Source organism: Bradyrhizobium viridifuturi (genome assembly GCF_001238275.1).
GTDB lineage: Bacteria > Pseudomonadota > Alphaproteobacteria > Rhizobiales > Xanthobacteraceae > Bradyrhizobium > Bradyrhizobium viridifuturi.
In genome coordinates this window covers 1-112,484 of record NZ_LGTB01000032.1, presented here as the reverse complement: position 1 = coordinate 112,484, position 112,484 = coordinate 1, and the positions used below count along the sequence as shown (strand labels likewise).

General features: G+C 64.9%; 103 protein-coding genes and 9 pseudogenes (1 of these 112 running past the window's edge). 45 read left to right on the top strand and 67 right to left on the bottom strand.

Annotated features, from left to right (window positions below; genetic code table 11):
- The 14 genes from ALC15_RS27040 to ALC15_RS46550 form a co-directional block, all read left to right on the top strand.
- Positions 1 to 921, top strand: partial view of a helix-turn-helix transcriptional regulator gene (locus ALC15_RS27040; RefSeq protein WP_050629896.1) — the 3' portion only. 30 nt of this gene lie to the left of the window's left edge; only the last 921 of its 951 coding nucleotides appear in the window; the start codon falls outside the window, past its left edge; its stop codon occupies positions 919 to 921.
- Between the two features lie 49 nt (positions 922 to 970).
- Positions 971 to 1,921, top strand: coding sequence for a helix-turn-helix transcriptional regulator (locus ALC15_RS27035; RefSeq protein ID WP_050629921.1), 951 nt, complete (start codon positions 971 to 973; stop codon positions 1,919 to 1,921).
- 102 nt (positions 1,922 to 2,023) lie between these two features.
- Positions 2,024 to 2,320, top strand: coding sequence for a hypothetical protein (locus ALC15_RS42195; RefSeq protein WP_094194122.1), 297 nt, complete (start codon positions 2,024 to 2,026; stop codon positions 2,318 to 2,320).
- 114 nt (positions 2,321 to 2,434) lie between these two features.
- Positions 2,435 to 3,640 (top strand): NAD(P)/FAD-dependent oxidoreductase, encoded by a 1,206-nt coding sequence (locus ALC15_RS27030; protein ID WP_050629895.1) that lies wholly within the window; start codon positions 2,435 to 2,437, stop codon positions 3,638 to 3,640.
- Positions 3,641 to 3,712: 72 nt separating this feature from the next.
- Positions 3,713 to 4,507 (top strand): acetoacetate decarboxylase, encoded by a 795-nt coding sequence (locus ALC15_RS27025; RefSeq protein ID WP_050629894.1) that lies wholly within the window; start codon positions 3,713 to 3,715, stop codon positions 4,505 to 4,507.
- Positions 4,508 to 4,539: 32 nt separating this feature from the next.
- The gene (locus tag ALC15_RS27020) at positions 4,540 to 5,721 is read left to right on the top strand and encodes a DUF3734 domain-containing protein (protein WP_094194121.1); all 1,182 of its coding nucleotides are present in this window, start codon (positions 4,540 to 4,542) and stop codon (positions 5,719 to 5,721) included.
- Between the two features lie 26 nt (positions 5,722 to 5,747).
- Positions 5,748 to 6,896 carry an HlyD family secretion protein gene (locus ALC15_RS27015; protein ID WP_050629892.1) on the top strand — a complete coding sequence of 383 codons (1,149 nt, stop codon included), beginning with the start codon at positions 5,748 to 5,750 and terminating at the stop codon, positions 6,894 to 6,896.
- 40 nt (positions 6,897 to 6,936) lie between these two features.
- Positions 6,937 to 8,556: an MDR family MFS transporter gene (locus ALC15_RS27010; protein WP_050629920.1), complete on the top strand. Its 1,620-nt coding sequence runs from the start codon at positions 6,937 to 6,939 to the stop codon at positions 8,554 to 8,556.
- Between the two features lie 27 nt (positions 8,557 to 8,583).
- Positions 8,584 to 9,048, top strand: a complete 465-nt coding sequence (locus tag ALC15_RS27005) for a carboxymuconolactone decarboxylase family protein (protein WP_050629891.1) — start codon at positions 8,584 to 8,586, stop codon at positions 9,046 to 9,048.
- Positions 9,049 to 9,090: 42 nt separating this feature from the next.
- Positions 9,091 to 9,873 carry a 3-hydroxybutyrate dehydrogenase gene (locus ALC15_RS27000; RefSeq protein ID WP_050629890.1) on the top strand — a complete coding sequence of 261 codons (783 nt, stop codon included), beginning with the start codon at positions 9,091 to 9,093 and terminating at the stop codon, positions 9,871 to 9,873.
- Positions 9,874 to 9,926: 53 nt separating this feature from the next.
- A complete protein-coding gene (locus ALC15_RS26995) occupies positions 9,927 to 10,637 on the top strand; it encodes an SDR family NAD(P)-dependent oxidoreductase (protein ID WP_050629889.1) in 711 nt (236 codons plus the stop codon).
- A gap of 126 nt (positions 10,638 to 10,763) precedes the next feature.
- The gene (locus tag ALC15_RS26990) at positions 10,764 to 11,969 is read left to right on the top strand and encodes a threonine/serine exporter family protein (RefSeq protein WP_244486280.1); all 1,206 of its coding nucleotides are present in this window, start codon (positions 10,764 to 10,766) and stop codon (positions 11,967 to 11,969) included.
- Positions 11,970 to 12,621: 652 nt separating this feature from the next.
- Positions 12,622 to 13,629: a tetratricopeptide repeat protein gene (locus ALC15_RS42190; protein ID WP_094194120.1), complete on the top strand. Its 1,008-nt coding sequence runs from the start codon at positions 12,622 to 12,624 to the stop codon at positions 13,627 to 13,629.
- Positions 13,554 to 14,909: an O-linked N-acetylglucosamine transferase, SPINDLY family protein gene (locus tag ALC15_RS46550; protein WP_244486282.1), complete on the top strand. Its 1,356-nt coding sequence runs from the start codon at positions 13,554 to 13,556 to the stop codon at positions 14,907 to 14,909. The genes ALC15_RS42190 and ALC15_RS46550 overlap by 76 nt, the downstream gene beginning before the upstream one ends.
- Positions 14,910 to 14,955: 46 nt before the next feature.
- On the opposite strand, the gene ALC15_RS26980 is transcribed toward ALC15_RS46550, so the two are convergent.
- The 11 genes from ALC15_RS26980 to ALC15_RS26935 are packed head-to-tail and all read right to left on the bottom strand — an operon-like array spanning position 14,956 to position 24,113.
- On the bottom strand, positions 14,956 to 16,263 hold the full coding sequence (locus ALC15_RS26980) for an amidase family protein (RefSeq protein WP_050629886.1): 1,308 nt from the start codon (positions 16,261 to 16,263) through the stop codon (positions 14,956 to 14,958).
- 30 nt (positions 16,264 to 16,293) lie between these two features.
- Positions 16,294 to 16,977: a DUF2848 domain-containing protein gene (locus ALC15_RS26975; protein ID WP_050629919.1), complete on the bottom strand. Its 684-nt coding sequence runs from the start codon at positions 16,975 to 16,977 to the stop codon at positions 16,294 to 16,296.
- Positions 16,978 to 16,990: 13 nt separating this feature from the next.
- Positions 16,991 to 17,653 (bottom strand): ABC transporter ATP-binding protein, encoded by a 663-nt coding sequence (locus tag ALC15_RS26970; protein WP_050629885.1) that lies wholly within the window; start codon positions 17,651 to 17,653, stop codon positions 16,991 to 16,993.
- Entirely contained in the window at positions 17,653 to 18,399 is a 747-nt protein-coding gene (locus tag ALC15_RS26965) for an ABC transporter ATP-binding protein (protein WP_050629884.1), read from the bottom strand. The genes ALC15_RS26970 and ALC15_RS26965 overlap by 1 nt, the downstream gene beginning before the upstream one ends.
- Complete coding sequence (locus ALC15_RS26960; RefSeq protein ID WP_050629918.1) at positions 18,396 to 19,319, bottom strand: branched-chain amino acid ABC transporter permease; 924 nt, start codon at positions 19,317 to 19,319, stop codon at positions 18,396 to 18,398. The genes ALC15_RS26965 and ALC15_RS26960 overlap by 4 nt, the downstream gene beginning before the upstream one ends.
- Positions 19,319 to 19,678, bottom strand: a complete 360-nt coding sequence (locus tag ALC15_RS47290; RefSeq protein ID WP_283806297.1) for an ABC transporter permease subunit — start codon at positions 19,676 to 19,678, stop codon at positions 19,319 to 19,321. Before ALC15_RS47290 ends, ALC15_RS26960 begins: the two co-directional genes overlap by 1 nt.
- 11 nt (positions 19,679 to 19,689) lie before the next feature.
- Positions 19,690 to 20,217, bottom strand: a complete 528-nt coding sequence (locus ALC15_RS47285; RefSeq protein WP_283806296.1) for a branched-chain amino acid ABC transporter permease — start codon at positions 20,215 to 20,217, stop codon at positions 19,690 to 19,692.
- Between the two features lie 36 nt (positions 20,218 to 20,253).
- Complete coding sequence (locus ALC15_RS26950; RefSeq protein WP_244486278.1) at positions 20,254 to 21,654, bottom strand: ABC transporter substrate-binding protein; 1,401 nt, start codon at positions 21,652 to 21,654, stop codon at positions 20,254 to 20,256.
- A gap of 52 nt (positions 21,655 to 21,706) precedes the next feature.
- Complete coding sequence (locus tag ALC15_RS26945) at positions 21,707 to 22,087, bottom strand: cupin (RefSeq protein ID WP_050629883.1); 381 nt, start codon at positions 22,085 to 22,087, stop codon at positions 21,707 to 21,709.
- Between the two features lie 17 nt (positions 22,088 to 22,104).
- Positions 22,105 to 23,574, bottom strand: a complete 1,470-nt coding sequence (locus ALC15_RS26940; protein ID WP_050629882.1) for a 4-hydroxyphenylacetate 3-hydroxylase family protein — start codon at positions 23,572 to 23,574, stop codon at positions 22,105 to 22,107.
- Positions 23,575 to 23,594: 20 nt separating this feature from the next.
- Positions 23,595 to 24,113 (bottom strand): flavin reductase family protein, encoded by a 519-nt coding sequence (locus ALC15_RS26935; RefSeq protein ID WP_050629881.1) that lies wholly within the window; start codon positions 24,111 to 24,113, stop codon positions 23,595 to 23,597.
- Between the two features lie 153 nt (positions 24,114 to 24,266).
- On the opposite strand from ALC15_RS26935, the gene ALC15_RS26930 reads away from it, so the two are divergent.
- Positions 24,267 to 24,872 carry a MarR family winged helix-turn-helix transcriptional regulator gene (locus ALC15_RS26930; protein WP_050629880.1) on the top strand — a complete coding sequence of 202 codons (606 nt, stop codon included), beginning with the start codon at positions 24,267 to 24,269 and terminating at the stop codon, positions 24,870 to 24,872.
- Positions 24,873 to 24,908: 36 nt separating this feature from the next.
- On the opposite strand, the gene dhaK is transcribed toward ALC15_RS26930, so the two are convergent.
- The 16 genes and pseudogenes from dhaK to ALC15_RS26850 all read right to left on the bottom strand — a co-directional run bounded on the left by dhaK (position 24,909) and on the right by ALC15_RS26850 (position 37,875).
- Positions 24,909 to 25,892 (bottom strand): dihydroxyacetone kinase subunit DhaK, encoded by a 984-nt coding sequence (gene dhaK / locus ALC15_RS26925; RefSeq protein ID WP_050629879.1) that lies wholly within the window; start codon positions 25,890 to 25,892, stop codon positions 24,909 to 24,911.
- A 34-nt stretch (positions 25,893 to 25,926) separates the two neighbouring features.
- Positions 25,927 to 26,352, bottom strand: coding sequence for a hypothetical protein (locus ALC15_RS26920; protein ID WP_430649195.1), 426 nt, complete (start codon positions 26,350 to 26,352; stop codon positions 25,927 to 25,929).
- Complete coding sequence (gene ptsP, locus ALC15_RS26915; protein WP_050629877.1) at positions 26,342 to 27,961, bottom strand: phosphoenolpyruvate--protein phosphotransferase; 1,620 nt, start codon at positions 27,959 to 27,961, stop codon at positions 26,342 to 26,344. The genes ALC15_RS26920 and ptsP overlap by 11 nt, the downstream gene beginning before the upstream one ends.
- A gap of 1 nt (position 27,962) precedes the next feature.
- Positions 27,963 to 28,265 (bottom strand): HPr family phosphocarrier protein, encoded by a 303-nt coding sequence (locus ALC15_RS26910; RefSeq protein WP_430649194.1) that lies wholly within the window; start codon positions 28,263 to 28,265, stop codon positions 27,963 to 27,965.
- Between the two features lie 32 nt (positions 28,266 to 28,297).
- Entirely contained in the window at positions 28,298 to 28,690 is a 393-nt protein-coding gene (dhaM, locus tag ALC15_RS26905) for a dihydroxyacetone kinase phosphoryl donor subunit DhaM (RefSeq protein WP_050629875.1), read from the bottom strand.
- Complete coding sequence (dhaL, locus tag ALC15_RS26900; protein WP_050629874.1) at positions 28,687 to 29,310, bottom strand: dihydroxyacetone kinase subunit DhaL; 624 nt, start codon at positions 29,308 to 29,310, stop codon at positions 28,687 to 28,689. Before dhaL ends, dhaM begins: the two co-directional genes overlap by 4 nt.
- Before the next feature lie 21 nt (positions 29,311 to 29,331).
- Positions 29,332 to 30,357 carry an ABC transporter ATP-binding protein gene (locus ALC15_RS26895; protein WP_050629873.1) on the bottom strand — a complete coding sequence of 342 codons (1,026 nt, stop codon included), beginning with the start codon at positions 30,355 to 30,357 and terminating at the stop codon, positions 29,332 to 29,334.
- Positions 30,350 to 31,447, bottom strand: a complete 1,098-nt coding sequence (locus ALC15_RS26890; protein WP_050629872.1) for an ABC transporter ATP-binding protein — start codon at positions 31,445 to 31,447, stop codon at positions 30,350 to 30,352. The genes ALC15_RS26895 and ALC15_RS26890 overlap by 8 nt, the downstream gene beginning before the upstream one ends.
- 4 nt (positions 31,448 to 31,451) lie before the next feature.
- On the bottom strand, positions 31,452 to 31,580 hold the full coding sequence (locus ALC15_RS47965; protein WP_371817950.1) for a hypothetical protein: 129 nt from the start codon (positions 31,578 to 31,580) through the stop codon (positions 31,452 to 31,454).
- A 68-nt stretch (positions 31,581 to 31,648) separates the two neighbouring features.
- Positions 31,649 to 32,611: a carbohydrate ABC transporter permease gene (locus ALC15_RS26880; protein WP_021076440.1), complete on the bottom strand. Its 963-nt coding sequence runs from the start codon at positions 32,609 to 32,611 to the stop codon at positions 31,649 to 31,651.
- Entirely contained in the window at positions 32,608 to 33,540 is a 933-nt protein-coding gene (locus ALC15_RS26875; RefSeq protein WP_050629916.1) for a carbohydrate ABC transporter permease, read from the bottom strand. The genes ALC15_RS26880 and ALC15_RS26875 overlap by 4 nt, the downstream gene beginning before the upstream one ends.
- Positions 33,541 to 33,650: 110 nt before the next feature.
- A pseudogene (locus tag ALC15_RS26870) lies at positions 33,651 to 35,011 on the bottom strand (ABC transporter substrate-binding protein).
- 495 nt (positions 35,012 to 35,506) lie between these two features.
- A complete protein-coding gene (locus ALC15_RS26865; protein ID WP_128089595.1) occupies positions 35,507 to 35,893 on the bottom strand; it encodes a c-type cytochrome in 387 nt (128 codons plus the stop codon).
- Between the two features lie 16 nt (positions 35,894 to 35,909).
- The gene (locus ALC15_RS46545; protein WP_244486281.1) at positions 35,910 to 36,407 is read right to left on the bottom strand and encodes a thiamine pyrophosphate-dependent enzyme; all 498 of its coding nucleotides are present in this window, start codon (positions 36,405 to 36,407) and stop codon (positions 35,910 to 35,912) included.
- Positions 36,408 to 36,631: 224 nt separating this feature from the next.
- Positions 36,632 to 37,429: pseudogene (locus tag ALC15_RS46540) on the bottom strand (hypothetical protein); the annotation flags it as partial.
- Positions 37,426 to 37,875 (bottom strand): twin-arginine translocation signal domain-containing protein, encoded by a 450-nt coding sequence (locus ALC15_RS26850; protein WP_050629867.1) that lies wholly within the window; start codon positions 37,873 to 37,875, stop codon positions 37,426 to 37,428. The pseudogene ALC15_RS46540 and the gene ALC15_RS26850, both read right to left, overlap by 4 nt.
- A 474-nt stretch (positions 37,876 to 38,349) precedes the next feature.
- Between ALC15_RS26850 and ALC15_RS46535 the strand changes: the two genes are divergently transcribed.
- Together ALC15_RS46535 and ALC15_RS43540 are read left to right on the top strand one after the other, a co-directional pair.
- On the top strand, positions 38,350 to 38,739 hold the full coding sequence (locus ALC15_RS46535) for a C40 family peptidase (RefSeq protein ID WP_244486277.1): 390 nt from the start codon (positions 38,350 to 38,352) through the stop codon (positions 38,737 to 38,739).
- 135 nt (positions 38,740 to 38,874) lie between these two features.
- Positions 38,875 to 39,054 carry a hypothetical protein gene (locus ALC15_RS43540; protein WP_128089594.1) on the top strand — a complete coding sequence of 60 codons (180 nt, stop codon included), beginning with the start codon at positions 38,875 to 38,877 and terminating at the stop codon, positions 39,052 to 39,054.
- A 4-nt stretch (positions 39,055 to 39,058) separates the two neighbouring features.
- Here ALC15_RS43540 and ALC15_RS26840 read toward each other — a convergent pair whose 3' ends face one another.
- Positions 39,059 to 39,691, bottom strand: a complete 633-nt coding sequence (locus ALC15_RS26840) for a TetR/AcrR family transcriptional regulator (RefSeq protein WP_050629865.1) — start codon at positions 39,689 to 39,691, stop codon at positions 39,059 to 39,061.
- 106 nt (positions 39,692 to 39,797) lie between these two features.
- Here ALC15_RS26840 and ALC15_RS26835 point away from each other — a divergent pair, with 106 nt between their 5' ends.
- Complete coding sequence (locus ALC15_RS26835) at positions 39,798 to 40,463, top strand: O-methyltransferase (RefSeq protein WP_050629864.1); 666 nt, start codon at positions 39,798 to 39,800, stop codon at positions 40,461 to 40,463.
- 25 nt (positions 40,464 to 40,488) lie between these two features.
- On the opposite strand, the gene ALC15_RS26830 is transcribed toward ALC15_RS26835, so the two are convergent.
- The 3 genes from ALC15_RS26830 to ALC15_RS26820 form a co-directional block, all read right to left on the bottom strand.
- Entirely contained in the window at positions 40,489 to 41,826 is a 1,338-nt protein-coding gene (locus ALC15_RS26830; RefSeq protein ID WP_128089593.1) for a TRAFs-binding domain-containing protein, read from the bottom strand.
- A 12-nt stretch (positions 41,827 to 41,838) separates the two neighbouring features.
- Positions 41,839 to 42,423, bottom strand: a complete 585-nt coding sequence (locus ALC15_RS26825; RefSeq protein WP_200914700.1) for a hypothetical protein — start codon at positions 42,421 to 42,423, stop codon at positions 41,839 to 41,841.
- A gap of 110 nt (positions 42,424 to 42,533) precedes the next feature.
- Entirely contained in the window at positions 42,534 to 43,673 is a 1,140-nt protein-coding gene (locus ALC15_RS26820; RefSeq protein WP_050629861.1) for a patatin-like phospholipase family protein, read from the bottom strand.
- Between the two features lie 399 nt (positions 43,674 to 44,072).
- Between ALC15_RS26820 and ALC15_RS26815 the strand changes: the two genes are divergently transcribed.
- Positions 44,073 to 45,506, top strand: a complete 1,434-nt coding sequence (locus ALC15_RS26815; protein WP_050629860.1) for a toll/interleukin-1 receptor domain-containing protein — start codon at positions 44,073 to 44,075, stop codon at positions 45,504 to 45,506.
- 31 nt (positions 45,507 to 45,537) lie between these two features.
- Here ALC15_RS26815 and ALC15_RS26810 read toward each other — a convergent pair whose 3' ends face one another.
- The 3 genes from ALC15_RS26810 to ALC15_RS26800 form a co-directional block, all read right to left on the bottom strand.
- A complete protein-coding gene (locus ALC15_RS26810; RefSeq protein WP_050629859.1) occupies positions 45,538 to 46,275 on the bottom strand; it encodes a hypothetical protein in 738 nt (245 codons plus the stop codon).
- A gap of 109 nt (positions 46,276 to 46,384) precedes the next feature.
- Positions 46,385 to 46,627 (bottom strand): hypothetical protein, encoded by a 243-nt coding sequence (locus ALC15_RS26805; protein ID WP_050629915.1) that lies wholly within the window; start codon positions 46,625 to 46,627, stop codon positions 46,385 to 46,387.
- A gap of 138 nt (positions 46,628 to 46,765) precedes the next feature.
- Positions 46,766 to 47,764 (bottom strand): NAD(P)H-dependent flavin oxidoreductase, encoded by a 999-nt coding sequence (locus ALC15_RS26800; protein ID WP_430649193.1) that lies wholly within the window; start codon positions 47,762 to 47,764, stop codon positions 46,766 to 46,768.
- A 65-nt stretch (positions 47,765 to 47,829) separates the two neighbouring features.
- On the opposite strand from ALC15_RS26800, the gene ALC15_RS26795 reads away from it, so the two are divergent.
- Positions 47,830 to 49,392, top strand: a complete 1,563-nt coding sequence (locus ALC15_RS26795) for an AMP-binding protein (protein ID WP_050629858.1) — start codon at positions 47,830 to 47,832, stop codon at positions 49,390 to 49,392.
- A 78-nt stretch (positions 49,393 to 49,470) separates the two neighbouring features.
- Here the strand turns inward: ALC15_RS26795 and ALC15_RS26790 are convergent, their stop codons facing one another.
- From ALC15_RS26790 to ALC15_RS26755, 8 genes are all read right to left on the bottom strand, one after another.
- Positions 49,471 to 50,421 carry an alpha/beta fold hydrolase gene (locus ALC15_RS26790; protein WP_094194131.1) on the bottom strand — a complete coding sequence of 317 codons (951 nt, stop codon included), beginning with the start codon at positions 50,419 to 50,421 and terminating at the stop codon, positions 49,471 to 49,473.
- Between the two features lie 200 nt (positions 50,422 to 50,621).
- A complete protein-coding gene (locus tag ALC15_RS26785) occupies positions 50,622 to 52,787 on the bottom strand; it encodes a hybrid sensor histidine kinase/response regulator (RefSeq protein ID WP_244486276.1) in 2,166 nt (721 codons plus the stop codon).
- 461 nt (positions 52,788 to 53,248) lie between these two features.
- Complete coding sequence (locus ALC15_RS26780) at positions 53,249 to 54,022, bottom strand: thioesterase family protein (protein WP_050629856.1); 774 nt, start codon at positions 54,020 to 54,022, stop codon at positions 53,249 to 53,251.
- Between the two features lie 95 nt (positions 54,023 to 54,117).
- Positions 54,118 to 55,089 carry an NAD(P)H-dependent flavin oxidoreductase gene (locus tag ALC15_RS26775; RefSeq protein WP_050629855.1) on the bottom strand — a complete coding sequence of 324 codons (972 nt, stop codon included), beginning with the start codon at positions 55,087 to 55,089 and terminating at the stop codon, positions 54,118 to 54,120.
- A 180-nt stretch (positions 55,090 to 55,269) separates the two neighbouring features.
- Positions 55,270 to 55,764 (bottom strand): hypothetical protein, encoded by a 495-nt coding sequence (locus ALC15_RS26770; RefSeq protein ID WP_050629913.1) that lies wholly within the window; start codon positions 55,762 to 55,764, stop codon positions 55,270 to 55,272.
- A gap of 124 nt (positions 55,765 to 55,888) precedes the next feature.
- Positions 55,889 to 56,470: a YqaA family protein gene (locus ALC15_RS26765; protein ID WP_050629854.1), complete on the bottom strand. Its 582-nt coding sequence runs from the start codon at positions 56,468 to 56,470 to the stop codon at positions 55,889 to 55,891.
- A gap of 63 nt (positions 56,471 to 56,533) precedes the next feature.
- Entirely contained in the window at positions 56,534 to 56,947 is a 414-nt protein-coding gene (gene hisE, locus ALC15_RS26760) for a phosphoribosyl-ATP diphosphatase (RefSeq protein ID WP_050629853.1), read from the bottom strand.
- A gap of 123 nt (positions 56,948 to 57,070) precedes the next feature.
- Positions 57,071 to 57,505, bottom strand: a complete 435-nt coding sequence (locus ALC15_RS26755) for a hypothetical protein (protein WP_050629852.1) — start codon at positions 57,503 to 57,505, stop codon at positions 57,071 to 57,073.
- 263 nt (positions 57,506 to 57,768) lie between these two features.
- Between ALC15_RS26755 and ALC15_RS26750 the strand changes: the two genes are divergently transcribed.
- From ALC15_RS26750 to ALC15_RS26725, 6 genes and pseudogenes are all read left to right on the top strand, one after another.
- A complete protein-coding gene (locus ALC15_RS26750) occupies positions 57,769 to 58,824 on the top strand; it encodes an ABC transporter substrate-binding protein (protein WP_050629912.1) in 1,056 nt (351 codons plus the stop codon).
- A gap of 205 nt (positions 58,825 to 59,029) precedes the next feature.
- Positions 59,030 to 60,807: pseudogene (locus ALC15_RS26745) on the top strand (glucan ABC transporter ATP-binding protein/ permease).
- Between the two features lie 202 nt (positions 60,808 to 61,009).
- Positions 61,010 to 62,433 (top strand): annotated as a pseudogene (locus ALC15_RS26740) (D-alanyl-D-alanine carboxypeptidase family protein).
- A gap of 178 nt (positions 62,434 to 62,611) precedes the next feature.
- A pseudogene (locus tag ALC15_RS26735) lies at positions 62,612 to 64,293 on the top strand (long-chain-fatty-acid--CoA ligase).
- Between the two features lie 25 nt (positions 64,294 to 64,318).
- Complete coding sequence (locus ALC15_RS26730) at positions 64,319 to 64,876, top strand: DUF924 family protein (protein WP_050629911.1); 558 nt, start codon at positions 64,319 to 64,321, stop codon at positions 64,874 to 64,876.
- 108 nt (positions 64,877 to 64,984) lie between these two features.
- A complete protein-coding gene (locus tag ALC15_RS26725; protein WP_024579081.1) occupies positions 64,985 to 65,470 on the top strand; it encodes a peroxiredoxin in 486 nt (161 codons plus the stop codon).
- A 215-nt stretch (positions 65,471 to 65,685) separates the two neighbouring features.
- Here ALC15_RS26725 and ALC15_RS26720 read toward each other — a convergent pair whose 3' ends face one another.
- A complete protein-coding gene (locus ALC15_RS26720) occupies positions 65,686 to 67,266 on the bottom strand; it encodes an MFS transporter (RefSeq protein WP_050629910.1) in 1,581 nt (526 codons plus the stop codon).
- Between the two features lie 251 nt (positions 67,267 to 67,517).
- Between ALC15_RS26720 and ALC15_RS26715 the strand changes: the two genes are divergently transcribed.
- Entirely contained in the window at positions 67,518 to 68,276 is a 759-nt protein-coding gene (locus ALC15_RS26715) for an IclR family transcriptional regulator (protein ID WP_050629851.1), read from the top strand.
- A 41-nt stretch (positions 68,277 to 68,317) separates the two neighbouring features.
- Here ALC15_RS26715 and rnhA read toward each other — a convergent pair whose 3' ends face one another.
- Genes rnhA through ispH form a run of 3 tightly spaced genes read right to left on the bottom strand, consistent with a single transcriptional unit; the run spans position 68,318 to position 70,727 of the window.
- Complete coding sequence (gene rnhA / locus ALC15_RS26710; protein ID WP_430649192.1) at positions 68,318 to 68,779, bottom strand: ribonuclease HI; 462 nt, start codon at positions 68,777 to 68,779, stop codon at positions 68,318 to 68,320.
- Positions 68,767 to 69,747 (bottom strand): homoserine kinase, encoded by a 981-nt coding sequence (locus ALC15_RS26705; RefSeq protein ID WP_050629850.1) that lies wholly within the window; start codon positions 69,745 to 69,747, stop codon positions 68,767 to 68,769. The genes rnhA and ALC15_RS26705 overlap by 13 nt, the downstream gene beginning before the upstream one ends.
- Before the next feature lie 5 nt (positions 69,748 to 69,752).
- Complete coding sequence (gene ispH / locus ALC15_RS26700) at positions 69,753 to 70,727, bottom strand: 4-hydroxy-3-methylbut-2-enyl diphosphate reductase (protein ID WP_050629849.1); 975 nt, start codon at positions 70,725 to 70,727, stop codon at positions 69,753 to 69,755.
- A 241-nt stretch (positions 70,728 to 70,968) separates the two neighbouring features.
- On the opposite strand from ispH, the gene ALC15_RS26695 reads away from it, so the two are divergent.
- On the top strand, positions 70,969 to 71,661 hold the full coding sequence (locus tag ALC15_RS26695; RefSeq protein ID WP_050629848.1) for a DUF1013 domain-containing protein: 693 nt from the start codon (positions 70,969 to 70,971) through the stop codon (positions 71,659 to 71,661).
- 105 nt (positions 71,662 to 71,766) lie between these two features.
- Here the strand turns inward: ALC15_RS26695 and ALC15_RS26690 are convergent, their stop codons facing one another.
- From ALC15_RS26690 to ALC15_RS26675, 4 genes are all read right to left on the bottom strand, one after another.
- Positions 71,767 to 72,858 carry an acyltransferase family protein gene (locus ALC15_RS26690; protein WP_050629847.1) on the bottom strand — a complete coding sequence of 364 codons (1,092 nt, stop codon included), beginning with the start codon at positions 72,856 to 72,858 and terminating at the stop codon, positions 71,767 to 71,769.
- 4 nt (positions 72,859 to 72,862) lie between these two features.
- Complete coding sequence (locus tag ALC15_RS26685) at positions 72,863 to 73,072, bottom strand: hypothetical protein (RefSeq protein WP_050629908.1); 210 nt, start codon at positions 73,070 to 73,072, stop codon at positions 72,863 to 72,865.
- Positions 73,073 to 73,502: 430 nt separating this feature from the next.
- Positions 73,503 to 75,410 carry a propionyl-CoA synthetase gene (locus ALC15_RS26680; protein WP_050629846.1) on the bottom strand — a complete coding sequence of 636 codons (1,908 nt, stop codon included), beginning with the start codon at positions 75,408 to 75,410 and terminating at the stop codon, positions 73,503 to 73,505.
- A 128-nt stretch (positions 75,411 to 75,538) separates the two neighbouring features.
- Positions 75,539 to 76,309, bottom strand: a complete 771-nt coding sequence (locus tag ALC15_RS26675; RefSeq protein WP_430649197.1) for a hypothetical protein — start codon at positions 76,307 to 76,309, stop codon at positions 75,539 to 75,541.
- Between the two features lie 161 nt (positions 76,310 to 76,470).
- Here ALC15_RS26675 and ALC15_RS26670 point away from each other — a divergent pair.
- Both ALC15_RS26670 and ALC15_RS26665 read left to right on the top strand, forming a co-directional pair.
- Positions 76,471 to 78,014 (top strand): annotated as a pseudogene (locus ALC15_RS26670) (cation:proton antiporter).
- Between the two features lie 71 nt (positions 78,015 to 78,085).
- Positions 78,086 to 78,856 (top strand): hypothetical protein, encoded by a 771-nt coding sequence (locus tag ALC15_RS26665; protein WP_050629845.1) that lies wholly within the window; start codon positions 78,086 to 78,088, stop codon positions 78,854 to 78,856.
- Between the two features lie 6 nt (positions 78,857 to 78,862).
- On the opposite strand, the pseudogene ALC15_RS26660 reads toward ALC15_RS26665, so the two are convergent.
- From ALC15_RS26660 to ALC15_RS26645, 4 genes and pseudogenes are all read right to left on the bottom strand, one after another.
- Positions 78,863 to 79,668 (bottom strand): annotated as a pseudogene (locus tag ALC15_RS26660) (SDR family NAD(P)-dependent oxidoreductase).
- A 93-nt stretch (positions 79,669 to 79,761) separates the two neighbouring features.
- Positions 79,762 to 80,175 carry a DUF1850 domain-containing protein gene (locus ALC15_RS26655; RefSeq protein ID WP_050629844.1) on the bottom strand — a complete coding sequence of 138 codons (414 nt, stop codon included), beginning with the start codon at positions 80,173 to 80,175 and terminating at the stop codon, positions 79,762 to 79,764.
- Positions 80,136 to 82,244: a TRAP transporter permease gene (locus tag ALC15_RS26650; RefSeq protein ID WP_050629843.1), complete on the bottom strand. Its 2,109-nt coding sequence runs from the start codon at positions 82,242 to 82,244 to the stop codon at positions 80,136 to 80,138. The genes ALC15_RS26655 and ALC15_RS26650 overlap by 40 nt, the downstream gene beginning before the upstream one ends.
- Positions 82,245 to 82,395: 151 nt before the next feature.
- The gene (locus ALC15_RS26645; RefSeq protein WP_050629906.1) at positions 82,396 to 83,343 is read right to left on the bottom strand and encodes a TAXI family TRAP transporter solute-binding subunit; all 948 of its coding nucleotides are present in this window, start codon (positions 83,341 to 83,343) and stop codon (positions 82,396 to 82,398) included.
- 147 nt (positions 83,344 to 83,490) lie between these two features.
- Between ALC15_RS26645 and ALC15_RS26640 the strand changes: the two are divergent.
- Positions 83,491 to 84,784: pseudogene (locus tag ALC15_RS26640) on the top strand (MFS transporter).
- 356 nt (positions 84,785 to 85,140) lie between these two features.
- Positions 85,141 to 86,355, top strand: coding sequence for an EAL domain-containing response regulator (locus ALC15_RS26635; protein ID WP_050629842.1), 1,215 nt, complete (start codon positions 85,141 to 85,143; stop codon positions 86,353 to 86,355).
- Positions 86,356 to 86,369: 14 nt separating this feature from the next.
- On the opposite strand, the gene ALC15_RS26630 is transcribed toward ALC15_RS26635, so the two are convergent.
- Both ALC15_RS26630 and ALC15_RS26625 read right to left on the bottom strand, forming a co-directional pair.
- Positions 86,370 to 87,272 carry an HpcH/HpaI aldolase/citrate lyase family protein gene (locus ALC15_RS26630; RefSeq protein WP_050629841.1) on the bottom strand — a complete coding sequence of 301 codons (903 nt, stop codon included), beginning with the start codon at positions 87,270 to 87,272 and terminating at the stop codon, positions 86,370 to 86,372.
- A 19-nt stretch (positions 87,273 to 87,291) separates the two neighbouring features.
- Positions 87,292 to 87,771: a hypothetical protein gene (locus ALC15_RS26625; RefSeq protein WP_050629905.1), complete on the bottom strand. Its 480-nt coding sequence runs from the start codon at positions 87,769 to 87,771 to the stop codon at positions 87,292 to 87,294.
- 204 nt (positions 87,772 to 87,975) lie between these two features.
- Here ALC15_RS26625 and ALC15_RS26620 point away from each other — a divergent pair, with 204 nt between their 5' ends.
- Positions 87,976 to 88,275, top strand: a complete 300-nt coding sequence (locus ALC15_RS26620; protein ID WP_050629904.1) for a hypothetical protein — start codon at positions 87,976 to 87,978, stop codon at positions 88,273 to 88,275.
- Positions 88,276 to 88,390: 115 nt separating this feature from the next.
- Here ALC15_RS26620 and ALC15_RS26615 read toward each other — a convergent pair whose 3' ends face one another.
- Entirely contained in the window at positions 88,391 to 89,587 is a 1,197-nt protein-coding gene (locus ALC15_RS26615; protein ID WP_050629840.1) for a hypothetical protein, read from the bottom strand.
- Between the two features lie 376 nt (positions 89,588 to 89,963).
- On the bottom strand, positions 89,964 to 90,593 hold the full coding sequence (locus tag ALC15_RS26610; RefSeq protein ID WP_050629839.1) for an NUDIX hydrolase: 630 nt from the start codon (positions 90,591 to 90,593) through the stop codon (positions 89,964 to 89,966).
- Between the two features lie 105 nt (positions 90,594 to 90,698).
- Between ALC15_RS26610 and ALC15_RS26605 the strand changes: the two genes are divergently transcribed.
- From ALC15_RS26605 to ALC15_RS26595, 3 genes are all read left to right on the top strand, one after another.
- The gene (locus ALC15_RS26605) at positions 90,699 to 91,124 is read left to right on the top strand and encodes a PaaI family thioesterase (protein WP_050629838.1); all 426 of its coding nucleotides are present in this window, start codon (positions 90,699 to 90,701) and stop codon (positions 91,122 to 91,124) included.
- A 24-nt stretch (positions 91,125 to 91,148) separates the two neighbouring features.
- Positions 91,149 to 92,159, top strand: a complete 1,011-nt coding sequence (locus ALC15_RS26600; RefSeq protein ID WP_050629837.1) for an aldo/keto reductase — start codon at positions 91,149 to 91,151, stop codon at positions 92,157 to 92,159.
- 293 nt (positions 92,160 to 92,452) lie between these two features.
- The gene (locus tag ALC15_RS26595) at positions 92,453 to 92,653 is read left to right on the top strand and encodes a hypothetical protein (protein ID WP_050629836.1); all 201 of its coding nucleotides are present in this window, start codon (positions 92,453 to 92,455) and stop codon (positions 92,651 to 92,653) included.
- Between the two features lie 99 nt (positions 92,654 to 92,752).
- Here ALC15_RS26595 and katG read toward each other — a convergent pair whose 3' ends face one another.
- A complete protein-coding gene (gene katG, locus ALC15_RS26590; RefSeq protein ID WP_050629835.1) occupies positions 92,753 to 94,918 on the bottom strand; it encodes a catalase/peroxidase HPI in 2,166 nt (721 codons plus the stop codon).
- A gap of 118 nt (positions 94,919 to 95,036) precedes the next feature.
- Between katG and ALC15_RS26585 the strand changes: the two genes are divergently transcribed.
- Positions 95,037 to 95,993, top strand: coding sequence for a hydrogen peroxide-inducible genes activator (locus ALC15_RS26585; RefSeq protein WP_050629834.1), 957 nt, complete (start codon positions 95,037 to 95,039; stop codon positions 95,991 to 95,993).
- A gap of 229 nt (positions 95,994 to 96,222) precedes the next feature.
- On the opposite strand, the gene galU is transcribed toward ALC15_RS26585, so the two are convergent.
- On the bottom strand, positions 96,223 to 97,098 hold the full coding sequence (galU, locus tag ALC15_RS26580) for a UTP--glucose-1-phosphate uridylyltransferase GalU (protein WP_050629833.1): 876 nt from the start codon (positions 97,096 to 97,098) through the stop codon (positions 96,223 to 96,225).
- A gap of 150 nt (positions 97,099 to 97,248) precedes the next feature.
- On the bottom strand, positions 97,249 to 98,538 hold the full coding sequence (locus ALC15_RS26575) for an NADH:flavin oxidoreductase/NADH oxidase family protein (protein WP_050629903.1): 1,290 nt from the start codon (positions 98,536 to 98,538) through the stop codon (positions 97,249 to 97,251).
- 76 nt (positions 98,539 to 98,614) lie between these two features.
- Here ALC15_RS26575 and ALC15_RS26570 point away from each other — a divergent pair, with 76 nt between their 5' ends.
- The 3 genes and pseudogenes from ALC15_RS26570 (at position 98,615) to ALC15_RS26560 (ending at position 102,452) form a co-directional block, all read left to right on the top strand.
- Positions 98,615 to 99,034, top strand: a complete 420-nt coding sequence (locus ALC15_RS26570; RefSeq protein ID WP_050629832.1) for a MerR family transcriptional regulator — start codon at positions 98,615 to 98,617, stop codon at positions 99,032 to 99,034.
- Positions 99,035 to 99,167: 133 nt separating this feature from the next.
- Positions 99,168 to 100,546, top strand: a pseudogene (locus tag ALC15_RS26565) (lytic murein transglycosylase).
- A gap of 181 nt (positions 100,547 to 100,727) precedes the next feature.
- Positions 100,728 to 102,452 (top strand): SGNH/GDSL hydrolase family protein, encoded by a 1,725-nt coding sequence (locus ALC15_RS26560; RefSeq protein ID WP_050629831.1) that lies wholly within the window; start codon positions 100,728 to 100,730, stop codon positions 102,450 to 102,452.
- Positions 102,453 to 102,648: 196 nt separating this feature from the next.
- On the opposite strand, the gene ALC15_RS26555 is transcribed toward ALC15_RS26560, so the two are convergent.
- Both ALC15_RS26555 and ALC15_RS26550 read right to left on the bottom strand, forming a co-directional pair.
- Positions 102,649 to 103,026, bottom strand: coding sequence for a CsbD family protein (locus ALC15_RS26555; protein ID WP_050629830.1), 378 nt, complete (start codon positions 103,024 to 103,026; stop codon positions 102,649 to 102,651).
- A 61-nt stretch (positions 103,027 to 103,087) separates the two neighbouring features.
- A complete protein-coding gene (locus ALC15_RS26550) occupies positions 103,088 to 103,822 on the bottom strand; it encodes an SDR family NAD(P)-dependent oxidoreductase (RefSeq protein WP_050629829.1) in 735 nt (244 codons plus the stop codon).
- A 175-nt stretch (positions 103,823 to 103,997) separates the two neighbouring features.
- Here ALC15_RS26550 and ALC15_RS26545 point away from each other — a divergent pair, with 175 nt between their 5' ends.
- Both ALC15_RS26545 and ALC15_RS26540 read left to right on the top strand, forming a co-directional pair.
- The gene (locus ALC15_RS26545) at positions 103,998 to 104,777 is read left to right on the top strand and encodes an SDR family NAD(P)-dependent oxidoreductase (RefSeq protein WP_050629828.1); all 780 of its coding nucleotides are present in this window, start codon (positions 103,998 to 104,000) and stop codon (positions 104,775 to 104,777) included.
- 117 nt (positions 104,778 to 104,894) lie between these two features.
- The gene (locus tag ALC15_RS26540; RefSeq protein WP_050629827.1) at positions 104,895 to 105,782 is read left to right on the top strand and encodes a TauD/TfdA dioxygenase family protein; all 888 of its coding nucleotides are present in this window, start codon (positions 104,895 to 104,897) and stop codon (positions 105,780 to 105,782) included.
- A 230-nt stretch (positions 105,783 to 106,012) separates the two neighbouring features.
- Here the strand turns inward: ALC15_RS26540 and ALC15_RS26535 are convergent, their stop codons facing one another.
- Positions 106,013 to 106,672 (bottom strand): YqgE/AlgH family protein, encoded by a 660-nt coding sequence (locus tag ALC15_RS26535; RefSeq protein ID WP_050629826.1) that lies wholly within the window; start codon positions 106,670 to 106,672, stop codon positions 106,013 to 106,015.
- 136 nt (positions 106,673 to 106,808) lie between these two features.
- On the opposite strand from ALC15_RS26535, the gene ALC15_RS26530 reads away from it, so the two are divergent.
- From ALC15_RS26530 to ALC15_RS26520, 3 genes are all read left to right on the top strand, one after another.
- A complete protein-coding gene (locus ALC15_RS26530; RefSeq protein WP_050629825.1) occupies positions 106,809 to 107,645 on the top strand; it encodes a protein-disulfide reductase DsbD domain-containing protein in 837 nt (278 codons plus the stop codon).
- A 280-nt stretch (positions 107,646 to 107,925) separates the two neighbouring features.
- A complete protein-coding gene (locus tag ALC15_RS26525; protein WP_094194112.1) occupies positions 107,926 to 109,320 on the top strand; it encodes an oligosaccharide flippase family protein in 1,395 nt (464 codons plus the stop codon).
- Positions 109,321 to 109,354: 34 nt separating this feature from the next.
- Complete coding sequence (locus ALC15_RS26520; RefSeq protein WP_050629823.1) at positions 109,355 to 109,639, top strand: hypothetical protein; 285 nt, start codon at positions 109,355 to 109,357, stop codon at positions 109,637 to 109,639.
- Between the two features lie 83 nt (positions 109,640 to 109,722).
- Here the strand turns inward: ALC15_RS26520 and ALC15_RS26515 are convergent, their stop codons facing one another.
- The 3 genes from ALC15_RS26515 to ALC15_RS26505 all read right to left on the bottom strand — a co-directional run bounded on the left by ALC15_RS26515 (position 109,723) and on the right by ALC15_RS26505 (position 112,298).
- A complete protein-coding gene (locus tag ALC15_RS26515) occupies positions 109,723 to 110,511 on the bottom strand; it encodes a 3-hydroxybutyrate dehydrogenase (protein WP_021076374.1) in 789 nt (262 codons plus the stop codon).
- A 13-nt stretch (positions 110,512 to 110,524) separates the two neighbouring features.
- A complete protein-coding gene (locus ALC15_RS26510; RefSeq protein WP_050629822.1) occupies positions 110,525 to 111,694 on the bottom strand; it encodes a DUF3734 domain-containing protein in 1,170 nt (389 codons plus the stop codon).
- Between the two features lie 106 nt (positions 111,695 to 111,800).
- Positions 111,801 to 112,298: a CAP domain-containing protein gene (locus tag ALC15_RS26505; protein WP_050629821.1), complete on the bottom strand. Its 498-nt coding sequence runs from the start codon at positions 112,296 to 112,298 to the stop codon at positions 111,801 to 111,803.
- Positions 112,299 to 112,484: the final 186 nt, after the last annotated feature.

The window sequence follows — 112,484 nt, the reverse complement described above, 5'->3', positions numbered from 1 at the left end:
AGAGCTCCGTCGGCACCGCCCAGCCGCCACGAAATTGACTTTCCGGCCTCCGATCGACGAGCGGCCGATGCCGAGATGGCACGGGTGCTCGGAACGACGCCGTTTCACATGGCATTGGACGCCTCCGGCGCCGGGATCGCTCATTGGAAACACGAACCGTTGCACGACGTCGTGGAGCCCATGAGCCACCACGTCATCATGGCCTACAACGGCATGACGCAGCGTATGGAACGGCGGTCCGGCAGATCGGTTGCGATCGGAACGTTTCGTCGCGGAGTCGTGATCATCATTCCGGAAGGATCCAGCTCCCGGTGGGATATTCCAAAGCCGGTCGACGTCGTTCAACTCTATCTTCCGCATCGAACGCTGATGCGCGTTGCCGACGAAGCCGGGACCGCCACATCGACGGACCTCCTCGAGCGAACGGCGCATCCCGACTCCATTACATCCCGATTGCTGTTGAGCGCGGCCAGTGCGCTGGAAGGCAATGGAGCTCTCGATATGCTGTTCAGGCATCAACTAACGGAGCTCCTGGCCGCCCGCCTCCTGGCAGCCCACAGCGGTTCGCCGACCACGTTCCAGCCAACCATGGGCGGACTTTCGCCCAAGGTGCTGCTCCGTGCCATCGAGCGCTTGCGTTCGGACAGCGAGGTCGACGTTTCCCTCGATGCCTTGGCTGCGGAAGCCAATCTGTCGCGATTCCACTTCTGCCGCGCGTTCAAGGAAAGCACCGGCCTCTCCCCTCACGCGTGGTTGCGCCAACACCAGCTTGAGCGGGCGATGCAGATGCTGCGCGACACCGATGAATCGATCGCCATGGTTGCGGCCGAGCTTGGCTATGCCTCGCAAACAGCGTTCGCTGCTGCGTTCCGGCGATTGACGGGAGAGGCACCGAGCGATTGGCGGCGGCGCGTGCGTTAGCGGCAATCGCACTGCAAGCAGAATGTCTTCAGAACGCGAGGTCAGCTCGATGAGCAAGACGGTCCTGCACGATCCTATGAAGGCTCTGTTTGCCGAACCGGGTACGCACCGCAGCAGCTCGCCAGCCGTCGAACGGCGCCCTGCCGACGCCGAGATGGCGCGGGTTCTCAAGACGGCGCCGCTCCAGATGACGTCAGGCTCCAGCAATGGAGTCATCGCGCACTGGAAGCATGGGGCACTGCACGACGTGGTCCAGCCGATGATCGATCATGTCGTCATGACCTACCCAGCAGGCATTCAACGCCTGGAGCGGCGCACCGGAAACTCGATCGCGATTGGAACGGCTCGCTCCGGAGTCGTGACCATCATTCCAGCTGGATCAAGCGCCAGATGGGATATTCCTGGCGACGTCGATGTCATCCAGCTCTACCTTCCCCACGCAACGCTCGAACGCGTTGCCCGCGAAGCCGACACGTCCACACCCGGCGATCTTCTGGAGCGGACGGGGCATGCTGACGCCGTCATATCCGGATTGCTGATGAGTGCAACGGAGCTGCCGGACGGCAATGCCGTCCTGGACGCCCTATTCAGGGACCGACTGACAGATATCTTGGCCACGCGCCTGCTGGCCGGACACAGTGGCGCGCCAACCGCCTTCGAACCGGTTTCAGGCGGGCTGTCTCCCGGCGCCCTGCGGCGCGCGATCGAGCGTCTGCGCTCGGACAGTCTTGCTGACGTGTCGCTTGCTGCGCTCGCATCCGATGCTGGTCTGTCGCGCTTTCACTTCTGCCGCGCCTTCAAGGAGAGCACCGGGCTTTCACCTCACGCCTGGCTGCGCCAGCTGCGGCTCGAGCAAGCCATGACCATGCTTCGCACCACCGACGTGTCGATCGCGTTAGTGGCAGCAAGGCTTGGCTATGCCTCTCAGGGGGCGTTTACCGCGGCCTTCAGACGGCTGACAGGTGAAACACCGAGCGATTGGCGGCGACGAGTACGCTAGCAGCAATCGCGCTGAAGGCACCGCAATCGCTCTGGCGCCGGTTCAGCTTTGGTAGGGTAGATAAACAGGGTACCCCGCGCTCTCCAATGACGGAGATAGACGATGATCTCGAAGACCTTCGTTAGCCTTCTTGCAATCCCGCCGCGGCGCAAGCTGGTCGCCCCCACAATCCTGTACGGACTATCGTTGGCAATTCGCTTCACCTCGGCAACCGGTGAAGAGGTGGAAATTCCTGCGCAATCACTGCAAAGGACGTCTCCGGAAATTTCCATGATGGCCAACAATGGCGCACCGCTTCCCTACGTCGGCTGGGGCAGTCCGAATGCCGCTGAACCGCTGTTCTTTCGTCGCCGCTTGCCGCCGCAGGCGTCGTCTCCGCCGAGTTGCGCATCTCCTTAGCGCCTGAGGACTCGTTTCACGTCTTCGCGTCGTCGTCAATCACGAGGAGCCGCTACCTGGGAGCGGCGGCGGCCGCGCGCCTATGCCCGAAGATCAACCACAGGAGAAGATCAAATGCGACTTGTCATCATAGGCGCCGGCTTCGCCGGCATGTATGCTGCGCTTTCCGCCGCTCGGCTCCGCGACATCCAGGGCGTTTCGCCTCGAGACCTCGAGATCGCGCTGGTAGCGCCCGAGCCGACGCTAGTGGTTCGCCCCCGGCTCTACGAGCAGAAGCCCGAGACGCTGACGGCACCTCTCCAGGAAGTCCTCAAGGCGATCGACGTTGTCTATGTGCAAGGTAGCGCCGAGACTGTCGACACCAAGTCCCGCACGGTGGACATCTGCGACGCCAAGGGCGCGAAGACGAGCCTCTCCTATGACCGGCTGGTCGTAGCGACCGGCAGTCGTTTATTCCGCCCGAATATTCCCGGTCTTGCCGAGCACGCCTTCAGCGTTGACCAGCTCGACGATGCGATTGCGCTCGACCGTCATCTCCACAGCCTGACCGAACGGCCGGCAAGGAACGGGCGCGACACAGTCGTCGTCGCCGGCGGCGGATTCACCGGAATCGAGGCGGCGACGGAGATGCCCGCGCGGCTTCGATCGATCTTCGGCAATAGCGCCAAGCTGCGCGTGGTCATCGTCGATCGGAACAACGCGATTGCTCCCGACATGGGCGCAGGCCCACGCCCCGTCATCGAAGGCGCATTGCGCAAGCTCGGTGTCGAGACGCGGCTCGGCGCCGGCGTCGCCTCGCTGGACAAGACGGGCGTCACGTTGACTTCCGGCGAGCATATCGAAGCGGAGACCGTGATCTGGGCCGCAGGCATGCGCGCCGCGCCGCTGACGGCGCAGATCCCCGCCGAGCGCGACAGTTTCGGCCGGCTGCTTGTCGACCGCGACTTGCGGGTCCCCGGAGTACCCGGCGTTTTTGCAACCGGCGATGCGGCCAGAGCGGCGTGCGATGACGTCGGCAATTACGCGCTGATGTCCTGCCAGCATGCCGTACGCATGGGTGCCTTCGCCGGCAACAATGCCGCCGCCGAGCTCCTGGGAGTTGCGCCCAAGCACTATCACCAGGAGGTCTACGCGACCTGTCTCGACCTCGGAGAAGCCGGCGCGATCTTCACGCGAGGCTGGGATCGAAAGCTCGAGTTGGTCGGCGACGAAGCGAAGAAGACCAAGCAGCAGATTAACACCGTGTGGATCTATCCCCCGCAGGCCAAGCGCGCCGCCGCACTGGCATCCGCCGATCCGGAGCGTGTCGGCGAAGTGTGAAGCCTGACTCGACAGCGGACCGCGCCGAGAGACGCGGTCCGCCCTGCAAAGATCAACCTGGAGCCTGCCCCGATGAAACACGAGACCGTGCGCGCGACCGCACTCGCGATGCCACTGACGAACCCGGCGTTTCCGCCCGGCCCCTACCGCTTCGTCAACCGCGAGTACTTCATCATCCAGTACCGGACCGATCCTGAGGTGCTGCGCCGCATCGTACCGGAGCCACTCGAGCTGACTGAACCGGTGGTGAATTACGAATTCATCCGCATGCCTGACTCGACCGGCTTCGGCGACTACACCGAAAGCGGCCAGGTCGTCCCCGTTTCCTATCAGGGTCAGGTCGGCAGCTTCACCCATCAGATGTTCCTCAACGACCATCCCCCGATCGCGGGCGGACGTGAGCTCTGGGGCTTTCCCAAGAAGCTGGCGCAACCGAAGCTCGCGGTCGAGATCGATACGCTGGTCGGCACTTTGAACTACGGCTCGGTCCGCATCGCGACGGGCACCATGGGTTACAAGCACCGTGCCCTCGACCTCGAGGTCGAGGCGAGAAAGCTCTCCGCGCCCAACTTCCTGCTCAAGATCATCCCGCATGTCGACGGCACAGCGCGCATCTGCGAGCTCGTGCGCTACCACCTCGAAGATATCACCGTGAAGGGCGCATGGACCGGACCGGCTGCGCTGGACCTTTTTTCGCATGCGCTGGCCCCCGTCGCCGAACTCCCGGTGCTCCAGGTGCTGTCGGCCAAGCACGTCGTTGCCGACCTGACACTCGGGCTCGGCACCGTGGTGCACGACTACCTGTCTGCAGGCCGGGCTCTGCGGCGCCACGAGCCCGAATTCTTGATCGAAGCAACCGCCGGCTGACTGGATCGGCCGCAATATCGGGAGTCCGCAACATGCTTAACGTCATGCGCGAGCAAGTCAGTCCTGCGCCGCAGCGAGCCAGCTCGCTGCCCTACGATGTCGTCGCCTTGGTGCTGCAGGGCGGCGGAGCGCTCGGAGCTTATCAGGCCGGTGTCTACGAGGGCCTGCACGAAGCCGGCATTCGACCCAACTGGTTGGCCGGCATTTCGATCGGTGCGCTCAATGCGGCCATCATCGCCGGCTCGCCAGAAGGCGAGCGGGTCGAACGGCTACGCCAGTTTTGGGAGACCATCTGCGCCAGTCCGGTCGGGTGGCCCGCCGGCGAAGGGCTGGCGGATGCCCTGCCGTATGCGTTCGATCTTCGCTCGCTGCACAACACCTTTGCCGCGATGAGGGCCCTGTTCCAGGGGCAACCCGGCTTTTTCAAGCCGCGCTTCCCATCGCCGCTCTGGTCGCCGTTTTCGGGCGACGCCGCGACCAGCTTCTACGACACCGCACCGCTGCAACGGACACTGGAGCAGCTCGTCGATTTCGACCGGTTGAACTCCGGCGAGGTACGCGTCAGCGTCGGCGCGGTCAACGTTCGCACCGGAAACCTGACCTACTTTGACACCACCGAACGCAGGTTGGGACCGAAGCATTTCATGGCGTCGGGCGCACTGCCACCGGGCTTCCCTTCGATCGAGATCGAAGGCGAACACTACTGGGACGGCGGCGTCGTTTGGAATACGCCGCTCTCGCGCGTGCTGTCCAGTGAGCCGCGCGACACGCTGACATTCCAGGTCGATCTCTGGTCGGCACGAGGACGTGTCCCTCACGACATGATGGAAGTGTCGAGCCGGCAGAAGGACATCCAATACTCCAGCCGGACGCGGGCGATCACGGATCAGGCCTTGCGGATGCAGAAGATGCGTCAGGCATTGCAGCGGACGATCGAAAGGCTGCCGGAAAGCGCGAGGGCGGATCCGGAGATCCGCGCCATCGCCGAGATGGCTCGTCATCGCTCCTGCAACATCATCCACCTGATCTATCAGTCCAAGGTCTACGAGGGCCAGTCCAAGGACTACGAGTTCGGGCTGAACGCGATGCGGGCACACTGGCAGAGCGGGTTGGAAGACATCCGCCGGACCTTGTCCGACCCACGTCGCCTCGACCTGCCGGCTCCCGAGCTCGGCATCATCACGCACGACATCCATCGGCCGATCGAACTCTAGCTCCCACCTGGTTTCGGAGAAGCGCCATGTCTTCCCTTTCCTTTGCGCCTGAACAGTCAACCAAGAGCACTCTGCGCCCGTCGCGCAGGGCGATCCGGCGGGGAGCGCTGGCATTCGGCGCGGCCCTTGGAGTCGCCGGGGCCGCCGCTTTCGGTCACTACTACATGACGACCGGCCGCTACCTGGAGACGACCGACGACGCCTATGTCAAAGCCGACTCCACCATCATCGCGCCGAAGGTTTCCGGCTACATTGCCGAGGTCCTGGTCGCAGACAACGAGCCGGTGAAAGCCGGTCAGCTGCTGGCCCGGATCGACGACCGCGATTTCGCCACGGCCTTGAACCAGGCGAAAGCCGACGTTGCGGCCTCCCAGGCAGCGGTGAAGAACCTCGACGCGCAGATCGAATTGCAGGAGCCGCTCGTTCAACAGCAGGCGGCCGAGGTCGACGCGACCGAAGCCAATCTGAAATTCGCCCAGCAGGAGCGCGCCCGGTACGACGAGCTCATGAAGTCGGGTTCAGGCACGGTTCAGCGCGCCCAGCAAACCGACGCGATGCTGCGCTCCCAGACCGCGCAATTGCAGCAAGGCAAGGCGGGGTTGATCGCTGCCAACAAGAAGATCGAGGTGCTCTCGACCGAACGCGCCCAGGCGCTCGCCCAGCTTGATCACGCCCGCGCGCTCCAGCAGCAGGCGGCGCTGAACCTGTCCTACACGCAAGTCACCGCGCCGATCGACGGCACGGTCGGCGCGCGCACGCTGCGCGTCGGTCAATTCGTCCAGGCCGGCACGCAGCTGATGGCGGTCGTCCCGCTGGATGCCGTCTACGTCGTTGCGAACTTCAAGGAAACCCAACTCACCCATGTGCGCAATGGCCAGCCGGTCGAGCTGCGCATCGACAGCTTCCACGCGATCAGGCTGAGGGGCCATGTCGACAGCCTCTCGCCGGCAAGCGGCCTGGAGTTCGCGCTGCTGCCTCCCGACAACGCCACCGGCAATTTCACCAAGATTGTGCAGCGCGTGCCGGTGAAGATCGTGCTCGACGATCGCAACCTGAAGGGCCTGCTGCGTCCAGGGATGTCGGCGGTGCCCACGATCGATACCAAATCGGAAGTCGTTGCCGCACGCGAAGCCGAAAGACATCTCGCGTCGCGCGGCCGGCAACCGCGCGGCTGATCGTCCGCGCATATCCCTGCTTGTTTGCAAGGAGACCACCGTGACGACGTTGCAGAACACCGCCGGCGCCTTGCCCGCGAACGAGCCTTTGCCGTCCCCCGCGGCGCCGGTGGCGCAGACCGTCACGGCAAAGACCTGGCTCGCGGTAACCGGCGCGACGCTTGGCGCCTTCATGGCAGTACTCAATATCCAGATCGTCAACGCCTCGCTCGCCGACATTCAGGGCGGTATAGGCGCAGGCATCGACGACGGCGGCTGGATCTCGACCTCCTACCTGATCGCCGAGATCGTGGTCATTCCGCTCAGCGGCTGGCTAGCCCAGGTGTTTTCGGTCCGCATCTATCTGCTGACCAACGCCTTCCTGTTCCTGGTGTTCTCGGCGGCGTGTGCGATGGCGCAGGATTTGCCGCAGATGATCGCGCTGCGCGCGGTGCAGGGCTTTACAGGCGGCGTCCTGATCCCGATGGCGTTCACGCTGATTATCACTCTGCTGCCAAAGGCAAAGCAGCCGATCGGGCTGGCGATGTTCGCGATCTCCGCGACCTTTGCGCCCGCGATCGGACCGACCATCGGCGGCTATCTCACCGAGAATCTTGGCTGGAAATACATCTTCTATGTCAACGCCGTGCCCGGCGCGGCGATGATCGCGATGCTGTTCTTCTCGCTGGAAGCGAAGCCGATGAAGTTGTCGCTGCTCCGCGAAGGCGACTGGGCGGGCATCATCACCATGGCGATCGGACTCGCCGCCCTGCAGACCGTGCTGGAAGAGGGCAACAAGGACGACTGGTTCGGCTCGCCTTTCATCGTTCGGCTGACTCTGATCGCCGCGGTTGCGCTGACCCTGTTCCTCGCAATCGAGCTGACCGTGAGCAGGCCCCTCTTGAACCTGCGCATCCTGGCCCGCCGCAATTTCGGCTTCGGCGTGCTCGCGAACTTCCTGCTCGGCGTCTCGCTCTATGGTTCGGTCTACGTCCTTCCGGTCTATCTGTCCCGGATCCAGGGCTACAACTCCGAGCAGATCGGCATGGTGCTGGCATGGACCGGCCTGCCACAGCTCGTGCTGATACCGCTGGTACCGCGCCTGATGAAGAACTTCGACCCGCGCCTCGTCATCGGCGTCGGCTTTGTGCTGTTCGGCGGTTCCAACTTCTTCAATATCCACATGACGAATGACTACGCCGCCGATCAGCTGTTCTGGCCGAATGTCATCCGCGCGCTTGGCCAGGCCCTCGTCTTTGCGCCGCTGTCCGCCGTTGCAACGGCGGGAATGGAGGCGGAGAACGCCGGCTCGGCATCGGCGCTCTTCAACATGATGCGCAATCTCGGAGGCGCGATCGGCATCGCCGCGCTGCAGACGCTGCTGACGAAGCGCGAGCAATTTCATTCCAACGTGCTCTCGCAGCAGGTGACATTGTTCGAGCAGGCGACCCGTACCCGGATCGATCAACTCACCCAGTATTTCATGAATCACGGCGTGATCGATCGCGTCGATGCCGTCCACCGCGCCTACGTCGCGATCGGAAAGATTGTCCAGAAGCAGGCTTTCATCCTCGGCTTCAGCGACACCTTCTATCTGCTCGGCATCTCGCAGATCGTAGCCCTGATGGCAGCACTGATGCTCACCAAGCCCGACCGCGTCGATGCCGGCGGCGGTCATTGACCATCCCATCCCCAGAGGAGAACGATCATGAAACCCCGCATGAATTTCTACCAGGCCGCCCCCAAGACCATCAAGGCGCTGACCGCGGTAGAGAATCAAATCCAGTCATCCGGCCTCGAACTGTCATTGATCGAGCTCGTCAGGGCCCGTGCCTCGCAGATCAACGGCTGCGCCTTCTGCATCAACATGCACACGCTGGATGCACGCAAGCACGGCGAAACCGAGCAGCGGCTCTATCTCCTGAACGCCTGGCGCGAAGCGCCACTCTACAGCGACCGCGAACGCGCCGCACTGGCCTGGACCGAGGCGGTCACGCTGATCTCCGAAACGCACGCGCCCGACGACGTCTATGACGAGCTCTGCCAGCACTTCTCCGACGCCGAGGCGGCGAACCTGACCATCCTGATCGGAACGATCAACGCGTGGAATCGCCTTGCCATCGCTTTCCGCGCCATACCGCCAAGCAGGGCCAGGGCGGCGTCGGCCGCCTGAGTCTCTACGTACATCAACTCTCTCACATCGAAAGGAACTGCCATGCTGAAGGGAAAAGTAGCAATCGTCACCGGGTCAACCAGCGGCATCGGACTGGGCATCGCCAAGGAATTGGCCGGCCTCGGCGCCGACCTGGTGCTGAACGGATTTGGCGACGCCGCCGAGATCGAGTCGATTCGCGGCGGCATCGAGCGTGAGAGTGCCGTGCGTGTCATTTACGACGGCGCCGATATGTCGAAAGGAGACGCCGTACGCGGGATGATCGCGGCCGCGTTCGAGAAATTCGGACGCATCGACATCCTGGTGAACAATGCCGGCATCCAGTTCACCGCTCCGGTAGAGGAATTTCCCGCCGCCAAGTGGGACGCGATCCTTGGGATCAATCTGTCCGCGGCATTCCACGGCATCGCCGCCGCGGTGCCCCGGATGAAGAAGCAGCGCTGGGGGCGGATCATCAACATTGCCTCGACGCACGGCCTTGTCGCCTCAACCCATAAGGCCGCCTATGTTGCGGCCAAGCACGGGCTGGTTGGCCTGACGAAGGTGGTCGGTCTCGAGACCGCCGGCAGCGGCGTCACCTGCAATGCGGTCTGTCCGGGCTGGGTGAGAACGCCCTTGGTCGAAAAGCAGATCAGCGACATGGCCGCGCGACGAGGCATCACCCAAAAGGAAGCGGCCAATGAGCTGCTGGCCGAGAAGCAGCCGTCTCTGGATTTCGTGTCTCCCTCACAGCTTGGCGGCACGGTTGCCTTCCTCTGTTCACCCGCGGCGGACCAGATCACCGGCACGACGATTTCCGTCGATGGCGGCTGGACCGCGCAGTAGCTGAGACGAGACCGGCGGCGTTGCCGCTTCAACAGAGGATATGAAGGCACATCATGGGTACAGAACGGAAAGTGGCTATCATCACCGGCGCGTCGCAAGGTATCGGCGAGGCGTTGGTCGGCGCCTACCGCGATCGCAACTTTCGCGTGGTCGCGAATTCCCGCTCGATCAGGCAGTCGTCCGATCCGGATATCCTGGCCGTTGCCGGGGACATCGCCGATCCGAGCACCGCTGAGCGCATCGTGTCGCAGGCGATCGACCGTTTCGGTCGTATCGATACCCTCGTCAACAATGCCGGCATCTTCGTCGCAAAGCCATTTACCGAATATTCGGACGACGACTATGCCAACCTGCTGGGGATCAATCTCGACGGTTTCTTCCATGTTACCCGCCGCGCAGCCAAGGAAATGCTGAAGCGGGGATCCGGGCATATCGTGCAGATCACAAGCAGCCTCGACGAACACGCCTTCAGCAGCGTGCCTTCGGCGCTGGCAGCTCTCACGAAAGGCGGCTTGAACGCAGCAACGAAGTCGCTCGCGATCGAATATGCGCGCAAGGGTATCCGCGTCAACGCTGTCGCGCCCGGCGCGGTCAAGACGCCGATGCACGCACCCGAATCCTACGACTTCCTGGCCAAGCTGCATCCGGTCGAACGAATGGGCGAGGTGCGCGATGTCGTCGATGCGGTGCTGTACCTCGAAGGAGCCAACTTCACCACGGGCGAGATCCTGCACGTCGACGGCGGACAGAGCGCCGGACACTAGGGAGAGCACCGCGCCGTCCGAATCGACGGCGCGGAACGGCATCCGGAATTTCGAGGCCAGCTTGTAATGACGGTCGTACCTCAATCGTCCCGGTCGGACTCTGAGGCTGCAGCGCGCGAAGCGGCATTGGACACTGTCGCGCTGGCAGCCAGGCTGCTGTTTGTCCACGGGCAAACCACGGAGCGGATGGTGGTGACTGCCGAACGCCTTGGGGCAGCCATGGGCGTGCCGGCGAAGGTGCTGCCGGACTGGGACAAGCTTACGGTCGAGTTCGACGGTACGTCGTTGTCCGAGGTCGTCCCTGCGAAGCCGCTCGCCGTAGACATGCACAGGGTGCTCGCCGTCACCGTCATTGTGGACCGGCTATGCAACGGCACCCTGCCGGCGGATCAAGCACGGCCCGCGCTGCTTTCGGCCGGAAACAAACCCACCGCGAGCACGCTCCAATTCACTTCGGCTGCAGCCATCGGCGCGGCGTCTCTCGGGGTAATCTTCGGCGCGCTCGACATCGCGAGCCTGATGCTCATTGCATCGAGCGCCGCCATCGGCGCCCTCGTCCGACGTAGGCTGTCAACCCTGAGCACCAACCCCTTTGTCCAACCGCTTTGCGCCGGCCTGATTGCCGGCCTCATCGCGGCCGTTTCGGCCAACCTTCATTTGCGGATTGCGACAGCGCTCGTCGCATTCTGTCCTTGCATGATGCTGGTGCCGGGCCCGCATCTCCTCAACGGCGCGATCGATCTCGCCCGGACGCGGATTGCACTTGGCATCGCTCGCCTGACCTATGCCGCCATCATCGTGCTCATGATCTGTTTCGGCCTGCTGCTGGGGTTCGCGGCCAGCGGGGCCGCACCCCCAGCCGCCGGACCATCCGCGCCCGTGCCACTCATGGCCGACGCGATCGCGGCAGGATGCGCCGTCGCCTCCTTCGGGGCGTTGTTCTCGATGCCATGGCGCATGCTGCCATTCCCGGTTGCGGCCGGCGTGCTCGGGCATGCGGCACGGTGGGCACTGATCTCGCTCGCAGGGACGAATGTCGCGACCGGAGCGCTCATCGCCTGCATTCTGGTCAGCATCATCGTGACGCCGGTGGTAGACCGCCTGCATCTGCCCTTCGCCGCACTGGGCTTTTCCGCGGTCGTCTCCATGATGCCGGGCTTCTTTCTGTTCCAGGCCGCGAGCGGCCTCGTCGAATTGGTCTCGATGGGAGCTCGTGCGCCGACCACTCTGCTGACGAATGTCGCCGCGGATGGCACCACGGCATTTCTGGTCGTCTTGGCGATGACGTTCGGGTTGATCCTGCCGCGCATGCTGCTGGAATCTCGCTTGTGACATGGCACGCATCGTCCAAGGGACGGTAATCCAATTGACTTTCTGGCTGTGAAGGCGCCGCCGATCAGTTCGCCGTCACGGGCGTGGATTTCGACGGGAAAGCAACGCCGAGTTATTCCGCTACGCGAGGCCCGGCGCGCAAGGTACCAGGAGATCAGGGCCGTCCGGTTCTCGATACTGTCGATGCGGTGGAGCTCCCGACGTCGAGTGTCCAGACCGAAACGGCTTGGAGACAGCCTGCGCCCGGGGAGCCTGAATCTTTTTCAACCAATGCCGCGCATCGGTTGTTGGCATTCTTGTCGGCATCGGCACAATCCGAAGACAAAAATTATTTCAATTTCAGATGGTTACACCATTAGACTGCTATCGGCCCTGGGGCACCACGCTTCGCCCTTGCGGGCTTCGCTTGGCGCAGCCACGCGAAAGGCTGCAAGGGCGAAGCGTGTCCGGCGAAGCTTGAGCGAAGCGAGAGCGACGGACGGCCTGGGCCTCATCTGGCAACGTTCGATCTTTCCAGATCAGATACGGTCTTCCTTGCGGCATTCACGGCCGTGCGCCCGCTTTTGCTGCTATACGGCGGTATCCGTGCTGGTAGATTACAATGCTGCTGGTATTGCGATTTTTGAGTGAACGGAGCACGTGACGAGGTCGGATGCCCGAAACAAGTGAGCCCTCCCTGCCCGCGTTCGCGCAGGCTCTCGCGCTGCATCAGCGGGGGCAGTTGGCGGCGGCAGAGAAGATCTATGAAGATATTCTCCGGCGACAGCCAAGCAACTTCGATGCGCTGCATCTGTTAGGCCTGATTTCCGCACAGACCGGCCGCAGCGAGCGCGGTGTTGACCTGATCCGGCGAGCGATCAGGCTCAACGGCAACGTTGCGGACGCGCACAACAATCTGGGTAACGCGCTGCGCGATTTGCGCCGCTTCGACGAAGCGCTCACGAGCTTCGACCGGGCGACCGCGCTCAGGCAAAACCTCGCGCCGGCGCTCTACAATCGCGGATTGACGCTCGCAGACCTTGGCCGCCACGAGGAGGCGCTCGCCAGCTACGATCGCGTGATCGCACTGGTGCCGGGCCATGCAGATGCCCATCGGAACAAGGGCGCCGCGCTGAGAAAGCTCGGGCGGTTCGAGGAGGCCCTGGCGAGCCTGGACAAGGCGATTGCGCTCAAGCCCAACGACGCCGGTGCACACAACGATCGTGGCAACGTGCTCAATGATCTCGAGAGGTTCGATGAGGCGCTCGCGAGCTACGACCGGGCGCCGGGAATTGCCGGCGCGTGCTACAACCGCGGCAACGTGCTGACCAGGCTGGATCGTCTCGAAGAGGCGATCACAAGCTTCGACAAGGCGATCGCACTGCGGCCCGACTATGGCGAAGCCTACACAACCGCGGCACGGCGCTGCTCAAGCTCAGGCAGCCCGAGGCGGCGCTCGCCAGCATCGACAAGGCGATCCAGTACAAGGGCGACGATGCGGCGGCCCATGCCAACCGCGGCAAGGTCCTATCCATGCTGGCGCGCTACCACGAGGCCCTCGCTGCCTATGACAGGGCCGTCGCGCTCAAGCCGGACCAGGCCGACATCGAAGGCTATCGTCTGCACGCCAAGTCTCACCTTTGCGACTGGGACAACTTCGACGCCGATTGCGCCCAACTGATCGAGTCGATCAGGGAGCGGAACGCGACGACGGCGCCATTCCTGTTTTGCAGCGTTCCTTCAACGGCCACCGACCAGCTGCTGTGCGCCACGCGATGGACCGCGAAGAACCATCCGCCGTCCGAGAACCAGCGCTGGCGGGGCGAGCGCTATCATCACGATCGAATTCGCATCGGCTATTTCTCATCGGATTTCTGCAATCACGCGACATCGCATTTGATGGCAGGGATGTTCGAGTGCCACGACCGGTCGAAATTCGAGACGGTAGCCATCTCATGGTCACCCACCGACCCCACGGAGATGCGTCGACGGCTTGAGGCGTCGTTCGATCGCCTTGTCGAGGTCGGGGACATGAAGGACGATGAAGTCGCCGACCTGATCCGACGATTGGAGATCGACATCCTGGTCGATTTGAAGGGCTTTACCGGGGGATCCCGCACCAGAGTCCTGGGCCGCCGGCCCGCCCCTATCCAGGTCAGTTATCTGGGTTACCCCGGAACACTCGGTGCCCCGTTCGTCGACTACATCATCGCCGATCGGACCGTGATCCCGGACCACCATCGCGAATTCTACAGCGAAAAGGTGGTCGCGCTGCCCGACACCTATCAGGCCAACGACGACAAGCGCGCCATTGCCGATCGTATCTTTACGCGCGGTGACGTGGGGCTGGCACCGGCGGGCTTCGTGTTTTGTTGCTTCAACAACAACTACAAGATCACGCCCGACATGTTCGATCGGTGGATGAGGATCCTCGGCCGCGTCGAGGGCAGCATGTTGTGGCTGCTCGAAGCCAGCGCCGAGTCTGCCGCAAATCTGCGCAAGGAGGCGGTCGCGCGTGGCGTCGCTGCGGAACGCCTTGTGTTCGCACAGCGTGCGTCGTTACCCGACCATCTCGCACGCCACCGCCTCGCCGACCTGTTCCTCGACAGCACGCCCTACAACGCCCACACGACCGCCAGCGACGCGCTATGGGCCGGGCTGCCGGTGCTGACCGTTCTCGGCGAAACATTTGCAAGCCGGGTCGCGGCAAGCTTGCTCCACGCGGTCGGCCTGCCCGAGCTTATTGCGGAATCGCCGGAGGCCTACGAGCAGATGGCGGTGGATCTTTCAATCCATCCCTCGAGGCTCGCGGCGCTCAAGACCAGGCTGACAGCCAACCGGCAGACGGCACCGTTGTTCGATACCAAACGTTTCACGGGGCATATCGAGGCCGCTTACACCGCGATGCATGAGCGCCACCGGGCGGGCCTTGCGCCGGACCATATCGTCGTCCCGGCGTGATCGTTGCGGTGTCGCCAACTTTCGCGGCCGGCGGGCGCAAGCCGCCTTACAGCAGCGCCTCGACACAGGACGCGATCTCCAGCAGGCGCCGGTCGGCATTCCTGCGGCCGATCAGCATCAGGCCGACCGGAAGCCCGTCTACGGGTATCGGCAATGAGATCGACGGACAATCGAGCAGATTGGCGACCCGTGGATTGCGAAGCACGAGGCCATTGGCCTGATGGAACGCAGCGTCCTCTTCAACCGACGACAACAACGGCGCGCGGATCGGCGTCGTCGGCAGGATGAAAACCTCATCATTGCCGAAGGACTGCTCGAAGAACCGGATGGCGGCTTGCCGCAGCCGCACCATGCGCACATAGTCGATACCGAGGATACCGGCGCCCGCCTCGATGCGAACGCGGGTCTTCGGATCGACCTCATCCAGGCTCGACAGGCCGAGACCACGCAACGTCGCGCCGACCTCGATCGACGGAAACGTGCCGATCCCATCGATCTCGGCGACATCGTCGAGAGCGGCCTCGATCGATCCATCCGCAATCTGCAATCCACTTGATCGAAGCCGCTCGACGGCATTCTCGAACGCGCCGAGCACCTCCGGCTCGCAACTATCAAACAGGCGACCGCGAGCGACCGTGAGACGAAAGGTGTAGGGAGAGGCCGGCTGCGGCCGCGACGCCACGTCTCCACCCGACAGCACCTGATCGGCCATGAAGCAGTCCGCGACGCTCGAGGCGATCGGACCGATGGTATCGAGGCTCGACGACAGCGAGAACGCGCCGGCAGTCGGCACGAAGCCGCTGGTCGGCTTGAAGCCGGTCGCCCCCGACAGCGCTGCCGGAATTCGGATCGACCCTCCGGTGTCGCTCCCGATGGCGATTTCGGCCATGCCGTCAACAACCGAGACGACCGCCCCTGACGAGGATCCTCCCGGCGCGCGCCGGCGGTCGCGGGGGTTGCCAGGCACCGCATCGTGCGGATTGGTGCCGAGTGCGGAAAAGGCAAACTCGGTCATCTGCGTCTTGCCGATGATCACGGCTCCCGCCGCGCGCAAACGCTTCACGACCAGCGCGTCTTCAGCGGCGGGCGGCAAGGCGCGCAATACGGCGGAGCCCGAGCTCGTCACGGTGCCGGCGACGTCGAACAGAGCCTTGACCGAGACAATGCGACCGTCGAGCGGGCCGCGCGTCGTCCCGGCGGCGACTCGTCGATCGGCGGCTTCGGCCTCGCACCTAGCGCTCTCTTCGAACAAAGCGGTGAAGGTATTCTCTGCGTCAGATGATCGCGCGCGTGTCAGCGCGGCTTCCAATCGTGCCACGGCGGTGGGTTGAGATTGGTCCTTAGCTAACGTCATCGGTCGACGCTCCTCACCGGACGCTGGCGGTCACGAGACGACCGGAAGCACATCGATGTCGTAACCGTGGATCAGGGAGCGCTTGAGAACCGGATCGCTCAACTCCATTTCGAAGCGCGCTGCCGGTCGAATTCCGCCGATCGCACCCGGCGTGCCGCAGAACATCAAGGTCCCGGCCGGAAGGATGTCGGCGTTCGCGTAGCGGCGAATCAGATCGCGCGGGGTTCTCAGCGAGGAAACCGGGCTCTCCTGATAGAGCACCCGCCTGCCATCAATTGTCGCCCACGAGCGAAGCACGAGTTCATCCCAGTGCGGCTCGACGTCAGCGTAGGACCAGAGCTGCCGGCCGACCGGCTTGCCGCAGAGCTGCTTCGAAAGTGCGATGCCCGCGGCTTCCGCCTTGCGATCGGTATGGTCGGATCCGATTCCGATCCAGAGGCCGTCGGCCATGGCGACCACGACGGGCTCGACCTCACCGGAACTGTCCGGACCGAGCACGGTCAAGCGATCCGCCTGCGTCAGCGTCTGCGCCGCGACACGGTAGTAGAGCGGCGTCGTCGACGGGCGCGGGATTCCGAGCGCCGCGAGCTCCTCGATATGGTGCTCGATCGCCGCCGCGTTCCTGCCCGCCCAGCCCGCGACCACGAGCGATTCGATTTCGACGCCGACGTGGTCGGTCCGATCCTTCGCGATGCGGTCAAACTTCATGAACATGGGCTTTGTCATCCTAGGTTGAAGGTACGAGAATCTCGCCGCGCTCGATCTGCAACGTGCGATCCGCGACGCGGTCGAGCAGGGCCGGCGAGGATTCCGTGATCAGCAGGGCGAGCTCCGGCCGGTGCTTGCGCAGCTCACCGAGGGTTCGTGCATAATCGAGCGCCAGGGCCGGCGCCAGCCCCTGGAACGGTTCGTCGAGCAACAGGACCTTGCGCGCGACCGTCAGCGCACGGCCCAGCGCAACCATCTTGCCCTGCCCGCCGGAAACGCCGCCCGCCGGCCGGGCCCGCATCGCATGCAGTTCGGGCAGCAGCGTATAGATCTCGTCAAGCCTGCGAACGATCTCCGGCTTGTCGAGGTTCAGAGCCAGTGCCGGAAGGCGGATGTTCTCCTCGACGCTCAACTCCGGTATCAGCCGGCGATCCTCGGGCGCATATCCGATGCCGGCCCGGGCGCGCGTGTAGGCCGGCCGGCTGCCGAGATCGTCGGCATCGAGGTGGATCGAGCCCTCGTCGTGCGCGATGAGGCCCATGATCGCGCGAAGCGTCGTGGTCTTGCCGGCGCCATTGCGCCCGATCAACACCGTGGTCTTGCGCGCGACGATGTCGCAGCTGACCTTGCGCAGCACGCGAACGCCCTCGATCGAGACGCTAACCTTGTCGAGCCTGAGCATCAGGCCACCCCCACGACGCGTTCGCGGACCTGCGCGTTGCCGAACACCTCATCTGGTGGCCCTTCGGCCATGATGTTCCCGGCATTCCACACCAGGACGCGGCTTGCGTAACGTGCAACCACGTCCATGTCGTGCTCGACGAAGAGAGCGGTGATGCGGCGCTGGTGCAGCGCGCTCATTAGCGCCTCCATCAGCGGGAAGCGTTCCAGCGCGCTCACGCCGCTGGTCGGCTCGTCCAGCAGCAGCAGCCGCGGCTTGAGCGCCAACGCAACGGCGATGTCCAGCAGCTTGCGATGACCTTCAGGCAGGGTGCTGCTGATCCGCTCGGCGTCGCCGTCGAGACCGACCAGTTCGAGCAGGGCCATGGCCTCCTCGCGCCGTTTCGCTGTTTCGAGCGGCCGGACCGCGCTCCACAGTCCGTCGGTTGCCGCAAGCGCGAGCATCATGTTGTCGATCACGCGCTGTGCGGAGAACAGTTGCGGAATCTGAAAGGCGCGCGCGACGCCTCGCCGCGCGATGGCGCGCGGCGACAGCCGGGTGATATCGGTGCCGTCGAGCAGAACGCTGCCTGAAACCGGGCGGATATAACCCGTGCAGATGTTGAGCAGCGTCGTCTTGCCCGAGCCGTTCGGACCGATGATCGCGAGAAACTCGCCGTCGTGGATCGCGATGCTCGCCCCGTCGGCGGCCTTGACCCCGTTGAATGCGACACAGAGGTTCTTGGCCTCCAGGATGGGACGCCTCATGGGCTCGACGCCTCCTTGCGCGCGAATAGTCCATAGATGCCCTGCGGCATGAACATGATCACGATGATCAGAGCCATGCCCACGATCAGATTCCAGGCATCGGTTACGGTCACGGCTGCGCTGTGCAGCAGTTCGAGGAACAAGGCGCCGATGAACGCGCCCGGCACGCCACCGATGCCGCCAAGCACGGCGATCAGGACGAGATGGCCGGATGCCGTCCAGAACGCGAAGTCGGGGACCACGCGGCCGATCGCAAGAGCGGAGATCGCGCCACCGAGGCCGGCGAGGGCCGCCGATATCACGTAGGCGATCAGCAGCACCGCCCAGACCGGAATGCCCAGATATTCGAGCCTGATCTCGTTGGTATGGACGGCCGAGAGCGCATGCCCCAGCGGACTGTCGAGGTATCGCTGGACGGCGAGACCGACGAGCACCATCAGCGCCAGGCTGAGGTAGAACAGCATGCTCTTGAACATCGGCTCGGCGAAGACGACGCCGAACACCGCCGGAATCGGAACCGGCATCCCGTCCGTTCCACCCGTGACTCCATAGAGTTTGGCGCACAGCGCGTAAAACACCATGGAGACCGCGAGATTCAACATCGCGAAGAAGATCGCGCGATAGCGGACCAGGAACGCACCGGCGATCACGCCGGTCAGCGCAGCGACCAGCACCGAGAGCACCAGAAGCAATCCGAGGTCGTTGACGCCGCCACCCGCCAGGAAGGCGACGCCGTAGGCGCTGGCGGCGAAGAACATCGCGTGACCGATCGAGATCAACCCGGCACGCAGCAGCACGGCGACACCGAGCGCCGCAAAGCCCTTGGCGATCGCAAGCGTCAACACGAATTGAAGCCACGGCGCGGCGACAGGGAGCAACGCGAGCGTGAGAACCGCGGCCGCGGCCAGGAAGATTCGCATCATATCCTCCGCGCCGTTACCGATCCGAACAGGCCGTAGGGGCGGATCAGAAGCACGATCAGCATTGCTGCATAGGGCGCAACCGCGTCCAGCGAGGGCGCCAGATAGATCGCGAGCACGCGCGCCAGCCCGACGATCAGCGAGGCGACCGCGGCACCCTCGATTTGCCCGAGCCCTCCGATCGCCGCTACCGCAAAGGCGAGCACCATGGTGTCGGCCCCGAGCCCCGGGGCAATGCCCGATGTCGGTGTCGCCAGAGCGCCCCCGAGTGCGGCAAGGAACACGCCGAGCGAGAACGCCAGGATGAAGATCCGGTTGGTATCGATACCGATCGACTGCGCCATTTCACGGTCGGTCACGACGGCCGTGATCAGCGCCCGAGCCGCGTGTGGTTGATCAGGAGCCGCAACCCGACGACAACGAGGACCGCCATCCCGACCAGCAGAATCTGGTAGTTGAGATAAACGACGCCACCGATACTCGACGTGCCAAGCAGTCGCATCGGCGCGTCCTCGTAGAGGGATTGCACGCCGAAGATCAGGCGCTGCAGGTCCTCGAGGATGAGGAACAATCCGAACGTGATCAGGATCTGGACGGCTTCGGACTTGCCGTAGGTCCAGCGGACCAGGCTGCGCTCGATCAGCGGACCGAAAACGGCGGCGACGAAGACCGCACTGAACAGCAACGCAACGAACGACAGATAGGGGTTGAGCTGCCGGCTCGCAATGAACAGGCAGGCCGACGCGGCGACGTAGCCACCGATCGAATAGAGACTGCCGTGGGCCACGTTGAGGACGCGCAGCACGCTGAACACCAGCGTCAGGCCGACCGCCGCGAAGAAGATCAACGCGGCGCTGGCCAGGCTATCCAGCAACAAGGGAATGATTGCATTCGACATCGGCTTGACGCCTGCTTGATTGGTTGCGAGCAAACGCTACCGTTCGCCGATCTTGTAGCTCCCCGGCTTCGGAAGGCTCTTCGCGAATTCGGGCTTGAGCGTCGAAATCCAGGCCAGCGGATCCTGGCCGGCCTGCGGCATCAGGCTGTCGCCCTTGTAGCGGACCATGTCGCCGATCACCGGAAACGGCTGCGCCGACGTCTTCATGGTGACCCCGACGATCTGGTCGACGAGACCGTCATTGTCGGCCCGCGTCTGCGCGGTGCCGGTCAAGGTGGCGACCTTGCTGCCCTTCATGGCGACCGCAAGCTCGGCGCGCGTCGGCCACTTGCCGCCATTCTTCTGCATGGCGGCCTCATAGGCAGCCTTCACGTAGATCAGCGCATTGGCCATCTTGATGGACGGAAACACCGGATACTCGCCGAAGCGCGCCTTGTAGGCCTCGGCAAACTTCACCGTCTCGGGATTGGCCTTGGCGTCCGGCGACATCCACCAGCCGTCGCCCAGAACCCCGACGATCACGCCATCCGGCAACGGTACGCGCTGCAGCACGGTCTCGCCGAGCGCGAGGACCACCTGGCTCGACGTGAACAGCCCGCGCGGCGTCGCCTGGCGAACGAAGTTTTCGAGATCGGCGCCCCAGAGGTTGGAGAAGACGACGTCCGGGCGCGCGGTCGTGAGACGGGAAATTTCGGTCTGGTAGTTCGGCGAGCCGAGCTTCGGATAGAGTTCGGCGACGATCTCGACGTCCGGCTTCAGTGCCTTGAGCGCCGCGGTGAAGATCTTGGCCGCGTCGTGGCCGAACGCGTAGTCCGGATTGATGATCGCCACCGTCTTCACGTCCGGCTTGCGATCCAGAAGGTAGATCGCATAGGCGATGAACTCGGGCACGGTGTTGCCGTTGGGCCGGAACACATACTTGCTCTTGCCGTCCATGAGCAGCTGGTGGGTATCGCAGTTCCAGCCGACGGTCGGAACCTCCAGTTGCTCCGCGATCGGCGCCAGCGCGAGGCAGGTGGCGCTCGACAAGGCGGCGACCATCACCTGGTTCTTCGCATCTCCGGCCAGCCGCCGATATTCCGCGATCACGCCTTGCGCACCCTGCGCCTCGTCGACGAAGGTCGCGGTGACCGGAACCCCTCCGATGCCGCCCTTGGCATTGATCTCGTCGATCATGAGATCGGCGGCGTTCTTGCCAGGCATGCCATAGGCCGCGGCGGGACCGGACGTGAACGTGAAGATGCCCAGTCCCATCGAGCCCGGTCTGTCCTGCGCCGCGACCGGAGTGGCCGCCACGACGCCGATCACAAGAGCGCCCGCCAGGCCATCGACCACCACCCGGAGGCGCGCGTGCGGCAATTCCCAATTGAACCGGAGCAGCGGTTGAAGCGAGGACATGCAACGCGCGAATGCGAGCGAGATATTCTTGAACGCCATATTTTCCCCCTTGAAGCGGTCGAACGATGTTGTCGGTGCCGGCGGAGCGGCCTCAGACCGGATCGAAATAGTGGATTTCGAGAAGCAGGCAGCCGTTGACGGACTTGAACGGACCGTGCGGCGCGTGCGGCGGCCGGCAGGCATAGGTGTTCGGCGGGAAGCTCTTGCCGCCCTCGCCCTTCTCGTCATTGCCGACGATCAGGTCGCCCGAGACGAGATAGACCTCTTCCCAATACTCGTGCGAAAACGGTGCGGTCGTGTAGACGCCCGGGGCAAAACGCAGCAGCCGGGTCCTCGTCCCGCGCCGGTTCTCCTCGTCGAGCGCGCCCGCAAGGATCTTCTGCTGGATGCCGGCGGGATAGCCTGCGGGCGTTTCCCAACCGGTGGTCATGTCGAGCGTGTAGAACTCGTCGTGCTTCTTGTTGACGGGCATGGATTGTCTCCGTTGATTCAGGCGGCTTTGCTGGCGGTCGAGACGCCGTTGAGGTCGTAGGAATCGAGCATGGTCTGGACCAACCGATCGGCGCCGGCCCAGTCGTAGGTGCGATAGGAATGTCCCTTGGTGACGAAGGTCGCGCCGGCGTAGAACATCTCGTATTGCTGGTGGCGGGAGCCGAACTCTGATCCGACCGCATCCCAGGCGAGCTTGTAGAACTTCACCCGGTCGTGCGAATTGGCCTTCGGCGACTGCTGGGTCTTGCCGATCAAGGCCGCAATCTCGGGATTGTCGAAATCGGCGACCGACGACGGCAGCATGATCATGCCTCCGCCGGCTAGTTCGCGCAGCGTATTGATGATGTGCGCGTAGAGCTGCTGCGTCAGCACTTGCGCGGAATAGAGCGTGTGCCGGTCCGGGATGAAGTAGGGACCGACCAGCGCCCCCTTCGCCTCCATCGCCGCCACCAGGGCGTCGACCATGCCGGTCTCGGCGGCAAGCTGGCCGAGCATCTCGCGCACCTGCGGGAATTGGGTGACGCCGTTCATTTCGGCGGTCCGGTGCGCAAGGCCGGCCAGGAACTTGAGCTTCACACTCAACCGCACCATCGCCTGGTAGTTCTGATAGACGTGGCAGGGCGTGGCGTGAAACTGCTTCTGGCACATTTCGACGTTGCCCTCGATGAAGACGCGATCCCAGGGAACCTTCACGTCGTCGAAATAGAGGACCGAGTCGTTCTCGTCGAAGCGGCTCGACAACGGATTGTCGAACACCGCGCCGGCCGCATCCTCGTAGGACTTGCGCGACAGCATCTTGAGGCCCTTCGCGTTCATCGGGATCGCGAAGGACATCGCATAGCGCTCTTCACCCGGACGCATCGGCTGGATGGTCGTGACGAAAACCTCGTCGGCGACGACGCCGCCGGTGGCGAGCATCTTGGCGCCGCGGATCGTGATCCCTTCTGCGTCGCGATCGACGACGCCGGCGGTGAGGAACGGATCCGCCTGCTCGGCGGCTCCCTTCGAACGATCGGCCTGCGGATTGATGATCACGTAGGTAAGGTAGAGGTCCTTGTCGCGCGCATAGCGGTAGTAGCTCTCGAGCGCGCCCGCGCGGGCCGGATCGAACGCCTTGAAAACGTCGAGCCCCATGTAGAGACCCGCGATGCATGACGCGACATGGTCCGGGGCCCGGCCCATGAAACCGGCATGCAGCGCAGCCCATGCTTCCAGCGCCTTCCGCCGCTCGACAAGATCGGCATAGGACGTCGGCAGCTGCCAGATCCGGTTGGCACGTCCGGCATCGGTCTCGAACGTCATGAGATCGACGTTCTCCCTGGCGCTCGCGAAGTCGAACAGCCCCGCCATCGAACCGGCGAGATTTCGATAGGCGCGATGCGCGGTCACGTCGCCGACCGCAGCTCCGTTGATGTAGATGGTCCGCCCGTCCTTCAGTCCAGACAGATACTCCTTGGCACTACGCATCGCGGTTCTCCGGTTCGGATCTAGTAATGAATGGGAAGCGGCCAGGTCGGCTCGCGCTCGGTTTCGTCGACGAGGTCGCGATAGCGGCCCCGGAAGAAGATCAACGGCGTAGCGGGCTCGCTGCGCGTCGAGTGACGGACGACGCGAACCACGAAGATCACGTGATCGCCGCCGTCGTAGCTTGCGAATGGCGCGCATTCGAAATGAGCCAGGGCGCCCGATATCAACGGGGCCTCGGCGTGGCCGACCGACGTCTTGACCTGATTCCACTTGTCCGACAGGGCACGCGCGAACTGATTGGAGATCTGTTCCTGATCGCGGGCGAGGATGTTGACGGCGAAGCCCTTGGCTTCGAGCATCGCAGGCAGGCTCTTGGCCTTGCGGTCGACGCTGAACAGGACCAGCGGCGGATCGAGCGAAACGGAATTGAACGAGCTCATGGTCATGCCGATGAGCTCTTCGCCGTGGCCCCGCGCGGTCACCACCGCAACGCCGGTCGCGAATTCTCCCAGCACTCGCCTGAATGCGCGGTCCTCCATGGGACGCCTGCCTCGCTGCTTCGACCCTGCTTTATAATCTTCAGATAGCTTTCTGACAAAGCTATTTAGCGATGTCAAGCCCCCTTGATGGGCGCGCGCCTGCGTGCTTCTTAGGCAAATTCGCAAGCCGATGATTTCGCGGGGAGAACGACCGTGACCGAAGCGCTTTTGACGGCGTCGAAGCCCGAACTGCTCGACAAGGAAGGAGACCGGACGCTTCGCGGCCTGCTCTACGACTATTTCGCCTTCGGACGCAGCCTTGAAGCCTGCCGGGAAATATTCGCGAACTTCGTCGACCTGTCGACCACGCAGTATCTGATCCTGATCGCAATCAAGAATTCGACGGCGGAAGAGCCGATGGGAGTCAATCAGGTCGCCGAACGGCTGTATCTGAGCGGCGCCTTCGTCACCAACGAGATCAACAAGCTGGTCTCCGACGATCTGCTCGAGAAGAGTCCGCATCCCGACGACCGGCGCCGGGTGCAGCTTGCGCTCACCCAGCACGGCCTCAGCCTGTTGACCCGTCTTGCCGCCCTGCAACGGCCGGTCAACGATGCGCTGTTCGGGATGCTGACGCGCGAGGAGTTCAAGATGCTGGCTCAGTTGCTATCGCGTCTTGCGTCGAACGCGGACAGCGCGGTGCGGCTCGCCGAGCATGTCAAGGCGACCCTCAAGTTCCAGGAGGATCAGCGAGCTTCCACAACGAATTCGCCGTCCCCGCGCAAGAAGGGACGCGCGACGCTTCGCAATCCCCGGTGAGGCCCCGCTGCAGCGAGGCGCTGCCGGTGCCGGAGATCACCAGTTCAGTGCGGCCGTACGCACCGGGGCGTCCCACAGCGCCGTCGTCTCGGCGTCGAGCAGGCTCACCGTGAGCGAGCAGCCGGCCATATCCAGCGAGGTGACGTAGCTGCCGACCAGCGAGCGCGCGATGCGCAGGCCGCGCTGCTCGAGCATGCGGCGCGCCGCGTTATACATCAGATAGAGCTCGATCGTTGGCGTGCCGCCGAAGCCGTTGACCAGCAGCAGGGCCTCGGAGCCGGCGGGGGCAGCGAGATCCTCCGCAATGGCTGTCGTCATCTCCGATGCGATCGCGTCGGCCTGTGCGAGCTTGACGCGGCGACGGCCCGGCTCGCCGTGGATGCCGACGCCCATCTCCATCTCGTCCTCGCCAAGCGCGAAGGTCGGCGTACCCGCGGCAGGCACCGTGCAGCTGGTCAGCGCCACGCCCATCGAGCGGGTCCGCGCGTTGACACGCTCGCCGAGCACCACGCAGGTCGCAAGATCGGCCCCCTTCTCGGCGGCGGCGCCGACGATCTTCTCGACGATCAAGGTGCCGGCGACGCCGCGACGCCCGATGCTGTAGGTCGATTTCTCGACCGCAACATCGTCATCGGTCACGATGGTGGCGGTGCGGCCTTCGGCGATCTCCGCCGCCATCTCGAAGTTCATACGGTCGCCGGCATAGTTCTTGACGATGAAGAGGACCCCGGCATCGCCCGCGACCGCCTGCGCGGCCTCGACGATCTGGTCCGGCGTCGGCGAGGTGAACACCTGTCCGGGACAGGCGGCATCCAGCATGCCGTGGCCGACGAAGCCGGCATGCAGCGGCTCATGCCCGCTGCCGCCGCCCGAGACCAGCGCAACCTTGTTGCGGTTCAATTCGCGGCGGCGAACGAATTTGCGCTCGGCGCCCAGCGCGACCAGATCGGCATGCGCGGCCGCAAAGCCGTCGAGGCTCTCGGCGAGCACATTGTCGACCGCATTGATGAACTTCTTCATGGTGTCCTCCCCGCTTCCGTCCGGCGTTTTTCGCCTATTTTTCCCGCATGATGCCGATCAGGCGCCGCGTGAATTCCTGCAGCAGCGCGTCGAGCTCGGCATTGCGCTTGGCGCTGCCGAGATCCGGCAGATGCAGCGTCAGGGTCCGCTCGTGCGAACCTTCGCTCAGCCGGCCGACGCGGCGCGGATGCGCCCGCGCATAGGCGCGCAAGAAGGCGGCCTTGGCCTGCGGCGGGAAGTGGCAGACATCGAAGATCGTGTTGAGATGCTGCACCGGGATCGGCACCGGATAGGCCGGATTGCTGATCTGGCTGACGAAGCTGCGGTTCTTGCCCATGGCATGCGCCAGGCGCAGCCGCATCCCTGACGGGCGGCTCTCAAGCACTTCCTTGAAGATGCGCTTGTAGGCCGCAACCGCGCCGGACTCGGGCGCTTCATCGGCCGCCGTATCAGCCAACACCGCCTCCGCTGCTCAGCCGGTCGATGGTCTGCTTGATCTGCGCCAGCGCCGAGGCGTTCACCGACAATTCGCGCAGGCCGCAATTCAGCAGCGCTGGAAGACAGCGCGGATCGCCCGCCATGTCGCCGCACAGGCTGACACTGACGCCGGCGCGGCGGCCATGCTCCGCGGTCCGCGAAATCAGGTCGAGCACTGCGGGATGCAGGGGGTCCATCAGGGGGGCAAGAGCTCCGTTGGAACGATCGCAAGCTAGAACATATTGCGCGAGATCGTTCGAGCCGATCGAGAAGAACGCGGCCTTGAAGCTCGAGATCGTCAGGGCCGCTGCCGGAACCTCGACCATGATTCCGAGCTCCGGGAGCATCGCGGCAATGCCGTCCGCCTGCAAGCGTTGCACGACGTCGGCGAACAGCTTCCGGCCCGCCTCGAGCTCGTCGGCCTGCGTCACCATCGGGAACATGACCTTGAGATTGCCGCGCACCGCGGCGCGGGCCAGCGCGCGGAGCTGAACGGCAAAGATCTCGGGCCGGGCGAGACAAAGCCGCAAGCCGCGAACGCCGAGGAACGGATTGGCTTCGCCGTCGAAGGTAAAGCCGGGTACCGGCTTGTCGCCGCCGGCGTCGAAAGTGCGGATCGTCACGGGCCGCTGGCCGGCCCAACGCAGCACCGCATCATAGGCCTGGAACTGGGTCTCCTCGTCCGGCAGCTCGCTCCGCCCGGCGAGCAGGAATTCCGTCCGCATCAGGCCGATGCCGTCGGCGTATTGCGCATCCGCATGCTCGAGATCGTCAACGCGCTGGATGTTGATCAGGAGCTTGATGTGCTCGCCGCGCCACGAGGCCGTCGGCCGCCGCAGGATCGCGCGGGCCGATGCCCGGCTCTTGCGATGGCTCTCGCGCCGCTTCTCGAAGATGCGCACCTGCTCGGCGCTGGGATCGAGCTCCAGCGTCGCGCCTTCGCCGTCGAGCAGCGCCGTGGCGCCGGCATCCGGAATGGCGCCGAGCTGCACGACCATCGGGATGCCGCGCGCACGCGCCAGCATCGCGACATGGCTGGTCGGACTGCCGTGCAGCAGCGCGAGGCCGCCGCCGCCGGACCAGTCGATCTCCAGGAAGCGCGACGGCGGCAGGTCGTCGGCGCAGACAACGCCTCCGCTCGGGATCTTGAGCGGCTCGCCCGCGTCGCCGCGCAGGATGTGGATCACGCGGTCGCGCAGGTCGGCAAGGTCCGACGAGCGCGCCTGCAGATACTCATCGGCCGCCGAATTGTACTCCGCAATCTGCTCGTCGAGCGTCGAACGCCAGGCGACATCGGCCGGCCGGCCATCGCCGATCGACGCGAAGATCTGTTCGATCAGGTCCTCGTCCTCCAGCAACGCGACCTGGAATTCGAGGATCTGCGCAGCCTCGCCGCCGGCACTGGCGGCAAGATCGGCGATCTGCCCGCTGGCGAGATCGATCGCCTTGCGCAGGGCGAGCGCCTCCTCGACCAGCGTACCGGCCGCCCGCTCGCCGCCCGCCCCCGCATCGACGCGAACCAGCGGACCATGGGCAAAGCCGATCGAGGCGGTCCTGCCGCGGTAAGCCGATCCTGCAGCGCCGCCCTGCATGCTAGCCTGCTCCATCCGGAAAATCGCTGGCGACCAGATCGACCAGCGCCGCCACGGCGGCCTCGGCGTCAGTGCCGGAGGCCTTGATCTCGATCGTGCTGCCGTGCGCGGCGCGCATCGCCATGATCTTGGCTACGCTCTTGGCGTTGATCCATTCGGGCGCCCCCGCGACGCGCACCGAGATCTGGGCCTGGAACTTCTTGGCGAGCTTGGTCAGCTTGACCGCCGGGCGCGCGTGCATGCCGACCGCATGCACCAGCCGCACATTGCCGGTGAAGATCTGTCCGTCCGCTCTATCAAGCATGCTCATCATCCATTCATCGCATCGCCGACATCTCAATCGGCAGAGAGTTCCTCGGCCACCGCCTTGACTTGGGCCAGCGTGCTGCCGCCCGCCGCCTCGGTCGCCGCCATCACGGCGCCTTCGACGATCGGCGCGTTGCAGACGACAACGAGATCGCGCCGCGCAGGCTCCAGCATCTCGACCGCCATTTCGCTGTTGGTCTCGGCGCCACCGAGATCGACCAGCACCGCGACACCCTTCGGAGACCAGGCGGCATTGATGGCGTCGATGATCAGCTGCACGCTGGTGCCCAATCCGCCGTCGGGATTGCCGCCGCAGAACGCCACCTTGACCTCGCTGCCGACCATCTGCCGCACCATGTCGGCGGTTCCTTTGGCGATGTCGCTGGAATGCGAGACGATCACGATCCCCACGGTCTCGGTCATGCCCGTGCCTCCAGGCCGGCGCACACCGCCTGCACCAGTACGCAGCTCGACCGCGCGCCGGGATCGACATGCCCGACGCTGCGCGCGCCGAGAAACGACGCGCGGCCCTTGGTGGCCTGCATCGGCGCGGTGCGTTCGACCGCATCGGTCGCCGTCGCACGCACCCGCGCGATCAGGTCCGGCTGGCCCGCCGCGGTCTTCAACGTCTCCAGCACGGGCACCAGCACATCCAGCATCGTCTTCTCGCCGACATGCGAGCGGCCGCGCGCGCTCACCGCGTTCACGGCGCTGCCGAACACGTCGGCGAGATCCTCGGGCAGGTGCTTGTCGTGCGAAAGCGCCTCGCCGGCGGCGAGGAAGAAGCTGCCATAGAGCGGCCCGGAGGCGCCGCCGACCGTCATCACCAGGGTCTTGCCGATCATCTTGAACGCTTCATCGAGCGGCTGCGCCGAGATGGCGTCGAGCTTGCCGAGCACGGCTTCGCAACCGCGCTTCATGTTGGTTCCGTGGTCGCCGTCGCCGATCGCCTGATCGAGGCTCGTCAGCTCCGGCGCGCTGGCGATGACCTGTTCTGCGGCCGCCTTGACCAACGATTTGAATGTCTCTGATGGCACCGACATCTCTTCGATCCTCTCGCCCCTCTAATGAACCGCCGCGGCAATGCGCTGCCCCGCACGGTCGAAACACAACGGATGCACCAGATGCAAGTCGACCTCCTGGCCGGCCTGCAGCGGCTGATGCGGATCCGCCAGCGTCACCAGCGTCTCGCCCTTATAGTCCAGATGAATATGATTCTGCTCGCCGAGGTGCTCGACCCGGTGCACGCGGGCGACCATCTGCCCGCCATTGCGCGCCGCGACCTGAAGATGCTCGGTGCGGATGCCGACCGTCTCGGTTCCCTGCGGCATTGCCACATCGGAGAGCAGGCGAGCCGGTAGGAAGTTGATCTGCGGCGTGCCTAGTCGTGAGGCGACGTAGCTGCTGGACGGGCTTTCGTAGATCTCGCGGGGCGTGCCGAGCTGAAGCAGTTGGCCGTCTTTGATCACGCCGATACGCGAGGCCATCGTCATGGCCTCGACCTGATCGTGGGTGACATAGAGGATGGTCGCGCCGAGCTCGATCTGGATCCGCTTGAGCTCGAGGCGAAGTTCGCTGCGGAGCTTTGCGTCCAGCGAGGACAGCGGCTCGTCCATCAGATAGATCGAGGGATCGCGGACCAGTGCGCGGCCGATCGCCACCCGCTGCATCTCGCCGCCGGATAGCCGGGTGGCGCGGTTGTTCAGCTTGCTGGCGATATGCAACAGCTCCGCGGTCTGCTCGACGCGCTTGCGGATGATCGGCTCCGCCACCCGCCGCGCCGGAGAGCGCAGCGGAAACGCCAGATTGTCGTAGACCGTCAGATGCGGATACAGCGAGTATTGCTGGAATACGAAGGCGATGTCCCGCGAGCCCGGCGGATCTTGGGTCACGTCGCGCCCGTCGATCATGACCGAGCCGGTATCAGGCTTTTCCAATCCGGTGATCAGCCGCAGCGTCGTGGTCTTGCCGGCGCCGCTCGGTCCGAGCAGCACCAGGAACTCGCCGTCACCCACCGTCAGCGAGAGATCGCGGACCGCTTCCACTGCGCCGAAGCGCTTGGTGACGTTGCGCAGCGTGACGTCAGCCATGGCGCTGGCCCTCCCCAATGGCGGTCCGGATCGCAAGGCCGCTGCCGATGTCGAACAGCGCCAGCCGCTCGGCGTTGAATTCAAGACCGATGGTCTCGCCGATCCGCACTGACGCGCTGGACGGCAGCCGCGCCGCGACCCGGCCATAGGCCGTGTCGACGGTGACGATCTGGGTGGTGCCGAGATATTCCGCGCCGAACACCTCGCCGCGAACGGCGCCCGCGTCGGCGAAGCGGATATGCTCCGGGCGGACGCCGAGCGCCAGCGGCGCGCTGGCGCGGTCCTCGCGGATCTCCGGCACCGCAAGGCTGGTGTCGTGGAAGCTGACCGCGCGATCGCCGGAACGCAGGCCGCCCTCGAAGCGCAGGAAGTTCATCGGCGGCGCCCCGATGAAGTCGGCGACGAACATGCTGGCGGGCCGATCATAGACCTCCTGCGGCGTGCCGATCTGCTCGACCCGCCCCTTGTTCATGACTGCGATCTGGTCGGCCATCGACATAGCCTCGAGCTGGTCGTGCGTCACATAGACCGTGGTCGCCTTGATGCGATCGTGCAGGTCGCGCAGCTCGCCGCACATCAGATGGCGGAATTCGGCGTCGAGCGCGCCCAGCGGCTCGTCCATCAGGAACGCCTTCGGCCGCCGCACCATGGCGCGCCCGAGCGCGACGCGCTGGCGGTCGCCGCCGGACAGCTTCGAGGTCTTGCTCGACAGCAGATGCTCGATCCGCAGCATCCGCGCCGTCTCCTGCACCCGCTCGCGGATCTCGCGCCTCGCCATGCCCTGGCACTTCAGGGGAAAGCCGATGTTCTCTCCGACATTCATGTGCGGGTAGAGCGCGAACAGCTGGAACACGAAGGCGATGTCGCGGGCGGCGGCGCGGTGGAACGTAACGTCCTCGCCGTCGAGCAGGATCTTGCCTTCGGTCGGCAGCTCGAGGCCAGCGATCATGCGCAAGGTGGTGGTCTTGCCGCAGCCGGAGGGCCCGAGCATCGCGAAGAACGTGCCGTCGTCGATCGTGAAGGTCGAGCCTTCCACCGCCGTGAACTGATCGAACGACTTGCGCAGGTTTTCAATGCGGATCTGTGCCATGGCCCTATTCCGGAAAATGGCTGACGATGACGAAGCCGACCGTGCCGGCCAGGATCGTCACGAAGGAGTAGCTGTAGAGGTCGATCGACCATGGCTGCACCAGCATGATGATGCCGCCTCCGATCAGGGTCATCGCGACGGCCTCCCACGGCCCGCGCCGAAACCAGCGCGCTACGCCACTCCTGGCAACAACAGCACCACTCATTTGCGCACCGCTCCGAAGGTGATGCCGCGCAGCAGGTGCTTGCGAAGCAGCACGGTGAACATGACGATCGGGACGACGAACAGCGTGGTCGCGGCGGCAACCGCCGGCCAGTCCTGCCCGCCCTCGCCGATGATGAAGGGGATGAAGGGCGGCATAGTCTGCGCCTCACCGCTGGTCAGCAGCACCGCGAAGGCATACTCGTTCCAGGAGAAGATCAGGCAGAAGATCGCGGTCGCAGCTATTCCCGTGACGGCCTGCGGCAGCACCACCTTGCGCAGCGCCTGCAGCCGCGTGTAGCCGTCGACCAGCGCCGCCTCCTCATACTCGCGCGGAATCTCGTCGATGAAGCCCTTGAGCAGCCAGACCGCGAGCGAGACGTTGACCGCGGTATAGAGCAGGATCATGCCGAGCCGGGTGTCGGTCAGGTTGAGCTGCCGGTACATCAGATAGATCGGGATCGCGACCGCGACCGGCGGCATCATGCGCGTCGAGAGGATGAAGAACAGCAGGTCGTCGGCCAGCGGTATGCGGAAGCGCGAGAACGCGTAGGCCGCGAGCGTGCCGAGGAAGACCGCGAGGAAGGTCGAGCCGAAGCCGATGATCAGCGAGTTGACGAAGCGCGGCACGACCTTCGAGGGACCTGCGATCACCATGTCCCGCTTGCGCACCAGCTGGTCGTACCAGGTCTCCGGCGGCGGCAGCTTGGCGATGAAGTCCGGCGTCTGCCGCGTCCGCACGGTGAACAGGTTGACATAGCCTTCGAGGGTCGGCTCGAAGATCACCTTGGGCGGATAGGCGATCGCGTCGCTCTGCGACTTGAATGCGGTGGCGACGATCCACAGCAGCGGCAGGATCGTGATCACAGCGTACAGGATGACGAGGCCGCCGGCGAACGCCTTGGTGCGCGGCGAGGCTTCGACGATCGAATGCGCGGTGGATCTGGTGGCGGCAGCGGTCATCGTTGCTTCACCTTGTTGAGCGTCTTGACGTAGATGTTGGCGGCGCCGAACACGGTCACGAACAGGATGATGGCGAGCGCCGAGGAATAGCCGGTGCGCCACTTCTCGAACGCCGCGCGCTTCAGCGAGATCGATACCAGCTCGGTGGTCGAGCCCGGCCCGCCCGAGGTCAGGAGATTGACCATGTCGAACATCTTGAAGTTCTCGATGGCGCGGAACAGCACCGCGAGCATCAGGAACGGCACCGTCATCGGCAGCGTGATCGACCAGAACTGCCGCCACGCCGAGGCGCGATCGACTTCCGCGGCCTCGTAGATGTAATCGGGGATCGAGCGCAGCCCGGCGAGGCAGATCAGCATGACGTAGGGCGCCCACATCCAGGTATCGACCAGCACGATGGTCCACGGCGCGAGCGACACCTGCCCGGTCATGCTGAACGAGCTCGGCGGTACGCCGGTGAACAGGCTGATCAGATAGTTGAACGGCCCGATCTGCGGCTGCAGCAGCAGCGTCCAGAAATTGCCGACCACCGCCGGCGACAGCATCATCGGCAGCAGGATGATCGTGGTCCAGAAACTGTGGCCGCGAAACTGACGGTTGATCAGGAGCGCGAGACCGAAGCCGACGACCACCTGCAGCGCCACCGACGAGATCACGAACTGCGCCGTGGTCTGCAGCCGGAACCAGACGTCCTCGTCGGTGAGGATGTCCCTGAAATTGTCGAGGCCGACGAACCGCAGCGGCAGATAGGACATGCTGAGGTTGAGGTTGGTGAACGACAGCCTGATCATCCAGATCAGCGGAAAGATGTTGATCGCGAGCAGCAGCGCGATCGTCGGCGCGACGAACAGCCACGCAATGGTCCGGTCCGACAGTCCGCGGACGCGCCGGGCGGCGCGGGATTTAACAGGCGTGCTCACGCCTGGCATCGTAGCATGATCGGGTTGCGAGATCGTCGTCATCGTGTCCATCGGCTGGGCTGGTCGGCTTCCCCGAGATGGCTCGGGGAAGCCCGGTTCAGGCGGAGTGCTGGCGCCTTCTACTGCGAGGAGGCGACTTCCTTGCCCTGCTCCTTGAAGACCTTGGTCCAGTCCTTGACCAGGAGATCCAGCGCCTGCTGCGCCGTGCCCTTGTCGGCGACGACGTAGTCATGCACCCGCTTCTGCATGTCGAGCAGCAGCTGCGCATAGGACGGCTCGGCCCAGAAGTCCTTGACGATGCCCATCGACTCCAGGAATTGCGGCGCGAACGCCGCGCTCTTCGGGAAGTCGGGTGCGTCGACCACGGCCTTGAGAGCGGAGTAGCCGCCGATCTGCCACCATTTCTGCTGAACCGCGGGCTGCGCGAACCACTTGATGTAGGCGAGCGCGTCGTCCTTGTGGTCGGAGGTCGCCACCACCGAGATGCCTTGTCCGCCGAGCTGCGTGAAATGACCCTTCGGACCGGCCGGATTGACGAAGAAGCCGATCTTGTCGCCGCCGACGTTCGGATCCTTGTAGAGGCCGGGGAAGAACGCGAACCAGTTCATCTGCATCGCGACCTGGCCGGACTTGAAGGCATCGAGGCCTTCCTGCATGTAGGCGTTGGTCATGCCCGGCGCGGTGCAGCACTTGTAGAGCTCCTTGTAGAACTCGAGCCCCTTGGCCGCGTCGGCGGAATTGACGATGCCCTGCATCTGGTACGGCTTCTTCGGATTGTCGTAGGCGAAGCCGTAATTGTAGAGCACGTTGGTCACGCCCATCGTGATGCCTTCCGAGCCGCGCTCGGTGAAGATGTAGGCGCCATAGACCTTCTTGCCGTCGATCTCGCGGCCCTGGAAGAACTCGGCGATCTGCTTCAGCTCGTCATAGGTCTTCGGCGGCGCCAGGTCGCGGCCGTACTTGGCCTTGAACGCGGATTGAATCTCGGGCCGCGAGAACCAGTCCTTGCGGTAGGTCCAGCCCACCGCATCGGCCATCGCCGGCAGCGCCCAGTAGTTCGGCGTGTTCTTCGGCCATTGCGAATAGCCGACCACGGTCGCCGGGACGAAATCGTCCATCGAGATCTTCTCCTTGTCGAAGAAGTCGTTGAGCTTGACGTACCACTTGTTCTCGCGGCGCCGCCGATCCACTGGCTGTCGCCGATGATCAGGTCGCAGAGCTTGCCGTGGGAGTTGAGCTCGTTGAGGAAGCGATCGGCGTAGCTCGTCCAGGGAACGAACTCGTATTTCATCTCGATGCCGGATTGCTTGGTGAAGTCCTTGCCCAGTTCGACCAACGCGTTGGCCGGATCCCAAGCCGCCCAGCACAGCGTGAGCTGCTTGCCTTGCGCCGCAGCTTGCCCGCCGCCGAAAGCTCCGAGGGCCGCAACCGCAACGACCGCGGACGCCGCCGTACTACGCAACCATCCCAATGTTCGCATAATCCATTTCCTCCCTATCGTTGAAGCACCTGACCCGCTCGGCGCGCCCTGCCGGAGCGTCGCCGAGATCTCGAAACCGAGTTGATGAGCGATGATGGAGAGCGAGACGGAACGCGTCCGGACATTGCGGTCCGGATGGCTGGGCTCCTCCCACACATCGGCTCGATGCGTGATGTTTATCGTTCTTGTAATACTAAACGTATTACTAAATTCCAGAACCCGTCAAGCGGGTTTCTGACGGGCGGCGGTGAAGGCCGGATTCCTGCGCCAGCGTAGGTCATTGCTTCGCAGCGCAGCAATACCGAATGACGGAAGACACCAGCGCGAGCTCGGCCTGATGTTTAGTGCTTGGTTTTACTGAACGTTCAGCGCAGGAATGGCGCGCCTTGCCCATGGGACATTACGTCATCTGAAGCGAGCGATGGCCAACACGCACGCGTCTCGCATCAGCGCGCGCGAGCGAGAGCGCAACAGTCCGGCGCCTCGCGAACTGCCTCACTGGTTCAGGATCGGCGGAATATCCTTGGCCGCCTTTGGTCCCGGCAGCGAGCTGAGATAGGCGTGGATGTCGGCGGCATCCTTGTCCGACAGCACGTCGGCGGAGAATGACGGCATATCGTTCGGCGCCTCGCGCAGGAACGCGGTGAAGGACTCCACCGGCAGCGCGATCTGCGCCAGCGCCGGTGTCAGATAGTTGAAGCGGCCGCCCTGCCCGGCGCGGCCGTGGCATTCGAAGCAACCGTCGGCAAGATAGAGCCGCTTGCCGTTGACGGGATCGCCGGCCGGCGCGTCCTCGGCCCGCGATGCGACGACGCCCGCAACGAAAGCTCCCGCGATCGCGGCGACGGCGGCAAGGCGCTTCAGCGTTCGACTGATTGTCATGACCGCCACCCCCGCTTCACCGCTGATCCATCACGACGTCGAGCAGCGCCGGCTGGCCGCTCTTGACCATGGCGATCGCGCGCTTCAGCACGGGCGCCAGCGCATTCGGATCGCTGATCGGCCCTTCGCCATAAACGCCGAACCCCTTGGCAAGGGTCGCATAGTCGACGAACGGATCCTTGATCGTGGTGCCGATATCGGCATTGGTGATGCCGCGGCCGTGGCGCGCCGCCATCGCCTGCAGGTACATGTATTCCTGATGATAGGCGCGGTTGTTGTGCACGATGTAGAGCAGCGGGATCTGGTGGTGCGCGGCGGTCCACAGCGTCGACGGCACGAACATGAAGTCGCCGTCGCCGCCGATCGCAACCGTCAATCGTCCGTGCCGTTTGTTGGCGAGCGCGGCTCCGAGCGAGGCCGGCAAGGTGTAGCCGACACCGCCGCCGCCGGCGACGCCGTTCCACTGATGCGGCTTGGTGAAATTCCATAAGCGATGCGGCCATGCGAGGCCGATCGAGGTTCCGACCAGCGACCAGTCCTCATCCTTGATCTGGCTGTAGAGTTCGGCGCACAGCCGCGCCGTGGTGATCGGGCTCGCGTCCCAGCCGATCGTGGCGTCGAGCTTGGCCTGCTCGACGGTGGCGAGCTTGGCGGCCGCGAGCTTCTTGCCGCGGGCGCGAACGCGGCCTTGCGGCCCTCGTCGACCAGCCGCTTCACCTGCTCGGTCAGCGCCGGCAGGCTGGCCTCGGCGTCGCCCGTGATGTCGAGGTCGACGTCCTGGTAGCGGCCGAAATCCTGGTAGTTGGCCTTCAGGTAGAGGCCGCGGGTGCCGAGCGTGACGATCTTGGCTGTCTTCTTGTAGCGCGGCTCGGACGTGCGCACGATGCGATCGTGGAAATCGCTGAGCGAGCCCCAGATGTCGTTGACCTCCATCGCCAGGATCAGATCGGCCTGCGACAGGATCGAGCGGCGGAACGACTGATTCAGCGGATGGCGCGACGGGAAATTCATCCGCCCGTAATTGTCGATCACGGCGCATTGCAGGGTTTCCGCAAGCTCCACCAGGCGCGGCATGCCGGCCGGCGTGCGCGCCATCCGGTCGCACAGGATCACTGGGTTTTCCGCCGCCACAAGCATCTTCGCAAGCTGCGCCAGCGCCGCGTCGTCGGCCTGCGGAGGGGTCGCCGGGGTGAATTTCGGAATCCGCAGGCGGTCGCGATTCTCGATCGGGTTCTCCTGCAGCTCCTGGTCGAGCGACAGCATCACCGGCGCCATCGGCGGCGTGATCGAGATCTTGTAGGCGCGCACCGCCGATTCCGCGAAGTGCTGCAGCGAGGCCGGCTGGTCGTCCCACTTGACGAAGTCGCGCGTGAGCGCCGCGGGGTCGATCGCCGAATGCGGCCATTCCGCGCCCGGCGCGCGCTTGTCGGCTTCCATGATGTTGCCGCCCATCACGATGACGGGGACGCGATCGCACCAGGCATTGTACATCGCCATCGATGCATGCTGCAGCCCGACCACGCCGTGACAGATCATGGCGAGCGGCTTGCCTTCCATCTTGGCGTAGCCTGGCCCATATGCACCGCGATCTCTTCATGCGGGCAGGTGATGATCTCGGGCTTCTTGTTGCCGCCATGATTGATGACGGCCTCGTGCAGTCCGCGGAAGCTCGAGGCGCAGTTCATCGCGAGGTAATCGATGTCGAGCGTTTTCAGGACGTCGACCATGAAGTCGCCGCCACTCGAGGTCTGATTGACCGGATCGGCCGGCGGCGGCACCGCGTCCGCGGCCGCGAGCCTCGGCCCGGGAGGCGCAGCCTTGAGCGCTTGCCTGGGACGCGGCTCCGGAGACGCCGACATCGCCGTGTTGGCCACAGCCGGCGTACCCAGCGCTGCGGCACCCGCGATCGTTGCACCTTTCAGGAAATTTCGGCGGCCGGGATCGAGCGCGCCTGAGCGGCGCGAGTCGCTGCGTTTCGACATGGCTTCCTCTCCGGGAACTTAGACCAGATGCCTACGAGCTCATTGCTTGTTGTTGGCACGAGTGTCGTCCCGACGCTCAGGAGCCGTCAATACACAGACGCGTAAGCGCGGCGCTTTTGACTGAGGTGCTCCGCGAAATTGGCATGGGCAGAGCGACAACGCGGTCACGCATTGTTACAGGCAGTGCAAATTGCTTCGATGGCCGCAGCGCCGCGCGAGACCGTTGAGACGGGCACAGAACATCGCCGCCGTCGCAAGGCCCACATCCGGCGCCTTCGGCAAGATCTCGGCTGCCAGACGGAAATTGCCGCCATATTTTGGCCATAGCCCGTTTCTTAAAGGCTTGGGCGGGCCATGTCCCCGCCTCTGTTTGCGCCGTCCGGCCGATGCGGTCGCTTCGCAACCAAATCGCAGATCATCGCTGCGCCTCCCCCCACAACAAGGATGGTCTGCCAACAACAAGAGGACTTTGTAATGCGTAAAACTCTCGCGGCTGTCGCCGTGCTCCTGGCGTTCGCCTCATCTGCTGCCGAAGCGCGCGGCCGTCATCACCATCATCGGCACTATGCACACGGACATTCCGGTCGCCCCGCTGCGTGGTGCGGCTGGTTCATGCGCACGCAGGTCGGCAGCGACCCGGGCCCGCAATACAATCTGGCGCGATCCTGGGCGCGATACGGCACCAATGCCGGCGGCCCTTCGGTCGGCGCGATCGTCGTCTGGCGTCACCACGTCGGCAAGATCGTGGGTCATGAGAACGGCCAGTGGATCGTGCAGAGCGGCAACGATGGACACGCCGTGCGCACGCGGCCGCGTTCGCTCGCCGGCGCCATCGCGTTCCGCAACGCCTACGCTCAGTTCTAGGGAACTTGGCTTCAGCGCCGACATCCGGGCGCGCGACGCCGAGCGGTATAACGAACCGTTCATCATCGCGGCTTACGCTCAAGCGGGGTTTCGCCCTGAAGCCCTCAGACGGGCGCCGTCACCTGTGTTGACCAGGTGGCGGCGCTTTTTCAGGAATCCACCAGCTTGCCTCAGAAACCGAAAAAAGCCGCGGCCGCCTCCACCACTGCTTCCTATTGGTCGGCCGCCTACGTCAGTTTCCGAAATGGCGTGACTGTCTTCGCCGTGACGGGCGGCGTGCTCGGGTTCCTGTTGGTCGCCAGGCACTATCTCTGAACCGTCACCGCCTTCCGAGACTCCTCAGATACGCGCAGAACATGTCCGCCATGGCGTCGGCGTAAGCCTTGATCTCTGCGCGCGTTCGCGGACTCTCGGAAAAATCCTTGCCCACCGTGCTCAATGTCGTCGTGATCAGATCGCCCGCGATCGCGCAGTCCGCATCGGACGCCTTCGGCAACGCCTCGCGCATGAAAACCTCGACGACGCGCTCGGCGGAGGCTCGCGCCTCGCGGGCCTCGGGCGCGTCGCGGTACAGCGGCGCGGCGTCGTTCAGCGCGACACGCACCGCGGCCTCCTCGCATTCGGAGCGGATGAAGGCATGCACCAGCGCGCGCAGCCGGTCCAATGGCGGCCGCCCGGCATCCTCTAGGATGTCGCGCAGCAGGCCGGTGGTTTGCCGCCACTCGTCGCTTTGCAGACGGAACAGGATCGACGCCTTGTTCGGGAAATACTGGTACAGCGAGCCGACGCTGACGCCGGCCCTCTCGGCCACCCGCGCCGTGGTGAAGCGCTGCGCGCCTTCCTTCGTCAAAACCTGAACAGCAGCATCGAGAATCGCCGCGACGAGGTCGGCCGAGCGGGCCTGTTGCGGCTGCTTTCGCGAGGAAATTGAAGAGCTTCGCCGCTTGGCCATGGTCGCCTCAAGGACACCTTGGGAAATGCGATTAGCGAATGCGACTAATTATTCGTATTTCTGACGCGGCGCAAGGACGCGCCGATTTTTGGACCTGGAGACCCACATGACCACCCTTACCTCACCCAGGCTCGCGGGCGTGCTCGACCGCCTGTTCGCGCAAGCCTCCGCCGCGGTGGAGGAGACCCAGCTCGCGGTGGCCGACCTTTCCGACGGGGAACGGACCCGCCTGATGCGAAGCAGGACCGACTACCGCGCGCTCTACGGCCGCCTGAACAATGTGCCGCTCGCCGTCTCGCGCGAGACCGGCGCGCTGCTCTACATGCTGGCGCGCGGCACGCGGGCGCGGAGCATTGTCGAATTTGGGACATCGTTCGGCATCTCGACGCTGCATCTTGCCGCGGCGCTCCGCGACAATGGCGGCGGCCGGCTGATCACCAGCGAGTTCGAGCAGTCCAAGGTGGTGCGCGCCTGGGACAATCTCGTCGCCGGCGGACTGGACGACCTGGTCGAGATCCGCGAGGGCGATGCGCTCGAGACGCTGCGCACCGGCCTGCCCGATGCGATCGATCTCGTGCTGCTCGACGGCGCCAAGGCGCTCTATCCCGATATCCTCGATCTCGTGGAGAGCCGCCTGAAGCCCGGCGCCTTCGTCGTCGCCGACAATGCCGATTACAGCCCCGACTATCTGGCGCGGGTGCGCTCGCCGGCGAATGGCTACATCTCGACGCCGTTCGGCGAGGACGTCGAACTGTCGATGCGGCTCGGTTGACGTGAACGCCGGCAGAGCTGCGCGATCAGGCCGCCTTGATCTTGTCGATGACGACGGACAATCGCGCACGCTTTGCGGCGTCGATGACCTGCGTGACGCTGGCCTCGAGATCACCGAGCACGCTGTCGATCTTCCACGCTGCGGGGCCTTCATCGATCACCGCGTCGGCCAGTTCGTCGGCCTTGTCGGGATCGCCGAGGTCGAAAGCCGCGGCGAGCAAGGTCTGACGCGTCCATTCGTCACCGACCTGAAGCAACCTCGCACGATCGCAAGCGGCGATCGTCAGCCGCAACGCGGTCTGCGCGCGCTCCTCGTCGCCAGCCCGGGCGCGCGCGCGATAGAGACGCGGCAGGTTGCTCGAGCAATAATAGGCGTTGAGGTCGAGCTGCATGCCCTGCTCATAATATTCGATCGCCTTCGCCTGGGCTTGCCGCTTGTCTGTCGCCAGCGTAGCTGCCCTTGCCAGGCGCTTGTAGCGACCGCCCATCAGACCGAGCCGCTCGGGTGTCGGCCCCGCCCTCCTGATCAGCGTCTCGAGCGCCGCAATGGCCTGGAGATTGTTGCCGGCATAGGCGGCGGCGAATTCACGAATCTCCTGGATTTCAGGGACGTCCTTGAATTTTGCCGGAAGGCCCGCCGCAAAGTCGAGGACGCTGTTCCAGTCCGTGGTCTTGTCGACGCTGTCGCGCAATAGCAGCAGCAATGCGAGCGCAATCGGATAGGTCGCGGGCGGTCTCCCATCCCTGGCGATCAGCGCCTGCGCGCGCTGCATGCGCTCGGCGTGCGGTGCGGCACGCACCTCGCGCACCTTGGTCTGGAACGCCGCGAGTTCGGCAAGCTGCTCCTTGGTCGTCGTCGCCTTGGTCGGATCGACATCTTCCGGGTAGCCGGGAATCGATTGGGGCATCGGGGAGAGCCCGTCACGCAGCGACACGATGCCCTCCTTGATCCTGGGCCGGAGGCCGGATGCGGTGTCGTCGGAGATGTTGCCCTCGGGGAGCGGGTAGCGCACGGTGCGCATCTGCACGACGTCGAACAGCTGCTTCGACCAGTCGGCGGCAAGCAGAACACAGCCGGTCTTCTGCGCCGCATGGCGGATGCCGACCTCGTAATAGACGTTCCCGTTCGGGATCGTCATGTCCGCCAGCACGAGATCGGCGAAATAGAGCCGCTCCAGCATCTGGCCGACGATCAGCGCACCGGTGTCCTGGTCGGCGCGAACCGGTTCATAGCCCAGCTCCTTGATCACCGGAACGTAGCCGCGATCCCACAGCGCGTTAAAATCGATTTCGGCCGGACCAAGCTTGGAATCCGCCTGGGTCGGCTTGCGGCCGTAGGGCATGATCATGAAACACGACGGCATCCTGCAATTCCTTCAGTCCCATAATTTTCTCGTATCCAGCCAGTAAACCCACGTCGTCTTGCGCCCCGCTTCATCCATCAGGTGCTTGGCGCCGCCGGGGCCATCGCCGCCTTCGCCGTTCCACAGGCAGACAAAGGCGAGCTTCTTGCCGCCGAACCTGGCGGCCCGCTGCAGCATCCATTGATTGTCGCGCTCATAGGCGTTTTCGCCGGCCGACAGCGGGCCGAGCTCGTCCGGCATGACATGGAGCACCGCGCGCGATTTCGCCGCGAGATAGCGCGCGCGCCAATTGCCGCCGGCGAAATCGACCGAGCCGGCAAGGAAGGTCGGCTCGTCGAACGGGATGTAGATCTCAAGCCCCATGCCATGCGCGAGAGCAGCCTCCGCAAACAGCAGGTCGCCGCCACAAGCGCCGCCGCAGATCGCGAGGTCGCCTTCGGCGACGCCGATCTTCGCAAGTGCATCGGCGATCGCAGCGGCCGCGACAGGCTCCCTGTCCGGCGGAAAGCGTGGCGTTTTTCGATCTGGCGCATCGATCATGTGACCGCTGAAGAGAACCACTATGTTGGGCGATCCGGCGCGTTGTTCCGTGGTCATCGTGACACCCGACTAATGATTGGATCATTGTGTCTCGATGACAAACCTAGCTGAAGGCGAATCTCCTGTCGAAGCCGGGACCGAGTGTCAGGACACCGCGCTACGCGGCATCAAATGATGTCGAAGGCCGGCGGGAAATGTTCCGGCCTGATCTGCACCTTCGCGGCGAGCGCTCCGATCTCGGCGAGCTCGTCCATGTTGGACGGGTCGTCCATCGCCGCGATCTTGGCAAGCGCCTCCGGCGTACGGTCGATGGCGACCGTCGTCTTCAGCCAGCCCGTCTCCAGCAACACGTTGTAGCGCGCATAGGTCGCAAGTTGCGGTCCGCCCCGGCTGTCCGCCGCCATGTCTTCCACCGCGCGATCGATCGGCCATGGCGTCAGGCAGTTCGTCAGCCATTGCAGCATGCCGTGATTGAGCCGTCCGCAATCGTCCATGAGCGATTGCAGCGACCGCACGCCCTGCTCCGCCGCCGGCATGTGGACGATCTGGTCGGTCGAAAATGTCGACTTGAAGACGCCGGTCCCCGCCGAGATCAGCAGGAGCTTGTCCTTGCCGCCATGCCACCGGAAACCATGGCCGTGAAGTGCCGCGAGCATCAATAGCTGCAGCGCCGGATCGTTGAACGGGCTGACGCCGCCGTCGACGAAGGCGCCGCTGACCGTGTGGCCGTCGCGCGCGGAGATCTTGATCTCCTCGGGCTTGAAATAGGTTGGGGCGGCAGTGCTGGCGCGAACCACTTCCGTCAGCCGCAACGCGCCATCCTGCCCGGCGTAGGTCGCGTCCGGATGATTGTGCAGCGGCCAGGGACTGCCGGTATCGAGCCGCTTGGTCATGATCATCAAGCCGGTGCGGACGTGATCGCCGCCGAGCGCCGTGTCGGCGCCGAGCTGCGCATCGAGCGCGTGCTGCAGGGCATCGGAATTGAATTTCGGCGCCAGCAGGCCCCGCCGCCAGAACGAATCCTGAAAGATGTCCGTGCCGATCCCGCGATAGAGCTTCTTCAAGGCGTCCACGGTCATCCCGCAGGCGAGCCCGGCCGCGATGATCGATCCGGTCGAGGTGCCTCCGATCAGGTCGAAATAGTCGCAGAGCAGCAGGTCATCCTTGCCGTACCGCCTGCGCAGCATCGCCTCGATGGCGCCGATATATTCGAGCGTCAGAATGCCGCGAATGCCGCCGCCGTCGAGCGCCAATATCCGCTTCGGCCCGGCGTCCCGGTCGAGATGCTGCTGCTTGGTCTTCGGCATGGCTGGCCCTCCGACTATGACTGTTGCTGATCTCGATACGGCCGGCCGATCACGGCCGAAGGCTCAATTGATCGCGCCCGCGCGCGTACGGCGCCGGGGCATGCAATGAAGCGATGTGCTCACGTCGACACATCCGCTGATGTTTCGAAAAATTTTAGTCAGTGCATTTCCGGAGCAGGACGCGCATCGCGCGCCGGCTCCCTGCGCATTCTGCACATGATACACCCTAGGGTATAGTGAGATACTTCACTGGCAGGCGGCTTTTCTTTTTCTCGGCCGGCGATCGCAGATTTCACAGACGGGTTATCATCGGTCCGCGGCGAGACGTGCAGCCGCGGCATCCGGCCGATGAGCAGCGGGCCAGCCGTCGCATAAGATTCATGCAGATCGGATTTTGCCATGCCAAACGATTTTTCGGTCTTTATCAGCCATCGCGCCGAAGACAGATTTCTCGCGCGCCTCCTGAAGGCTCGGCTCGAATATCTCAGCAGCCTGGACGGACAGCGTTCGGTGGAATGCTACGTGTGCGAGGAGATTCCCGGCGGCGCGGAATGGCGCCAATGGATGATCGACAACACGGCGAAGGCCGACTGCCTGATCTTCATCCACACCAACGCCGAACATAACTGGACGTGGTGCGCTTCCGAGATTTCCCAGTTCGACGGCTACAAGCGCGCACTGAAGCTCACGTCGAAGGTGCTGTGGTTCTCGGTCGATAGCTCGCCCTCGTTTCCGATGCTGGCGGAGAACGAGTTCTACGGGATCGGCGACGACGAGGTGCGGCGGTTTCTCGAGGATCTGTTCGTCCGGCCGACCTTCGGTCCGGTGCCGCTGCGTCCGAAACTGAACGCCAATCATGCCCGCGACTTCAACGAAGCGGTGAAGGATCTGCACGCGCAGTTCATGCAGATCACCCGCCCGGAAGAGCTGTTTCGCCTGCGGCTCCGCGTCGTGTTCAGCGACGAGTTGTCGTTTCGGCAGAAGGCCGATGCGCTGAAGGCATTGCCGCCTGCGGAGCGTGCGCGCGGATTCCTGACGGATGCCAGGCTGGAGGCGGATCCCGCCACCACCACGCTGCTGTCGGGTCCCGATGCGGGCGGCCTCGACTGGGAGGACCTGCTCAGCGCGCAGAACCGCTACGACAGCGGCGCCTGGCTCGACGAGCTGACGAGCTATGTCGCGAACTCGTTCTCGGACGTGGATGTTGCCAGCCGGCGAAGCCGCGAGCAGGTCCTCAGTCCGATCTTCCGCGATCTGAAGCTGTATCAACCGGTCATCGCCCGGCTCGAATATCTCGACAGCACGCCGTTCTCGGTCGTCATCATCTTCGTGCCGATGCCGCCGTTCAGCGAAGATCCACGGCTGATGGTCGCGCAGAACATGCCGAAGGACATCGTGTTCCTGTCGATCCTGCTGCGACTGGCGCGGCGCTTCCGATGGTCGTTTCTCGAGCCGCTCTACAACGCGGTCGAGGACCTCGACGATGACTTCAGCGCCAAGCGATGGGACGATCTGCTGCAGCGCTACCACGAATGCCTGGAAAACCTCGATTCGATCCTGCGACAGGGCAACATGCGCGAGCTCGAAACCGTCGGCGACATCAAGTCGACGATCAACATCTCCGACGATGCGCTCCTGAAGGAGATGTTCAAGGATTGGGGGACGTTTCAGACCCGGCTCGCGCAGGCCATCGAGAAGAAGTCGCCGGGCGATGTGCGGCAAACGCTGGAGCCCTGGCTCAAGCGCAACAAGGACTTCATGAAGCAACTGCTGGTCGAAACCCAGGGCAAGGTGGAGAAGCTGCGGCCGCAGGAAGTTCACCAGGGGCCGTAGACAGCAGGGCTCGGGTCGACCGCTCCTGCGCTCAGATCATCGACGCAACGCGTTCGAGGCCGATCAGGCGCGCCAGCGAGCGAACCTCGTTCTTCTGGTCTTCGCGGAGCTGGAACAGCAGCGGCATCGCCGCCGACTTCAGCTGCTGCACTTCCTCGGAATCCGGATCGATCGGCATGGTGCCGGCAGCGGGATCGCCCTGGCGCTTGGCGTGGATCTTGCGGGCGACGGCGCGCAACGCGGTCTCGACCGCCGGCCAATAGTATTCCTGCGACGACGACAGCTTGAGCCGGTCCTTGATGCCGGCGATCTGGGCATCGCTGAGCAAGGCGTAGGTCTTCTGCGGCGCCGGCTTGGCGGCAGCCTTGGGCTTCGGCGGTGCGAGGGCAGCCGGCGCAGGGGCTGGAGCGGGCTCGGCGATCTGCGGCTGGGCCGCGTCGACGGGGTCATTGAGCTTCGGCAGGCCGATGTCGGCGGGCTCGGCGGACGCATAGGCCTGGCGTACCGTGTCGGTCGCGCCCGGGATCGCGGCTTGCGCCCGCAGCAGGAGCGGCGACGGATTGGCGGGGGGCTCGGCCGGCTGCGGCGCTTCAAAGGAGGCGGCGGCAAGCGCCGTGACCGCGAGCTTGTCCTGCTTGCTGGCGCGATTGGCGACCGGGCCGACGTCGGCCTGCGCTGCCGGCAGGCTGTCACGGCCCAAAATGGCTGTGATCGCGGCGCCGGCGAGGAGGAGGCATGTCAGCGCGGCGAGGGTGATGGCTCTGGTCAAAAACTACTCCATTCCCGGCCGGTGTCACCGCAAACTGCGCGGCAAATGCGGCGTTAGCGTGCCATGACCGCGCCAAATAGGTGAAATTGTCCCGAAACGGCCCGAAAAATCAGGCCGCGGCGTCAAGCTCATAGGCTTCCTGGATGTCGGCCACGATCTCATGCGCCGTCCAGAGGGCGCCAGGCTGGACCGCATGCAGGCTGACCGTCCAGTTGGTCCGGCGGGTGCGCGGCGTGCTGACGATGTCGAACTCGACCTGACGGCACAGCGGATGCCGCTGCAGGGCGTAAAACACCCGGGTCCGGAGCTCGTTGAGCGATGCCGGGGTCTTGGAGAGCGCCTCAAAAGCCATGTCGCATTCCCACAACTGCTGGGCGGCCCAGCCGTATTGGCGGACCATCCATGGCGCATAGTTGGGACTGGCATGGTTAATGCCGAGTTAAGCAGACAGGCGGGTTTTGGCGGCTAAGCGGCCGCCGTTCGCGATGGCTCAGCCGAGCCGCACCCGCGCGCTCGCCACCTCGTACTCCGCGATCGTCCGCGCCACGAGTTCGTCGACCGCGAGCACCCCGGTCACCCCCGACGTGGAATGACCGCCGCTCCAGATGTCGCGCCAGCGCTTGGGGCGGCTTTCGCGGGCGCCGATGTCGATGTCCTTGCCGATGTCGATCGCGCCGCGGGCCGGGAGGTCGTCGGGATCGAGACCTGCGGCTTCGATCGAGCGCCGCAGCATGTTGGTCTGCAAGCCGGTGAACGCGGTCGTGAGCAGGATGTCGTCGGCGGTCGCCTCGACCAGCATCTGCTTGTACCTGTTGTCCGCCATGCTCTCGCGCGTCGCGATGAACTTGGTGCCCATATAGGCGAGATCGCAGCCGAGCGCTTCCGCGGCGCGCAGCGCATGGCCATCGCTGATGCCGCCGGCCAGCACGATCGGGCCGTCGAAGAATGCGCGCACCGCGCGGACGAACACGAACGGATTGAGCCAGCCGGTCTGCCCGCCGGCGCCGGCAGTGAGCAGCACGAGCCCGTCGGCGCCGGCCGCGACCGCGCGCTCGGCATGGCGGATCGAAGCGACATCGGCGAACACCAGCGCGCCGGCATCGTGCAGGGGGCCAAGCACCGGCGCGGGCGAGCCGACCGAGGTGATCACGAGCTCGGGCTTGTGCCGCAGCAGCACGACGAGGTCCTGCTGTAGCCGTGTGTTGGAGCGGTGCACGATCAGGTTCGGACAGATCGGCGCGGTCGCCTTCCCGCTCGCATCGGCATGCGCTTGCACGCGGTTGTCAATTTCGCCGAGCCATGCATCCAGCTGTTCCGTCTCACGGCAATTCACCGTCGGAAATGAGCCGATCACGCCGTTGCGGCAGGCGGCTACCACCAGTTCGACGCCCGACACCAGAAACATCGGCGCCGCGATCAGCGGCAACCGGAGACGATCGCGAAAGCGCGCGAGAAGATCTGCGGACAAGTTGTTTCTTCCCATCATCATTGTGTTAGCGTTGCGCCAACATTGGCACGCGAGAAGCCAAAGACAAAGCGGGAGGAGACCACGAGATGAGCAATCCGCTCTATGCATTTCCGGCGGTCTGCGAGCAGACCTTGCGGGCGCTGGCGCGCTATCCGTCGCGCACCGCCTTCGCATGGCCGGGCGGCTCGCTCAGCTATCAGGGCGCGACCGACCTGATCGGGCGGATGCAGGGCGTGTTCATGCGGCTCGGCTTTGCGCCGGGCACTCGCGTCGCCTTCCTTACCGCCAACCGCGCCGACAGCTGGTGCGCCGGCGTCGCCGCGCAATTGTCGCGGCTCGCGATCACCTGGCTGCATCCGCTCGGCTCGCTCGACGACCAGCTGTTCCAGCTCGAGGACTCCGAGGCGCAGATGCTGATCGTCGACGGCATCACGTTTCGCGACCGCGGTGGCGAGCTCGCGGCAAAAGCGCCGGGGCTGAAGACCGTGTTCACGCTCGGCCCGGCGGATTACGGCGCCGACCTCTTGCAGACGGTCGAAGACGCCGGCAGCGCGAGCGCGAAAAACTTCGCGCGCGAGGACGACATCTCGACCCTGAACTACACCGGCGGCACGACCGGCAAATCCAAGGGCGCGTTGCGCTATCACCGCGAATATGGCGGCTTCGCCGCCGCCATCCTCGCCGACTTCGAAATCCCGGAGACGCCGCGCTACCTCACCGTGGCCCCCATCAGCCACGTCGCGGGGACAAAAGTGCTGCCGACATTGATGCGCGGCGGCACCGTGCACATGCTGAAGGGGTTCGATCCGGAGGCGGTGTTCAAGACCATCGAGCGCGAGAAGATCAACTTCACGCTGTTCGTGCCGACCATGATCTACGTGATGCTGGATCATCCCGCGCTGCCCAAGACCGACCTCTCCTCGCTCGAGCTGTTGCTGTACGGGGCGTCCGCGATGTCGCCGAGCCGGCTGGTCGAAGGCATCGAGCGGATCGGCCCGGTGTTCTCGCAGCTCTACGGCCAGACCGAATGCTATCCGGTTTCGGTGCTGCGCAAGGCCGACCACGATCCGAAGACGCCGGAGCTGTTCCTGTCCTGCGGCTTCCCGATCACCGCCTGCCAGGTGAAGATCCTCGATCAGGACGACCAGGAGGTCGCGACCGGCGAGGCCGGCGAGATCTGCGTGCGCGCCACGCATGTGATGGCCGAATACTGGAAACGGCCCGACATCACGGCGGAAACGCTGAAGAGCGGCTGGCTGCACACCGGCGACATCGCGCGCAAGGACGAGCGCGGCTACATGTTCATCCTCGACCGCAAGAAGGACATGATCGTGTCCGGCGGCTTCAACATCTTCCCGCGCGAGGTCGAGGATGTGCTGTCGCAGCACGCCGACGTCGCGATGGTCGCCGTCGTCGGCGTGCCCGACGACAAATGGGGCGAGGCGGTCACCGCCGTCGTGGTGGCACGCGAGGGCACTTCGCCCAATGCCGACGAGCTGATCGGCCTCGTCAAGGCGAAAAAGGGCTCGGCGCATGCGCCGAAGCAGATCCAGTTCGTCAAGGAGCTGCCGATGACCGGCGTCGGCAAGGTCGACAAGAAGGTGCTGAAGGCAGGCTTCTGGACCGGCCGCGACCGCATGGTGGGGTGAGGTATCGCAGCGAAAGGCTTGGCGCCGTTCCCACGTTCGTCCTGGCCCGGCCCAATGTGGGCCGCGCCATATTCGGCGTCATTCCTTGCGCTGCTCGAGACGGGCAAGGAAGTCGCGCACCAGTGTCGCGATCTCATCGGTCGCTTCGTCAAGCGCGAAATGTCCCGCGTCCAGGATGTGGACCTCGGCTGCCGGAACGTCGGCGGCATAGGCGGTGGCACCGGCGACGGTAAACGACGGATCGTATCTGCCCCAGACCACGAGGGTTCGCGGCTGCGTCTCGCGAAGCCATTTCTGCCATTGCGGGTAGGAGGCAACGTTGGTGCGGTAATCCAGGAACAGCGTGGTCTGGATGTCGGCCTGGCCCGGGCGGGACAGAAACGCGGATTCGTCGACCCACAGATCCGGGTCGTAACGTTCGGGATGCGGGCTCGTCCCGACATGACGCTGGCGCGTTGCCTCGAACGACGTGAAATTGGCCTTGAGCTTGTCGATCTCGTGCACCGGATCCGCCCAGAATTTCCTGCGCGCCTCCCAAAGCGGACTCAAGCCCGGTTCGTGCGCGACTGCATTCTGGATAATGATGGCGCGGACCCGTTCAGGATGCGCGAGCGCCAGGCGGAAGCCGACGGGCCCGCCATAGTCCTGCATGAACAGCACATAGTTGGTGAGGCCGAGCTTCGTCGTGAACTCGTTCGTCACGCGCGCGAGATTGTCGAAGCTGTATTCGAAACTGGACGGAGCCGGCGCGCTGCTGTTGCCGAATCCCGGATAATCGGGGGCGATCAGATGATATTTATCGGCGAGAAGCGGCAGTATCGGCTCCCACATCCGCGATGAGGATGGAAAGCCGTGGAGCAGCAGCACGACAGGTGCGTCGGCCGGCCCCGCTTCGCGATAGAAGACGTTGACGCCCTGGACGTCTACCGTGTGATACGAGACCGAGCGCCGGCTCGACTGCAGATCATTTGCCGAAGCCTGCATGGCCATGCCGGTCAGAACGGCAGACATCGCGAGCCGGGTGGACATCTTCATCGATCAGCTCCTGTGTGGTGCGCGGCGTTCTGCAACGACCTATGGCCAATACGTGTTCGAACGGTGTGAGAAACACCGGCGGCGCGCTCACCCTTCCCGCGTCGCCGGCGCGCGCAGATCACATTTCCGACATTGTCAGCCACGCGGCGAAGACCGGAGCCGTTGCCCTTCGAGCCGCCACCCGAGCGCCACTCTCAGGGTGGCGGGGGGAGAATCAGAGGGCCAGCGTCCTCAGCGGCAACACGCAGGTCGCTCGCCGCTCCCCGGCCCAATAGCTGGTCGAGCCGCTCTCGCAGCTGATCCTGGTGGTAGGGCTTGGCCAGCCGCGGCAGGTCGACGTGGGTGCCGTCGGGCAGTTCGGCATAGCCGGTGGCAAGCAGGACGACGAGCTGCGGCCGCACCTCACGCGAGGCCGCGGCGAGCTCGATGCCGGTCATGCCGGGCATCACATGATCGGTCATCATCAGGTCGATCTCCTGGTCGCTCCTGAGGATATCGAGCGCGTGCGGCCCCGAATTGGCGCCGATCACGCGATGGCCGAGGTCCTCCAGCATCTCCATGGTCGACATCGCGATCAGCGGATCGTCGTCGACCAGCAGGATCACCGCAGAGCGCTTGACCGGCTGCGCCACGGGTACGGGACTTGCGGCTTCCGGCGCGGCAGTTGCGACCGGCAGCACCAGCACCGCCGTGGTGCCCTCGCCGACCGCGCTCGACAGCTGCAACGCGCCGCCGAGCTGCACCGCGAGCCCATGCACCATCGACAGGCCCAGCCCGGTGCCCTTGCCCACCGGCTTCGACGAGAAGAACGGCTCGATCGCCCGCTTCAACACCTCCGGCGTCATGCCGGTGCCGCTGTCGATCACCGACAGTTTCAGGTAGTTGCCCGGATGCAGCGCCGGATCGCTCTTGGTCTGCTCGTTCCCGATCTGCTCGTTCTTGGCCTGCTCATTCTTGGCCTGCCAGGCCGCGAGGCGGATCTCGATCGCGCCGCCATCCGGCATCGCATCGCGTGCATTGATCGCAAGGTTGAGCACCGCAAGCTCGAGCTGGTTGGTATCGACGCAGGCCGGCGGCAATCCGTCGGGAATATCGAGCCGCAGCACGATGCGCGGTCCGAGTGAGCGCTCGAGCAATTCACTCATGTCGCGCACCAGCGCACCGAGATCGACCGGCACCGCGCGCAGATCCTGCTGCCGCGCGAATGCCAGCAGCCGCTGCGTCAGCGAGGCTCCGCGCTCGGCGCCCTGCAGCGCGCCGTCGACCAGCCGCTGCAGCCGCGGGTCCTCCGGCATCCGCTTGCGCAGCAGGTCGAGATTGCCCATCACCGCCATCAGGAGATTGTTGAAGTCGTGCGCGACGCCGCCGGTGAGCTGGCCGATCGCCTCCAGCTTCTGCGCATGGCGGAGCTGCTCCTGCGCCCGCTCGCGCGCGGCGACCTCCTTCATCAAATCGGCGGTGCGCTGCTCGACCCGCTGCTCCAGCGTCGCGGTGAGCTCGGCAAGCGCGGAGCGCTCGGCGGCGAGTTGCGCCAGCAGCGCCTCGCGCTCGATCTCCGCGGTCTTGCGCGCGGTGATGTCGGAACAGACCCCGACCAGCGACCGGATGTTGCCGTCGGGCCGGCGCACCGCGCGGGCGCGCACGTCGACCCAGTGCTGGCTGCCGTCGGGCCAGATGTTGCGATACTCGATCTTGTAGTCGGCGCCGGTCTTGAGCGTGTGCTCGACGACCTCCTGCCGCCGGGCGCGGTCGTCGGGATGAACCGCCTCGAGCAGGTCCTGATAGGTGAACGGCAGGTCCGCGGCATGCCCGAAGAAGCGCTTGCAGGTCGCGGAGGCCTCCAGCTCGAAGCCCGGTACGTGCAGTTCGAGCGCGCCGAGATGGCCGGCATCGAGCGCCGTCTGCAGCAGGCTTTCGCTCTCGGTGAGGTCTTCGAGAATCGCGCGGGTCTGGTATTGACGGCGGCGACCTCGCACCGCCGCCGCGACCAGGCTCACCAGCGTGGTCGGATGGAACGGGCGCTCGATGAAGGTCACATTGCCGAGCGCGCGGCCGAGCCGCGCCGCTTCCGGGCTGCGCTCGGGACCGCCGCCCTCGCTCATCAGAACGATCGGGAAGTCCGACCATGACGGCTGCTCGTTCAGCCAGCGCGTCAGGCCGGCGAGATCCGCGGTCCCGATCGCCTCGTCCGCGATGATGGCAAGGCCGGCGCCGCTTGCGACCTGGCGCTCGAGCTCGGCGATGTCGCCGCAGATATTGGCGTAGTAGCCGGCCTCCTTGATCAGATGGGCAGTCCTGACGGCGTCCCGCTCGCTCGCGGCAAGGATGACCGCGCGTTCCGAGGACGGGCCGGGCTTCATCGCGAAGGTCCCTGCGACGGCCGGGGGTCCGCAGCGGCCGGCACAGCACAAGGCCGCCGGGTGGCCATGGCCACGGTGCCGGCGGCGGGATCGATACGCGTCATGGGGCCCCCTAACGGGAGCGAAACTCGCTCGTGCCGCCAACCGTTCCCGCGGCGTGAGTTAATTTTTGCCCAAGGGGCAGGCACGCCTCAAAATATCGAAAACAACCCCATGCAAAGGAGCCGGTGGGCTGCCGGGCTTCGACACGACAACTTGACGCGTCAGGCAAATCAGGGATATATTTCTAATATTCCGAAATCATCTAAGTGCTGCCGCGCCCGAGCTGAAAAGGGGAAGGCCCGGATCAGGTCAGCCGCAGGCGATGCTGTGTGCGGAGGGCGCAGACCGCCACCCGCGTTGTTCGGACGCGCGAAGCGACCTCCCCTTTTCAAGAGAAGGTTGGAGCAGCGCAGTGCTGGCTAGCGCGGTTCGATCACCAGGCTCTGCACCGCCCGGCCGAAATAGCCCCGCACGTCGGCGAGCCGCGACATCGCAAGCCCGGCGCCGTCAGGCCCGATCCAAGACTCGCCGTCGAGCAGGACCCAGTCGCCGACCGGCTCGCGCGCCAGGCTCACGGTGAGATCGGCGTTGATGAAGGTCCATTGGTCGAAATCGAGCGCCGGCGAGGTGCCGTTGGAGAAGTCGGAGGCGACCACGGCGCGCATCGCCTGCGAGACGGCAGCCCCCGCGATCAGCGGTCGATCGACACGGAACCAGATCGCGCCCGGGCCCTTCACGCCGAAGCGGCCGCGCGCGGCCCGCATCGAGATGCATTTGACGAACGGGCTGTTCGCAAGATTACCCGGCTCGACCATGCTTTCGTCGGGGCCGGGCAGATCGACCGGAAGCGCCGCGATGTCGGGCGGCAGCTCGGCCGCCTGCTGCTTGATCTTCAGCACGGTGGCCGAGACGACGAGGACGCCGTCGGCGAGCAGCCTGACGCCGCAGAGCTGGATCTTGCGGCCGTCGCGCAGGATCTCGCTCGAGACCGTCAGCGGCGCCACCGGCACCGGACGCATCAGATCGATCGTGACCCGCGCTATCCGCATCGGCACCGGCGTCGGAATGGCTTCGGCAGCCCATACCACCAGCGCCGCCGGCGCAGAGCCGTGCTGCATCCGCGGGTCCCAGGGACCCGCGGCGTCGGGACTGGTGACGACGCGGTCGCCGTCAACGCGAAAGATCGGCTCCATCAGAGCATGATCCGGAAAAGTGTTGAGCGGTTTTCCGAAGAGACCATGCTCAAACAGAAAGCTGAAGCGCGGTGGTTCATCCTGATCACCGCGCTTTAGCCAAGCGCCGGATCGACCGCTTCGTCGTATTCCTTCTTGAAACGGCCAATCAACTCGGCCGCCGGCACCACCTTGGAGATGCTGCCGACGCCCTGGCCGGAGCCCCAGATCTCCTTCCAGGCTTTCGGCTTGGCGCGCTCGCCGGACGCATCGGTGCCGAAGCTCATCTTCGAGGGATCTGATGTCGGCAGGTTTTCCGGATCCATACCGGCCGCAACGATCGACGGCTTCAAATAGTTGCCGTGCACGCCGGTGAACAGATTGGAGTAGACGATGTCCTCGGCGGACGAATTGGTTATCATGCTCTTGTAGCCCTCGACCGCATTCGCCTCCTTGGTCGCAATGAAGGCGGAGCCGATATAGGCGAAGTCGGCGCCGATGATGCGCGCGGCGCGAATGGCGCGGCCGTTGGCGATGGTGCCCGACAGCGCGATCGGCCCGTCGAACCACTGCCGCGTCTCCGACACGAACGGGAACGGCGACAGCGTGCCGGCATGGCCGCCGGCACCGGCCGCGACCAGGATCAGGCCGTCGGCACCCTTCTCGATCGCCTTGTGCGCGAACTTCTGATTGATCACGTCGTGGAACACGATGCCGCCCCAGCCGTGGACGGCCTGGTTGAGCTCCTCACGCGCGCCGAGCGAGGAGATGATCATCGGCACCTTGTGCTTCTCGCAAAGCGCCATGTCGTGATCGAGCCGGTTGTTCGACTTGTGCACGATCTGGTTCACCGCGAACGGCGCCGACGGCCGCTCCGGATGCACCTTGTCATAGGCGGCGAGCTCTTCCTTGATCCGGTACAGCCATTCGTCGAGCAGTTCCGGCGGCCGCGCATTCAGCGCCGGAAACGAGCCCACCACGCCGGCCTTGCACTGGGCGATGACGAGGTCGGGCACGGAGATGATGAACAGCGGTGCCCCGATCACGGGAAGAGACAGGCGGCCCTTGAACAGAGCAGGCATGGACATTGGCGGCGGATCCTCAAGTTGATCGATTGATTGGTCTCGAATGCTGACCGTCATACCAACAAGGCAATCTTTCCAGTGTCAAGTATTGCGTTATGGCGCTGCAAAAAGGATGACAAAACCTCATCTAAAGAACGTATTTTCCGGCCGCATCTGGCATCCCAGACGCAAGCTTCGCCGCTGCTATTGGCAGACTGCCCGTGTCACGAAATTTTCCGTTCTGCAGTCGTTCGGGCTGCGCTTGTGGCCCGGCAGATAGACCAGCGGCGAGCATTTCTCCGACGTGTCGATATCGATGCCCTTGCCTTCCTTGAACCCCTTGCTCTGGCATAGCCGGTCGGCGCCGCTCTTGCAGTCGGGCGCACCGTTCGCGGCCACCGCGCAGACGGCGCGCCCGGTCACCATGGTCGAGGGGCGCGCCAGGTTCGACAGGTCGTTGAAGGTCTCGCCGGGACTCTTCAGCTGTGGCAGCGCCGACTTCGACTTCTCGAACAGCTTTCCGATTTCGTTGATCAGTCCGGGATTCTCGCGCTCGACCGGCGTCGGCGGCAACTCGATCTGCTGCTGAGACTCAACGGGCTGCTGCGCCGGCGACTGCACGCCGAGCGAGGGCGACGCAGTCTGCGCCCACCCGCCCTCGATCGCAGGCAGCGCCATCGACAGCGCAAGGCCTGCCATTGCGACGCGCGCCTTGGCGGGATTGAGCCGCACGAGGTTCACTGGTGGTCGCTTCCATCAGCCATCGCAGCAAGCGTAGTCCGAAGCTGCCCTCGGGCAAAGACGCGAGCAGCTTGAACTTTGGTCAGATCAGCTTGAATGCGACGACGAAGCCCAGCACCAGCACGATCGCGCCGAGCGCGACCCACAGGCCGAGCCGCTTCTCGAGCTCGGCGCGGATGACATCGCCGTAGCGGTTGAGCAGCACCGCGACGAAGAAGAAGCGGCCGCCGCGCGCAACGATCGAGCACAGGATGAACAGCCAGATGTTGTAGCCGGCGAAGCCCGAGGTGATCGTCACCAGCTTGTAGGGGATCGGCGTCAATCCCTTCACCAGGATGATCACGGCGCCCCACTCGGCATAGGAGGCGCGGAACGCGTCGACCTTGTCGGAGAGGCCGTAGAGATGGATCAGCCACTGCCCGAGCGAGTCGTAGAGCAGCGCGCCGATCGCGTAGCCGAGCACGCCGCCGGCAACCGATGCGACGGTGCAGACGGCAGCGAACCACCACGCCCGCTTCGGCCGCGCCAGCGACATCGGCAGCAGCATGATGTCGGGAGGGATCGGGAAGAACGAGCTCTCGGCGAAGGCGACGGCCGCGAGAATCCAGAGTGCGTAGGGCTTGTCGGCCGCCTCGACGCACCAGTCATAAATCCGTTTCAACATGGGCGCGATGAACCATCATGGAGCGGATTTGTCCATGCCGGGGATGGGCCGAATTTGGTTGATTTACGGCTGCCGTTTGCGCAGCCGGTTCTCCAGCGCGACAATTCGACGTCGCACCACCGGGACCGGCGCGCTCTTGGACAGGCCCTTGGGGACCTTGACCAGTGACTTCGGCAGCTTCTCGGCGATCCCGAGCAGCCGTTCGCGCCGCTCCATCTCGCGCCAGACATCGTCCGGCTTCACGCCGGCCGAAGCCCAGAGCACCGTGAGATTGTAGAGCAGGTCCGCGCTCTCGCGGACGACGGCATCCGGCTTGCCGCTGACGGCGTCGATCACGACCTCGACCGCTTCCTCGGCGAGCTTCTTGGCCATCTTGGCCGGCCCCCGCTGGAACAGCCGTGCCGTGCGCGACGTCGCTGGATCAAGATCCCTCGCCGCGATCACCGCCCGGTAAAGCCGTTCGATCGAATCACTCATCCTTCGAGCCTAATCGAAACGCGTCGCCAGCGTGTTAACGGCCGGACCGACAACAAAAAATCCACCGGCCCCGCGGCCGGTGGATTGGATGTTTGTGACAGTTTCGAGAACCGATGATGAGGGTCAGTACGGCGTATAGGGCAGTGTCGAGCGGCGCCCGTAATAGCCGTGATAACCATAATACGGTCCGCCGCCGTAATAGACCGGGCCACCGCCATAATAGGCGGGACCGCCGTAATAGCCGGGGCCGCCGTAGTAACCATAGGAGTCGTAGTAGTCGCGGCGGCTCTGGGCCGCGGCGATCGCAAGACCCGTGCCGACGATGCCGGCGAACGCAGCCGCAGCGGCCGCGCCACCACCGCCATAGTAGCGACGGCGCGCGCTGATGTCGGTCGCGCCGCTCGTGCCGTGTGATGTGGTCACTGCGGTTGCCTTGCCCGCCGGAGCGGAGCCTGCGAACGCCATCGTCGGCTCAACGGCCGTCAACGCCACCGCGGCAACCGTTGCCAATGTGGCTGCGCGGCCAACAGACGAAAAAACACCTTTTCGCGCAAACATTGCAGTCATCCTTTGTGGAAGCCGGCCCGTCGGGCCTTGGTGAGCTAACCACTCTCCTCAAATTAGGTTCCCGAAACCGAATGCAAGCTGAACAACCCAAGGTGAAATCGAGGCAGTCATCGGCCGTTCACCTTGCCCGAGGCAGAATGCCTGCAAATAACGCCTGAATTTGCAGCTTGAAATGGCCGTTGCTTGGCGCATTCGATGTTGTGAACACGGCGCGCAGCCGGCGCGGCACTTTGTCTCGCCTCCCGGATGTCATGATGCAGGTAAGTCGGACCACCGTTCTCCGCTGGATACTGGCCGGCATGATCGGCCTCTCGGGCGGCGTGTGGCCGGCGCTGACGCCGTCGCACGCCGGCGACCAGCCGCAGCCGCTCACCGTCCAGTTCACGCTCGACCGTCCGCTCGACGCTGCCGCAGCACCATTCGTGATGGCGTCGGTCGGCGGCCTGTTCGGCGCCGAGGGCCTCAACGTCGGCACCAACATTGCCACCAGTTCGGCGGACGCAATCGCGCGCGTCGCCGACGGCTCGAGCGACTTCGCGCTCGTCGACATCAACTCGCTGATCCGCTTTCGCGACAAGCCTGGCGCAGCCCCGGTCAAGGCGGTGTTCGTGCTGTTCAACCAGGCGCCCTATGCGATCATTGCCCGCAAGAGCCGCGGCATCAAGGCACTGGCGGATATGGAGGGCAAGAACCTCGGCGTCGCCGAAGGCGACCTCTCGATCCGGCTGTGGCCCGCGGTCGCCAAGCAGAACGGCATCAAGCAGGGAAGCGTGAAGCAGAACACGATCAGCGCTGCGGTGCGCGAGCCGATGCTCTCCGCAGGCCAGGTCGATGCCGTGACCGGCTTCTCCTATCTCTCGGCGATCAATCTGCGCGATCGCGGCGTGCCTGCCGACGATCTTGCGGTGCTCCGCCTCGCCGACTATGGCTGCGAGGCCTACGGCTTTGCCGTGATCGTCAGCCCGCGCCTTGCCGCGGCCAAGCCGGACGCAGTGAAAGGCTTCGTGCGCGCGGCGGTCGGCGGCACCAATCTCGCGGTCAAGGACCCGGCGCGCGCCGCAGGCGAGGTGGTGAGCCGGATGGACGGCGGCTCGCGCGATCTGGAGCTCGAGCGGCTCACCGCCATCATCCGCGACAACGTCCTGACCGGCGAGGTGAAGCGCAACGGCCTCGGCGGCATCGAGCGGGAGCGCTTCGAGCGCTCGGTCGACCAGCTCGCCGAAGACTTCAAATTCCAGAAGCGGCCGCACGCCGCCGACATCTTCGACGACCAATTCCTGCCGCCGATCGACGGCCGGCTGGTGAATTGAAAGCCATGTGAGAGCAAGATTGACGCGCGGCACCAAGCATTTGGTGTCGTCCCTGCGAAAGCAGGGACGACACTTGATATGTTGTACGGCTATTCAACCCGTCACCCTGAGCATGACGCGCTGTCACCGCTGGCCCTGCATCGCGAACCCTGATTAAATTACATCCCGCCTGACCGGGCGCCCATCGTTCGAGAGTCCCCCCGGCATGTCCATGCTCCGCCTCTATACCCGCGTCCTCGAACTGCTCGGCAAGGAGGCGCGGCTCGGCTGGATCCTCGCTGTCGCCAACATGCTGCTCGCCGGCGCGCAATTCGCCGAGCCGGTGCTGTTCGGCAAGATCGTCGACGTGCTGTCGGGGCGGCCGGTCACCGGGCTGTTCGCGACGAATTCGGCATGGCCGCTGCTGGTGGCCTGGGCGGCATTCGGCCTGTTCACGATCGGCTGCAGCGCGATCGTCGCGTTGCAGGCGGACCGGCTGGCGCACCGCCAGCGCCAGGCGGTGCTGACCGGCTATTTCGAGCACATCCTGCAGCTGCCGCTGACCTTCCATTCCGGCACCCATTCCGGACGGCTGATGAAGGTGATGCTGAACGGCACCGACGCGCTGTGGCGGCTCTGGCTCGGCTTCTTCCGCGAGCATTTCGCCGCGATCATGTCGCTGGTCGTGCTGCTGCCGCTCGCGCTCTACATCAACTGGCGGCTGGCGATCCTGCTGTTCGTGCTCTGCGTCGTGTTCACCGTGCTGACCACGATGGTGGTGCGCAAGACCTACGGCATGCAGAGCGAGGTCGAAGCCTATTACAGCGACCTCTCGCGCGCGCCTCCGACGCGCTCGGCAACGTCGCGCTGGTGCAGAGCTTCGTGCGGATCGATTCCGAGGTGCAGGGCCTGCGCTACGTCGCCGACAAGCTGCTCGCGGTGCAGATGCCGGTGCTGTCGTGGTGGGCGTTGGTCACCGTGATCACGCGCGCGTCGACCACCATCACGGTGCTCGCGATCTTCACCGTCGGCATCGCGCTGCACAACCAGGACCTCACCACGGTCGGCGAGATCGTGATGTTCGTCTCCTTCGCCACCATGCTGATCCAGAAGCTCGAGCAGGTGGTGAGCTTCATCAACAACGTGTTCATGGAAGCGCCGCGGCTGCAGGAATTCTTCGACGTGCTCGACGCGGTGCCGGCGGTGCGCGACCGGCCCGGCGCGATCGACCCCGGACGGCTGTCCGGCCTGGTCGAGTTCAACGACGTGTCGTTCTCCTATGACGGCAAGCGGCCGGCGATCGAGGATCTCAGCTTCACCGCGCTGCCGGGCCAGACCATCGCGCTGGTCGGCTCGACCGGCGCGGGCAAGTCCACCGCGATCGCGCTGTTGCATCGCGCGTTCGATCCGCAATCCGGCATCATCGAGATCGACGGTATGGACATCCGCGCGATGAAGCTGACGGCGCTGCGGCGGAACATCGGCGTGGTGTTCCAGGAGGCGCTGCTGTTCAACCGTTCGCTCGCCGAGAACCTGCGCGTCGGCAAGCCGGACGCGACCGATGAGGAGCTGCGCACCGCCGCGGCCCGTGCCCAGGCGCTGGATTTCATCGAGCGCAGCGAGAAGAAATTCGACACCCATGCCGGCGAACGCGGCCGCATGCTGTCCGGCGGCGAGCGCCAGCGATTGTCGATCGCGCGTGCGCTGCTCAAGGATCCGCCGATCCTGATCCTCGACGAGGCGACCAGCGCGCTCGATGCCGTCACCGAGGCCAAGGTGAACGCTGCTCTCGACGAAGTGATGAAGGGCCGCACCACCTTCGTGATCGCGCACCGCCTCTCCACCATCCGCCACGCCACCCGTATCCTGCTGTTCGACCAGGGACGGGTGATCGAAAGCGGAACTTTCGATGAACTGGTGGCAAAAGGCGGGCGTTTTGCCGAACTCGCGCGCGCCCAGTTCATGGTCCAGGAACAGGCGCGCGCCGGCATCGAGGCACCATAATCCTCCCCTTTCCAATTGAGGCGGCTGCCGAAATTCAGCCGATTTCGTCCACGATATAATCGGCCGGCCTCTGTTCTCTGTTGGCAAGCCGGTATAGGGTTTGCATCGCCGCATCGCGGCGCCGGACACGCTTGAAACCCGTACGTCACATCGCAAGACCTCCTTTTTCGAAGGCGGGTCTCAAAGGACCGGAACCGGACTCGTGCATTTTCCTCGCCCGCTGCGCCCGTCGTTGAAATGGATTCTGGCCGTAGCGATGCTTGCCATCGCAACGCCGCAGATCGCGCACGCCGAGGCGCTGCTGGTTGTCGAGGCCGATACCGGAAAGGTGCTGCAGGCCGACAATGCGACGATGCCGTGGTATCCGGCTTCGCTCAGCAAGCTGATGACGGCCTATGTGACGCTGAAGGCGGTCAAGGACGGCCGCGTCTCGCTCGACACGCTGCTCACGGTGTCGCCGACCGCCGCGTCGCAGTCGCCCTCGAAGATGGGCTTCCGGCCCGGCACCCAGGTCACCGTCGACAACGCGCTGAAGATGATGCTGGTGAAGTCGGCCAACGACATGGCCGTGGTGCTGGCCGAAGGCATCGGCGGCTCGATCGACGGCTTTGCCGGCGAAATGAACCAGACCGCGCAGAAGCTCGGCATGACGCAGACCAGCTACGTCAACCCGAACGGCCTGCCGGCCGACGGCCAGATCACCTCGCGCGCGACATGGCGATCCTTGCCCGCGCCATCATCCGCGACCTGCCGGAATACGAGTATTTCGTCCACATCCCCTCGATCCGCTTCGGCCGCCGCATCACCCAGAACTTCAACAAGCTGATCGGCCGCTATCCCGGCGCCGACGGCTTCAAGACCGGCTTCATCTGCGCGTCCGGCTACAACCTGGTGGCGTCGGCGACGCGCGACGGCAAGCGGCTGATCGCCGTGGTGCTGGGCGCCTCCTCGGGCCGCATGCGCGCGATCCGCGCCGCGCAGCTCCTGGATCGCGGCTTTGCCAATAACGGGCTGGCATGGCTGCGGCCCTCGCTCGGCACCGTCGACAATCTGGTGCCGATCGATTCCACGCCGCCGAACCTGCGCGAGGAGATGTGCGGCGCCAAGCACAAGCGGCCGGCCAGCGACGAGGACGGAGAGGACACCGTCGCCAGCGCCGGCGCGAGCACCAATGGCGACAGCGGCGTCAGCTTCTTCGCCTCGGGCCTGCAGGCCGCGATGCCGATCAAGCCGGCCGAGATGCTGGCGCAGCCGGCGGCGGCGTCCGAGCCGGTCGTCGTCTACACCGGACCGACCAAGACCGGCGCTGCGCTGATCGCCGCGGTCGAGGCCGACACCGAGAAGCTGCAGCCGGTCAAGCGCGGCAAGGGCAAGCACACCCGCGTCGCGGGCAAGAAACCCGATGCGGCTGACGACGCGAAGGGCGACGCCAAGAGCGCCGCCAAATCCGATGGCAAGCCGGCCGCAAAGCCGGTGCGTCACGCCAACGCCAAGCCGGATGCCGCAGCTGCGAAGCCGGACAAGCCGGCCGCCGCAAAGCCAGCCGGCAAGCCGGCGGCGGCAAAGCCTGCCGCGAAGCCCAAATCTGCTGACAAGCCGAAAGCCGACGCCAAGCCGGCCGGCTAGCAGCGCCTAAACTCCCTCCGACCTCCCAATGCGTCGATAGCGCGCAGCGGCTTGCCATTGGCCGCGGCATCGCTCAATACTGCCTGAAATACCGCGTCCAAGAATAATACGACCAAGGGTCGAAAAACCCGGAAACAATCCGGGACATCAGCCAATTTTGAGAGAGGGAAAGACCATTATGGAGCGCATCTGGCTCAAGCATTATCCGGCCGCGTGCCCGCCGATATCGACGTCACGCAATATGCCTCGCTGGTCGAATTGCTGGAAGAGAGCTTCAAGAAGTTCGCCGATCGCAAGGCGTTCATCTGCATGGACAAGGCGATCACCTATCGCGAGCTCGACGAGATGTCGTCGGCGCTCGGCGCCTATCTGCAGAGCAAGGGCCTGCAGAAGGGCGCGCGGGTCGCGCTGATGATGCCGAACGTGCTGCAATACCCGATCGCGACCGCAGCCGTGCTGCGCGCCGGCTATGCCGTGGTCAACGTCAACCCGCTCTATACCCCGCGCGAACTCGAACACCAGCTGAAGGATTCCGGCGCCGAAGCGATCGTCGTGCTGGAGAACTTTGCCACCACCGTGCAGAAGGTGCTGCCCAACGTTTCGGTCAAGCATGTCATCGTCGGCAGCATGGGCGATCTGCTTGGCCTCAAGGGCGTGATCGTCAATGTGGTGGTGCGCCGGGTGAAGAAGATGGTGCCGGCCTGGTCGATCCCGGGCGCGGTTTCATTCAACGAGGCGCTGTCGGCCGGCCGCGCCACCAAGCTCAACAAGCCGAAGTTGACGCTCGATGACGTCGCCTTCCTGCAATACACCGGCGGCACCACCGGCGTCTCCAAGGGCGCGACCCTGCTCCATCGCAACATCCTGGCCAACGTGCTGCAGAACGACGCGTGGCTGCAGCCGGCGCTGGCGAAGCCGCCGATCGTCGAGCAGATGGTCATCGTCTGCGCGCTGCCGCTGTATCACGTGTTCGCGCTCACCGCGTGCTATCTGCTGGGCATGCGGTGCGGCGGCACCAACCTCTTGATTCCGAACCCGCGCGACATGGCCGGCTTCGTCAAGGAACTGTCGAAGTACCAGGTCAGCTTCTTCCCGGCGGTCAACACGCTCTACAACGGCCTGCTCAACACGCCCGGCTTCGACAAGCTCGACTTCTCCAAGCTGAAGATCGCCAATGGCGGCGGCATGGCGACGCAACGGCCGGTCGCCGAGAAGTGGCTGAAGGTCACGGGCGTCTCGTTGTCGGAAGGCTACGGCCTGTCGGAGACCTCGCCGACCCTGACGTGCAATCCCGCCACGATCGAGGAGTTCTCCGGCACGATCGGCCTTCCCGTCCCGTCGACCTGGCTCTCGATCCGCGACGACGACGGCAATGAACTGCCGATCGGCGAGGCCGGCGAAATCTGCGCCAAGGGTCCGCAGGTGATGTCAGGCTACTGGAACAGGCCCGACGAGACCGCGCGCGTGATGACCGCGGACGGCTATTTCCGCACCGGCGACATCGGCGTGATGGACGAGAAGGGCTACACCAAGATCGTCGACCGCAAGAAGGACATGATCCTGGTCTCCGGCTTCAACGTCTATCCGAACGAGATCGAGGAAGTGATCGCGAGCCATCCGGGCGTACTGGAATGCGCCGTGATCGGCGTGCCCGATGCCAAGTCCGGCGAGGCGGTGAAGGCCTTTGTGGTCAAGAAGGACCCGAACGTCACGGCCGAGGACATCATCAAGTTCAGCGCCACCCAGCTCACCGCCTACAAGGTGCCGAAGCAGATCGAGTTCAGGACCGATTTGCCGAAGACCAATGTCGGCAAGATTCTGCGTCGCGAATTGCGCGACGAGAAGAAGGCCGCAGCATAGAGCGTGAGTGGGACTGACGCTGGATATGACTGACGCGCGCATTGCGACGCCGGCCGACGTGCTCGCCTTTTGGCAGGACGCCGGCCGCGACCGCTGGTACACACGCAACGACGCCTTCGATGCCGAGATCCGCAGCCGCTTCCTCGCCACCTGGCAGAAGGCGGCAGCCGGTGAATTGTCGTCATGGGAGGCGAGCGACGAGGGCGCGCTGGCGCTGACCATCGTGCTCGACCAGTTTCCGCGAAACCTGTTTCGCGGCGACGCCAAGACTTTCTCGAGCGATGCGCTGGCGCGCGAGGTGGCAAGCCGCGCCATCGACCGCGGCGTCGATGCGCGGACCGACCCGGTGCTGCGCGAATTCCTCTATCTGCCGTTCGAGCATTCCGAGGGCCTCGACGACCAGCAGCGCTGCGTGGCGCTGTTCAGGCAATATGACTGCCATCCCGACAACCTGAAATATGCCGAGGACCACGCCGACATCATCCGCCGGTTCGGCCGCTTCCCGCACCGGAATCGCGTGCTGGGCCGGCAGACCACGGCCGAGGAGCAGGCTTTCCTCGACGCTGGCGGGTTTTCCGGCTGATGACGGAACGGTGACTGCGCTCCCGCATTGCCGTTCTCGCTGTAGCTCGTATTGTGCCGTCCGAGCGCCGGGTCTAAGACAGGTCAGCTTCACCGAGGGAGAACACCGATGACGATCAATGTTGGCGACAAGCTGCCGGAAACCAAGTTTCGCGTGATGACCGCCGAGGGGCCGCAGGTCAAAACCACCGACGATATTTTCAAGGGCAAGAAGGTCGCCCTGTTCGCCGTGCCCGGCGCCTACACCGGCACCTGCCACAAGATGCATCTGCCGAGCATCTTCCTCAACGCCTACGCCATGAAGAACAAGGGCGTCGACACCATCGCGATCGTCTCGGTCAACGACGCCTTCGTGATGAACGCCTGGAAGCGCGACACTGACCAGCGCGACGAGGCGGTCTTTTTGGCCGACGGCAATGCCGACTTCGCCAAGGCGATCGGCATGGAGCTCGACGCCTCCGGCAACGGCCTCGGCATCCGCTCCCACCGCTACTCGATGCTGGTCGAGGACGGCGTGGTGAAGAAGCTCAACAAGGAGCCGGCTCCGGGCAAGGTCGAAGTCTCCGGCGGCGACACGCTGCTCGGGCAGCTCTGATCAACCGCGGCTCCTTCCCTTCTCCCCTTGTGGGAGAAGGTGGCGCGGATGAAATCCGCGCCGGATAAGGGGTCTCCATCCGCGGCAACAGCCCCCAAACCGTCCCATAACGATCAGGCCAAACTGGCCTCGATTGCGTATATTGCGTCCCCCTCCCCTCATGGGAGAGGGGGACGCGATGCGTGTCGCCGCAAATTGCGCGAGGGCGACATCTCCTAATCGATCGTGCGATCCTTGGTTTCCGGCAGGAAGATCAGGCCAACGACTGCGGTGGCGAGCGCAATGCTGACCGGATACCAGAGCCCGGCGAAAATGTTTCCCTGGTAGATGACAAGCGCCGAGGCTGCGAACGGCAAGAAGCCGCCGAGAATGCCAACGCCGAGGTGATACGGCAGGGATAGCGACGTCGTGCGAATGCTGGCCGGGAACATCTCCACCAGGAAGGCGGCCATCGGGCCATACACCATCCCGATCAACGCCGAGAGCCAGACCACGACCGCAACCGCGCCGGCCAAATTGATGGCCGCAGGTACAGCCCTGAATCCGGCGTCATCGAGCGCCTTCTTGTAGGTCGCCTCGTCGAAGCCGATCAGCTGCATGTCCCCGACGGTGGTGACGACACCGGTGCCCGGCACGGAAACATATGACAGGCCGTTGCGGCTGAAGAAATTGCGCGCCCGATCGCAGTCCGACACCGGCTTGGCGAACAGCGAGAAGGTGCAGCCGTCGCCAGCGATGGTGATTCGATTTTGTCGAGAGAAGGCCACCAGGCTCGGATTGGTGAAATCGGCGAGCGCATGGAAAGCAGGGACAAGGGTCACCGCGCCCAGCAGCATTCCCGCGACCATCACCGGTTTGCGGCCAATGCGATCGGACAGCGCTCCGAATATCACGATCAGGGGCATGCCGACGGTCAATCCGATCGCAAAGATGGCGTAGCTCGTCTTGTAGTCGACCTGGAGCACAGCCTGCATGAAGAACAGCGCATAAAACTGCGACGTGTACCAGATCACCGTCATGCCTGTGGTGATGCCGAACAGCGTGATCAGCACGCGCTTGAGATTATTGCGGTCGGCAAAGCTATCCTTGATCGGCGCACGGGAAATGCGCCCCTGCGATTTCATCCGTTCGAAGATCGGCGACTCCTCGAGTTTGAGCCGGATGTAGAGCGACACGAGGAGCAGGACGATCGACGTCAGGAACGGAAGCCGCCAGCCCCACATCCTGAACGCGTCGTCGCCGAGCGTGACCCGGCAGGCGAGGATCACGACAAGCGACATCAGGAAGCCGATCGTCGCCGTGGTCTGCAGCCAGCTGGTGGCATAGCCGCGCGAGACGGCAGGTGCATGCTCCGCCACATAGGTTGCGGCACCGCCATATTCACCGCCCACCGCAAGGCCCTGCGCCAGTCGCGAGGTCACCAGGAGGATCGGCGCCCATAGCCCGACTTGTTCATAGGTCGGAAGCAGACCAACAATCAGGGTCGCAAGACCCATGATCACCATCGTGATCAGAAAGGAACGCTTGCGTCCGATGCGGTCGCCCAGCGCTCCGAACACCAACGCGCCGAGAGGCCGCACCGCGAAGCCCGCGCCGAATGTCGCGAGGCTGGCCAGAAAGGCTGCGGTCTCATTGCCCGGCGGAAAAAACAAGGCGCTGAAGAAGACGGCAAGGCTGCCGTAGAGGAAGAAGTCATACCACTCAAAGACCGTTCCGAGCGACGCCGCGACCACCACGAGGCGCATCCGGCCGGCGTCTTCACCACGACTTTCCTCGACCAGACCAGCGATCGTCATATTCATCCTCCTGGCGTTCCCCCTGCGGCGCCGATGACGAGACCGGGGATCACCGGTCTTTTCGCCGGTTGATCTTGCGCGCCGCACGCGCGCGGCAGGCCTTTGCCATTAAGCGCCGGCGCGAGCGACCGAGCGAGGAATTTTCGGGATAGCCGTTCCTCAATGCGGAACACCGCACTATGCTGCGCTGGCCGATTTCCAGGGAATGGTGCCGCAGCGTTTCGCATTGCGATATGCGGGAGGAACACTGGATGAAGGTCGAAGATCGTAGGGGAATCAAGGCGGTCGAGGTCGCCGGGCATATCCTCGACCACCTTGCGCGCGCACAGGCGCCGGTTGCCCTGCGCGAACTCGCGGCCGCCGGCCACATGTCTCCCGGCAAAATCCATCGCTACCTGTCCAGTTTTCTCGTGACCGGCCTGGCGCGTCAGGATCCCGATACACGCCAGTACGCGCTCGGTCCGCTCGCCGTGAAGCTTGGACTTGCGGCGCTCAACTCATATCAGCCGCTCCGCGATGCCATTGCGCTCCAGCGCGAGTTGCGCGACCGCATCGACGAAACTCTGGTCCTGTCAGTGTGGGGCGCACAAGGCCCGACCATCGTCCACATCGAGGAAAGCAGCCAGCCGATCATCATGACGATGCGGATCGGCGCGGTGCTGCCGATACTCGCGACCGCGACCGGGCTGGCTTTCGCCTCGTTCCTGCCGCGACATTTCAGCGAACCCTTGATCAGAACCGAACTCGCGGCCGTCGGCGGCTTGAACCTGTTTGCGCGCGATCCCGCTGCGATCGATCGGTTGATCACAGAGGTCCGCGACCAAGGTTACGCCTACAACGAGGGACACTTGATGCAAGGCGTGAGTGCTGCCGCGTTTCCCTTGTTCGATCGAACGGCGACACTAGTTGGGGTGATCGCGGTGATGGGTCGGCAGGAGCGGGTCAATCCCCGCGACGGCGCACAAATGATCGCGTGTCTTAAGAAGGAAACGCGAAACTTCAGCCACTGAACATCGCCCGGTTTGACCAGGCGATCCGGCACGTCGCGTCCCTACCCCTTCAGCCTCGCCATCGCGACGCCCTCGCGCGCCAGCTCGTCGGCGCGTTCGTTCTCGGCGTGGCCGGCATGGCCCTTGATCCAGTGCCAGCGCACCTCGTGCGGCTTCAGCGCGGCGTCGAGGCGCTGCCACAGCTCGACATTCTTGACCGGCTTCTTGTCGGCGGTGCGCCAGCCATTGCGCTTCCAGCCATGGATCCAGCCGGTGATGCCCTGGCGGACATACTGGCTGTCGGTGGTGAGGTCGACCACGCACGGCTTCTTCAGGGCTTCCAGCGCCGAGATCGCCGCCATCAGCTCCATGCGGTTGTTGGTCGTGTGCGCCTCGCCGCCCTTCAGTTCCTTTTCCTTGTCGCCGAACCTGAGGATCGCGCCCCAGCCGCCCGGGCCCGGATTTCCGGAGCAGGCACCATCGGTGAAGACAATCACATGCGGCTTGTCGTTCACGCCGCGCATCCGGCCGGCGTGATGCCGTAGTCGTTCAAGCTTGCGACATTCTGCTGGAAGCGCAGCTTGCGGACATATTCCAGCGGGTCCTTCGGTTGCACCAGCGCGCCCTCGGGCACGTTGAGGAAATCGACCAGCCGCGTCAGCAGGAAGCGCATCGACGCGCCGCGCGCCAGCAGCGGCAGCGCCGCCTCCTCCGCCGCCGACAACGGCCGCTCGCGGCCATAGGCGTTGAGCAGCGCGCGGGCCTTGGTGACGTTGAAGGAATGATCCGGCTCGAAGCACCAGGCGTTGAGGCAGATCGCTACGTCGTAGGCCAGGATGTCGTTGCAGGCGAACGGAAAGTCGATCAGGCCCGAAAGCTTGTCGCCGAGAAAGAACACGTTGTCGGGAAACAAATCGGCATGGATCACGCCGACCGGCAAATCGGACGGCCACGCGGCTTCGAGATGATCGAGCTCGCGCGCGATGAAGTCGTGCAGGCCCACCTGCACGCTGTCGGCGCGCGCGGCGGCGAGATCGAACAGCGGCCGCCAGCCGGACACCGACAGCGGATTCCTGCGGACCAGCGGAAAGTCGGCACCCGCGAGATGCATTTTCGCCAGCGCCTCGCCGACCCCGGAGCAATGCGCGACGTTCGGCCGCCGCGGCCACACGCCCTCGAGGAAGTTGATGATCGCCGCGGGCCGGCCGGCAAGCCGGCTCGTGACCTCGCCATTGCGGTTGCGCGCCGGTTGCGGGCACGACACGCCGCGCGCGGCGAGATGCGCCATCAGCGACAGGAAATACGGCAGGTCGTCCTCCGCCACGCGCTTCTCATAGAGCGTGAGGATGTAGGCGCCCTGGCTGGTGTGCAGCAGGAAGTTCGAATTCTCGACACCCTCGGCGATGCCCTTGTAGGAGAGCAATTCGCCGATGTCGTAGCTTTTGAGGAATTCCGCGAGATCTTCGGCGGCAACGTCGGTGTAGACCGCCATATGGTCTATTCCGCCGCGGCAGCGTCAGGCCGCAGCGAACGCGGCAGCGGGAAGAACTCGTTCTCTTCCGCGGCCGAGACCGTCTCCACGTGCAGTTCATAACGCTCGGCGAAGGCGCCCATGATCTCCTCGACGATCACCTCCGGCGCCGAAGCGCCCGCGGTGATGCCGAGGCTCCTGATGCCTTCGAAGCGCGCCCAGTCGATGTCGCTGGCCCGCTGGGCAAGAATTGCAATGGGGCAGCCCTCGCGCTCGGCGACCTCGCGCAGGCGCTGCGAGTTCGACGAGTTCGGCGCGCCGACCACGATCAGGGCATCGACCACCGGCGCCACTTTCTTGACCGCAAGCTGGCGGTTGGTGGTGGCGTAGCAGATGTCTTCCTTGTGCGGACCGTTGACGTTCGGGAAGCGCTCCTTGAGCAGCGCCACGATCTCCGCGGTGTCGTCGATCGACAGCGTAGTCTGGGTCACGAAGGCGAGATTGTCAGGGTCCTTCGGCACGAAGGTTTTGGCATCCTCGGCGGTCTCGATCAGGGTCACGGCGCCCTCCGGCAGCTGACCCAGGGTGCCGACCACCTCCGGATGGTGGGAATGCCCGATCAAGAGGATCTCGCGGCCGCGCTTGAAATGGATCGCCGCCTCGCGGTGGACCTTGGTCACCAGCGGGCAGGTCGCGTCCAGCGAGAAGAAATTGCGGGATTTGGCCTCGGCCGGAACCGACTTGGGAACACCATGGGCCGAGAACACCACCGGGGCGTTGGTTTCGTCCGGGATTTCGGACAATTCCTCGACGAAAATGGCGCCTTTGGTCTTCAGGCTGTCCACCACATACTTGTTATGGACGATCTCGTGCCGGACATAGACCGGGGCACCATAAATGGTGAGGGCCCGTTCGACGGTGTCGATGGCGCGGACCACCCCTGCGCAAAAGCCGCGGGGGGAACAAAGCACGATTTTAAGATCGGGTTTTTTCGCTGACATCGGGCTGGTCTCGGGGCTGTGTCGGGGCAATTTCGGGACCGAATCACCCCTCGCCGGCGGGCGGGGAACGGCCAGTTGAGGTAAGGACTTGGGACTGCTTTCGGGCGCTGTCAAGGCGATTTTGCTGGCCCATTGCGCCATTCCCCCCTGAGGGCTTATATAGGCCCTATAATTCCCGTCATCGCCGATGACTACCAGCTTCGCCTCGACAGAGGTGGGCGAAGCACAAAGGAGATTTGCCATGAGCAACGCACCGCTGATGCCGAAGGCGACTGCCGTGTGGTTGGTCGACAATACCGCCCTGACGTTCGATCAGGTGGCCGATTTTACCAAAATGCACCCCCTCGAGGTCCGCGCTATCGCCGACGGCGACGCAGCCCAGGGCATCAAGGGCATGGACCCGATTTCCAACGGCCAGCTGACCCGCGAGGAGATCGAGCGCGGCGAGCGCGACCAGAACTACCGCCTCAGGCTCCAGGAGAGCAAGGTGGTGCTGCCGTCCGCCGCCAAGAAGAAGGGCCCGCGCTACACCCCGGTGTCGCGCCGCCATGAGCGGCCGAGCGCGATCCTCTGGCTGGTGCGCAACCACCCCGAGTTGAAGGATGCCCAGATCATGCGGCTGGTCGGCACCACCAAGACCACGATCGCGAGCGTGCGCGACCGCACCCACTGGAACGCATCGACCTTGACGCCGATGGACCCGGTGACGCTCGGCCTGTGCTCGCAGATCGAGCTCGATTTCGAGGTCCAGCGCGCCGCCAAGGAGAAGCCGACCACGACCGTCTACGGCGGCGCCACGCTGCTGCCGGCCTCCGAGACCACGCGCAAGGAAGAGGACGATCAGCCGATCGAGCGCCACGACGATCTCAACGTTGATGCCGTGTTCGCCAAGCTGAAGACGATCGGCGGCAAGAAGGCCGACGACGAAGAGTAAGCGCGAACGTCGCAACACGACGAACGGATACGAAACGCGGCGGGCCACCCCGCCGCGTTTTCATTTGGGCGCACGAATGGCCTTGATCCCCGCGCGCGCCTTCGCTCAGGCGAACGAGAAGCGCCGGTGGGCGAAGTCGAGCAGCGGACGTTCGAAGTAGCGATAGCTCAGGGCACACAGCCCAAAGGTCAGCACGAGCGCGCCGAAGGTCAGCGAGATGCCGGCGAGGCTCTCGATCGTTCTCGGCTCATGGAGCACGGCGAACAGCAGGTACACGATGACGTGGTGGGTGAGATACGCCGCGTAGGAAGTTCTGGCGAAGAAGGTCGCGGCCGAACTGCGCAGCAGTGCGAGCCTTGGCGAACCGCGATTTTCCAGAACGACGAACAGCAGGGCACCGAAGAAGATCTCGACCTGGGTGTGCGAGAACGCCACCGACCAGCGCTTCCATCCGAATAGCCACAGCAGCGGCAGCGAGAAGCTGGACCATTTGAGGATGTTTGCGACAAGCCTGGAGATCTCGGCATCCGGCTTGCGATAGAGGCGCCACCAAGCGATCAGCGCGCCGATCGCGAGCGAATCGATCCTGAATTGCGGCAGCACGTACCAGCCATAGGCATCCGGCAGCGCGCTATCGATCAGCCGCCCGATCGGGCAGATCAGGATCGGCACCAGCAGGATCGCGAACAACCGCTCGGGCGGGATGTTCCGGACCAGCAATGGAAACAGCAGATAGAACTGCTCCTCGATTGCAAGCGACCAGGTGACGGCCAGAAAGTAGGCGCCATCGGTCTGCGCCTTGGCCATGCCGAAATTCTGCAGGCCGAACAGATACAGCCAGCCGGGCACGCCCCTGGTGTCGAAGAGATCGGGGTTTAACGCGAAGTACCAGCCGATCAGGGCGCCGGCGCACATCAGATAATAGAGCGGCCAGATGCGGAACGCGCGCCTGCCGTAGAACGCCGAGTAGTATCGTTCGGCTGCGCGGTGGCGCAGCAGGATATCGGTGATGAGATAGCCGGACAGGATGAAGAACAGGTCGACGCCGAAGCGGCCGACATGCAGCAATTTCCACGGCCAGCTCTCTGGTCCGTCCGGCGTGCCGAAATAGTGCCAGATGACGACGATCAGAAGCGCGATCGCGCGCAGCCCGTCGAGCTCTCCGATCCTGTCCCGTCCCGGCAGGGCCGCAATCACCGCGCTAGTGCCGGTCCGGATTGTTCATCATGTATTCGCCGAGATCGCGCTGCCGCCGATCGGTGCGGGCTTCGGCGTTCTGGCGCTGGACGTCGCGGTCCTTGCGGCAGGCGACATATTCGGGCGAGCCGACCGCAACCTTGCCGCCCCCCTGGCAATACTGATCGTCGTCGCCCATGCTCTCCGCGATCGGCGATCGCCCGCGTCGAGGCAGCCTGCCAGCAGCGGCAGTGCGAGCAGCAGGGCGAGGGGCGCGCGTGCGGAAATGGATCGCATCCGGTGGTCCGTATCTGGTGGCCTGTGAGTCTGAAAGGCCGGGATGACCCGGCAATCCATCAAAATCAAGGCCATTTTGCTTCCGGATGCGTTCCGATGGTGAGCGTCCCGATTGTACGGTTCGCGCCCTGATCGATCATCTTGCTCGGGGCCACCCCTCTCCCCAGCCCTCCCCCGCAAGCGGGAGGGAGCCTGACCCGCGTGCTTACCTCACGCGGCGCAGGGCCAACTGCACGCACCTCAACTCATCTTACGTGAGGGAGCCAATGGCGGAAGGGTTCCCTCCCCCTTGCGGGGGAGGGTTAGGGAGAGGGGTGCACACGGCACACTCTCTCCATCGAACCTAGCACAGCGCTTGCGACGTCGAGCTACGCCTTGCCCTTCAGCGCCTCGCCGATCTCGTCGAGCACCTTCGGGTCCTCGATCGTCGCCGGCATGGTCCACGGCTCGGCGTCGGCGATCTTCTTGATGGTGCCACGCAGGATCTTGCCGGAGCGGGTCTTCGGCAGCCGCGCCACGGTGATCGCGAGCTTGAATGCGGCGACTGGGCCGAGCTTCTCGCGCACCAGCGCCACCACTTCCTTCTCGACCTGGTCCGGCGCCTTGGTCACGCCGGCCTTCAGCACCAGGAAGCCGCAGGGCACCTCGCCCTTGATCGTGTCCTTGACACCGAGCACGGCGCATTCGGCGACATCGGGATGCGAAGCCAGGATCTCTTCCATGCCGCCGGTGGAAAGCCGGTGACCGGCGACATTGATGATGTCGTCGGTGCGGCCCATCACCCAGACATAGCCGTCCTCGTCCTTGTAGCCGGCATCCGAGGTCTTGTAGTAGCCGGGGAATTCCGAGAGATAGGCGTCCTTGAAGCGATCGTCCTGCTGCCACAGCGTCGGCAGGCAGGCCGGCGGCATCGGCAGCTTGATCACAATCGAGCCCATGGTGCCCGCCGGCACAGGCTTCGCCGCCTCGTCGACGATGTCGACCTGATAGCCCGGCATCGGCACCGTCGGCGAACCGTGCTTGACCGGCAGCATGCCGAGGCCAACCGGATTGCCGGCGATGCACCAGCCGGTCTCGGTCTGCCACCAGTGATCGATGACAGGCACCTTCAGCTGCTGCTCCGCCCACTCCACCGTCGGCGGATCGGCGCGCTCGCCGGCAAGGAACAGGGTGCGGAAGCTGGAGAGATCGTAGTTCCGGATGAACTTGCCCTCGGGATCTTCCTTCTTGATCGCGCGGAACGCGGTCGGCGCGGTGAAGAGGGCGACCGCCTTGTGCTCACTGATCACGCGCCAGAACGCGCCGGCATCCGGCGTGCCGACCGGCTTGCCTTCATACATGATCGTGGTCGCGCCGTGGATCAGCGGGCCATAGACGATGTAGGAGTGGCCGACCACCCAGCCGATGTCGGATCCGCACCACCAGATCTCGCCCGGCTTGACGCCGTAGAGATTTTCCATCGACCATTTCAGCGCGACGAGATGGCCGCCATTGTCGCGCACCACGCCCTTCGGGATTCCGGTCGTGCCCGAGGTGTAGAGAATGTAGAGCGGATCGGTCGCGGCGACCGGCACGCAGGGCGCGGCCTTGCCGGCGTCGAGCGCGGCACGGCGCAGCGTCGCCCAGTCATGGTCGCGGCCCGCAGTGAGCTCGCACGCCTGCTGCGGCCGCTGCAGGATGATGCAGGTCTCCGGCTTGACGGCGGCAAGGCGGATCGCCTCGTCGAGCAGCGGCTTGTACTGCACGATGCGCCCGGGTTCGATGCCACAGCTCGCCGAGAAGATCAGCTTCGGCTTGGCGTCGTCGATACGGGTCGCGAGCTCCTTGGCCGCAAAGCCGCCGAACACCACGCTGTGCACCGCGCCGATCCGCGCGCAGGCGAGCATCGCGACCACGGCCTCCGGCACCATCGGCATATAGAGGATGACGCGATCGCCCTTGGCCACGCCGAAATCCTGCATGATCGCGGCGAGCGTCTGCACCTCCTTCAGCAGCTCCGAATAGGTGAATTTGGTGATCGAGTTGGTGAGTGGGGAATCGTGGATCAGCGCGACCTGGTCAGCGCGACCTCCGGCGACATGGCGGTCCAGCGCATTGTGGCAGGTGTTGACCACGGCGCCGGTGAACCAGCGTCCATAGGCGCCCATCGAGGGATCGAAGATCTTCTTCGCCGGCTCGATCCAGTCGATCTCGCGCGCTGCCTCGGCCCAAAACCCCTCGGGGTCCCGAAGCGAGCGGGCATGCACCTCATGATACCGGCTCTGCTGAATGTTCATCGCGCTTCTCCCTCGCCTCGCTCCATCGTCATGGCCGGGCATGACGAAGCTGGATGGTTGGCTCTCTTTAGCGGTCATTGTCATTGGCTCGACCGATAATTCAAGCCGCAAACTCACCGACGTTAGCACTAGTAGCCGTCGACCCCGTTGATCTGCCGCAACCGCTCCCGCATCGCCTTTTGCAGGTCATAGCCCGGCTTGCCGAATTCGGCATTGCGGCGGGCGATGAAATCATCCTGCGCGCGTTGCAGTTCGCGCGCCTGGCGCGGATCCCCGGCCTCGCGCACGCTGCGAAAGGTCGATGCGCCGATCTCGCGATCGAGATCGGCAAGCTCAGGATTGGCGCAGATCGCCTTTTCGACCGGCCGGCGCGCCTTGCGGCAATCGAAGCTCGGCTTGCCGGCGACCGCCATCATGGCGCCGATCCGTTCCAGCTCCAGCGACAGCGATTTGTAGTTGGCCTTGGCGGCTGCGTGATCCGGATTGAGCTTGACGGCGGCGCCGAAATCCATGATCGCCTTCGGCCGGTCGCCCTTGCGGCGCCACAGCTCGCCGCGCGCATTGTGGGCATCGGCAAGCGCTGGATCGAGCTTGAGCACGGTGTCGTAGTCGGCGACCGCGCGATCGATCAGCTGCTTGCGGTCATAGGCACCGGCGCGCGCGGTCAGGGCCTTGACGCGATCGGGCTTCGTCGCCTTCTCATTGTCGATCAGCGCGCCGCAGGCCTCGATGATCTTGTCGTCATCGGCTGCCGCAACCGCCGCATTGCAGGGGCCAGGATCGGCCTGCACATCCTTGCCGGGCTCGCTGCCGGTCGCGTACGCAACGCCCGATGCGACCGACAGGCATGCGCAGGTCAGCGCGACAGCCAGCTTTGCAGAGTTGCGTCGTATTCCCATCACCGACAAGACATCCCGCGCCTGAACCGCCGGCCCCGATTTTCCGGCAGCGCCATTTGCCGCCAAACCACACGCTGGACTATACGTCAATTGCGACGATCGGCTGCAATGGGTGTCGCGCTCGCAGCAGCACGTCGCGCGCCGCACTTTGGGGGTTCGCCTTGCTCACGTTTGAATGGATCATCGGCCTGTTGCTCGCAGCGGTGGCGCTGTCGGCGCTGGCACGGCGGATCAAGGTGCCCTACCCGACCTTCCTGGCGATCGGCGGCGTGCTGCTGACCCTGCTGCCGTGGGCGCCGACCTGGGCGCTGGAACCGGAGCTGGCGCTGGCGCTGTTCGTTGCGCCCGTGCTGCTCGACGCCGCCTTCGACACCTCGCTGCGCGATCTCCGCAACAACTGGCTGCCGGTCTCGACGCTGGTCGTGGTCGCGGTCGGCGTCACCACGACGGCGGTCGCCGTGGTCGCGCACTGGCTGCGGCCGGACATGCCTTGGCCGGTTGCGATCGCGCTCGGCGCCATCGTGGCGCCGCCGGATGCCGCGGCCGCCACCGCGATCCTGCGCCAGGTCAAGCTGCCCTACCGGATCCAGAAGATCCTCGAGGGCGAAAGCCTGCTCAACGATGCCAGCGCATTGCTGATCTATCGGGTCGCGGTCGGCCTGGTCGCCGCCGAGCACATGAAGATCCGCGAATTCGTGCCGTCGATCACGATCGCGCTGGTCGGCAGCCTTGCCGCCGGCTATCTGTTCGCGCAGGTCTGGATGGTGATCACCCGCCGCATCACTGAGGCGCCGAGCGCGATCATCACCCAGTTCGGCGGCACCTTCATGGTGTGGATTGTGGCCGAGCATCTCGGCCTGTCCGGCATCCTCACCATCATCGCCTATGCGATCACCATCGCCCGCACCGCGCCGGCGCGCACCTCGGCGCGGCTGCGGGTGTCGTCCTATGCGGTGTGGGAAACCGTGGTGTTCGTGCTCAACGTGCTGGCCTTCATGCTGATCGGCCTGCAACTGCGCCCGATCTGGTCCGAGCTCGACGCCGAGGTGCGGTGGAAATATTGCAGCTTTGCCGCCGCGATCCTTGCCGTCGTGATCCTCGCCCGCATCCTCTGGGTGATGCCCTACGGCGCGCTATTGCGCACGCTGAAGGCGCGCCATTGGCTGCCGGCCCACGTGGTGGACGCGGTGCCGACCCTGAAGCGCGGCTTCATCGTGTCCTGGTGCGGGATGCGCGGCATCGTCACCTTGGCAGCCGCGTTTGCGCTGCCCGAATGGTTTCCGTTTCGCGACCTGATCCTGCTGACCGCGTTTGCCGTGGTGCTGGGCTCGCTGGTGCTCCAGGGCCTGACCTTGCGGCCGCTGATCCTGGCGCTGAATTTCGCTGACGACGACCCGGTCGGACGCGAGGCGGCCCATGCCCGCGGCGTCGCGTTTCGCGCCGCGCTCGAGGCGATCGATACGGACCTTCGGAGGAAGCCGAAATCCTCCGGCTCGAATACCGCGCCGTGCTGCTGCGCGCCGAGAGCGACCCGGACGGCGGCCTGTCCTCGCGCGAGCTGCCGGCCGATCCGCTGCGGCGCCGCGCCATCGCGGCAGCGCGGCAGGCGCTGCTCGGCCTGCGGCGCACCGAGACCATCGGCGACGACGCCTTCCACCTGGTCGAGGAAGAGCTCGACCGCGCCGAGCTCAGCGTCGAGGCCTAGCGCATGACAGCGGGCATAGATCGCGAGTTGAGATAATTTGAACCATCACGGGGTTTGTCAGACCCAACATCATGACAATCCTCCTTGATCGCAATTCACCCCGCACTTCGGCGAAAGTCGAGGCACGGTTCTTCTACTTCTACATGGCGCTGTCGTGCATGGCGGTCGCCTTCCTCGGCTTTGCCCCGACCTATTGGATGCCGATGGCGAAAGGCTCGCTGTCGACGCCTCCCGTCGTGCATCTGCATGGGCTGCTGTTCTTCGCCTGGACGCTCTATTTCGTGTTTCAGAGCTGGCTTGCCGCTTCGGGACGGATCGTACGGCATCGCAGCGTCGGGATGATCGGCATATCGCTGGCGACCGCAATGACGATGATGGGCATCGTGGCCTCGATCAGCGTCATGAAGCGTTCGGCGGCGATCGGACAGATCAATGAAGGCCTTGCGTTTGCGATCGTTCCGCTCAGCGGCATCCTGTTCTTTGCTGTCGTGTTCGCGCTTGCGATCGTCTACCTGCGCGACCGCGAAACGCACAAGCGGCTGATGCTGCTTGCGTCGATTTCGATCCTCGATGCCGCGGTGGCGCGCTGGTTCCTGACCTTTCTCGCCCCGCCCGGAGCTGTCGGCCCGCCTCCGGTGCCGGTCACGATTGCGCCCGCGTTCGTCGCCTATCTGCTGCTGGTCGTCGCGATCGTGTTCGACTGGCGCACCCGCGGCCGTCCGCACCCGGTCTACATCTGCGGCGGGCTGGCGCTGATCGCCGTGAAGCTGTTGAACTGGCCGATCAGCACCTCGGCGGCGTGGCATTCGCTGGCCGGAAGCACCCTGGCCCTCGCGCAATAGTGCCGCTCACGCACCCGACTTGGAGGTGATGCCGCCGTCGACCACGAGCTCGATGCCGGTGACATATTTCGATTCGTCCGAGGCGAGGAACAACGCCGCATTGGCGACGTCCCAGGCGTCGCCCATGTGCCCCATCGGCACCTGTGCGTCGCGGGCGCGCCACATCGCCTCGACATCGCCCTTGGCGTAGCTCTGCGCGAGCCCGGCCGAATGCGCGACCATCGGCGTCTTCATCAGCCGGGCAGGATCGCATTGACGCGGACATGCTTGGAGGCGAACTCGACCGCGGTCGAGCGCGTCATCTGGTTCATCGCCGCCTTGCTGGCATTGTAGCTGACATAGGAAATGCCGACATGGCGGATCGAGGCGATCGAGGAGATGTTGATGATCGAGCCGCCGCCCTGCTTGATCATGAGCGGAATGACGTGCTTCATCGACAGATAGGCGCTCTTCAAATTGACCGCGAACACGCGATCCCACTCGGCTTCCGCCACCTCGACCACGCTGCCGACCTCGGCAATGCCGACATTGTTGTCGAGCACGTCGATGCGGCCATAGGCCTTCAGGCAGGCCGCAACCATCGCCTCGACCTCGCCGGCGCGCGAGACATCGGCGGTGAATGCGACGGCCTTGCCGCCCTCCTCGGTGATGATCTTGACCGTCTCCTCAGCCGCCGCGCCGTTGCGATCGACGCAGAACACGCTGGCGCCCTCGCGCGCGAAGGTGACGGCGGTCGCCTTGCCATTGCCCCAGCCCGGCCCGATCGAGCCCGCGCCGACCACCATCGCAACCTTGCCCTTGAGCCGATCCATCGGTCTTTCTCCCTTGTTGTTGTCATTGTAGCCCGGACGGAGCGGAGCGAATTCCGGGGCGGTGCTCCCGGATTGCGCTGACGTTTCACCGGGCTACGGATCGCGACACACACTCATCGTGGTGACATTAGCACCGATCGGATGCTCGAAAATCTCCGATAGCGTCTGGCAGCGTCCCGCATGGCACAGATGCCATTCGCCCGCCGCGCCGGAATTGCCGAGCACGACCTTCGCCCTCGGCAAGGGCGGCGGCGACCATTGAAACCAGCCGCCGATGAGCTTCGCCTCCGGCGGCGGCTCCATGCCGGCGCCGGTGCCCTTGATGCGCGCCTGTTGCAGCGAAAGCCCGGCCGGCGTGACCAGCCAGTTTTCCTGCCAGGCGGTCTTCTCGATCGAATGCGTCCAGGCCAGCGTGAAGGCCGCGATCGACAGCGCCTTCACGACTCCAGCGGAGGCGAGGCAGAGGCTCAAGCCGCCGCCACCGCATCGCGCGGGCGCTGCCGCCATTGCCACAGCACGACCGCGGCAGCGAGCGTGAAGCCCGCGGTGTCCGAGAAGCGGAAATCGCCGAGCAGGCAGAGCGCGGCCCCGAACGCGACCGCGATCTCGATCAGGGTCAGCCGGGTGAACAGGAAGCCGATCGCGACGATGCCGAACAGCGCGATCGCTACCAGCGCCTTGAAGGTCGCCAGCGCCACCGCGCCGTAGAAGCCGAGCTGGGCGGCCATCGGGTCCCCGCCCTGCAACATCAGCGCCGGCGAATAGACGAAGATGAAGGGAATGACGTAGCCGGCGAGCGCGATCCGCATCGCCTCCCAGCCGATCTTGTCCGGATTCTCCTTGGCGATCGGCGCCGCCGCCAGTGCGGCGAGCGCCACCGGTGGCGAGAGGTCGGCCATGATGCCGTAGTAGAACGCGAACATGTGGCTTGCGATCAGCGGCACGCCGAGCTTGGCGAGCGCCGGCGCCGCCAGCGCCGCTGTGATGATGTAGGTCGGGATCGTCGGGATGCCGGTGCCGAGCAGGATCGACAGCAGCATGGTCATGATCAGCGCCAGGAACAGGCTCTTGGCGCCGAGCCCGATGATCCAGCTGCCGAAGATGGTGCCGACGCCGGTCTGGGTCATCATGCCGATGATGGTGCCGACGATGGCGCAGGCCATGCCGACGGTCAGTGCCGACTTGGCGCTGTCGGCTAGCGAGTCACGGCAGGCCCTGAGCGTGGCGCGGCCGCCGCGCGTGATCGCGGCGATCACGATCAGCCCGGCGACAATGCTGATGACCGGGACGATCTCGAGCCCGTGGCGCGACACCGCGGCAACCACCAGCGCAAGGCCGATCCAGAAGATGTATCGCACAACGGTGTTGGAGAGGCCGAGCGTGATGCTGGCGCCGAGGATCAGCGCAACCGTCAGCGCCAGCCCCATGCTGCCGGCATAGAGCGGCGTGAAGCCTTCGAACAGCATGTAGACCAGTGCCGCGAGCGGCAACACCAGGTACCAGCGCGCCACCAGCGCCTTCCACGCGCTCGGGATCTCCGAGCGCTTCATGCCGACGAGGCCATGCTTGCCGGCCTCCAGATGCACCATCCAGAACGCCGAGGCGAAATACAGGATCGCCGGGATCACCGCGGCTTTGACGATCTCCGAATAGGGCACGCCGAGCGTCTCCGCCATGATGAAGGCGACTGCGCCCATCACCGGCGGCATGATCTGGCCGCCCATCGAGGCGGTGGCCTCGACGCCGGCGGCGAACGCGCGGCGGTAGCCGAACTTGATCATCAAGGGAATCGTGAACTGGCCGACGGTGACGACGTTGGCGACCCCGGAGCCCGAGATCGTGCCCATCATGCCGGAGGCGAACACCGCGACCTTGGCCGGGCCGCCGCGGGTGCGGCCGAACAGGCCGAGCGAGACGTCGGTGAACAGCTGGATCATGCCGGCGCGTTCCAGGAACGAGCCGAACAGGATGAACAGGAAGATGTAGGTCGCCGAGACGTAGATCGGCACGCCGTAGAAGCCTTCGGTGCCGAACGAGAGATGGGTGACGATCTGGTCGTAGTCATAGCCGCGATGATTGAACGGCGACGGCAGATACTGCCCGAAGAACCAGTACAGCAGACAGGCGCCGCACATCAGCGGCAGCGCTGCCCCCATCAGCCGCCGCGTGCCCTCGAAGATCAGGACCGCGAGCAGCGTGCCGACCGCGAGGTCCATGTTGGTCGGATCGCCGTCGCGGGCAATAAGGTCGGCATAGAAGATCCACTGATAGAGCCCGCAGAGGAAACCGGCCGCGCCGACGATCCAGCTCACCGCGCGGCCGAAATCGGTCTTGGCGGTGAAATTGCCGATCAGGCCGAAGGTCAGGAGAATCAGGAAGCCGACATGGACGCCGCGCACCACCTGACTCGGCAGGTAGTTGAAGGCCGCGACATAGAGCTGGAACACCGCAAAGGCGAGGCCGATGGCGTAAGCCAGATGCCCCCAGGCGCCCGGGCCAAATCCTTCCGGAAAGCCATGCTCGAAATTGTCGAATTCGACCTTGATCGGCTCAACGCCCTCAGCCTGCTGCTGCATTGAATCAGTCCCCCGCCGTGCCCGCGAGGTTTATAGCGCCCCACCGCACGTCATGCGCGGGCCCGACCCGCGCATCCATCGAAATATCAACGTCTTTGGAAAGATGCATGGCCGGGTCCAGCCCGGCCATGCACGCTCGAAGTAACCGGCCTTACTTGATCAGGCCCTTTTCCTTGTAATAGCGGATCGCGCCGGGATGCAGCGGCACCGGGCTGCCGGTCGCGGCGGCCTCGAGCTTGATCTCCTTGCCCGCGGCGTGGGCATTGGCGAGTTCCGGCAGTGATTCGTAGACCAGCTTGGTCATCTGATAGGCCAGATCGTCCGACACCGCGCTCGAGGTGACGAGGTAGTTCACGACCGCAGCGGTCGGCACGTCCTTGTCCTGGCCGGTATAGGTGTTGGCCGGAATGATCACGGAGACGAAGGGCGAACCGATCTTGTCGACGGTCTCCTTCGGCACGGCGACCACCGTGATCTCACTCGAGGTCGAGAGGTCCTTCAGCGAGGCGACGCCGAGGCCGGCGGATTGCAGCGTGGCGTTGAGCTGGCGGTTCTTCATCAGGTCGACCGATTCGGCGAACGGCAGATACTCGACCTTGCCGAGATCCTTGTAGCTCATGCCGGCGGCCGAGAGGATCGCGCGCGAGTTGAGCTCGGTGCCGGATTTCGGCGCGCCGACCGACAGGCTCTTGCCCTTGAGGTCGGCCAGCGTCTTGATGCCGCTTTCGGCGGTGGCGACGATCTGGATGTAGTTCGGATAGATCGCGCCGATCGTGCGCAGCTTGTCGAGCTTGGTCTTGAAGCCGGCCTCGGTGTCGCCTTCCCAGGCCGCCTTCAGCGAATCGCCGAGCGTGAAGGCGATCTCGCCGCGGCCCTGCTGCAGCAGCACCAGGTTCTCGACCGAAGCCTTGGTCGCCTGCACCTGGGTCTTCACGCCGGAGATCTTTTCACCGTAGATCTTCCCGATCGCGACGCCGAGCGGATAGTAGACGCCGGAAGTGCCGCCGGTGAGCACATTAATGAACTGCTCGGCTTGCGCGACGGGCGCAGCCAAAACGCTGGCCGCCACGATCGCAGCAGCCATCAACCTTGAATTCATGAGCATTATTCTCCCCTAAGCCGGGCCGGAAATTGGCCGCACAACCCTGCCGGGTCAACCCATCCAAATGACGCATGCGCGGCCAAAATCCCTGATGGCAGCACCACTTTACCTACCCGGGAACTCGGCGCGTGCGAGCGGGTTGAAATGCGCAATCCCGCCGCGAGGTATCACTTGCAGCCGTCCGGGACGACGACCGTTGCGCGCGCGCTTGATGCGTTGAACTTCTTCCTCGCCGACGTGCGGGACGGGCTCGGCCCGTATCTTGCGATCTACCTGCTGACCGAACGGAAGTGGGACGAGGCCTCGATCGGGTCGGTGATGTCGATCGCGGCGATCGCCGGGATCGTCGCCCAGACGCCGGCCGCGCCCTGATCGATCGCAGCCGCGCCAAACGCGGCCTGATGATATCAGCCGCCATTGCCGTGACCGTCGCGTGCCTGCTGCTGCCGCTGCTCGACCACTTTGCGCTGGTCGCCGCCACCCAGGCGCTTGCCGCGGCGAGCGGCTCGGTGTTCGCGCCGGCGATCGCCGCGGTGACGCTCGGCATTGTCGGTCCCAAGGCGTTCGCGGCGCGCACCGGCCGCAACGAGGCGTTCAACCATGCCGGCAACGCCGTGGCCGCCGCGATCGCCGGCGGCACGGCGTACTGGTTCGGCCCGGTCGTCGTGTTCTGGCTGCTTGCGGCGATGGCACTCGCGAGCATCGCCGCGACGCTGTCGATCCCGCCAGCTGCGATCGACCATCAGGTCGCCCGCGGGCTCGACGATAGCGCGGAGGAGCATGGCGCGCGGCATGACCGGCCATCCGGCTTTCGCGTGCTGGTGACCTGCAAGCCCTTGCTGATTTTCGCGGTCTCGACCGTGGTCTTTCATTTCGCCAATGCCGCGATGCTGCCGCTGGTCGGCCAGAAGCTCGCCTTGGTCAATCGCAACCTCGGCACATCGTTGATGTCGGTCTGCATCATTGCGGCGCAGATCGTGATGGTGCCGGTTGCGATGCTGGTCGGACGCAAGGCCGACGTCTGGGGCCGCAAGCCGATCTTCGCGACCGCGCTCGCGGTCCTGGCTGTGCGCGGCGCGCTCTATCCGCTGTCGGACAACCCGTACTGGCTGGTGTCGGTGCAGTTGCTCGACGCATCGGTGCCGGAATCTTCGGCGCGCTGTTTCCGCTCGTGGTTGCCGATCTCACGCACGGTACCGGGCATTTCAACATCAGCCAGGGCGCGATCGCCACCGCAACCGGTCTCGGCGGCGCGCTGAGCACGGCGGTCGCCGGATTCATCATTGTCCACGCCGGCTACAGCGCCGCATTTCTTTTCCTTGCCGCCGTCGCTGGTGCCGGGCTGATCGGCTTCTGCGCGTTGATGCCGGAGACGCTGCGCACCGCAACGGCGACGTCACACACATCTACTTTGACGTCACAAAAATGGATGACCTGATTCGCCGGCGACGCGCCGCGGATCACCGCGCGTGATGCGATCTGATGTCCGACAATGATGCAGTTCCGCATCTGCATCGACACAGCACCACAGTCATTAACATCGTCTCTCGATGACACACTCGCGCGATGTTTCTGCATGCGTCCAAAGTCGCGCGCAATCGCGCTCATGAAGGTCAGATGACGCATTTGTTGCACGTGTAACCGCGGCGAGATGCGCCGATTCCGGCATCATTTGATTCGAATTGAATCCTTTAAGGTTAGCGAGCCAATCAATGTATGAACCAGAAATTTCCATGATTGCCGGGGTTCTTAGATGTACGAGTCAAGCCGGGGTAATTACGGACAAGGCGGGGCATGAATCACATCAGCCACATCACACAACCACGAGCCGGATGGTTCGGACATCGTAAGCTGACCCCGCGCGCATGCATTGCGGACAGCAAAAAGCACCTTCGAACCTTCCTTGCAGAGGCGCTGGAAGACCTCGGCTTCATCACCAGCGAATGCGGCCAGGCGCTGGAACTCGAGACCGTGCTGGACGCGGAACGGCCCGATCTTCTGGTGCTCGGCGTGTCCGTGGACGGCATCGAAGTCAGTAAAATTCTCGAGACTTTGGTGAGAAAGGACTATCGCGGCAAGGTCCTCGTCATCGGGCAACCGGACTCGATCATCGTCAAGGCGGTCCGGCAGATCGGCGATGAGTACGGCATCGCCATGCTGCCGGCCCTGTCCACGCCGTTCAGTGCCGGAACCCTTCGTGACAGTCTCGCGTCATTGCTGCCGCTCGAGCCGGCACCGAGCCCCGCGGTGGACGTTCCCGAAGCGTTGAAGGCCGGCTGGCTCGAGCTGTGGTATCAGCAGAAAATTCATCTCCGGACGCTGGTTCCGAGCGGAGCCGAGGCACTGATCCGGATGCGCCATCCTGCGTGGGGCGTCGTTCCACCCGCCTACTTCATCCCCGACGAAAGCGATCCGCATTTTCACGCGCTGTCCGAGTTCGTGATCGAGCGCGCGATCGAGGACTGGCGTTATCTCCTCGAACAGATCGGGCCGGTCAATCTCTCGATCAACCTGCCGATCTCGTTTCTCGCCGACGATGATGCGGTGCGCGAACTCTGTTACCGGATTCCGGACCACGCGGCCTTCGCCGGCCTGCTGATCGAGATCGACAGCACCGAGGTGGTCGATCATCTCGACCTTGCGATCGAGGTCGCCAGGCGCGTCCGCCTGCACAATATCGGCATCTCGATCGACAATGTCGGCGCCAACTGGCCGTCCTTGCTCGGATTGCCGAACTTTCCGTTCGTCCAGCTCAAGGTCGATCATCAATACGTCACCGGCTGCGCCGATCAGCGCCTGAAGCAGACGGTGTGCCGGCGTATCGTCGAGCTCGCCCACGATGCCGGCGCGCAGGTCGTGGCCCAGGGGGTCGAGACGCGCGCGGATTTTCTCGCCGCGCATGAGATGGACTTCGATCAGGTCCAGGGCTACCTGTTCGGCAAGCCGATGGGCGTCAAGAAGTTCGCCCGCTCGCGCATGCATTTCTCGGAGAAAGAGTCGGCCTCCTGAGGCACCGCCTCGGGTCAGGCTCGAGCTTGGCGATCGATCGCGCGCAGCGCCTCGCCGCGCGCGATCAACCGCTTTGCGTTGGAATAAGTCGGGACTTCCAGCAGCGAGCCGTCGAGCTCGACGCGCCCCAGGCCCTGCGTTCGCGCCGCTTCGAAGGCTGCAACGATCCTGCCCGCCTGGCGCATTTCGTCCTCGCTCGGGGTGAGAACGCCGTTGACGATCGCCGCATGCGCGGGATCGACCAGGCTCTTTGCGGTGTATCCGAGCCGTCGCGCCCAGATCGTGTCGCGCGCGACGCCGGCCGCGTCGCTCCAGGTGTAGGGACAATCGACCGCGACGACATCGGCCGCGCGACACTCGACGATGAAGCGCTGCCGCGCGTAGGCGAGCTCCAGGCCGTCGCTGCCACGCTCGGCACCAAGATCGACGGCGAGGTCTTCGGAGGCCATCAGGCAGCCGACGGTGCGCCGGCTCGCCGCTGCAATCGCGCCGGTCTGCACCAGGCCGCGCGCGAATTCGATGTTCGGCAGCAGCGACGTCGATCCAGCAGCGATGCCGTAGTCGCGCTCGAACCGCGTCACCGCCTCGTCGAGCCCGATAACGTGGTGCGGCTCGGCGACCTTCGGCAGCGCGACGATATCAGGACGGCCGCGCATCACGGCGGCAAGATCATCCATTCCGTCCTGGTCCAGCGGGTTGACGCGAACCGCGACCACCGCGCCCTGGTCGCGCCAGGCTGCGTAGAGCTCGGCCGCCAGCGCCCGCGCCTTCGGACGCAGTGACGGCGGGGTGAAATCCTCGAGCTCGTGGATCAGCACGTCGGCGCCGCTGGCGGCCGCGTGCTGCAGGACCTGTTCGTTGGCGCCTTCGAGAAACAGCCAGGAGCGGCAGAGCGGGGCTGGGCGCAGCTTGCGCATCACACGGCCCGCGCCGTCGTCACTGAAACGTCATGTCGAGGCACTTCGAGATGTCGGAGCCGAGGCCGGACGAGATGGTGATGCAGCCGCGGATCTTCTGGGTGGTGGTGTCGCTGGCCCAGATCGCATAGCCGCCGGTGCCGAAGAACGAGTTGGTGTTCGGCGGCTCGGTCTCGGTGGCATCGAAGCTGTAATTGCCGTCGGTATCGAAGATGCGCGGCTTCTTGGTGCAGCTGCCGTCGGCCTGGACGTTGATGACCTCCTTGTTGTCCTGCGTCAGCGCCAGCGAGACCTGGCAGCGGAAGTATTCCGAGGTCTTGGCATTGAACAGATAGGCGTAGGACTTGCAGGTCGACGTCTTGAGCTTGCCGGCCGACAGGCCGCGGCTGCAGGAGATGCGCTGGTTGTTGGACAGTTTGAATTCGTCCGCCTGCGCGACTGACGCCAGCGCCATGAACGACAGAGCGACACCGATACCAATCTTCATGACGTGCTTCATCCTGATCATCCCCAGCTCGTGTTTCCGGCAATCGAAGCGTTTGTAGACGGTAACGCGAAAATAGTCGCCAAGCTTGACGCGGGAAATCACAAAGTCGCTGATGTCAGCGAGCGGTCGCGCCGATTGTCGTATTGACGCGCGAACGCCGTTCGTGATTTGTTCAAGAACGTGGGGACGACGCCGTTTTTCGGCCGGAGGTGGATCATGACGCATTTTTTGACCAGGACCTTTATTGCGACCGCGACCCTTGCTGCGATGACGACATGCGCATTCGCGCAGGAAGCCGCGCCCTGGGAGCTGAAGACCGACATGGGCTACGCCTATGACAAGGACGGCAAGACCTGGACCTACAAGATGGGGACCAGCAATGCCGGCACGCTGCTGAAGGGCGCGAAGAAGGTGCCGAAGGGGACGCTGTTCTTCATCGGCCACAACGGCCAGCTCTACATGCGTCCCGGCCCCTATCTCGAGGGCGACGGCAAGTTCATGTTCGGCTCGAACTAAAGCGTCTTCGAGCGAAGTGGACGCCGGTTCTCCTGAAGAAAGCGCGTCAAAGGAAGAGACAGAGCTCCGGTTCTGATTCAATCAGAACCGGAGCTCTTACGTTATTCGGCAGATCTCAGAACGCCGCGGCCAATTCCTTCGCGCCGGGCTTGTTGCTGTTGAAATCCATCCGCTCGTTGGTGACGGCAAGCAGCCTGGCGACGGTGTTGTGACGGATCGCGACCGGGTTGCGCTCGTAGCCCGAGCGCTGGAAGAAGTTCGCGGTCGGCACCTGCTCGCGCATCGCCTGCGGCATGGTCACCATGTCGAGCCCGGTGCCGTCGCCGGTCAGGTTCATCATCTCGAGCTCGGCCGCGGTGAGCGGCCGGCCGTAGCCCTTGTTGCGGGCGAAGATCACCGAGGTCAGCAGCTTGTGGGTCTGCAGCATCGGACCGACATCGATGTCGAGCACCATGGCGTGACACGCCCAGCCCTGCGGCGTATCGGCAAGGCGCTGATGTGCCGACCAGTCGTCGGGCACGGTCCGCGTGAACGCTACCATCTTCTTGAGCACCGCGAGCTTGTGCTCCATGGCCTTGCGCGCCGGCCCCTGCGTCCTCGCGACGCGCTCGGTCAGATCCCGCACGAATTCATGGCCCTGCTCGGCCAACAGCTCGACGGTGTTGGTGGTGAGCAGTTGGTTGTAGCCCATCGCTGTGGAGATGGCGCGCTTGCCGCCATGCTCGATGCCTGCCTGCACGTCGTAATTGCCGGTGCCGCCGGTCTCGAATGAATAGACCCGCACCGCCTGCTCCGGCGTCAGCCCCGCCGCGCGCGCGTAGCGGGCATAGGCGCGCTTGAACTCGACCTCGCTCGACGGCCGCTGCGGCGCGAACTGGAATTGTTCGGCCGCCGCCCTGACCAGATCCGAGACCACCGGGATCGTCTTGGGCGGACGCGGCGGCTTGCCGCCCTCCTCTTCAGGTGCCGGGTTGACCGGCCGCCTCGGCCCCTCATAGACCGGCGGCTGCTGCAGCACGTAATCGTCGAGCGTGATCTGCACGCGGTCGCGCCGCTTGGCATTGCGGCCGCGCCGCTTGTCGGCGATCGCGCTCCAATAGGCGCCGGCATCCTGCTCGAAGGCGGCGCGCGCCTCCTCGTATTCCTGCAGCTTGCGGCGGTAGTCCATGATCGCCTGCGGCGAGGCCTGCGCCATCGCATTGGCGACGGACGGCGGCAACGCATCGGCCTCACCGGCCGATGCAGACGGCGCGCTGGCGACAAGCGCGAGCGCGACAAATCCTGACGAGAGGCGAATCAATTGCGGGCGCATGGCCTCGTTGTAGCAAGCACTGCCGCGAAGTCAGCCCGGAAATGTCCGGATCGAAGGCGGCCGGATGCCGCGATCAAGTCCAGAATTTTCGCCACAATGCGGTGTTCTCCGAAGAATGCGTGTCCCGGGAAGGCCTTGGAGATTGCGATGAGGACGGCACTGTGGCTCGCCGCCGCTGGCGCTCTGATACTCGCCGCCCCGGCGCGCGCCGAGCGTCCGGACTGCGGGTCGTTTCCGGATACGCGTTCACGGTTGTCTTGTTACGAGAATGTGTCGCGCGCGCCTCCGGAACGCGCGACCGCGACTCATCCGCCTGTTGCGCAGGGCAAGGCAATGAAGATGAACGCCCGCAAGCGGCATCACAGGTAGCGTCGGCCTACTTCCATGCGAACACCGGCTGTTCGAGATCGGCGACGCGAGTGCTGCGCCCGGCGAGCACCTCACGGAACTGATAAATCAGCGCGGCGGTCGGCGCATGGATCTGCTGGCCGCCGAGCCGGAAGCGGATCACCCGCCGTGCGCTCTCCGGAATCGTCACGAAGCTGAACGCGTCATCGAGTTCGATCGCATCGAGGCCGATGCGGTGGACGGATGCGACCTCGTCCGGGTTCGGCGTGAGTGCCGCATGCGCGCCGGCCCAGACCACGACCGGCGTGATCAGATAACCGGACCGCGTCGGATAATCGTCGAGCATGCCGAGCACATCGCGCTCGGACAGCGCAAGGCCGAGCTCCTCGTGCAGCTCGCGCAGCGCGGCTTCCGCCTGCGTCTCGCCGGCATCGCAGCGCCCGCCCGGCAGCGCCCATTGCGCGCTGTGGGCGCGTAGTCGTGCGCTGCGGCGGGTCAGCAGGAAGGCGGCGCTGCTGCTGTCCTCACCTGCGGTCAGCGCGATCGCGACCGCCGCGCGCTTCAGCGTCGGCGCCGCATCGGCCGCGGCCTGGCGCGCGAACGCGGCACAGAGCTCTGCGATATTCCGCCGGGTGGCATCGTCAAATGTGCGGACCATTGAGCTTGACTACAACACATCAGCGTTTGATGAAATGAGCCGAACGGCATGCCTCCCGCGACCAAACTCACGATCAATCAATTGCAGGCAAGGGATCCTCACCTCATGACGGCCAAGGCCGCGGACAAGCTCAAATCCGACGGCTGGAAGGTCGCCGACACCACGGGTTTCCTGACGCTGATCGGTCCCTTGTGGGAACGGTTGAAGGACGGCGCGCTCGAGCTCGCGCTGATCACCGAGGACAAGCACCACAACCGCCGCGGCCTGGTGCAGGGCGGCGTGATCATGACCTTCGCCGACCGCGCCTGCGGCATGGCCGCGCGCTTTGTCTCGGGCAAGCCGACGCTTGCGACGGTGCAGCTCGACACCCATTTCGTCGAGGCCGGCAAGATCGGCGAGATCCTGACGACGCGGCCGCGTGTGGTACGCTCCACACGCAGCTTGATCTTCATCACGGCCGAGGTGACGGTCGACAAGCGCTGTATCGCGATGGCCAACGGCGTGTTCAAGATCTTGAAGAACGAGAGTTGACGCCTCATTCCGGAGGAACGATCGATGCAATATCGCCAGCTCGGCCGCAGCGGCCTGAAGGTTTCGCCGATCTGCCTGGGCACCATGATGTTCGGCGGACCGACCGATGAGGCGACCTCGTCGCGGATCGTGGCCAAGGCGCGCGAGGCCGGCATCAACTTCATCGACAGCGCCGACGCCTACAATGGGGGCAAGTCCGAGGAGGTCGTCGGCCGCGCGATCTCGAACAGAAGGTCGAACTGGGTGCTCGCGACCAAGCTCGCCAATCCGATCGGCGACGATCCCAACCATGGCGGCCTGTCGCGGCGCTGGGTGTTGCAGGCCGCCGACGAGAGCCTGAAGCGGCTCGGCACCGACTACATCGATGTGTACTACCTGCACAAGGAAGACCATGCGACGCCGCTCGACGAGACGGTGCGCGCGATCGGCGACCTGATCCGCACCGGCAAGGTGCGCTATTTCGGCGTCTCGAACTACCGCGCCTGGCGCGTCGCCGAGATCTGCAACATCTGCGACCGGCTCGGCATCGACCGCCCGGTCGCGAGCCAGCCCTATTACAACGCGATGAACCGGATGCCGGAGGTCGAGCATTTCCCGGCCTGCGCCTATTACGGGCTAGGCATCGTGCCCTATAGCCCGCTGGCGCGCGGCGTCTTGACCGGCAAATACGCACCCGATGCGGCGCCGCCCGCGGACACCCGCGCGGGACGCAACGACAAGCGCATGATGCAGACCGAGTGGCGGCCGGAATCCCTGCGGCTCGCGCAGGAGATCAAGCGTCACGCCGAGAGCCGCGGCATCACCGCCGGGCAGTTCGCAGTGTCCTGGGTGCTGAACTCGTCGTTCGTCAGCGCCGTGATCGCCGGCCCGCGCACCGAAGCGCAATGGGACGATTACATCCGCGCGCTCGATTACAGCTTCACCGCCGAGGACGAGGCCCTGATCGACCGCCTCGTCGTGTCAGGCCATCCCTCGACGCCGGGCTTCAACGATCCGGCATACCCGATCGAGGGACGGCGGGCGCGGACCGGATAGCACGAGCGGCGGCGACGAAGTCAGGTTGCATCGCTTCGGCCGCAGACTAGCTGCACCTCTCCCGCTTGCGAGGGAGGTCGCATCGCATGGCATGCGATGCGGGTGGGGGCTCTCTCCGCGATGCGACTCGTGGAGCAGACCCCCACCCCACGCCTCCCCCGCAAGCGGGAGAGGGAGCGCACTTCCGATGCGGCTCTCGGTTTTGCCGAAGTTGCGTTTCGTAGCTTCCGAATTGCGCAAGGGACACGTCGGCTGCACCATCGGCGCATGGAAATGCTGATACCGGTGCCGCCATGACGGCAACCAATGTACTGGACTGGATCGTAGCGCTGTTCGTCTGCTGGGCCAGCCTGACCGCAATCCTCGAGCCTCGGCGCGACGCCTCGCAGTGTGACGGTCCCACCGTAGCAAGCAGCGCGCAGCAAGCACCGTTGGCGGTGCCGACGCGGGCGGAGTTCGAGGAGATGATCCGGGATATGAAACTGCACGACTGAGGAAAGCGCGGAAGGCCCTTCGCCTTCAAACCAGCGTCCCCGAAACGAAACAGGGCGGCGCCGAAGCACCGCCCTGTCCCTACTGCCGTTGCCGGCCGCTTACTTCACGAGGTCGAAGCGATCGGCGTTCATCACCTTGGCCCAGGCCGCGACGAAGTCGTTCACGAACTGCTCCCTGGCATCCGACGAGCCGTAGACTTCGGCGAACGCGCGCAGCTGCGAGTGCGAGCCGAAGATCAGGTCGGCGCGGGTGCCGGTCCACTTCACCGCCTTGGTCTTGCGGTCGCGGCCCTCATAGACGCCCTTGCCGGCATCGCTCCACACCGTGCCCATGTCGAGCAGGTTGAGGAAGAAGTCGTTGGTCAGCGTCCCCGGCTTGCCGGTGAAGACGCCATGCTTCGACTTCTTGGCATTGGCGCCGAGCACACGCAGGCCGCCGACCAGAACCGTCAACTCCGGTCCGGTCAGCCGCAACAACTGCGCGCGATCGACCAACGCCTCCTCGGGCAGCATGAACTGACGCTTGCCGCTGATGTAGTTGCGGAAGCCGTCAGCCAGCGGCTCGAGCGGAGCGAAGGAGTGGGCGTCGGTCTGCTCCTGCGTCGCATCGGTACGGCCAGGCGTGAACGGAACCTTCACAATGGTGCCGCCGTCCTTTGCCGCCTTCTCGATCGCAGCCGCGCCGCCGAGCACGATCAGGTCGGCGAGCGAGACCTTCTTGCCGAACTCCTTCTGGATGGCTTCGAGCTTGGACAGCACAGTCTTGAGCTGTGCCGGCTCGTTGACATCCCAGTCCTTCTGCGGGGCGAGACGGATGCGCGCACCGTTGGCGCCGCCGCGCTTGTCCGAACCGCGGAACGTGGAGGCCGAAGCCCAGGCGGTCGACACCAGTTCGGAGACCGACAGACCCGAAGCGAGGATCTTCGCCTTGAGCACCTCGATATCCTTGTCGTCGATCACGGCGTGATCGAGCGCCGGAACCGGGTCCTGCCAGATCAGCGTCTCCTTCGGCACCAGCGGGCCGAGGTAGCGCTGGATCGGGCCCATGTCGCGATGCGTGAGCTTGAACCAGGCGCGGGCGAAGGCATCCGCGAACTGATCCGGATGCTCGTAGAACCGGCGCGAGATCTTCTCATAGGCCGGATCGAAGCGCAGCGAGAGGTCCGTGGTCAGCATCGTCGGGACGTGCTTCTTCGACGGATCGAACGCGTCCGGAATGTCGGCAGCCGCGCCCTTCGCCTTCCACTGCTTCGCACCCGCCGGGCTCTTGGTCAGCTCCCATTCATACTTGAACAGGTTGTCGAAGAAGTGGTTGCTCCACTTCGTCGGCGTCTGGGTCCAGGTGACCTCGGGGCCGCCGGTGATCGCATCCGCGCCGACGCCGGTGCCGAACTTGCTCTTCCAGCCGAGGCCCTGATCCTCGAGCGCGCCGCCTTCCGGCTCCGGCCCGATCAGCGACGGATCACCCGCGCCGTGGGTCTTGCCGAAGGTGTGGCCGCCGGCGATCAGCGCGACGGTCTCCTCGTCGTTCATCGCCATGCGGAAGAACGTCTCGCGGATGTCCTTCGCGGCAGCGACCGGATCGGGGTTGCCGTTCGGGCCTTCCGGATTGACGTAGATCAGGCCCATCTGCACGGCGCCGAGCGGCTCGGAGAGCTGGCGCTCGCCGCTGTAGCGCTCGTCGCCGAGCCAGGTGCCTTCCGGCCCCCAATACAACTCTTCCGGCTCCCACACGTCGGCGCGGCCGCCGGCAAAACCGAAGGTCTTGAAGCCCATCGATTCCAGCGCGACGTTGCCGGCGAGGACATACAGGTCGGCCCACGAGATCTTGCGGCCGTATTTCTGCTTGATCGGCCACAGCAGCCGGCGCGCCTTGTCGAGGTTGGCGTTGTCAGGCCAGCTGTTGAGCGGGGCGAAGCGCTGCTGACCGGCACCGGCGCCGCCGCGGCCGTCGCTGATGCGGTAGGTGCCCGCCGAGTGCCAGGCCATCCGGATCATCAGGCCGCCGTAATGGCCGAAGTCCGCTGGCCACCATTCCTGCGACGTCGTCATCAGGGCCGTCAGGTCCTTGATCACGGCGTTGAGGTCGAGGGTCTTGAATTCCTTGGCGTAGTCGAAGCCCTTGCCCATCGGATCGGACAGGCTGGAGTTGTGATGCAGCACCTGAACGTCGAGCGTCTCCGGCCACCAGTCACGATTCGTGTGTCCGCGAGGGGCTGCCGAAAATGGGCATTTGCCCGCGCCTTCGTCGGTTTTTGCGTCCATGTTTTTTCTCCGAGGTGATGGATTCTGGAATGTGCTGGAGCTCTTCCAAGAGTGATTCTACGCGCCTCAATCCATCAGGTGAAATTGACTTTAATGATCGCGGCAATAAGATAATCTGATGATAAATGTCACACTCCGGCAACTGAGGTATTTCGATGCGCTGGCGCGCCACGGGCATTTCGGGCGCGCCGCGGACGCTTGCGCGGTGTCGCAGCCGGCGCTGTCGATGCAGATCCGCGAGATGGAACAGGCGGTCGGCGGCGTCCTGATCGAACGCAGCGCGCGGCAGGTCACGCTGACGAGCTTCGGCGAGGAACTTTTGCATCGCGTGCGCGACATCCTGCGCTCGGTCGACGAGCTCGGCGACTTCGCGCGCGCCTCGCGCGACAAGCTCGCCGGACGGCTGCGCGTCGGCATGATCCCAACCATCGCGCCCTATCTGCTTCCGAAGGTGATCGAGACGCTGGCGCGGCTGCATCCCGAGCTCGACATCCATGTCCGCGAGACGCTGACGCCGAAGCTGATCAAGGAGGTCGCCGAGGGCCGGCTCGACACCGCGATCGTGGCGCTGCCGGTGTCGGAGCCGTCGCTGACCGAGGTCGCGCTGTTCTCGGAGAATTTCCTGCTGGTGCGGCCGGGCGAGGATGCCAAGACGCCGGTGCCGAGCGCCGAGATGCTGCGCGAGATGCGGCTGTTGCTGCTCGAGGAAGGCCATTGCTTCCGCGACCAGGCGCTGTCGTTCTGCAACATGCAGTCCTCGCCGCCGCGCGAGGTGCTGGATGCGAGCTCGCTGTCGACGCTGGTGCAGATGGTCGGCGCGGGCATCGGCGTCACCCTGATCCCCGAGATGGCGGTGATGGTGGAGACCCGATCGGCCCCGGTCACGGTCTCGCGCTTCAAGCATCCGCAGCCCTCGCGCACCATCGGCATGGTCTGGCGCAAGACCTCGCCGTTGGCCTCGCAGCTGCAGCAGATCGCCGAGGTGGTTTCGCTCGCGGCCCGCGAGCTGCGCGCGCCGAAGCAGGACGGCGCGAAGGAGCCGGCGAAGCGCGCGGCGCGACGCAAGGCCGGGTGATCGCGGCTGGGTCTTGGAGTGGACGCCGCCCATACTCCGCGGCGGATGTTGTGAACGGGACTCGTCGTTCCAGCATCGCGCAACAATGAGATTCGGTGGTTATGGGTCCCTGCTTTCGCAGGGACGACACCGAATTTGTGGGCGCAGTCCCTAGCAACCGTCAGATCATGATGGTTGCTACGAAGCTGTCGTTCCGGCGCCCATGGCAGGGCCCCGGATCTACGCCCCCCTACTTCTCCAGATACTTTTTCATCTCGGCGATCAGGCCGTCGCGCAGTTCGGGGCGCTTGAGGCCGAAGGCGATGTTGGCGCGGAGGAAGCCGGGCTTGGAGCCGCAATCGTGGCGTTCGCCCTCGAACTCGACGCCGTAGAATTTCTGCGTCTTGGCGAGCCCGATCATCGCGTCGGTGAGCTGGATCTCGCCGCCGGCGCCGCGCTCCTGCGTCGCCAGGATGTTGAAGATCTCGGGCTGCAGGATATAGCGGCCGGTGATCGACAGGTTCGACGGCGCGGTGCCCTTCGGCGGCTTCTCGACCATGCCGTCGACCTCGAAGATGTTGCCGGTGCGTTTGCCGACGCCGCAGATGCCGTATTGATGGGTGAGCTCGTCCGGCACCGCTTCGACCGCGATCACGTTCGACTTCTCGCCGAGCTTGTTTGCCGCCTCGACCATCTGCTTCAGGCAGCCCGGCGTGTTCAGCACCAGCTCATCGGGCAGCACCACGGCGAACGGCTCGTTGCCGACGATGTCGCGCGCACACCACACCGCATGGCCAAGCCCGAGCGGCGCCTGCTGCCGGGTGAAGCTCATCGCGCCGGCTTCCGGCTGGTTCTGCGCCAGGATGTCCTGCTCGGTCTTCTTGCCGCGCTGCGCGAGCGTGGTGTCGAGCTCGAACATGCGGTCGAAATGATCCTCGATGACGCCCTTGTTGCGGCCGGTGACGAACACGAAGTGCTCGATGCCGGCTTCCCTCGCCTCGTCGACCACGTACTGGATCAGCGGCTTGTCGACGATCGTCAGCATCTCCTTCGGCATCGCCTTGGTGGCGGGCAGCACGCGGGTACCGAGACCGGCGACGGGAAATACGGCTTTGCGGATCTTCATGGGATTATCGGAGGCCTTGAAAACGGGTGGGACGGCGGCGCGGGATTTAATCGCACCTTGGTAACCGTTTTTGCAGCCGAGAACAAAGGCGGATGTGTGATGCACGCGTTCCGCATTTCCACCCCAGCGGCGTCCGCCCGAGTGTTCCGTCTATCGCGGCATCCCGACCGCGCGCGATGGGGCCGTCACGCCGCCGGATGCGGCGGTCGCGGCAGCGGATGACGCGATCCAGCGACGATATTTGCGGGTGAGCGATGCGGTGCGGAGCTGGGCTAACAACAACGCCTTCAGCGGCGAAACGTTCGGATTGGCCGTGCGGCCCCGGCTCAACCGCCGCAACTGGAATTTCACGACGGCCATCGCGGCCAGCGAGGCCATCGGCTTGCTCTTCCAGTTGATCGGCGCGACTTCTGGCCGCAGATCCTCACCCCGACGCCAGGCGTTCGGCAGGTCCGGCCGGATCGCCAGCGCGGTGGCGATGCCGGCGACGGCGACGCCGCTGTCGAGCACCTGCTGCACGACGCCGATCCGGCGAATGCCGCCGGTGACCATGACCGGCATTTTGGCGACCGCGGCGATATCGCGCGCGAAGTCGAGGAAATAGGCCTCGCGCGCCAGCGTGCGGCCATCGCGCGCATCGCCCTGCATCGCCGGCGCCTCGTAACTGCCGCCCGACAACTCCACGAGATCAACGGACAACCCGTTCAACATCTCGACGACGGACTTCGCATCCAGCGCATCGAAGCCGCCGCGCTGGAAATCGGCCGAGTTCAATTTGACCGCAACGGAGAAACCCGGCGACACCGCCGCGCGCACCGCCTTGACGGTCTCGATCAACAGTCGCGCCCGGTTCTCGAGCGAACCGCCCCAGCGGTCGGTGCGCTGGTTGGTCAATGGCGACAGGAACTGGCTGAGCAGATAGCCGTGCGCAGCATGGATTTGCACGCCGGAGAAGCCGGCGCGCTCGGCGAGGCGCGCGGCGCTGACGAAGCGGGCGATCACCTCATGGATGTCCTGCTCGGTCATCGCCCTTGGCATCGCAAACAGGTTCGAATGCTTGCCGAGGTCGAGCGCCACGGCGGACGGCGCCAGGGTTTGCTGGCCGAGATTCTTCATCATCTGGCGGCCCGGATGATTGAGCTGCATCCAGATTTGCGCGCCCTTGGCCTGACCGATGCGCGCCCAGTTTCGAAACGGCTCGAGCCCGGTGCGGTCCTCCAGCACGACACCGCCGGGCCCGGTCATGGCGCGGCGATCGATCATGACGTTGCCGGTGATGATGAGGCCGGCGCCGCCGTCGGCCCAGGCCTGGTAGAGGCGCAGCAATTCGGCCGACGGGAAATGCCCGCCGTCAGCCATGTTCTCCTCCATCGCCGCCTTGGCGATGCGGTTCGGAATGCTGCTTCCATTGGGCAGGGTCAGGGACTCGAAGGGCGACATCAGCCAATTTCCTTGTTGATCGCCGCAGACCATAACCTTAAAGTTAACTTTAAGGTCAAGCACGAGGGGATCACCAGTGAAGATCGGGGAACTGGCTCGGGAGTCCGGCCTCGCGCCGTCGCGCATCCGCTTCTATGAGCGGCAGGGCTTGATCGGCTCGATCGATCGCGGCTTAAACGGCTATCGGCAGTATTCGCGCGGCACCAGGCAGGTCCTCGAGATCATCGTGATGGCCCAGCAGGCCGGATTTTCGCTCGACGAGATCCGGAACCTGCTGCCGCCGCACGGCAAGGGAGATTGGAGCAAGGACAGGCTGGTGGCCGCGCTGAAGACCAAGGTGGCCGAGGTCGAGGCCTTGCGGCGCCGATTGTCGGAGACCCAGGCCGGGCTTGAGGCCGTGATCGCCCGGATCGAAGCCACGTCACCCGGCGGCGACTGCTTTGAGAATGCCGAAGGTATTTTGGCCGGCCTCAGAGACCAGACGAAGACGGGTTGATGACGTCGGACAATTTGTCCCGGTCAAACAACTGCGCGCGATTTCGTCACGCCCAAAATGCCGCCCATTGTTAAGATATTGGAAACCGTGACGGGGCCTTCTGAGGCGGCACGATTTTGACAGGCACACGACAATGCGCTCGACCGGAACACCGCGGACCAAGCTTTTCAGCACGAGCCTTGTCGCGCTGGCCCTGCTGCTGCCGGGCAGCACCCAAGCGCAGTCGGCAGGCAACGGCCTGACCAACCTGATCGACAGCATCTTCTCGGGACCGAACGCGACGCCGCCGCAGGCCGCGACCGGTCAGGACGGTGCAGCCCCACCCTGGAGCGGCGAGGACGGCGCCTCTGGCCATCCGCTGATGACCGCCGCCGCGATCCGCCAGGCGCATCGGACTTCCCGAACTGCGTCGCGGCGATGTGGCCGGATGCTGCGCGGCGCAACATCACGCAGCAGAATTTCGAGCGCTTCACCGTGGGTCTGCAGCCCGATCTGCGCATCATGGATCTGCTGGATTCGCAGCCGGAGTTCACCAAGGCGATCTGGGACTATCTCGACATCCTGGTGAGCGACGCGCGGCTCGCCAAGGGCCGCGAGGTCCTTGCGAAGTACAAGCCGCAGTTCGACGCGACCGAGAAGGCCTATGGCGTCGATCGCTATATCATCGCGGCGATCTGGGGCATCGAGTCGAACTACTCGACCCAGATGGGCGATCGCAGCGTGGTGCAGTCGACCGCGACGCTCGCCTGCATCGGTCGCCGCCAGGCCTATTTCAAGGACGAGTTCCTGTCGGCGCTCGAAATCCTCAACCGCGGCGATCTCAGGCCCGAGCAGATGCGCGGCTCCTGGGCCGGCGCATTTGGCCCGACCCAGTTCATGCCGACCGCGTTCAAGCGCTATGCCGTCGACGGCGATGGCGACGGCCGCCGCGACGTCGTCGATAATCCCAGCGACCTGATCGCCTCGACCGCCAACAATCTGAAGAAGGATGGCTGGCAGACCGGCGCGAGCTGGGGCTACGAGGTCGTGCTGCCGCAAGGCCTGAACTACATGCTGGCCGACCGAGCCAAGGCGATGCCGCTGTCGCAATGGGAGCAACTCGGCGTCAAGCGACCGAACGGCCAGCCGTTCCCGCGGCCCTCCGACAAGGCCTATCTGCTGGCGCCGGCGGGCGCCGAGGGTCCGGGCTTCCTGATGCTGCAGAACTTCCGGGTGATCATGAAGTACAACCCGGCCGAGGCCTACGCGCTCGCGATCGGTCATTTCGCCGATCGGCTGCGCGGCGGTCAGCCCTTCGTGCAGCCCTGGCCGCGCCAGGAGCGGGTGCTGTCGCGCGCCGAGCGGCTGGAACTGCAGCAGCTGCTCGCCCAACGCGGCTTCTACAAAGGCACGCCCGACGGCCAGTTCGGCGGCCAGACCCGCGAGGCGCTGCGCGGATTCCAGGTCTCGATCGGGGCGCCGGCCGACGGCTTTGCCACCGCTGAAGTGCTGGAGCGGCTGCGGGGGCGGTAGGCCGGCGGCCATATTGCCCCATAGGCCCCCTCTCCCCCGAAAAGTAACTGTGAAATCCGATATTTGCTGTTCGCCTTGACGGCGACCGGAGGCACCCGATTTATGGTGGAAAAGCTGCCCGCTTGCGGCCCGATTCCGCTAATATGCTCGCCTGCTTCCAGATCATTTGCGACCGAACCCGATGCGAGAGCCGAAGTCCTTCCTGCGCCTATTCACCGAAGCCGGGCCGCTGGTCGCGCTGGCGGTGGCGCTCGCGCTGTTGATCGGCATCGCGCAGCCCGCCTCGGCGCAGTTCTTCGGCTTCCCCGGCTTCGGCGGTGGACAGCCGCAGCCGCAGCGCCGCGCTCCGCCGCAGCACGGCGGTGGCGGCTGGTTCGGCGGTGATTTCTTTGCACCGTTCCAGCAGCAAGCGCCGCAATCACAGCCGCAACGGCCGCGCGAGGATTTCTCGCGGGCGCCGCCGCCGGCCAAGCGCGAAGCTGCAGCCGAGCGCAACGTGCTGGTGATCGGCGACGCCATGGCCGACTGGCTCGCCTACGGCCTGGAGGATGCCTATTCCGATCAGCCCGATATGGGCGTGATCCGCAAGCACAAGACGGTCTCCGGCCTGATCCGCTATCAGCCCAAGGGCGACCCGGCGGACTGGGCGGCCGCCGCCAAGGGCATTCTCGCCACCGAGAACCCCGACGCCATCGTCGTGATGCTCGGCCTCAACGACCGCACCGCGATCCGCGAATCGGCGGTGGAGAAGAAGGTCGACAAGAAGGACGAGAAGAAGGACGCGCGCGGCAAGCCGGACGCCAAGCCGGGCGACAAGCCCGATGCCGCCGCCAAGACCGACGGCAAGGCTGAAGCCAAGGCCGACAACAAGCCGGCCGAGACCGAGCCGCCGGCAGACGACGCCGAGAGCGACTCGCAGGCCGCGCCGGAAAAGACCGCGCGTTCGCCCAACGGCCTCTATGAATTCCGCGACGACCGCTGGGTCGAGCTCTACGGCAAGAAGATCGAAGAGCTGATCAACGTGCTGAAGAGCAAGGGCGTGCCGGTGCTGTGGGTTGGCCTGCCTGCGATCCGCGGCCAGAAGGGCACGTCGGACATGCTGTTCCTCGACGCGCTGTATCGCGACGGCGCCGGCAAGGCCGGCATCACCTATGTCGACGTCTGGGACGGCTTTGTCGACGAGGCCGGCCGCTTCATGCCGAAGGGCCCCGACTTCGAAGGCCAGCCGCGCAAGCTGCGCTCCGACGACGGCGTGTTCTTCACCAAGGCCGGCGCACGCAAGCTCGCGCATTATGTCGAGCGCGAGGTGACGCGCCTGCTCGCGGTGCGAACCGGCCCGATCGCGCTGCCGAGCGAACCGGCAACGCCGGAGACCAGCACCGAGCCCGGCAAGCCGGCGCCGCGGCCATTGGCGGGCCCCGTGCTGCCACTGGTCGCCTCCACGGTCGGCACCGATCAATTGCTCGGCGGTCCCGGCTCGCGGCCTGCCGCCGTCGATGCACTCGCCGCGCGCACGCTGGTGAAGGGCGAGGCCTTGGCGCCGCCGGCCGGCCGCGCCGACGATTTCGCCTGGCCGCGCCGCGAGATCGGGCGCGAGCAGGCCAAGGGCGACGTGCCGGTTGCCGCGGTGACGCCGGCTGCGCCGGCGGCCGGAGGACCTGCCAACCCGCCGCCCTCGACCACGGCGATCGCGCCCGACGGTTCGATCATCACCGCGCCGAAGCCGCAGAGGCGCGTGTTCCGTCCGGCCCAGGCCCAACCGCAACAGCAGCCGCAGACGCAGCCCTGGCTGCGCGACTTCTTCGGCTTCGGCGCGCCGCAGCAGCGCCCGCTGGTGGCCCCGCCGCCGCGTCCGCCACGCAGCGTCGGACAGCGCGCCGCAGGGCCGGGAAATCCCTGGCAGTAAGCGGCGGAAGCGAAGTTACATCCACGTCATTGCGAGCCACCCGGTCGGCGCGAGGCGCCGCCGGATGACAGGCTCCGCGACGAAGCAATCCATCGCTCCGCCAGTGGAGAAATGGATTGCTTCGTCGCGGAGCCTGTCATCCGGCGCGCCTACGCGCGACCCGTTGGCTCCTCGCAATGACGGTGGATGAGATATCTCAGCCGTAGTAGCGCCAGCGTGACGGCGGCGGGCGGCGCGGCTGGCGCGTCATCAACAGCGCGAGCGCAAAGCCGATGCCGCCGGCGATCAGCAGCGCGCCGAGCGGATTGTCCTGCACCGATCTTGCCATGGCCTTTTGTCCACCGCGGATGGTCTCGCCGCGATGCTCATAAGCATCCTTGGCATAATTGACCGCAGTGTCGGCGGCGTCGCGCGCGGCATCCTTGGCCTGGCCGTAGAGATCCTGCACGGTGCCGGCGGCTTCGCGCGCGCGGCCCGAGGCCTGTGTCTGCGCGTCGCCGGTCGCATCGCCGATTGCGCCTTCGGCCTTGCCCGCGAACTCCTTCGCCGTCCCGAAAATCCGATCCTTGTCCATCACGACTGCTCCCTGAAATTGTCAGGGAGCCAACCGCCGAACCCCGCGCAAGTTCCTGCGGCTAAAGGATCAGCCCGCCGTCGACGACGATGGTCTGGCCGACGATGTAGGAAGCGAGCGGCGAGGCCAGGAACAAAGCGGCGCCGGCCATGTCGGCGGGCGTGCCGAGACGCTTCAGCGGAATGCGCCCGAGCGCGCCTTCGAGACGCTTGGGATTGGCGGTCGTCGCCTTGGTCATCTTGGTGTCGACGAGGCCCGGCGCGATGCCGTTGACGCGGATGCCGTTCTCCGCCCACGCCTCGCCAAGCGTGCGCGTCAGCCCGACCGCGCCGGTCTTCGAGGCGTTGTAGGCCGGATTGCCCATGGTGGAATGATAGGCCGCCGTCGAGCTCACGATGATCAGCGAGCCTTTGCTGGCGGTGAGCATCGCGTGGAATTTGGTGGCGCAGGCCATCAGGCTCATCAGATTGACTTCGAGCACCTTGCGGAAGCCCTCCATCTCGAATTCCCCGCGGCGGTAAATCACCGCGCCTTGCGCCAACACCAGCACGTCGAGCCGATCGAATGACGGTGCGAGGTTCTCGATCGCCTGCGGATCAGAGACATCGAGCTGCGCATAGGAAAGGCCATCGAGATCCGAGCCCTCTTCAGCGGAATAATCGCTCGCCCGCGCGCGGGTGCCGTACACGGCAACGCGCGCGCCCTTGCCACGGAAGGCCTGCGCGATGCCGTTACCGATGCCGCTGGAGCCGCCGACCACCAGTACCTGCTTGCCGCTGAAATCGAGCTCGTTCATCGCGTTTCCTCTCTGCTGTTTTCTTGATTGAGCATGATCCTTCGCGAAAAGCCAACGGCGGACTTGCGTTAACGCGCTGCGTGCGCGGCGATCAGGGAACGCCGGTTTGACGTCTCTGCGGATCGGTGCCAGCGTTGCCGGTCTCACAACGCAAGAAATCAACGGGAGGTCCGTCGTGTCCGAATACAAGCAGCTCAGCCGTTCGGTGAAGGGCCTCACCGTTCTCGTCACGGGCGCCGCCAGCGGCATGGGCCGCGCCACCGCGCGCGTGTTCGCCGATGAAGGCGCCAATGTCGCTGTCACCGATCTTAGCGAAGAAGGCACGCAGGCGGTGGCGAAAGAGATTTCGGCGAGCGGCGGCTCGGCGAAGGCCTGGACGCTCGACGTCAGCGATCGCGACGCCATCACGCGGGTCGTCAACGACGTCGCCGCGCATTTCGGCGGGCTCGACATCGTCGTCAACAATGCCGGCATCTCGGTGCGGGTGCCGATCGACGATCCCGGTTACGAGGACGCCTGGGCCAAGGGCATCGCCGTGATGCTGACGGCGCATCCGCGCATCATCCGCGCCGCACTGCCGTACCTGCGCAAGTCGCGCTCGCCGCGCATCGTCAACATCGCCTCGACCGAAGCTCTGGGTGCGACGGGCCTGCACAGCCCCTATTCCGCGGCCAAGGGCGGCGTCACCAGCCTGACCCGCTCGCTGGCGGTGGAACTGGGACGCGAAGGCATCACGGTGAACTGCATCTGTCCGGGCCCGATCCGCACCGCCATCACCGACCGCATCTCCGAGGAGCACAAGACGATCTACGCCAAGCGCCGCACCGCGCTGGCGCGCTACGGCGATCCGGAAGAGGTGGCACACATGACGCTGAGCCTGTGCCTGCCCGCGGCATCGTTCCTGACCGGCGCCGTGATCCCGGTCGACGGCGGGTTGATGGCGCGGAATGCCTGACCCGCATTCGCTGCCGGCTCGGCCGCGAAGCGTTGACAGCGCGCGCGTCGGGAGTAGCCTTTCCGTCAAATCAGACGAAGCGGGACAACAGCCCGCACGATACGGGGAGATACGCCAATGACGGTCCTGATCCGGCAGCTTCACAAGCACTTCGTCGGCGAGGTTTCCGGCGTCGATCTGCGCAAGCCGCTGACGAAGCAGGAAGCGACCGACATCGAGGCCGGCATGGACAAATACGCCGTGCTCGTCTTCCACGGCCAGGACATCACGGACGAACAGCAGATGGCGTTCGCGCTGAATTTCGGCGAGCGCGAGCACTCGCGCGGCGGCACGGTGACGAAGAAGGAGGACTACCGCCTTTCGTCCGGGCTCAACGATGTCGGCAACCTCGGCAAGGACGGCAAGCCGCTGCCGAAGGATCATCGCACCCATCTGTTCAATCTCGGCAACTGCCTGTGGCACTCCGACAGTTCGTTCCGGCCGATTCCGGCAAAATTCTCGCTGCTGTCGGCACGCGTCGTGAACCCGAAGGGCGGCAACACCGAATTCGCCGACATGCGCGCCGCCTATGACGCGCTCGACGACGAAGCCAAGGCCGAGATCGAGGACATGATCTGCGAGCACTCGCTGATGTATTCGCGCGGTTCGCTCGGCTTCCTCGACTACACCGAGGAAGAGAAGCAGATGTTCAAGCCGGTGCTGCAGCGCCTGGTGCGCACCCATCCGGTGCACGGCCGCAAGTCGCTGTACCTGTCGTCGCATGCCGGCGCCATCAAGGGCATGAGCGTGCCGGAGGCGCGGGTGCTGCTGCGCGACCTCACCGAGCACGCGACGCAGAGCGAGTTCGTCTATGTGCACAAATGGACGCTGCATGACCTCGTGATGTGGGACAACCGCCAGACCGTGCACCGCGTGCGCCGCTACGACCAGTCGCAGCCCCGCGACATGCGCCGCGCCACGGTCGCCGGCACCCAGCCGACGGTGGCGCAGGAAGCGGCGGAGTAGCGGCGACACTCGTAGCTAAACCAACGGCCGTCGTCCCGGGCAAGCGACTTGTCCGCCGTAGCTCAACGAGCGAAGGCGGAAGCGCGACCCGGGACCATAACCACAGGGCGCGGCTGTTGCGCGACGCTGTGGCCCCAACTCGCTTCATCCCACGTCCTGTGGTTATGGGTCCCTGCTTTCGCAGGGACGACAGCGGGAATGTGGAGAGGTCGTCGATACGTCAGCGTAGCCTACGCGTGCCCGGCGTCGTTCGACAGCATGCCCGCCTCGATGCCGATCTTGCGCAAGGCGCGGGCGTATTTCTCGTCGACGTCGGCGCCGAAGATCAGCTCCGGATCGGCGTCGCAATGCAGCCAGCCATTGTGCTGGATCTCGTTCTCGAGCTGGCCCGGCGCCCAGCCGGCATAGCCGAGCGCGAGGATCGCGTGCTTGGGACCGGCGCCCTTGGCGATCGCTTTCAGGATATCGACGGTTGCGGTCAGCGAGATGCCGTCATCGATGTTGAGCGTCGCGTCCTGAATGTAGAAGTCGCTGGAATGCAGCACGAAGCCGCGGCCGGTGTCGACCGGGCCGCCCTTCATCACCTTCATCATCTCGGCGTTCTCGGGCAGCTGGATCTGGTCCGACTTCTGGATGATGTCGAGCTGCACCAGCAGTCCGGGGAAATCGATGCTGCCGGCCGGGCGATTGACGATGATGCCCATAGCGCCTTCCGACGAATGCGCACACATGTAGATCACGGAGCGCTCGAAGCGCGGGTCGTTCATCACAGGCATCGCGATCAGCATCTGGCCATCGAGATAGCCATCTTCGGTGGCATGGGGACCGACGGCCGGATTTCTGCCGGCGGTGGTCTTGCGAGTCTTGCCTGTTTTGCCTTCAGGGCGCATCCGCAAAGGCCTCTCCTGCTGATTTGGCATCCTGATATTGGGTGGCGGTTCTGTCAATCAACCATCGGCCGCAGTGCGGCGGTGCATCACAAGCAATTCAATGGTTTGCAACCAAAGTTGCAGGTAAAGACGTCTCATGATCGTCACAGTTCCCATGCGTGCCGCATTTGGCGTTGCCGCCTTGATATCCGTCGCATCCGTGGCAGCGGAGGTTCGTGCCGACGACGCCTCGCCGTGGCAGCAGGACACCCATTCCGCGGTGCGGCTGCTGGCGGGATCGCGCAGCGGCGCGGTGCTGCTCGGCGGCATCGCTTTCCAGTTGCAGGACGGCTGGAAAACCTACTGGAGGACGCCGGGCGATTCCGGCGTGCCGCCGCGGTTCGATTTCTCCAAATCGGACAATGTCGACGCGGTCACGGTGATGTGGCCGGCGCCGCGCCGGTTCGACGACGGTGCCGGCGGCACCTCGCTCGGCTACAAGCACCAGGTGGTGCTGCCACTGCGCATCGTCGCGAAGAATCCCGACAAGCCGTTGGTGCTGCGCGCCGACATCAGCTACGCGGTGTGCGAGAAGCTGTGCGTGCCGGTGGAAGCGAAAGCCGAGCTTGCGTTCGCGAGCGTCGCCTCGACCGAGGACGCGGCGCTGTCGGAAGCGCTCAACGCGGTGCCGAAGCCCGCCAATATCGGCGATCCCACGCCGTTCACGATCCGCGACGTCAAGCGCGAGGGCAACAACGTGCTGGTCGATGTCACCGCGCCGGAGAGCAAGGACCTCAGCCTGTTCGCCGAGGGGCCGACGCCGGACTGGGCGCTGCCGGTGCCAAAACTCGTCGAGCACGCGCCGCCGGGCGTGAAGCGCTTCTCGTTCGAGCTCGACGGCCTGCCGCCCGGCGCCAAGGCGGACGGCGCCGCGCTGAAGCTGACCCTGGTCGGCGGCGACAAGAGCTACGAATTCAATATCAATTTGAACTGACGCCCACCTCTCCAATCGTCGTCCTGGCCTCGTGCGCAATTGCGCACAGGAGCCGGGACCCATAGTCCGCGGCGGCTGATTGAGGCAGGCTGGGGATGAAGCTGTGCGCACAAACTGTTCCCCGTGGTTATGGATCCCGGCTCCCGTGCGCAATTGCGCACTAGGCCGGGATGACGCAAGGCGGGAACAGCGCTCACCCAACCCAATCTTAACGTTTCGTTGATAGATCGGGGGCCATTGCCGCCTTGCGGCGTTTTGGGAATTTTCCGCCTTGGCTGTGATGGAGACACAATCCGGATCCTCTGCCGATTCCTCTGCGCCATCGGGCGTGGTCGCACGCCTGCGGGACCTCGTCGCGCGCCTGCTCGGCGGCACCAAGGAGGCGTCGGTCACCAAGCGTCTCGCGGGCATGATCTTCATCATCCGCGTCGTCAGCGCCGCGATCGCCTATCTCGCGCAGATCCTGCTGGCGCGCTGGATGAGCGGCTCGGACTACGGCATCTATGTCTATGTCTGGACCTGGGTGCTGCTGCTCGGCAGCACGATGGATTTCGGCATCGCGCCGTCCTCGCAGAAGATCATCCCGGAATATCGCGCGCGCGGCGACCTCGCCGCATTGCGCGGCTTCCTCTCCGGCGGTCGCTGGGTGGTGCTTGCCGCATCCAGCACGGTGGCGCTGCTGCTCGCCGGCGTGATCCACCTTGCCTCGCCGTGGATCGATCCCAACGCGATCGTGCCACTCTACATAGGCTGCCTGACCTTGCCGCCCTTCGTGGTCGCCAACACCCAGGACGGCATCTCGCGCGCGCATGACTGGATGCAGCTCGGCCTGATGCCGCAATTCATCGTGCGGCAGGGGCTGATCATCGCGCTCACCGCCGGCGCGCTGGCGCTCGGCCTCAATCTCGGCGCCACCGCCGCGATGATCGCGAGCGCAGCCGCCGTCTACATCGCGGCGATCGGCCAGATGATCGTGCTGAACCGCCGCCTCGCAGCCCATCACGGTCCGGGCGAGAAGACCTACGACGTCAAGGGCTGGTTTAAGATCTCGCTGCCGATCATGCTGGTCGAGAGCTTCTATTTGCTGCTCGGCTACACCGACGTGCTGATGCTGCAGCAATTCCGCTCCTCCGAGGAGGTCGGCATCTATTTCGCCGTGGTGAAGACGCTGGCGCTGGTGTCGTTCGTGCACTACGCGATGTCGGCGACGACGGCGCACCGCTTCGCCGAGTACCATGCGCTCGGCGACAAGGACCGGCTATCGGCCTATGTCGCGCACGCCATCAGCTGGACGTTCTGGCCATCGCTGCTTGCAACCATCGCGCTGCTCGCGTTCGGCAAGCCGCTGCTCTGGCTGTTCGGCCCGAAATTCGTCGACGGCTACAGCATCATGTTCGTCGCCGCGATCGGCCTCGTGGTACGCTCGGCGATCGGGCCGGTGGAGCGGCTGTTGAACATGCTTGGCCACCAGAGCATTTGCGCGACCGCCTATGCGGTGTCATTTCTCATGAATGTCGGGCTCTGCATCGCGCTGGTGCCGCGCTACGGCGGCATGGGCGCCGCTGCCTCGACCTCGCTGTCGCTGACCTTCGAGACCATCCTGTTGTTCTACGTGGTGCGCTCGCGCCTCGGCCTGCACGTGCTGGCATTCGGGAAGCGGCGGGCGGCGGCATAGCTTTCGGCCGGACGCGGCGGTATACAGTTGCCGCATGACCGCCGCCGACCTGAAAGACCTGTTTGATCGCGTCCTATCCTGGCCGAAGGCGGCGCAGGACGAATTGCTGTCGATGGCGAATGCGATCGAAAACGCATTGCACGGCCACCAGCACGTCGCCTCCGAAGTTGAGCTGCAGATATCTGAGGCCGCGATCACATCCATCGAAGTCACCCCCGACGCGAGCTCCACTGCGGACGAGGTTGATATCCTGAAGAGCATGGAGCGGCTGGTAGCCGCGAAACAAAAGCCTGCGAAAGAGAGTGGATCGGACGCCTGACGGCAAGCCTGCCGATCATCCCATAAAAAAACCGGCCCTGATCCAATCAGGGCCGGCCCTTCACCGCCAAATCCAGGCGAGGATCACTCCGCGGTCCAGCCGCCGTCGATCGAGAGGTTGGCGCCGGTGATCTGCGCGGCATCGTCGCCGCACAGGAACAGCGCCAGCGCTGCGACCTGCTCCGAGGTCACGAACTCCTTGGTCGGCTGGGCGGCGAGCAGCACGTCCTTGATGACCTGCTCCTTGGTCATGTTGCGCGCCTTCATGGTCTCCGGAATCTGGTGCTCGACCAGCGGCGTCCAGACATAGCCCGGCGAGATGCAGTTGCAGGTGATCTTGAACTGCGCGAGTTCCAGCGCCGCGGTCTTGGTGAGGCCGGCGATGCCGTGCTTGGCCGAGACATAGGCCGACTTGAACGGCGAGGCGACCAGCGAGTGCGCCGAGGCGGTGTTGATGATGCGGCCCCAGCCGCGCTTCTTCATGCCGGGCACCGCGGCACGGATGCCGTAGAACGCCGATGACAGATTGATCGCGATGATCGCTTCCCACTTCTCCGGCGGGAATTCCTCGATCGGCGACACGAACTGGATGCCGGCATTGTTGACCAGGATGTCGACCGAACCGAAGGTCTTCTCGCCGAGCGCGATCATGTCGGCGATCTCCGCCGGCTTGGTCATGTCGGCCGGCGAATGCACGGCTTTCACCTTGAAGTCGGTCTCGATGCCGGAACGTTCCTTCTCGATGTCGGCCGGAACGCCCATGCCATTGAGGACGATATTGGCGCCGGCGCCCGCGAAGGCGCGCGCGTAAGCCAATCCGATGCCGCTGGTCGAGCCGGTCACAACGGCGGTCTTGCCTGTCAATGTACCCATTATTCGGTCGCTCCTATTTTGCCTGCGGGGGCGTGGGTTCGTCCCCCGTGAGATCGTAAGTCACCATGGTTTCCCCGGACTGTGGCCGTTCTAGCCATTCTTTGTGACGCATCGACAAATGCACGTCGCGGACGCCCGCGCCCCAGTGCTCGACCATCCCGACATGGGAGAAGTCGTAATCCTTCGAGGAGCTCTCGTAATTCTTGCTCTTGTAGATCAGGTGAACCACCGTGACGGTGTTCTCCTTGGAAGCCTTGCGCAGCAGTTCGACCGACGGATCGTTCTTCAGGTAATCGGGCAGCTTGCTGATCAGGTCGCGCACCGCCATGCGGGCATTGTGGACCTGCTTGTTCTTGTCGGTGTTCATCCGCGTCCGGCTGGAATAGCGGATGTCCTTCTCGCGCTCGGCAGCCTCCAGCAGCGTCTCCGGCAACGGGCCGCGGGCGCTGAACAGATCGACCTGGAAGATCAGGAGATCGCGGCTGGTCTCCTCGTCGAGCACGAAGTCGAGCGGCGTGTTGGAGGCGATGCCGCCGTCCCAGTAGTGCTCGCCCTCGATCACCACGGCGGGAAAGCCCGGCGGCAGGGCGCCGGAGGCCATGATGTGCTCGGGGCCGATTTTCTTGCCGCGCTTCTTGAACTCGTAATTGTCGAAATAGCAGAAATTGCCCGAGGTCACGCCGACCGCGCCGACCGACAGCCGCGTTTTCAGATCGTTGATGCGATCGAAATCGACGAGACGCTCCAGCGTCTTCTTCAGCGGCGCGGTGTCGTAATAGCTCAGCGATTGCGAGCTGCCGGGCGGCCACAGCGGCGCCGGCGGAATCCGCGGCGTGAAGAAGCCGGGCACGCCGAAGGTCGCGATGATGGCGGCAGAGGTCTCGTTGAACAGCGAGCGGGCGCGCTCATGGTTCGAGACCGGATTCCACGGCACCGGCGCCGAGACCATCTCCCAGAATTCCTTCAGCTTCGGCACGCGCTTGTCCGGCTCGTTGCCGGCGATGATCGCGGCGTTGATGGCGCCGATCGAGATGCCGGCGATCCATTCCGGCTCGAAGCCTGCGTGACAGAGCGCCTGAAAGGCGCCGGCCTGATAAGAGCCGAGTGCGCCGCCGCCCTGAAGGACCAGCACCCGCTGCGCTTGCGCCGGCGTCGAGGCCGGCGCGGAATCCGAAGTATCCATTCGTAACCGTTCGCTCAAAGACGATTTGAGCCGCAACCGTGGCGGCTGTTCGCCGCGGCGTCAATCAGCGAGATGAAGGGGTTAGATCACGCGGAATTTATCGAAATCAGGTTGCCGCCAGAATGAGCGTCCAGAACACCTTGTACTTGGTGTTGGGCGCATAGACGGCCGCGATGCCCATTTTTGTGACACCGCTCTTGAGCATATTCGCCTTGTGCGGCGGCGAGTCGCGCCAGCCTGAAAAAGCTTCCGCGAGCGTGTGATAGCCCGCCGAGATGTTCTCGACCGCTACGGTCGCCGGGTAGCCGCCGGCTTCCAGCCGCTTGCCGAGCGGGGCCTTCACGTCATGGTCCATCTTGTTGCGGGCGGCCATCGCCTGCGACTGCTGCTCGGCGAGCCTGGTCAGGTCCGGATCGACCACGACGATGCCGAGACCGTTGTTCTGGCGGTACTGCGAAAACAGGATCGCGGCGGCCTGGCTATCCAGGACAGCACCGGGCTGCGCCATGTTGAGATACATCGCCGGTTCTTCCGGGATTTTGGTGTCCGCGGCGCAGCCGGCAAGCACCAGAAGCCCGAACAGGGCGACCGTCGTCCGTTTCACAGGTGAAAACCCCCAAGGTTGGCCCGCCGTTGTTGCATACCAACCGTGGCTGAATGGTGAACAGGGGCTAACTTTTGGCCAGCAAAGGCCACCAATGTCCGGGCTATGCAGTTCCAGCGGCCGGCCGCTTCCCCTTCCCCATGAAAGGGGGAAGGTCGGGATGGGGGTCGGCCCACGGCTCCGCTG

What these genes read in the sequence shown, in the direction of transcription:
- ALC15_RS26785 (WP_244486276.1), bottom strand. Translation starts at nt 52,787, where the DNA reads ATGAAGCCCGGCCCGTCCTCGGAACGCGCGGTCATCCTTGCCGCGAGC.
- ALC15_RS26770 (WP_050629913.1), bottom strand. Translation starts at nt 55,764, where the DNA reads ATGGCAGGCCTTGCGCTGTCGATGGCGCTGCCTGCGATCGAGGGCGGG.
- ALC15_RS26675 (WP_430649197.1), bottom strand. Translation starts at nt 76,309, where the DNA reads ATGGGAATACGACGCAACTCTGCAAAGCTGGCTGTCGCGCTGACCTGC.
- ALC15_RS26635 (WP_050629842.1), top strand. Translation starts at nt 85,141, where the DNA reads ATGAATCACATCAGCCACATCACACAACCACGAGCCGGATGGTTCGGA.
- ALC15_RS26750 (WP_050629912.1), top strand. Translation starts at nt 57,769, where the DNA reads ATGCAGGTAAGTCGGACCACCGTTCTCCGCTGGATACTGGCCGGCATG.
- katG (WP_050629835.1), bottom strand. Translation starts at nt 94,918, where the DNA reads ATGGACGCAAAAACCGACGAAGGCGCGGGCAAATGCCCATTTTCGGCA.
- ALC15_RS27000 (WP_050629890.1), top strand. Translation starts at nt 9,091, where the DNA reads ATGCTGAAGGGAAAAGTAGCAATCGTCACCGGGTCAACCAGCGGCATC.
- ALC15_RS26510 (WP_050629822.1), bottom strand. Translation starts at nt 111,694, where the DNA reads ATGGATACTTCGGATTCCGCGCCGGCCTCGACGCCGGCGCAAGCGCAG.
- ALC15_RS26775 (WP_050629855.1), bottom strand. Translation starts at nt 55,089, where the DNA reads ATGTCCATGCCTGCTCTGTTCAAGGGCCGCCTGTCTCTTCCCGTGATC.
- ALC15_RS26940 (WP_050629882.1), bottom strand. Translation starts at nt 23,574, where the DNA reads ATGCGTAGTGCCAAGGAGTATCTGTCTGGACTGAAGGACGGGCGGACC.
- ALC15_RS26875 (WP_050629916.1), bottom strand. Translation starts at nt 33,540, where the DNA reads ATGCCAGGCGTGAGCACGCCTGTTAAATCCCGCGCCGCCCGGCGCGTC.
- ALC15_RS26935 (WP_050629881.1), bottom strand. Translation starts at nt 24,113, where the DNA reads ATGGAGGACCGCGCATTCAGGCGAGTGCTGGGAGAATTCGCGACCGGC.
- dhaM (WP_050629875.1), bottom strand. Translation starts at nt 28,690, where the DNA reads ATGACCGAGACCGTGGGGATCGTGATCGTCTCGCATTCCAGCGACATC.
- ALC15_RS26595 (WP_050629836.1), top strand. Translation starts at nt 92,453, where the DNA reads ATGACGGCAACCAATGTACTGGACTGGATCGTAGCGCTGTTCGTCTGC.
- ALC15_RS26965 (WP_050629884.1), bottom strand. Translation starts at nt 18,399, where the DNA reads ATGAGGCGTCCCATCCTGGAGGCCAAGAACCTCTGTGTCGCATTCAAC.
- ALC15_RS26840 (WP_050629865.1), bottom strand. Translation starts at nt 39,691, where the DNA reads ATGGCCAAGCGGCGAAGCTCTTCAATTTCCTCGCGAAAGCAGCCGCAA.
- ALC15_RS26765 (WP_050629854.1), bottom strand. Translation starts at nt 56,470, where the DNA reads ATGTTGAAACGGATTTATGACTGGTGCGTCGAGGCGGCCGACAAGCCC.
- ALC15_RS26585 (WP_050629834.1), top strand. Translation starts at nt 95,037, where the DNA reads ATGATAAATGTCACACTCCGGCAACTGAGGTATTTCGATGCGCTGGCG.
- ALC15_RS26865 (WP_128089595.1), bottom strand. Translation starts at nt 35,893, where the DNA reads ATGACAATCAGTCGAACGCTGAAGCGCCTTGCCGCCGTCGCCGCGATC.
- ALC15_RS47285 (WP_283806296.1), bottom strand. Translation starts at nt 20,217, where the DNA reads ATGTCGAATGCAATCATTCCCTTGTTGCTGGATAGCCTGGCCAGCGCC.
- ALC15_RS26820 (WP_050629861.1), bottom strand. Translation starts at nt 43,673, where the DNA reads ATGCCGAAGACCAAGCAGCAGCATCTCGACCGGGACGCCGGGCCGAAG.
- ALC15_RS26560 (WP_050629831.1), top strand. Translation starts at nt 100,728, where the DNA reads ATGCGAGAGCCGAAGTCCTTCCTGCGCCTATTCACCGAAGCCGGGCCG.
- ALC15_RS26525 (WP_094194112.1), top strand. Translation starts at nt 107,926, where the DNA reads ATGGAGACACAATCCGGATCCTCTGCCGATTCCTCTGCGCCATCGGGC.
- ALC15_RS26725 (WP_024579081.1), top strand. Translation starts at nt 64,985, where the DNA reads ATGACGATCAATGTTGGCGACAAGCTGCCGGAAACCAAGTTTCGCGTG.
- ALC15_RS26850 (WP_050629867.1), bottom strand. Translation starts at nt 37,875, where the DNA reads ATGTCGAAACGCAGCGACTCGCGCCGCTCAGGCGCGCTCGATCCCGGC.
- ALC15_RS26895 (WP_050629873.1), bottom strand. Translation starts at nt 30,357, where the DNA reads ATGGCTGACGTCACGCTGCGCAACGTCACCAAGCGCTTCGGCGCAGTG.
- ptsP (WP_050629877.1), bottom strand. Translation starts at nt 27,961, where the DNA reads ATGCAGGGCGGCGCTGCAGGATCGGCTTACCGCGGCAGGACCGCCTCG.
- ALC15_RS26800 (WP_430649193.1), bottom strand. Translation starts at nt 47,764, where the DNA reads ATGATGATGGGAAGAAACAACTTGTCCGCAGATCTTCTCGCGCGCTTT.
- ALC15_RS26825 (WP_200914700.1), bottom strand. Translation starts at nt 42,423, where the DNA reads ATGACCACGGAACAACGCGCCGGATCGCCCAACATAGTGGTTCTCTTC.
- ALC15_RS26730 (WP_050629911.1), top strand. Translation starts at nt 64,319, where the DNA reads ATGACTGACGCGCGCATTGCGACGCCGGCCGACGTGCTCGCCTTTTGG.
- ALC15_RS26615 (WP_050629840.1), bottom strand. Translation starts at nt 89,587, where the DNA reads ATGCGCCCGCAATTGATTCGCCTCTCGTCAGGATTTGTCGCGCTCGCG.
- ALC15_RS26950 (WP_244486278.1), bottom strand. Translation starts at nt 21,654, where the DNA reads ATGGCGTTCAAGAATATCTCGCTCGCATTCGCGCGTTGCATGTCCTCG.
- ALC15_RS26970 (WP_050629885.1), bottom strand. Translation starts at nt 17,653, where the DNA reads ATGCTCAGGCTCGACAAGGTTAGCGTCTCGATCGAGGGCGTTCGCGTG.
- ALC15_RS26645 (WP_050629906.1), bottom strand. Translation starts at nt 83,343, where the DNA reads ATGAATTCAAGGTTGATGGCTGCTGCGATCGTGGCGGCCAGCGTTTTG.
- ALC15_RS27020 (WP_094194121.1), top strand. Translation starts at nt 4,540, where the DNA reads ATGCTTAACGTCATGCGCGAGCAAGTCAGTCCTGCGCCGCAGCGAGCC.
- ALC15_RS26975 (WP_050629919.1), bottom strand. Translation starts at nt 16,977, where the DNA reads ATGTTCATGAAGTTTGACCGCATCGCGAAGGATCGGACCGACCACGTC.
- ALC15_RS26680 (WP_050629846.1), bottom strand. Translation starts at nt 75,410, where the DNA reads ATGAACATTCAGCAGAGCCGGTATCATGAGGTGCATGCCCGCTCGCTT.
- ALC15_RS46535 (WP_244486277.1), top strand. Translation starts at nt 38,350, where the DNA reads ATGCGTAAAACTCTCGCGGCTGTCGCCGTGCTCCTGGCGTTCGCCTCA.
- ALC15_RS26715 (WP_050629851.1), top strand. Translation starts at nt 67,518, where the DNA reads ATGAAGGTCGAAGATCGTAGGGGAATCAAGGCGGTCGAGGTCGCCGGG.
- ALC15_RS26980 (WP_050629886.1), bottom strand. Translation starts at nt 16,263, where the DNA reads ATGACGTTAGCTAAGGACCAATCTCAACCCACCGCCGTGGCACGATTG.
- dhaK (WP_050629879.1), bottom strand. Translation starts at nt 25,892, where the DNA reads ATGAAGAAGTTCATCAATGCGGTCGACAATGTGCTCGCCGAGAGCCTC.
- ALC15_RS26805 (WP_050629915.1), bottom strand. Translation starts at nt 46,627, where the DNA reads ATGGCTTTTGAGGCGCTCTCCAAGACCCCGGCATCGCTCAACGAGCTC.
- ALC15_RS26600 (WP_050629837.1), top strand. Translation starts at nt 91,149, where the DNA reads ATGCAATATCGCCAGCTCGGCCGCAGCGGCCTGAAGGTTTCGCCGATC.
- ALC15_RS26620 (WP_050629904.1), top strand. Translation starts at nt 87,976, where the DNA reads ATGACGCATTTTTTGACCAGGACCTTTATTGCGACCGCGACCCTTGCT.
- ALC15_RS26890 (WP_050629872.1), bottom strand. Translation starts at nt 31,447, where the DNA reads ATGGCACAGATCCGCATTGAAAACCTGCGCAAGTCGTTCGATCAGTTC.
- ALC15_RS26605 (WP_050629838.1), top strand. Translation starts at nt 90,699, where the DNA reads ATGACGGCCAAGGCCGCGGACAAGCTCAAATCCGACGGCTGGAAGGTC.
- ALC15_RS26755 (WP_050629852.1), bottom strand. Translation starts at nt 57,505, where the DNA reads ATGTTTGCGCGAAAAGGTGTTTTTTCGTCTGTTGGCCGCGCAGCCACA.
- ALC15_RS47965 (WP_371817950.1), bottom strand. Translation starts at nt 31,580, where the DNA reads ATGACCCTGATCGGAGGCGGCATCATCATGCTGGTGCAGCCATGGTCG.
- ALC15_RS26790 (WP_094194131.1), bottom strand. Translation starts at nt 50,421, where the DNA reads ATGTCCACCCGGCTCGCGATGTCTGCCGTTCTGACCGGCATGGCCATG.
- hisE (WP_050629853.1), bottom strand. Translation starts at nt 56,947, where the DNA reads ATGAGTGATTCGATCGAACGGCTTTACCGGGCGGTGATCGCGGCGAGG.
- ALC15_RS26835 (WP_050629864.1), top strand. Translation starts at nt 39,798, where the DNA reads ATGACCACCCTTACCTCACCCAGGCTCGCGGGCGTGCTCGACCGCCTG.
- ALC15_RS26995 (WP_050629889.1), top strand. Translation starts at nt 9,927, where the DNA reads ATGGGTACAGAACGGAAAGTGGCTATCATCACCGGCGCGTCGCAAGGT.
- ALC15_RS27005 (WP_050629891.1), top strand. Translation starts at nt 8,584, where the DNA reads ATGAAACCCCGCATGAATTTCTACCAGGCCGCCCCCAAGACCATCAAG.
- ALC15_RS26520 (WP_050629823.1), top strand. Translation starts at nt 109,355, where the DNA reads ATGACCGCCGCCGACCTGAAAGACCTGTTTGATCGCGTCCTATCCTGG.
- dhaL (WP_050629874.1), bottom strand. Translation starts at nt 29,310, where the DNA reads ATGTCGGTGCCATCAGAGACATTCAAATCGTTGGTCAAGGCGGCCGCA.
- ALC15_RS26695 (WP_050629848.1), top strand. Translation starts at nt 70,969, where the DNA reads ATGAGCAACGCACCGCTGATGCCGAAGGCGACTGCCGTGTGGTTGGTC.
- ALC15_RS26945 (WP_050629883.1), bottom strand. Translation starts at nt 22,087, where the DNA reads ATGCCCGTCAACAAGAAGCACGACGAGTTCTACACGCTCGACATGACC.
- ALC15_RS26880 (WP_021076440.1), bottom strand. Translation starts at nt 32,611, where the DNA reads ATGACCGCTGCCGCCACCAGATCCACCGCGCATTCGATCGTCGAAGCC.
- ALC15_RS26795 (WP_050629858.1), top strand. Translation starts at nt 47,830, where the DNA reads ATGAGCAATCCGCTCTATGCATTTCCGGCGGTCTGCGAGCAGACCTTG.
- ALC15_RS26610 (WP_050629839.1), bottom strand. Translation starts at nt 90,593, where the DNA reads ATGGTCCGCACATTTGACGATGCCACCCGGCGGAATATCGCAGAGCTC.
- ALC15_RS26515 (WP_021076374.1), bottom strand. Translation starts at nt 110,511, where the DNA reads ATGGGTACATTGACAGGCAAGACCGCCGTTGTGACCGGCTCGACCAGC.
- ALC15_RS27025 (WP_050629894.1), top strand. Translation starts at nt 3,713, where the DNA reads ATGAAACACGAGACCGTGCGCGCGACCGCACTCGCGATGCCACTGACG.
- ALC15_RS26830 (WP_128089593.1), bottom strand. Translation starts at nt 41,826, where the DNA reads ATGCCGTCGTGTTTCATGATCATGCCCTACGGCCGCAAGCCGACCCAG.
- ALC15_RS26575 (WP_050629903.1), bottom strand. Translation starts at nt 98,538, where the DNA reads ATGTCGCCCTTCGAGTCCCTGACCCTGCCCAATGGAAGCAGCATTCCG.
- ALC15_RS26550 (WP_050629829.1), bottom strand. Translation starts at nt 103,822, where the DNA reads ATGAACGAGCTCGATTTCAGCGGCAAGCAGGTACTGGTGGTCGGCGGC.
- ALC15_RS26625 (WP_050629905.1), bottom strand. Translation starts at nt 87,771, where the DNA reads ATGAAGCACGTCATGAAGATTGGTATCGGTGTCGCTCTGTCGTTCATG.
- ALC15_RS26650 (WP_050629843.1), bottom strand. Translation starts at nt 82,244, where the DNA reads ATGCAGCAGCAGGCTGAGGGCGTTGAGCCGATCAAGGTCGAATTCGAC.
- ALC15_RS26630 (WP_050629841.1), bottom strand. Translation starts at nt 87,272, where the DNA reads ATGCGCAAGCTGCGCCCAGCCCCGCTCTGCCGCTCCTGGCTGTTTCTC.
- ALC15_RS26530 (WP_050629825.1), top strand. Translation starts at nt 106,809, where the DNA reads ATGATCGTCACAGTTCCCATGCGTGCCGCATTTGGCGTTGCCGCCTTG.
- ispH (WP_050629849.1), bottom strand. Translation starts at nt 70,727, where the DNA reads ATGTCAGCGAAAAAACCCGATCTTAAAATCGTGCTTTGTTCCCCCCGC.
- ALC15_RS26780 (WP_050629856.1), bottom strand. Translation starts at nt 54,022, where the DNA reads ATGGAGCCGATCTTTCGCGTTGACGGCGACCGCGTCGTCACCAGTCCC.
- ALC15_RS27015 (WP_050629892.1), top strand. Translation starts at nt 5,748, where the DNA reads ATGTCTTCCCTTTCCTTTGCGCCTGAACAGTCAACCAAGAGCACTCTG.
- ALC15_RS26655 (WP_050629844.1), bottom strand. Translation starts at nt 80,175, where the DNA reads ATGGCGGCAGCGCCCGCGCGATGCGGTGGCGGCGGCTTGAGCCTCTGC.
- ALC15_RS26555 (WP_050629830.1), bottom strand. Translation starts at nt 103,026, where the DNA reads ATGGACAAGGATCGGATTTTCGGGACGGCGAAGGAGTTCGCGGGCAAG.
- ALC15_RS27030 (WP_050629895.1), top strand. Translation starts at nt 2,435, where the DNA reads ATGCGACTTGTCATCATAGGCGCCGGCTTCGCCGGCATGTATGCTGCG.
- ALC15_RS26910 (WP_430649194.1), bottom strand. Translation starts at nt 28,265, where the DNA reads ATGCTTGATAGAGCGGACGGACAGATCTTCACCGGCAATGTGCGGCTG.
- ALC15_RS27035 (WP_050629921.1), top strand. Translation starts at nt 971, where the DNA reads ATGAGCAAGACGGTCCTGCACGATCCTATGAAGGCTCTGTTTGCCGAA.
- galU (WP_050629833.1), bottom strand. Translation starts at nt 97,098, where the DNA reads ATGAAGATCCGCAAAGCCGTATTTCCCGTCGCCGGTCTCGGTACCCGC.
- ALC15_RS26540 (WP_050629827.1), top strand. Translation starts at nt 104,895, where the DNA reads ATGACGGTCCTGATCCGGCAGCTTCACAAGCACTTCGTCGGCGAGGTT.
- ALC15_RS26665 (WP_050629845.1), top strand. Translation starts at nt 78,086, where the DNA reads ATGACAATCCTCCTTGATCGCAATTCACCCCGCACTTCGGCGAAAGTC.
- ALC15_RS26815 (WP_050629860.1), top strand. Translation starts at nt 44,073, where the DNA reads ATGCCAAACGATTTTTCGGTCTTTATCAGCCATCGCGCCGAAGACAGA.
- rnhA (WP_430649192.1), bottom strand. Translation starts at nt 68,779, where the DNA reads ATGCGCGGCGTGAACGACAAGCCGCATGTGATTGTCTTCACCGATGGT.
- ALC15_RS26960 (WP_050629918.1), bottom strand. Translation starts at nt 19,319, where the DNA reads ATGCGAATCTTCCTGGCCGCGGCCGCGGTTCTCACGCTCGCGTTGCTC.
- ALC15_RS42195 (WP_094194122.1), top strand. Translation starts at nt 2,024, where the DNA reads ATGATCTCGAAGACCTTCGTTAGCCTTCTTGCAATCCCGCCGCGGCGC.
- ALC15_RS26535 (WP_050629826.1), bottom strand. Translation starts at nt 106,672, where the DNA reads ATGCGCCCTGAAGGCAAAACAGGCAAGACTCGCAAGACCACCGCCGGC.
- ALC15_RS42190 (WP_094194120.1), top strand. Translation starts at nt 12,622, where the DNA reads ATGCCCGAAACAAGTGAGCCCTCCCTGCCCGCGTTCGCGCAGGCTCTC.
- ALC15_RS26705 (WP_050629850.1), bottom strand. Translation starts at nt 69,747, where the DNA reads ATGGCGGTCTACACCGACGTTGCCGCCGAAGATCTCGCGGAATTCCTC.
- ALC15_RS26720 (WP_050629910.1), bottom strand. Translation starts at nt 67,266, where the DNA reads ATGACGATCGCTGGTCTGGTCGAGGAAAGTCGTGGTGAAGACGCCGGC.